The 87,673-nt window shown below is 66.2% G+C and carries 81 protein-coding genes, 1 tRNA gene and 1 pseudogene (1 of these 83 running past the window's edge); 39 read left to right on the forward strand and 44 right to left on the reverse strand.

Translation table 11 applies throughout. The features are described 5' to 3' along the window. The 5 genes from AC1DS6_RS13190 to AC1DS6_RS13210 form a co-directional block, all read right to left on the reverse strand. On the reverse strand, window positions 1-125 hold the beginning of the coding sequence (locus tag AC1DS6_RS13190) for a prepilin peptidase (RefSeq protein WP_441625618.1). The gene continues 793 nt to the left of window position 1, outside the view; 125 of the gene's 918 nt are visible here — the first part of the coding sequence; it begins with the start codon at window positions 123-125; its stop codon lies off the left edge, out of view. 3 nt (window positions 126-128) lie between these two features. Then, complete coding sequence (locus tag AC1DS6_RS13195) at window positions 129-1,394, reverse strand: type II secretion system F family protein (RefSeq protein ID WP_441625616.1); 1,266 nt, start codon at window positions 1,392-1,394, stop codon at window positions 129-131. Window positions 1,395-1,447: 53 nt separating this feature from the next. Then, window positions 1,448-3,202: a type IV-A pilus assembly ATPase PilB gene (gene pilB / locus AC1DS6_RS13200; RefSeq protein WP_441625614.1), complete on the reverse strand. Its 1,755-nt coding sequence runs from the start codon at window positions 3,200-3,202 to the stop codon at window positions 1,448-1,450. A 247-nt stretch (window positions 3,203-3,449) separates the two neighbouring features. Further along, a tRNA-Pro gene (locus tag AC1DS6_RS13205) sits at window positions 3,450-3,526 on the reverse strand. Between the two features lie 151 nt (window positions 3,527-3,677). Beyond that, window positions 3,678-4,025: a transcriptional regulator gene (locus AC1DS6_RS13210; protein ID WP_035875574.1), complete on the reverse strand. Its 348-nt coding sequence runs from the start codon at window positions 4,023-4,025 to the stop codon at window positions 3,678-3,680. Window positions 4,026-4,110: 85 nt separating this feature from the next. On the opposite strand from AC1DS6_RS13210, the gene AC1DS6_RS13215 reads away from it, so the two are divergent. Next, window positions 4,111-4,677, forward strand: coding sequence for a hypothetical protein (locus AC1DS6_RS13215; protein ID WP_441625611.1), 567 nt, complete (start codon window positions 4,111-4,113; stop codon window positions 4,675-4,677). A gap of 306 nt (window positions 4,678-4,983) precedes the next feature. On the opposite strand, the gene ispB is transcribed toward AC1DS6_RS13215, so the two are convergent. Beyond that, window positions 4,984-5,913 carry an octaprenyl diphosphate synthase gene (ispB, locus tag AC1DS6_RS13220; protein WP_051649341.1) on the reverse strand — a complete coding sequence of 310 codons (930 nt, stop codon included), beginning with the start codon at window positions 5,911-5,913 and terminating at the stop codon, window positions 4,984-4,986. A gap of 581 nt (window positions 5,914-6,494) precedes the next feature. Here ispB and rplU point away from each other — a divergent pair. From rplU to proB, 4 genes are all read left to right on the forward strand, one after another. Further along, window positions 6,495-6,806, forward strand: coding sequence for a 50S ribosomal protein L21 (gene rplU / locus AC1DS6_RS13225; protein ID WP_006576525.1), 312 nt, complete (start codon window positions 6,495-6,497; stop codon window positions 6,804-6,806). A gap of 70 nt (window positions 6,807-6,876) precedes the next feature. After that, window positions 6,877-7,137, forward strand: a complete 261-nt coding sequence (gene rpmA / locus AC1DS6_RS13230; protein WP_035875569.1) for a 50S ribosomal protein L27 — start codon at window positions 6,877-6,879, stop codon at window positions 7,135-7,137. Between the two features lie 147 nt (window positions 7,138-7,284). Beyond that, window positions 7,285-8,385, forward strand: coding sequence for an Obg family GTPase CgtA (cgtA, locus tag AC1DS6_RS13235; RefSeq protein ID WP_441625609.1), 1,101 nt, complete (start codon window positions 7,285-7,287; stop codon window positions 8,383-8,385). A gap of 92 nt (window positions 8,386-8,477) precedes the next feature. Continuing rightward, complete coding sequence (gene proB / locus AC1DS6_RS13240; protein ID WP_035875564.1) at window positions 8,478-9,596, forward strand: glutamate 5-kinase; 1,119 nt, start codon at window positions 8,478-8,480, stop codon at window positions 9,594-9,596. Window positions 9,597-9,688: 92 nt separating this feature from the next. Here proB and AC1DS6_RS13245 read toward each other — a convergent pair whose 3' ends face one another. Further along, the gene (locus AC1DS6_RS13245) at window positions 9,689-10,324 is read right to left on the reverse strand and encodes a CNP1-like family protein (protein ID WP_441625606.1); all 636 of its coding nucleotides are present in this window, start codon (window positions 10,322-10,324) and stop codon (window positions 9,689-9,691) included. After that, window positions 10,317-10,979, reverse strand: a complete 663-nt coding sequence (locus AC1DS6_RS13250; protein WP_035875560.1) for an RNA pyrophosphohydrolase — start codon at window positions 10,977-10,979, stop codon at window positions 10,317-10,319. Before AC1DS6_RS13250 ends, AC1DS6_RS13245 begins: the two co-directional genes overlap by 8 nt. Window positions 10,980-11,163: 184 nt before the next feature. On the opposite strand from AC1DS6_RS13250, the gene AC1DS6_RS13255 reads away from it, so the two are divergent. The 6 genes from AC1DS6_RS13255 to AC1DS6_RS13280 all read left to right on the forward strand — a co-directional run bounded on the left by AC1DS6_RS13255 (window position 11,164) and on the right by AC1DS6_RS13280 (window position 16,951). Beyond that, the gene (locus AC1DS6_RS13255) at window positions 11,164-12,885 is read left to right on the forward strand and encodes a proline--tRNA ligase (RefSeq protein ID WP_441625604.1); all 1,722 of its coding nucleotides are present in this window, start codon (window positions 11,164-11,166) and stop codon (window positions 12,883-12,885) included. Window positions 12,886-12,890: 5 nt separating this feature from the next. Further along, complete coding sequence (locus tag AC1DS6_RS13260; protein ID WP_035875556.1) at window positions 12,891-13,649, forward strand: lytic transglycosylase domain-containing protein; 759 nt, start codon at window positions 12,891-12,893, stop codon at window positions 13,647-13,649. Next, window positions 13,646-14,608 (forward strand): 2OG-Fe(II) oxygenase, encoded by a 963-nt coding sequence (locus AC1DS6_RS13265; RefSeq protein ID WP_441625602.1) that lies wholly within the window; start codon window positions 13,646-13,648, stop codon window positions 14,606-14,608. Before AC1DS6_RS13260 ends, AC1DS6_RS13265 begins: the two co-directional genes overlap by 4 nt. After that, a complete protein-coding gene (locus AC1DS6_RS13270; RefSeq protein ID WP_441625600.1) occupies window positions 14,608-15,456 on the forward strand; it encodes a helix-turn-helix domain-containing protein in 849 nt (282 codons plus the stop codon). The genes AC1DS6_RS13265 and AC1DS6_RS13270 overlap by 1 nt, the downstream gene beginning before the upstream one ends. 84 nt (window positions 15,457-15,540) lie before the next feature. Further along, window positions 15,541-16,197, forward strand: coding sequence for a LysE family translocator (locus AC1DS6_RS13275; RefSeq protein WP_441625598.1), 657 nt, complete (start codon window positions 15,541-15,543; stop codon window positions 16,195-16,197). A gap of 133 nt (window positions 16,198-16,330) precedes the next feature. Further along, window positions 16,331-16,951, forward strand: coding sequence for a LysE family translocator (locus tag AC1DS6_RS13280; protein WP_441625596.1), 621 nt, complete (start codon window positions 16,331-16,333; stop codon window positions 16,949-16,951). Here AC1DS6_RS13280 and AC1DS6_RS13285 read toward each other — a convergent pair. Both AC1DS6_RS13285 and ffh read right to left on the reverse strand, forming a co-directional pair. Then, window positions 16,935-17,477, reverse strand: a complete 543-nt coding sequence (locus tag AC1DS6_RS13285) for a hypoxanthine-guanine phosphoribosyltransferase (protein ID WP_441625594.1) — start codon at window positions 17,475-17,477, stop codon at window positions 16,935-16,937. The two genes, AC1DS6_RS13280 and AC1DS6_RS13285, sit on opposite strands and share 17 nt — an antisense overlap. A gap of 79 nt (window positions 17,478-17,556) precedes the next feature. Then, on the reverse strand, window positions 17,557-18,951 hold the full coding sequence (gene ffh / locus AC1DS6_RS13290; RefSeq protein WP_441625592.1) for a signal recognition particle protein: 1,395 nt from the start codon (window positions 18,949-18,951) through the stop codon (window positions 17,557-17,559). Window positions 18,952-19,054: 103 nt separating this feature from the next. Between ffh and AC1DS6_RS13295 the strand changes: the two genes are divergently transcribed. The 7 genes from AC1DS6_RS13295 to AC1DS6_RS13325 all read left to right on the forward strand — a co-directional run bounded on the left by AC1DS6_RS13295 (window position 19,055) and on the right by AC1DS6_RS13325 (window position 29,482). After that, window positions 19,055-19,987, forward strand: a complete 933-nt coding sequence (locus AC1DS6_RS13295; RefSeq protein WP_441625590.1) for a cytochrome C assembly family protein — start codon at window positions 19,055-19,057, stop codon at window positions 19,985-19,987. Window positions 19,988-19,994: 7 nt separating this feature from the next. Next, window positions 19,995-20,270 carry a PP0621 family protein gene (locus AC1DS6_RS13300; RefSeq protein WP_441625588.1) on the forward strand — a complete coding sequence of 92 codons (276 nt, stop codon included), beginning with the start codon at window positions 19,995-19,997 and terminating at the stop codon, window positions 20,268-20,270. Then, complete coding sequence (locus tag AC1DS6_RS13305) at window positions 20,267-22,336, forward strand: sensor histidine kinase (protein ID WP_441625586.1); 2,070 nt, start codon at window positions 20,267-20,269, stop codon at window positions 22,334-22,336. The genes AC1DS6_RS13300 and AC1DS6_RS13305 overlap by 4 nt, the downstream gene beginning before the upstream one ends. A 97-nt stretch (window positions 22,337-22,433) precedes the next feature. Beyond that, on the forward strand, window positions 22,434-24,143 hold the full coding sequence (locus AC1DS6_RS13310; protein WP_441625584.1) for a sigma-54-dependent transcriptional regulator: 1,710 nt from the start codon (window positions 22,434-22,436) through the stop codon (window positions 24,141-24,143). Next, window positions 24,136-24,753, forward strand: a complete 618-nt coding sequence (ampD, locus tag AC1DS6_RS13315) for a 1,6-anhydro-N-acetylmuramyl-L-alanine amidase AmpD (protein ID WP_441625582.1) — start codon at window positions 24,136-24,138, stop codon at window positions 24,751-24,753. The genes AC1DS6_RS13310 and ampD overlap by 8 nt, the downstream gene beginning before the upstream one ends. Window positions 24,754-25,254: 501 nt before the next feature. Next, window positions 25,255-28,197, forward strand: a complete 2,943-nt coding sequence (locus AC1DS6_RS13320; RefSeq protein WP_441625580.1) for a ribonucleoside-diphosphate reductase subunit alpha — start codon at window positions 25,255-25,257, stop codon at window positions 28,195-28,197. 82 nt (window positions 28,198-28,279) lie between these two features. After that, window positions 28,280-29,482 carry a ribonucleotide-diphosphate reductase subunit beta gene (locus AC1DS6_RS13325; protein ID WP_035875536.1) on the forward strand — a complete coding sequence of 401 codons (1,203 nt, stop codon included), beginning with the start codon at window positions 28,280-28,282 and terminating at the stop codon, window positions 29,480-29,482. 91 nt (window positions 29,483-29,573) lie between these two features. On the opposite strand, the gene AC1DS6_RS13330 is transcribed toward AC1DS6_RS13325, so the two are convergent. Further along, on the reverse strand, window positions 29,574-29,912 hold the full coding sequence (locus tag AC1DS6_RS13330; protein WP_441625578.1) for a thioredoxin family protein: 339 nt from the start codon (window positions 29,910-29,912) through the stop codon (window positions 29,574-29,576). A 199-nt stretch (window positions 29,913-30,111) separates the two neighbouring features. Between AC1DS6_RS13330 and AC1DS6_RS13335 the strand changes: the two genes are divergently transcribed. Further along, window positions 30,112-30,348 (forward strand): hexameric tyrosine-coordinated heme protein, encoded by a 237-nt coding sequence (locus tag AC1DS6_RS13335; protein ID WP_441625576.1) that lies wholly within the window; start codon window positions 30,112-30,114, stop codon window positions 30,346-30,348. 9 nt (window positions 30,349-30,357) lie between these two features. Here AC1DS6_RS13335 and AC1DS6_RS13340 read toward each other — a convergent pair whose 3' ends face one another. Beyond that, the gene (locus AC1DS6_RS13340; protein WP_441625574.1) at window positions 30,358-31,281 is read right to left on the reverse strand and encodes a DMT family transporter; all 924 of its coding nucleotides are present in this window, start codon (window positions 31,279-31,281) and stop codon (window positions 30,358-30,360) included. 124 nt (window positions 31,282-31,405) lie between these two features. Here AC1DS6_RS13340 and AC1DS6_RS13345 point away from each other — a divergent pair, with 124 nt between their 5' ends. Continuing rightward, window positions 31,406-32,326: a LysR family transcriptional regulator gene (locus tag AC1DS6_RS13345; protein ID WP_477102589.1), complete on the forward strand. Its 921-nt coding sequence runs from the start codon at window positions 31,406-31,408 to the stop codon at window positions 32,324-32,326. A 26-nt stretch (window positions 32,327-32,352) separates the two neighbouring features. On the opposite strand, the gene AC1DS6_RS13350 is transcribed toward AC1DS6_RS13345, so the two are convergent. Beyond that, window positions 32,353-33,198 carry an AraC family transcriptional regulator gene (locus AC1DS6_RS13350; protein ID WP_441625570.1) on the reverse strand — a complete coding sequence of 282 codons (846 nt, stop codon included), beginning with the start codon at window positions 33,196-33,198 and terminating at the stop codon, window positions 32,353-32,355. A 56-nt stretch (window positions 33,199-33,254) separates the two neighbouring features. Between AC1DS6_RS13350 and AC1DS6_RS13355 the strand changes: the two genes are divergently transcribed. Together AC1DS6_RS13355 and AC1DS6_RS13360 are read left to right on the forward strand one after the other, a co-directional pair. After that, window positions 33,255-33,611, forward strand: coding sequence for a GFA family protein (locus AC1DS6_RS13355; protein ID WP_035875530.1), 357 nt, complete (start codon window positions 33,255-33,257; stop codon window positions 33,609-33,611). 62 nt (window positions 33,612-33,673) lie between these two features. Then, a complete protein-coding gene (locus AC1DS6_RS13360) occupies window positions 33,674-34,300 on the forward strand; it encodes a glutathione S-transferase family protein (RefSeq protein WP_441625568.1) in 627 nt (208 codons plus the stop codon). 43 nt (window positions 34,301-34,343) lie between these two features. Here the strand turns inward: AC1DS6_RS13360 and AC1DS6_RS13365 are convergent, their stop codons facing one another. Both AC1DS6_RS13365 and AC1DS6_RS13370 read right to left on the reverse strand, forming a co-directional pair. Beyond that, window positions 34,344-36,692 (reverse strand): cytochrome P450/oxidoreductase, encoded by a 2,349-nt coding sequence (locus AC1DS6_RS13365; protein WP_441625566.1) that lies wholly within the window; start codon window positions 36,690-36,692, stop codon window positions 34,344-34,346. 54 nt (window positions 36,693-36,746) lie between these two features. After that, window positions 36,747-37,697 carry a Bug family tripartite tricarboxylate transporter substrate binding protein gene (locus AC1DS6_RS13370; protein ID WP_414629495.1) on the reverse strand — a complete coding sequence of 317 codons (951 nt, stop codon included), beginning with the start codon at window positions 37,695-37,697 and terminating at the stop codon, window positions 36,747-36,749. A gap of 218 nt (window positions 37,698-37,915) precedes the next feature. Here AC1DS6_RS13370 and AC1DS6_RS13375 point away from each other — a divergent pair, with 218 nt between their 5' ends. Further along, window positions 37,916-38,767 (forward strand): IclR family transcriptional regulator, encoded by an 852-nt coding sequence (locus tag AC1DS6_RS13375; protein WP_441625564.1) that lies wholly within the window; start codon window positions 37,916-37,918, stop codon window positions 38,765-38,767. 40 nt (window positions 38,768-38,807) lie between these two features. On the opposite strand, the gene AC1DS6_RS13380 is transcribed toward AC1DS6_RS13375, so the two are convergent. Together AC1DS6_RS13380 and AC1DS6_RS13385 are read right to left on the reverse strand one after the other, a co-directional pair. Then, window positions 38,808-39,707, reverse strand: a complete 900-nt coding sequence (locus AC1DS6_RS13380) for a recombination-associated protein RdgC (RefSeq protein WP_035875521.1) — start codon at window positions 39,705-39,707, stop codon at window positions 38,808-38,810. Between the two features lie 179 nt (window positions 39,708-39,886). Next, window positions 39,887-40,465 carry a BPSL1445 family SYLF domain-containing lipoprotein gene (locus AC1DS6_RS13385; RefSeq protein WP_441625562.1) on the reverse strand — a complete coding sequence of 193 codons (579 nt, stop codon included), beginning with the start codon at window positions 40,463-40,465 and terminating at the stop codon, window positions 39,887-39,889. Window positions 40,466-40,776: 311 nt separating this feature from the next. Here AC1DS6_RS13385 and AC1DS6_RS13390 point away from each other — a divergent pair, with 311 nt between their 5' ends. Then, complete coding sequence (locus AC1DS6_RS13390) at window positions 40,777-41,172, forward strand: hypothetical protein (RefSeq protein ID WP_428178970.1); 396 nt, start codon at window positions 40,777-40,779, stop codon at window positions 41,170-41,172. A 189-nt stretch (window positions 41,173-41,361) separates the two neighbouring features. Next, window positions 41,362-41,610, forward strand: coding sequence for a DUF6388 family protein (locus AC1DS6_RS13395; RefSeq protein WP_441625559.1), 249 nt, complete (start codon window positions 41,362-41,364; stop codon window positions 41,608-41,610). On the opposite strand, the gene AC1DS6_RS13400 is transcribed toward AC1DS6_RS13395, so the two are convergent. The 5 genes from AC1DS6_RS13400 to AC1DS6_RS13420 form a co-directional block, all read right to left on the reverse strand. After that, the gene (locus tag AC1DS6_RS13400; protein ID WP_441625557.1) at window positions 41,607-43,235 is read right to left on the reverse strand and encodes an MFS transporter; all 1,629 of its coding nucleotides are present in this window, start codon (window positions 43,233-43,235) and stop codon (window positions 41,607-41,609) included. The two genes, AC1DS6_RS13395 and AC1DS6_RS13400, sit on opposite strands and share 4 nt — an antisense overlap. 28 nt (window positions 43,236-43,263) lie before the next feature. Further along, window positions 43,264-44,667, reverse strand: coding sequence for an FAD-containing oxidoreductase (locus tag AC1DS6_RS13405; protein ID WP_441625555.1), 1,404 nt, complete (start codon window positions 44,665-44,667; stop codon window positions 43,264-43,266). A 49-nt stretch (window positions 44,668-44,716) separates the two neighbouring features. After that, window positions 44,717-45,550, reverse strand: a complete 834-nt coding sequence (locus AC1DS6_RS13410) for an aldo/keto reductase (RefSeq protein WP_441625553.1) — start codon at window positions 45,548-45,550, stop codon at window positions 44,717-44,719. Between the two features lie 130 nt (window positions 45,551-45,680). Beyond that, entirely contained in the window at window positions 45,681-47,072 is a 1,392-nt protein-coding gene (locus tag AC1DS6_RS13415; RefSeq protein ID WP_441625551.1) for a GntP family permease, read from the reverse strand. 141 nt (window positions 47,073-47,213) lie between these two features. Continuing rightward, on the reverse strand, window positions 47,214-47,606 hold the full coding sequence (locus tag AC1DS6_RS13420) for a tautomerase family protein (RefSeq protein ID WP_441625549.1): 393 nt from the start codon (window positions 47,604-47,606) through the stop codon (window positions 47,214-47,216). Window positions 47,607-47,746: 140 nt separating this feature from the next. Here AC1DS6_RS13420 and AC1DS6_RS13425 point away from each other — a divergent pair, with 140 nt between their 5' ends. Both AC1DS6_RS13425 and AC1DS6_RS13430 read left to right on the forward strand, forming a co-directional pair. Further along, a complete protein-coding gene (locus AC1DS6_RS13425; protein ID WP_441625547.1) occupies window positions 47,747-48,625 on the forward strand; it encodes a LysR family transcriptional regulator in 879 nt (292 codons plus the stop codon). A 249-nt stretch (window positions 48,626-48,874) separates the two neighbouring features. Beyond that, window positions 48,875-50,992 carry a TonB-dependent receptor gene (locus tag AC1DS6_RS13430; protein ID WP_441625545.1) on the forward strand — a complete coding sequence of 706 codons (2,118 nt, stop codon included), beginning with the start codon at window positions 48,875-48,877 and terminating at the stop codon, window positions 50,990-50,992. Between the two features lie 56 nt (window positions 50,993-51,048). On the opposite strand, the gene AC1DS6_RS13435 is transcribed toward AC1DS6_RS13430, so the two are convergent. The 7 genes from AC1DS6_RS13435 to AC1DS6_RS13465 form a co-directional block, all read right to left on the reverse strand. After that, window positions 51,049-51,735 carry a Fe2+-dependent dioxygenase gene (locus AC1DS6_RS13435; RefSeq protein WP_477102590.1) on the reverse strand — a complete coding sequence of 229 codons (687 nt, stop codon included), beginning with the start codon at window positions 51,733-51,735 and terminating at the stop codon, window positions 51,049-51,051. A gap of 90 nt (window positions 51,736-51,825) precedes the next feature. After that, window positions 51,826-54,066, reverse strand: coding sequence for a TonB-dependent receptor (locus tag AC1DS6_RS13440; protein WP_441625541.1), 2,241 nt, complete (start codon window positions 54,064-54,066; stop codon window positions 51,826-51,828). A 344-nt stretch (window positions 54,067-54,410) separates the two neighbouring features. Then, window positions 54,411-55,394: a Bug family tripartite tricarboxylate transporter substrate binding protein gene (locus AC1DS6_RS13445; RefSeq protein ID WP_441625539.1), complete on the reverse strand. Its 984-nt coding sequence runs from the start codon at window positions 55,392-55,394 to the stop codon at window positions 54,411-54,413. A gap of 169 nt (window positions 55,395-55,563) precedes the next feature. Continuing rightward, entirely contained in the window at window positions 55,564-56,466 is a 903-nt protein-coding gene (locus AC1DS6_RS13450; protein ID WP_441625537.1) for a LysR substrate-binding domain-containing protein, read from the reverse strand. A gap of 266 nt (window positions 56,467-56,732) precedes the next feature. Next, complete coding sequence (locus tag AC1DS6_RS13455) at window positions 56,733-57,965, reverse strand: metal-dependent hydrolase family protein (protein ID WP_441625535.1); 1,233 nt, start codon at window positions 57,963-57,965, stop codon at window positions 56,733-56,735. A 38-nt stretch (window positions 57,966-58,003) separates the two neighbouring features. Continuing rightward, window positions 58,004-59,326 (reverse strand): MFS transporter, encoded by a 1,323-nt coding sequence (locus tag AC1DS6_RS13460; protein WP_441625533.1) that lies wholly within the window; start codon window positions 59,324-59,326, stop codon window positions 58,004-58,006. Between the two features lie 376 nt (window positions 59,327-59,702). Further along, window positions 59,703-60,155: a DUF2147 domain-containing protein gene (locus AC1DS6_RS13465; RefSeq protein ID WP_441625687.1), complete on the reverse strand. Its 453-nt coding sequence runs from the start codon at window positions 60,153-60,155 to the stop codon at window positions 59,703-59,705. A 1,785-nt stretch (window positions 60,156-61,940) separates the two neighbouring features. On the opposite strand from AC1DS6_RS13465, the gene AC1DS6_RS13470 reads away from it, so the two are divergent. Together AC1DS6_RS13470 and AC1DS6_RS13475 are read left to right on the forward strand one after the other, a co-directional pair. After that, complete coding sequence (locus AC1DS6_RS13470) at window positions 61,941-62,519, forward strand: histone H1-like DNA-binding protein (RefSeq protein ID WP_441625531.1); 579 nt, start codon at window positions 61,941-61,943, stop codon at window positions 62,517-62,519. Between the two features lie 205 nt (window positions 62,520-62,724). After that, window positions 62,725-63,042, forward strand: coding sequence for a DUF167 domain-containing protein (locus AC1DS6_RS13475; RefSeq protein WP_441625529.1), 318 nt, complete (start codon window positions 62,725-62,727; stop codon window positions 63,040-63,042). A 244-nt stretch (window positions 63,043-63,286) separates the two neighbouring features. On the opposite strand, the gene AC1DS6_RS13480 is transcribed toward AC1DS6_RS13475, so the two are convergent. From AC1DS6_RS13480 to AC1DS6_RS13525, 10 genes are all read right to left on the reverse strand, one after another. Further along, window positions 63,287-63,754, reverse strand: a complete 468-nt coding sequence (locus AC1DS6_RS13480; RefSeq protein WP_441625527.1) for an outer membrane lipoprotein — start codon at window positions 63,752-63,754, stop codon at window positions 63,287-63,289. A 21-nt stretch (window positions 63,755-63,775) separates the two neighbouring features. After that, on the reverse strand, window positions 63,776-64,723 hold the full coding sequence (locus AC1DS6_RS13485) for a carbohydrate kinase family protein (protein WP_477102591.1): 948 nt from the start codon (window positions 64,721-64,723) through the stop codon (window positions 63,776-63,778). A gap of 114 nt (window positions 64,724-64,837) precedes the next feature. Next, window positions 64,838-65,338 carry a thiol peroxidase gene (gene tpx, locus AC1DS6_RS13490; protein ID WP_035875481.1) on the reverse strand — a complete coding sequence of 167 codons (501 nt, stop codon included), beginning with the start codon at window positions 65,336-65,338 and terminating at the stop codon, window positions 64,838-64,840. A 71-nt stretch (window positions 65,339-65,409) separates the two neighbouring features. Continuing rightward, window positions 65,410-67,260, reverse strand: coding sequence for a DUF3426 domain-containing protein (locus tag AC1DS6_RS13495; RefSeq protein ID WP_477102592.1), 1,851 nt, complete (start codon window positions 67,258-67,260; stop codon window positions 65,410-65,412). Between the two features lie 9 nt (window positions 67,261-67,269). Beyond that, on the reverse strand, window positions 67,270-68,184 hold the full coding sequence (prmA, locus tag AC1DS6_RS13500) for a 50S ribosomal protein L11 methyltransferase (protein ID WP_276291423.1): 915 nt from the start codon (window positions 68,182-68,184) through the stop codon (window positions 67,270-67,272). 43 nt (window positions 68,185-68,227) lie between these two features. Beyond that, entirely contained in the window at window positions 68,228-69,595 is a 1,368-nt protein-coding gene (gene accC, locus AC1DS6_RS13505; RefSeq protein ID WP_477102593.1) for an acetyl-CoA carboxylase biotin carboxylase subunit, read from the reverse strand. A gap of 191 nt (window positions 69,596-69,786) precedes the next feature. Next, on the reverse strand, window positions 69,787-70,245 hold the full coding sequence (gene accB, locus AC1DS6_RS13510) for an acetyl-CoA carboxylase biotin carboxyl carrier protein (RefSeq protein ID WP_441635543.1): 459 nt from the start codon (window positions 70,243-70,245) through the stop codon (window positions 69,787-69,789). Window positions 70,246-70,405: 160 nt separating this feature from the next. Then, window positions 70,406-70,900, reverse strand: coding sequence for a type II 3-dehydroquinate dehydratase (gene aroQ / locus AC1DS6_RS13515; protein ID WP_441635545.1), 495 nt, complete (start codon window positions 70,898-70,900; stop codon window positions 70,406-70,408). Window positions 70,901-71,106: 206 nt separating this feature from the next. Further along, window positions 71,107-71,655 (reverse strand): TlpA family protein disulfide reductase, encoded by a 549-nt coding sequence (locus AC1DS6_RS13520; RefSeq protein WP_441635547.1) that lies wholly within the window; start codon window positions 71,653-71,655, stop codon window positions 71,107-71,109. A gap of 77 nt (window positions 71,656-71,732) precedes the next feature. Further along, window positions 71,733-72,437, reverse strand: coding sequence for a UDP-N-acetylmuramate--alanine ligase (locus AC1DS6_RS13525; protein WP_441635549.1), 705 nt, complete (start codon window positions 72,435-72,437; stop codon window positions 71,733-71,735). A gap of 351 nt (window positions 72,438-72,788) precedes the next feature. Here AC1DS6_RS13525 and mpl point away from each other — a divergent pair, with 351 nt between their 5' ends. From mpl to mtgA, 8 genes are all read left to right on the forward strand, one after another. After that, the gene (gene mpl, locus AC1DS6_RS13530; protein ID WP_441635551.1) at window positions 72,789-74,177 is read left to right on the forward strand and encodes a UDP-N-acetylmuramate:L-alanyl-gamma-D-glutamyl-meso-diaminopimelate ligase; all 1,389 of its coding nucleotides are present in this window, start codon (window positions 72,789-72,791) and stop codon (window positions 74,175-74,177) included. A gap of 12 nt (window positions 74,178-74,189) precedes the next feature. After that, window positions 74,190-74,810 (forward strand): YqiA/YcfP family alpha/beta fold hydrolase, encoded by a 621-nt coding sequence (locus AC1DS6_RS13535; protein WP_441635553.1) that lies wholly within the window; start codon window positions 74,190-74,192, stop codon window positions 74,808-74,810. A gap of 7 nt (window positions 74,811-74,817) precedes the next feature. Continuing rightward, window positions 74,818-75,438 carry a chorismate--pyruvate lyase family protein gene (locus tag AC1DS6_RS13540; protein WP_441635555.1) on the forward strand — a complete coding sequence of 207 codons (621 nt, stop codon included), beginning with the start codon at window positions 74,818-74,820 and terminating at the stop codon, window positions 75,436-75,438. Between the two features lie 65 nt (window positions 75,439-75,503). After that, window positions 75,504-76,244 carry a 3-oxoacyl-ACP reductase FabG gene (gene fabG / locus AC1DS6_RS13545; protein ID WP_441635557.1) on the forward strand — a complete coding sequence of 247 codons (741 nt, stop codon included), beginning with the start codon at window positions 75,504-75,506 and terminating at the stop codon, window positions 76,242-76,244. A 181-nt stretch (window positions 76,245-76,425) separates the two neighbouring features. Then, window positions 76,426-78,549: a ribonuclease catalytic domain-containing protein gene (locus tag AC1DS6_RS13550; RefSeq protein ID WP_441635558.1), complete on the forward strand. Its 2,124-nt coding sequence runs from the start codon at window positions 76,426-76,428 to the stop codon at window positions 78,547-78,549. A 161-nt stretch (window positions 78,550-78,710) separates the two neighbouring features. Further along, complete coding sequence (locus tag AC1DS6_RS13555; RefSeq protein ID WP_441635566.1) at window positions 78,711-79,580, forward strand: energy transducer TonB; 870 nt, start codon at window positions 78,711-78,713, stop codon at window positions 79,578-79,580. Further along, window positions 79,580-80,473, forward strand: coding sequence for a shikimate dehydrogenase (gene aroE / locus AC1DS6_RS13560; RefSeq protein WP_081862466.1), 894 nt, complete (start codon window positions 79,580-79,582; stop codon window positions 80,471-80,473). Before AC1DS6_RS13555 ends, aroE begins: the two co-directional genes overlap by 1 nt. A 93-nt stretch (window positions 80,474-80,566) precedes the next feature. Next, window positions 80,567-81,268, forward strand: coding sequence for a monofunctional biosynthetic peptidoglycan transglycosylase (mtgA, locus tag AC1DS6_RS13565; RefSeq protein WP_441635568.1), 702 nt, complete (start codon window positions 80,567-80,569; stop codon window positions 81,266-81,268). A 29-nt stretch (window positions 81,269-81,297) separates the two neighbouring features. Here mtgA and corA read toward each other — a convergent pair whose 3' ends face one another. Together corA and AC1DS6_RS13575 are read right to left on the reverse strand one after the other, a co-directional pair. Further along, window positions 81,298-82,260: a magnesium/cobalt transporter CorA gene (corA, locus tag AC1DS6_RS13570; protein WP_035875456.1), complete on the reverse strand. Its 963-nt coding sequence runs from the start codon at window positions 82,258-82,260 to the stop codon at window positions 81,298-81,300. A gap of 499 nt (window positions 82,261-82,759) precedes the next feature. Then, window positions 82,760-83,662 (reverse strand): DMT family transporter, encoded by a 903-nt coding sequence (locus tag AC1DS6_RS13575; RefSeq protein ID WP_045237114.1) that lies wholly within the window; start codon window positions 83,660-83,662, stop codon window positions 82,760-82,762. A 170-nt stretch (window positions 83,663-83,832) separates the two neighbouring features. Here AC1DS6_RS13575 and pyrF point away from each other — a divergent pair, with 170 nt between their 5' ends. Next, window positions 83,833-84,651: an orotidine-5'-phosphate decarboxylase gene (gene pyrF, locus AC1DS6_RS13580; RefSeq protein WP_441635561.1), complete on the forward strand. Its 819-nt coding sequence runs from the start codon at window positions 83,833-83,835 to the stop codon at window positions 84,649-84,651. A 39-nt stretch (window positions 84,652-84,690) separates the two neighbouring features. Here pyrF and AC1DS6_RS13585 read toward each other — a convergent pair whose 3' ends face one another. From AC1DS6_RS13585 to thiL, 3 genes are all read right to left on the reverse strand, one after another. Beyond that, window positions 84,691-85,188, reverse strand: coding sequence for a CinA family protein (locus AC1DS6_RS13585; protein ID WP_035875451.1), 498 nt, complete (start codon window positions 85,186-85,188; stop codon window positions 84,691-84,693). A 36-nt stretch (window positions 85,189-85,224) separates the two neighbouring features. Beyond that, window positions 85,225-85,791 (reverse strand): phosphatidylglycerophosphatase A family protein, encoded by a 567-nt coding sequence (locus AC1DS6_RS13590; protein ID WP_035875449.1) that lies wholly within the window; start codon window positions 85,789-85,791, stop codon window positions 85,225-85,227. Window positions 85,792-85,896: 105 nt separating this feature from the next. Next, a complete protein-coding gene (gene thiL / locus AC1DS6_RS13595; RefSeq protein ID WP_441635564.1) occupies window positions 85,897-86,877 on the reverse strand; it encodes a thiamine-phosphate kinase in 981 nt (326 codons plus the stop codon). Between the two features lie 350 nt (window positions 86,878-87,227). Here thiL and AC1DS6_RS13600 point away from each other — a divergent pair. Next, window positions 87,228-87,673, forward strand: a pseudogene (locus AC1DS6_RS13600) (NADP-dependent malic enzyme); the annotation flags it as partial.

Raw genomic sequence — 87,673 nt, forward strand, 5'->3', positions numbered from 1 at the left:
CCAACCAGCGCGGCGGCGGCCACCAGGAACCAGGGCGGCAGCGCCGCAAGCCCGGCGATGGTCTGCGCGGGGGCAGCCAGTGAGGAAATCGCGCCGCTGGCGCCGTCCGCGGAAAACAGCCACATGCCTTACACCACCTGTCCCAGTTTGAAGATCGGAAGATACATTGCCACCACCATGCCGCCAATCAGCACGCCCAGCACCACGATGATCAGCGGCTCGATCAGGCTGGAGATGGCGGCCACGGCGTCGTCGACCTCGCGCTCGTAGAACTCGGCCACCTTCAGCAGCATATTGTCCAGCGCGCCCGACTCCTCGCCGATCTGCGTCATCTGCAGCACCATATTGTCGAACACATGGGTGGCCTGCATGGCGTTGGTCAGGCTGGTACCGATGCGCACCGATTGTTCGATCTCCTTGGTGGCGTCGTAGTAGACCCAGTTGCCGGCGGCGCCGGCCACGGATTCCATCGACTCCACCAGCGGCGTGCCGGCGGCGAACATGGTCGCCAGCGTCCGCGTCCAGCGGGCGATTACCGCCTTGCGGAACAGCGAGCCGAAGATCGGCAGCTTGAGCAGCATGCGGTCGCTGGCGCGCTGGACTTTTTCCGATCGTTTCAGGCTCCGTATATACAGTGTGATGGACAGTATTGGCGCGCCGATGACCAGGTACCAGTTGTCGACGAAGAAATCCGACATCGCGATCACGGCGAGCGTGGGCGCCGGCAGGTTGGCGCCAAAGCTGGAGAACACGCCCTTGAAGGCCGGGATCACGAAAATCATCAGGATCACCGTCACGGCAAAGGCCACCGACAGCACGGCGATCGGGTAGATCATGGCCGACTTGATCTGGCTTTTCAGCGCGATGGTCTTTTCCATGTAGAGCGACAAGCGCTCCAGCAGGGCATCCAGGATACCGCCTTGCTCGCCGGCATCGATCAGGTTGCAGTAGAGCGTGTCGAAGTAACGCGGATGGCGGCGGAAGGCTTGCGCCATGCTGCTGCCCGATTCGATATCGAAGCGGATCTCGGCCAGCAGTTGCGTGAAGTTGGGGTTGGAGTGCCCGCGCGCGATGATGTCGATCGACTGCAGCAGCGGGATGCCGGCCTTGAGCATGGTGGAGAGTTGGCGCGTGAAATACGCGATGTCCTTCTCTGTGATCCTGCGCCCGCGCGCCGCCCGGCGCTTCTTCAGCTTGACGACGGTCAGCCCCTGCTTGCGCAGGGTGGCATTGACCTCGGCCTGGCTTTCGGCGCGCAGTTCGCCCGAAAAGGTCTTGCCTTTGCGGTCCTTGCCCTCCCACTCGAAGATGTACTGCGTGGGCGCCTTACGCCCGGATTTCCCCTTGGGCGCAGCCGCCTTGCGCGCGGCGGCGGCTGGTGCGCGTGTAGCCATGATTGACCCCCAATGACATCTTGTTGTTTTGCGTTTCTTACGCTTTTACGCTTCTACGTATTTGTTGTTGCCAGCACTTCCTCGAGCGAGGTGACGCCCTGTTTCACCTTGGCCAGCCCGGCTTCGCGCAACGATAGCACGCCGTCTTTGCGCGCCTGCTCGGCAATCTGCAAGGCCGTGCCGTGCGTCAGGATGATCTGTTGCATGGCCTCGTTGATCGGCATCACCTGATAGATGCCGCAGCGGCCCTTGTAGCCGCTGCCGTTGCAGCGTTCGCAGCCGACCGGGTGATACGGCTGCCAGCTGCCGTCCAGATCCGCCTCCTGGAAACCGGCGTCGACCAGCACCTCGCGCGCCAGTTCGCCGGGCCGCTTGCAGGAGCACAGCCGGCGCGCCAGGCGCTGCGCGGTGATCATCAGCACGCTCGATGCGATATTGAAGGGCGCCACGCCCATGTTCATCAGGCGCGTGAGCGTGGTCGGCGCATCGTTGGTGTGCAGCGTGGAGAACACCAGGTGGCCGGTCTGCGCGGCCTTGATCGAGATGTCGGCGGTTTCCAGGTCGCGGATTTCGCCGACCATGATGATGTCCGGATCCTGCCGCAGGAAGGAGCGCAGCGCCGCGGCGAAGGTCAGGCCCGCCTTCTCGTTGACGTTGACCTGGTTGATGCCGGGCAACTGGATTTCGGCCGGGTCCTCGGCCGTTGAGATATTGATGTCGCCCTGGTTCAGCCGGTTCAGGAAGGTGTACAGCGAGACCGTCTTGCCACTGCCGGTGGGGCCGGTCACCAGCACCATGCCGTAGGGGCGCTTGATGACGTCCAGCAGCATGGCCTTCTGCGCCGGCTCGTAGCCGAGCTGGTCGATGTCCAGCTTGTCGGAGGACGACTCCAGGATCCGGATCACGATCTTCTCGCCGAACAAGGTCGGCAGCGTAGAGACGCGGAAGTCGATCGCCTTCTCAATGGTTTCCTTGGGCTCCTTGCTGTCCTTGGCGTCCTTCTCGCCGCCTTTCTCCTTGGGCAGCGCGATCAGCAGTTTCATGCGGCCGTCCTGCGGCACGCGCTTCTCGGAGATGTCCAGGCGCGACAGCACCTTGATGCGGGTGGATATCTTGTCGCGGATATCCACCGGCGGACGCGCGACCTCCTGCAGCACGCCGTCCACGCGGAAGCGGATGCGGTAGAAGGTTTCGAAAGGCTCGAAATGCAGGTCGGAGGCGCCGCGGTGGAAGGCTTCGGTCAGCAGCTTGTGCAGGAAACGCACCACCGGCGCATCGTCGATATCGGCCGCGGTCTTGTTGCGCAGCGCGCTGGCGGAGGCGACCGGGTCGTACTCGATCATCTTGCGCTCGGCCTGCGCCGGGGCGATCGACTTGAGCGTGCCGCCGCTGTCGTCAGTGGCGGAGCGCACGTAGGTCATCAGCTTGTCGTGCTCGACCACGACGGCGTCCACCGGCAGGTTGTATTTCTGCTTGATGGCGTCCAGCCCGGCCTGGTTGCCGGGGTCCGACAGCGCCAGCACCAGCCGGTTTTCGCGCCGGCCCAGCGGCAGCAGCCGGTGTGCGTGGAATTCACGGTTGCCCGCCAATGCCGGCGGCACCTTGTTCAGGTTGTACTGACTCAAATCGACCAGGGGCAGCTGATATTTATCAGCCGCGAAGATCGCCACATCATGCGCAGTCATGGTGCCGCTGGCGATGATCTCGTCGATCAGCTGCGACTTTTTTTCTCGTGCCGACTGTTCAAGCTGGGCGAGCAGGGCCGGCGCGATACGCCGGCTCTGTGCAAGAGCTAGACCAAGTGTCATGGCAAAACGCTAGTTGGCCGGCAAGCGGCCGAAAGACCCCGAATCGGGGCAGTTTGCCGCCGGGGTCACTTTTTGTAAAGGCGAGCCGGGAGGGGTATTGGCGTTTGCGCGACACGGGCGCAACCCTACTTGCGCGGGGGGACGAGCAAGAGGTGGGATTCGGCCGGAGCGGTGGCGCGCGCGCAAATGAAAAAAGGCCGCACATTGCTGTGCGGCCTTTTTTGTACGGTCTCGGGGACCGTGAAACTGGTCGGGGTGAGAGGATTCGAACCTCCGGCCTCTACGTCCCGAACGTAGCGCTCTACCAGGCTAAGCTACACCCCGTTTGTTATTTTCAGCGCCAGAAAGTTGCTGCAGCGCGAAAGCACACAAGTGTAGCAGCCTTTTTTTCAGAATGGAAGAGGGCGAGCGCTTGTACGTGCCGACTCTCGCAGTTGGGCAGTATGGCATCGGGATAGACGCTGAAAAAGCGCGCCTATTTGCCAGACGTTGCCTTTACCAGGCACTCGGAAAGCTTGTCGAAATGGCGAAGTGCGGCCTGCGTCAGTTCCACCTGCTTGCGCCGCGCATCTTCCGTATCCGACAGCGTGATCCAGCCCTTCTTGCGCATGGACTTCAGGCGGGCGTGCAGGGTCGCGGGCGACCCCAGATCGCTATTGGCCATCATGTCCCTGACGGATAAGCGTTCTTGCGTCTGGCTTGCCCGCGCTACCAGTTCGAGAATGCGTTCCTCGAGCGGGTCCAGGGCCGGTAACGCAGGCAGGCCTCGCAACGCTTCGGCAAGCTGCAAGAATCGCAGGTAGATATCAGCGGGTCGGGTCATGAATTCGTCCCCAGAAGCGAGGGGCTGCACTTGTGCTGTTCGCGGATCAGCTATCATCCACTCACCACCGCGGAATTCTACGCCAATGTCAAACCTACGCCTGCAACTCGGCATGGTCATCACGACAATCGTGATGTTCATCCTGATGTTGGTGCTCAACGAATGGTTGTTCCGCAACCTGGAATTCGTGCCCGGCATCAACTGGGTTTATCTGCCCGCTGGCATGCGGCTCTTGTGCACGCTGCTGTTCGGAGAAGCTGGTGCGATCGGGTTGCTGCTCGTATCGTGGCTGGTTAGCTTCTTCTACTTTTTCCCGAACGACTTCAGCAGGGCATTCATGGGCGGCATCGTGGCAACAGTCGCCCCCTACCTGGTCTATCGGCTTGCGCAGCAAATTTTCGGCCTGCGCGCGTCGCTTACCAATCTGACGCCGAAGCGGCTATTGCTCTGCGTTGTTGCGTATGCCGTCGCTAGCCCGCTGTTGCACCATATCTGGTTCGCCCTGCATGGCGATAGCAGCAATCTTGTGCAAGGCTTTCTGGTCATGTTCGCAGGGGATCTGAGTGGAACTTTGATCGTGATCTACGCGATCAAGGGGCTCCTGTTGTTGATGCCTACGCGCAAGACTCTGATGCAGATGGCGGGCAAATAGGGGCAAACAGGGCCAGATGTTAGGCGACGCGAAAGCAATATCCCTGATTCCGCTTTCGCACCTCCCCTGCCGGATTCTTTTCCGGCGCTAGCTACGCTGCGGGGCAGTGCGAGAATCAGGTGCAAGTGCCAGATGTTGGGTTTGCTTGATTTGTTAACGGCGCACAACGGTGGGCCATCAGCATCTAGGGCAGGAGAGTACTGTCGTCAGGTGCATCCTCAGCGCGGCGGCCTTTCTTGCCGAACGGAGCGAGCGGCCGGGCCGCCGCTCCCTTGCGGGCCGCCGCGCGCTGTTCGCGCTACGGTATCAGGACAGCCGTTGCAGCGAAAACGCGCACAGCTCGATCAGCGTTTGCTTCAAGGGGGAGTCGGGGAACTGCCGGGCCGCTTTTTCCGCCGCATCGGCTTCGCGCTGCGCTGCCTGGAAGGTGACCTCCAGTGCGCCGCAGGCGTGGATTGCCGCGAACACGGCATCGAAATGCTCGGTGCCGCCTTGCACGATGGCCTCGCGGGCCAGCGCACGCTGTTCGGCGGTACCGTGCTCGAGCAGATGCAGCAACGGCAGGGTCGGCTTGCCTTCGCGCAGGTCGTCGCCGGCGTTCTTGCCCATCTGCTCGGCGCTGGCGGTGTAATCCAGCATGTCGTCGATCAGTTGGAAGGCGGTACCGATGCGCCGGCCATACTCCGCGGCGGCTTCCTCGGTGGCGGCGTCGACGCCGGCCAGCACGGCGCCCAACTGGGCAGACGCCTCGAACAGCTTGGCGGTCTTGTAGCGGATCACCTGCAGGTAGCGCTCCACCGTGACGTCGGGGTCGTGCATGTTCAGCAGTTGCAGGACCTCGCCTTCGGCGATCACATTGGTGGCATTGGAGAGGATCTCCATGATGCGCATGCTGCCGGCGTCGACCATCATCTGGAAGGCGCGCGAGTAGAGGAAGTCGCCTACCAGCACGCTGGCGGCGTTGCCGAATACCGCGTTGGCGGTCTGACGGCCGCGCCGCAGCTCCGATTCGTCGACCACGTCGTCGTGCAGCAGGGTGGCGGTGTGGATGAACTCGACCACCGCGGCCAGGTCGTGGTGCCGGTTGCCGTCGTAGCCGAAGGCCCGCGCGGACAGTAGCAGGATCACCGGGCGCAGGCGCTTGCCGCCCGCGCTGATGATGTACTCGCCGATCTGCTCGATCAGTGGCACCTCCGATGCGAGGCGCTGGCGGATAACCGAATCAACGGCGCGCATGTCGGCAGCGACCGGGGCAAGCAAGGCAGTGGCGGAAGACTGGGACAAGATGTTCACCGTTACGCAAAACCCGCCGATTATAAGCGATGCGGGTGTATGTATGTCCCCCAAACGGAGGGTGCAGCGGTGTCGCAGCCTTGCCAGGAAGAGCGCGGCCGCGGCCGCTGGGGCAACCTATAATGCGGGCATGACCCAGCAACATTCCTCCTCAAGCCGCCGCTTGCGCCGCACTGCGCTGTGGGCAGCTTTCGCCGCCCTGGCCGGTTTTTTGCTGGCGGACCTGATCTGACCCAGGCGGGCGGAGAAGTGCCTCAGGCGGCGCCGGACGCCGCCGGGCAGGCTATGTGTCTGTTTTCTTTGTACTTTTCCTGGCTTTGGTATAGAATCGTGGGTTTCCTCCGGCCGCTTTGTGTTGTCTGCGGGTGCGCTGGCGGGAGATAACCGGGCCAATTGGGCCGTCCGGCTTGTCTGTTTTCCTAGCTTGCGGCTGATCCCAGGATCGGCGGCGGCGGGATGAAACGGACGCAAGGGCGCGCCGGCGTTGGTTTTCGGCGTTTTATTTCACATCGAGAGGTTCGACAATGTACGCGGTCGTAAAAACCGGCGGCAAGCAATATAAGGTTGCTGCTGGCGAAAAACTTAAAGTAGAACAGATACCGGCAGACATTGGCGCAGAAATCACGCTCGACCAGGTGCTCGCAGTGGGCGCAGGCGACCAAATCAAGTTTGGTACGCCGCTGGTTAGCGGGGCTTCCGTCAAGGCTACCGTTATCTCCCAAGGTCGTCACGATAAGGTGAAGATCTTCAAGATGCGCCGTCGCAAGCACTATCAAAAGCGTCAAGGCCATCGTCAAAATTACACCGAGCTGCGCATCGAAGCGATCGTTGCCTGAGCCCGCGCTCAGTCCTCATCGAAATCGAATTCAAGCGTAACTAGGTAAAGTAAAGCGACAGGAGTTAGTCATGGCACAGAAAAAGGGCGGCGGTTCCACACGGAACGGCCGCGATTCCGAATCGAAGCGTCTGGGCGTCAAGGTGTTTGGTGGCCAGGCCATTAACGCCGGCAGCATCATCGTGCGTCAGCGCGGTACCCGCGTGCACCCGGGCGAGAACGTTGGCATTGGCAAGGATCACACCCTCTTTGCCCTGGTCGACGGTCACGTGCAGTTCGCCGTCAAGGGCGCTGCCAAGAAGCAGCAGGTCAGCGTCGTTCCGGCAGTCTGATCACAGCCTTTGCAGCATGAAGGCCCCGCAGTACTTGCGGGGCTTTTTCGTTTCTGGCGACAATATCAGTGTCGCCATCCGCCGAGCGCGCGGCCCCGCCATCCTGGCCGGGCACGCGCTGCGGCCGCTCCACCACGGAAGGTCATCATGAAGTTCATCGACGAAGCCAGAATTGAAGTCATCGCCGGCAACGGCGGCAATGGCAGCGCATCGATGCGGCGCGAGAAATTTGTGCCCTTCGGTGGCCCGGACGGTGGCGACGGCGGCGACGGCGGCAGCGTCTATGCGGTGGCAGACCGCAACATCAATACCCTGATTGACTTCCGCTATGCCAAGAAGCATGTGGCGCGCAACGGCGAGAACGGCCGCGGCGCCGACTGCTACGGCGCGGGCGGCGAGGACGTGAAGCTGCGCATGCCGGTCGGCACGCAGATCCTGGACATGGATTCCGGCGACCTGATCGCCGACCTGACCGAGCATGGCCAGAGCGTCTGCCTGGCCCAGGGTGGCCTGGGCGGCTGGGGCAACCTGCACTTCAAGTCCAGTACCAACCGCGCGCCGCGCCAGCAGGTGGACGGCAAGCCCGGCGAGCGCCGCATGATCAAGCTGGAGCTGAAGGTGCTGGCCGACGTGGGCCTGCTGGGCATGCCCAATGCCGGCAAGTCGACCTTTATCTCGCACATCTCCAATGCGCGCCCGAAGGTGGCGGACTACCCCTTCACCACGCTGCATCCCAACCTGGGCGTGGTGCGGGTCGATCACGAGCAGTCCTTCGTGGTGGCTGACATCCCCGGCTTGATCGAGGGCGCGGCGGAAGGCGCCGGGCTGGGCCACCAGTTCCTGCGCCACTTGCAGCGCACGGGGCTGCTGCTGCATATCGTCGACCTGGCGCCGTTCGACGAAAGCGTGGACCCGGTGGCCGAAGCCCGCGCCATCGTCAACGAGCTGAAGAAGTACGACGAAAGCCTTTACGAAAAACCGCGCTGGCTGGTGCTCAACAAGCTGGACGTGGTGCCTGACGAAGAGCGCGAGGCGCGCGTCAAGGACTTCGTCAAGCGCTACAAGTGGAAGGGCCCGGTGTTCCGCATCTCCGCCCTGACCGGCGAAGGTTGCCGCGAACTGATCTACGCGATCAAGGATCACCTGGCCGCGATCAAGGCCGAGGAAGTGGCCGCGCTGGCGGAGCCGGACATCCGCCTGGATGAGCGGCTGCACAACGTTGACCAGTCCGGCGGCGAGCAGAACTAAGCCGGGGGGCCAGACAGGCAGCCCGGCACCAGGGCGAGACGATGCGCTCGCCCGCCAAAAAACGACAGTACCCAGCAGACAGGATTCTCTCCATGCAATCGGTCATCGCCCAGGCAAAACGTATCGTCGTCAAGGTTGGGTCCAGCCTGGTGACCAACGACGGCAAGGGTCTCGATCACGAGGCCATCGCCCGCTGGGCGGCGCAGATCGCCAAGCTGCGCATGGCCGGCAAGGAAGTCGTGCTGGTCAGCTCTGGCGCCATTGCCGAGGGCATGCAGCGGCTGGGCTGGGTACGGCGCCCCAAGGAAATCCACGAATTGCAGGCCGCCGCCGCGGTGGGCCAGATGGGCTTGGCCCAGGTCTACGAGAGCCAGTTCGGCCGCTACGGCATCCGCACCGCCCAGGTCCTGCTGACCCACGCCGACCTGGCTGACCGCGAGCGCTACCTCAATGCGCGCTCGACCCTGCTGACCCTGCTGTCGCTAGGCGTCGTGCCCATCATCAACGAGAACGACACCGTGGTCACCGACGAAATCAAGTTCGGCGACAACGACACTCTGGGCGCCCTGGTCACCAATCTGATCGAAGGCGATGCGCTGGTGATCCTGACCGACCAGCGTGGCCTCTATACCGCCGATCCGCGCAGCAATCCCCAGGCCGAATTCGTGGATGAGGCGCTGGCCGGCGCGCTGGAGCTGGAAGCCATGGCCGGCGGCGCCGGCACGTCGATCGGGCGCGGCGGCATGCTGACCAAGATCCTGGCCGCCAAGCGCGCCGCCAAGTCGGGCGCGCACACCGTGATCGCGTCGGGACGCGAAGCCAATGTGCTCGAACGGCTGGCTGGCGGTGAAGGCATCGGCACGCAATTGCTGGCACCGACCGGACGTCTTACCGCGCGCAAGCAGTGGATGGCGGATCACCTGCAACTGCGCGGGCGGGTGGTGATCGACGCTGGCGCGGTCGACAAACTCACCAGCGGCGGCAAGTCCCTGTTGCCGATCGGCGTGGTGGAAGTGCAGGGCGAGTTTGCGCGCGGCGAAGTCATCGCCTGCATCGACGCCGCCGGGCATGAGGTGGCTCGCGGCATCACCAACTATTCCAGTTCAGAGGCAAAGCTGATCGCGCGCAAGCCGTCGTCCGAGATCGAACGTGTGCTGGGCCACCAGAATGAGCACGAACTGATCCACCGGGACAATCTCGTGCTGGTCTGAATGGCGCGAAGCGCGCGGCAACAAACACAAAGGGCTGCCCAGGCAGCCCTTTGTGTTTGATACGGCGCCCTACTACCGCGCCGCATGCGTTCTCAGCGCTGGATCGCGCTCTTGCGCGGCGCCTCGCCACGCAAGTCCCTGACGATCTCCTGTGCCGTGCCGGCCGCCCCGCGGCCCTCGCACATGAAATCCTTGGCCAGCGTGCCAGCGTAGTTGTTGCGCGAGATACCGGCCAGCTGGGTCCAGCCTTCGCGGTCGTCGCTGCGGTTGCGCACCCAGTCGGTCGCCCCCTTGGGCAAGGTGGCGTACATCTTGCGCTGGAACGTGTCACAGCGCACGGCTTCAAAGCTGACGTTGCGCATGCCGCTTGCACCTGTAACGACCGCGGTATAGCGCACCGCGCCATCCGCGCCCACGGACACCGACTTTGCGTCCACCGCGAAATTGAAGTTGCCTGCGGGGCTGACCTCGAACGTGATCAGGTCCGCATCGCGCGGCAATGCCGGCAGCGGGACCTCGACTTCCTTGAAGTCCTTCGGGGCGAAGGGGTCGAGTATGCTCCATTCCTTCTTCGGCGGCGTGTAGTTCTCGGCCTCATCCGCTGGCTGCGGCTGCGGCTGCGGCGTGGGCTTGCTGGCGCAGCCAACCAGCCCGAGGCAAAGGGTTGCCGCCAGCAAGCAGGCGGCAGGCAGGCTCGGGCGCAAGCCGCGGCCGGCGAATTCAATCATCGGTACTCCGTTCTGTGGACGCCGGTTCGGCCGGCGAAGTTGGGCCCGGATCGCGGGCCAGGTCCTGATGCGCCAGGGCCGGCACGCTGTCGGGATGCTCGTCCAGCCCCCCGCGGGCATAACCGGAGCGCGCGGAGCCGTGCCGGCCATGCGTGCCGTAAGGGCTCAGCGGCGCGCGGGTATTGCGCTGCAGGAAGCGGGACAGCTCGGTCAGCGCCAGTTGATAGACGTCGCGCTTGAACTCGATGACAGCATCGAGCGGGACCCAGTAATGGCTCCAGCGCCAGGCATCGAACTCCGGGTGGTCGGTAGCACGCAGGCGGATGTCGCAATCGCGGCCCGCCATGCGCAACAGGAACCAAATCTGCTTCTGTCCCCTGTAATGGCCGCGGATTTCGCGGCGGATGAACTTGTCCGGCACCTCATAACGCAGCCAGTCGCGCGTGCGACCAACAATCCTGACATGCTCGGGCAGCAGACCGACTTCTTCATGTAGCTCGCGGTACATCGCCTGTTCCGGCGTTTCGCCGTATTTGATGCCGCCTTGCGGAAACTGCCACGAATGTTCGCCGATACGCTTGCCCCAGAACACCTCGTTCCGTGCGTTGATGAGGATGATGCCGACGTTCGGGCGAAAGCCTTCACGATCGAGCATGACTGCACCTCGAATCCTTTAGAATTACGTCGATTATAAAGGAAGCGCGTAATGGGGCTTTGTGCAACGGGGTGCTGGTTTTCCCCGAGCAGAAAGCGCCGCATCAGGCGCACGCGCAATGGATTCGCGCCATCCCGCACCCGGAACCCGCCGGGGCGGGCATGGCCTCACGAGAAAGCAACGGATGAAAGCCTCGCAATTCTTCATTTCCACCCTCAAGGAAGCCCCCTCCGACGCGGAAATCGTGTCGCACAAACTGATGATGCGCGCCGGCATGATCAAGAAGCTCGGCGCGGGCATCTATAACTACATGCCGGTGGGCCTGCGGGTGATCCGCAAGGTGGAGGCCATCGTGCGCGAGGAAATGAACCGCGCCGGCGCGGTCGAGCTGTCGATGCCGGTGATCCAGCCGGCCGAGCTGTGGCAGGAAACCGGCCGCTGGGACAAGATGGGCCCGGAACTGCTGCGCCTGAAGGATCGCAACGAGCGCGATTTTGCCGTGCAGCCCACCTCCGAAGAGGTGGTGACGGATATCGCCCGCAGCGAAATCCGCAGCTACAAGCAGCTGCCGGTCAACTTCTACCAGATCCAGACCAAGTTCCGCGACGAACGCCGGCCGCGCTTCGGCATCATGCGCGGGCGCGAATTCACCATGAAGGACGCCTACTCCTTCGACCGCGACGCGGCGGGGCTGAAGGTCTCCTACGACAAGATGTTCAACGCCTACGTGCGCATCTTCCAGCGCTTTGGCCTGGAATTCCGTGCCGTGGCGGCGGATAACGGCGCCATCGGCGGCTCCGGCTCGCACGAGTTCCATGTGATCGCCGATACCGGCGAAGACGCCGTCGTCTATTGCCCCACCTCGGACTACGCCGCCAACATGGAAGCGGCCGAAGCCCTGCCGCTGCTGGCGCAGCGCGCCACGCCGGCCGAAGACATGGTCAATACGCCCACCCCGGGCAAGGCCAAGTGCGAGCAAGTGGCCGAACTGCTTGGCATTCCGCTGGCGCGCACGGTCAAGTCGATCGTGCTGGCCACCGACAGCGAGGCCGGTTCGCAGATCTGGCTGCTGCTGCTGCGCGGCGATCACGAGCTCAATGAGATCAAGGCCACCAAGGTGGCCGGCCTGGCCGAGTTCCGCTTTGCCACCGAGTCGGAGATCGTCGAGACCTTCGGCACGCCCCCTGGCTACCTCGGGCCGATCAACACCAGGAAGCCCGTCAAGGTGGTGGCTGACCGTACCGTGGCCAATATGAGCGACTTCGTCTGCGGCGCCAACGAAAAGGATTACCACCTGACAGGCGTCAACTGGGGCCGCGACCTGCCCGAGCCGGTGGTGGCCGACCTGCGCAACGTGGTGGCGGGCGATGCCTCGCCGGACGGCAAGGGCACGCTGGAAATCTGCCGTGGCATCGAGGTCGGTCACGTGTTCATGCTCGGCACGCGCTACTCGGAGTCGATGAGCGCCACGTTCCTGGATGAGAACGGCAAGACCCAGCCCATGCAGATGGGCTGCTACGGCATTGGCGTGACCCGTATCCTGGGCGCCGCCATCGAGCAGAACTTCGACGAGCGCGGCATTATCTGGCCGGCGGCGATCGCCCCGTTCGCGGTGGTGATCTGCCCGGTTGGCTACGACCGCTCCGAGGCCGTCAAGGCCGAAGCCGACCGTATCCATGCAGAACTGCTGGCGGCCGGCGTCGACGTGATCCTGGACGATCGCGGCGAGCGACCCGGCGCCATGTTCGCCGACTGGGAGCTGATCGGCGTGCCGCACCGCGTGGTGGTAGGCGACCGCGGCCTGAAGGAAGGCCGGGTCGAATACCAGGGCCGCCGCGACGCCGAAGCGACCCAACTGCCGGTCGCGGACGTGGTTGCCCACGTGCGCGGACTGCTGTCCGCCTGAACGCCATGCGCCTCCCGCGCCTGCAGGACCTGACCCCGGACCGCCGCCTGCGCCTGGCGCGGGCCGGCGCCGGCTTGCTGCTGGCGTTGAGCGCCGCCGCGCACGCGGGGGCGCAAAAGGAGGAGGACCTGGCGGATTCGGTGCGCGGCGCGCTTGCCGCGGCTATCGCGGATAGCCGTCCCCTGCGCCCGGCGTTCGCCACCGGTGGCGAACAGCTGGCGTATATCAAGTGGCTGGAGGAGATGTCGCACCGGCTCGCGGGGCGTATCCCGGAGCCGCAGGTGCGCATCGAACTGATCGAGACCGCCTACTACGAAGCCAAGCGCGCCGGGCTGGAACCGGCGCTGGTGCTCGGTCTGGTGCAGGTCGAGAGCAACTTTCGCAAGTACGCGATCAGCTCGGCCGGCGCCCGCGGGCTGATGCAGGTGATGCCATTCTGGGTGCGCAGCATCGGCGATGGCGACTCTCGCAAGCTGTTCCACCTGCAGAGCAACCTGCGCTACGGCTGTACCATCCTGCGGCACTATCTCGACCGCGAGCAGGGCGACCTGTTCCTGGCGCTGGGCCGCTACAACGGCAGCCGGGGCCGCCCCGACTACCCCAACGCAGTGCTGGCGGCCTGGAAGCGCTGGCAATACTCCGAAGCCACCGTTACCGTGGCCGGCGATCCCGAAACGGGCACGGCCACCCGCAGCCGCGTGCTGCCGCCCGAAGCGCCGTCGCGCAATCCATTCTCGCCGCAGCGCCTGGCCAACCCCTCATGAGCAATACACCCGGCACGCCCGGTAGCACCGGCAAGGCGGGCTACACCAGTTCCTCCGCGGACCTGGAGCGCTGGCTGCGGCGCCATATCGGGCAGGGCTTCGGCGCCGAGGCGCTGGTGCAGTCGATGTGTCAGTCGGGCTACGACCAAGCCTTCGCACAGGCCACCGTGGCTGCTGCGCTGGCTGTCGCGGCGAGGGCAGAGGCGCGCGGGACCGCAGCCGACACCGCCGCGGAGATGGCGGCCGAGCTTGGCATCGACAAGCCCGCCGGCAATGCTGGCGAATGTGCCGGCGGCAAGGGCCAGGCCGGCGCGCAGCCCGGGCGCAACGCGGCCCATCATGCCGGGCGCGAGATTCCCATCCTGTTTACTCTCGCGGCGCCGCGCGTCACCCTGTTTCAGCATTTGCTGACCGATGCCGAGTGCGATGGCCTGGTGGAGCTGGCGCGCGGTCGCCTGGCGCGTTCGCCGGTGATCAACCCCGATACCGGCGACGAGAACCTGATCGAAGCGCGCACCAGCCTGGGCGCGATGTTCCAGGTTGGCGAGCATCCGCTGATCGAGCGCATCGAGGACTGCATCGCCGCGGTGACGGGGATTGCGGCGGATCGCGGCGAGGGCTTGCAGATCCTCAACTACAAGCCTGGCGGCGAGTACCAGCCGCATTACGACTATTTCAATCCCCAGCGGCCCGGGGAGGCGCGGCAACTAAGGGTGGGCGGGCAACGTGTGGCCACCCTGGTGATCTACCTGAACAGCCCGGCAGCCGGCGGTGCCACCGCTTTTCCCAAGCTTGGCCTGGAGGTGGCGCCGGTCAAGGGCAATGCCGTCTATTTCAGCTATCGCAAGTCCGACGGCTCGCTGGATGAGCGCACGCTGCACGCCGGCCTGCCGGTCGGGGCGGGCGAGAAATGGATCGCCACCAAATGGCTGCGCGAGCGGCCGTACCGGAGCGAGTGATGCGCCGCTGCGGCCGCGCCGGCACGGAGCAGGCCTGTTACTGGTTCGATCCGGCCATGCCCTATGTCGAAAGCCGCCGCGCCAGCGACAGCGGCGCCGCCTACCTGCCGCATACCCATCCCACCCTGTCGATCGGCGCCGTCGATGGCGGCCACAGCATATTCAGTACGGAAACCGAGTCGGTGCGGCTCGCTGCAGGCGATGTGGTCGTGATTCCGGCAGGCCAGGTGCACGCCTGCAACCCGGAGCCGGATGGGCGCTGGAGCTACCAGATGTTGCACCTGGACCAGGCCTGGGCCGGCGCGGTGGTGGAGGCGCGCGGCGCCGGGCAGGCGTTGCCGGCGGCGCTGGCACGGGTGCGCGTCACCAGCGCGGCCGACACCTATGCCGGCCTGTGCCGCCTCAACCATGTGCTGTTCTCCGCGGCTTCCATCGCGCAAAAGGAATCCATGCTGGCTGGCTTCGTCGCTGCGCTGTTCGGCTGCGCCGACCGGCGCCAGGCGGTGCGCGCGCCGCGCCCGCCCGGCACGCCCGAGGCTCGCCTGGCTGGCCTTGTGGCGATCCTGCAGGCGCGCCACGCGGAAACGCTGCCGCTGGCCGAACTGGCGCGCGGCGCCGGCATGAGCCGCTACCAGCTGATCCGTGCCTTCCGCGCCGAGGTCGGCATGACGCCGCATGCCTATCAGCTGGACCAACGCATCAACCATGCGCGCCAGTTGCTGCGGGCGGGCGGGGCGCCCGCCGAGATCGCCCAGGCGCTGGGCTTTTCCGACCAGAGCCATTTCCAGCGCGCGTTCAAGCAGCGTGTCGCGCTGACGCCGCGCGGCTACCAGCGCCGCGCCGGCTGAGCCTCCGCACGCAATTTTCTCCAATACGCGCCACTACCTCGCAGCCCACACTTCGTGCCCATCACAAGACACGAAAGGACTGGCGTGGACTTTCCCCTCGATTCCGGCTTCGGCCAATTTGCCATGGTGGCGGGCGCGCACTTTCTCGCGCTGCTCAGTCCGGGCCCCGATTTCTTCCTGGTGGTGCGCAGCGCGCTGGTGCATGGCGTGGGACGTGCCAGCGCGGTATGCCTGGGCATTGCGCTCGGCAATGGCGTGTTCATCGGCCTCGCCATTGCGGGCCTGGCCGCCACGCGTACCAGCCAGGGCGTGTTCGCGGTGTTGCAGTGGGCCGGCTGCCTGTACCTGGCCTGGCTCGGCTGGCGGTTGCTGAGCGCCCGCGGCGAGACGCGGATGCCGGGCGCTGACGGCCCGCAGGCGCATGGCGCCGGCCACGCCGCCTACGCGGCGCAACTCGCCACCGGCTTTCTCTCCGCGGTGCTCAACCCCAAGAATGCATTGTTCTACGCCAGCCTGTTTTCCGTACTGGCTGGCACGCGCACGCCGCTGCCGGTCCAGCTTGGCTACGGTGCCTGGATGTTCGCCATGGTGTTCGGCTGGGACGTCCTGGTGGCCTGGGGCGTGCGCCATCCGCTGGTGCGGGCGTGTTTTGCCCGCTCGGTGCGCGGTGTCGAACGTGCCACCGGTGTCATCCTCTGGGGCATCGCGCTGGCCGTGGCAGTCAATGCGGCGAACCCGTGAAGCAGCCCGATGCGGGGTGCCATTGGCGACACGCAAAGGCGTATTGCCAGTTTTCTGGTTAACTGTACCGGTACTGTACTGTTCCCCGTGGCTAGACTGCCATCATTCCCTTTTGCATGCGATGGAGTCAGTCATGGCCGTGCCCCAGCTTGTCGCCGGATCCGGCGTGTTTGCCGCGTTCTGCGCGTTCGCCCTTGTGTCCTCGATCACGCCGGGCCCCAACAACACCATGGTGCTGGCCTCGGGCGTGAACTTCGGTTTCGCCCGCACCGTGCCCCATGTGCTGGGCATCAGCGCCGGTTTCGGCTTGATGGTCGCGGTGGTCGGACTCGGCCTGGGATCGCTGTTCGCGGCATTGCCGTGGACCTGGCAGGTACTTCGCGTCGTGGCTGCGCTCTATCTCACCTGGCTGGCATGGAAGCTGGCGACGTCGGGCGGCGTGCAGGACCAGGAGGTGGGCAAGCCCATGGGATTCCTGGCTGCGGCCGCGTTCCAGTGGGTCAACCCCAAGGCGTGGGTGATGGCGGTGGGCGCGTGCAGCACCTACGTGCTGCACGGCAATGTCTGGCTGAATGTGTTGCTGCTCTCGGGGTTGTTCGCCGTGATCAACCTGCCCAGCGTGGCGATGTGGGCGGTGTTCGGATCGGCCTTGCGGCGCTGGCTGGCGCAGCCGCGGGTGCTGCGCCTGTTCAACGTGGCGATGGCGCTGTTGCTGCTGGCCTCGCTGTGGCCGATCCTTAGCGCAAGGCCCTGATGGCGGGCAGGTTGCGCCAGTAGCCGTGGGCGTCCATGCCGCAACCGAATACATAGCGTTCCGGCACAGTGAAGCCGCAGAAATCCGGGTGCATGGGTTTGGGTTTCTGCAACACCTTCTCGCACAGCACGGCTGCGTAGACGGCGGTGGCGCCCATGTCCATGATGCGCTGGCGGATGGCGGCCATGGTTTCGCCTTCATCCAGGATGTCGTCCAGCACCAGCACCGTACGGCCCTTGACCGACTCGCGCGGCGCGACGCGCCATTGCATCTCGCCGCCCACCGTCTTGTTGTTGTAGCGCGAGAGGTGGATGTAGTCGAATTCCAGCGGGAAGGCCAGCTTGGGCAGCAGCATGCCGGTGAAGACCACCGCGCCGCCCATTACCGACAGCACCAGCGGGAAGGTGTCGCCCATCTTTTCCGTGATCTCGCCGGCCATGCGGTCCAGCGATTCCTGGACGGCTTGCGCGCTGACGATTTCCTCGGAGTTGGCCCACAGTTCGCGGGCCTGTTCGACGGTCATCATGATGTGGATCCTGTCTCTGTCTTGATCTTTTGCGGGTGAAACGGCGGCGCCGGGAAAGGGCGCCGCCACGCCGGATGGCTTAGCGGTTGAAGAGTCCCTTCATGCCGCCCTTCATCGCGCCCATCGAGCGCATCATCTTCATCATGCCGCCGCCCTTGAGCTTCTTCATCATGCTCTGCATCTGGTCGAACTGATTGAGCAGGCGGTTGACTTCCTGCACCGGCACGCCGGCGCCGGTGGCGATGCGGCGCTTGCGGCTGGCCTTGATCAGTTCCGGCTTGGCGCGTTCGGCGGCGGTCATGCTGTTGATGATGCCTTCCATGCGGCGCACCTGCTTTTCGGCCACGTCCATGTTGGCGCCCTGGGCTTGCTGGGCGAACTGCGCCGGCAGCTTGTCCACCAGGCTGCCCAGGCCGCCCATCTTCTTCATCTGGCCGATCTGGGCCTTGAAGTCTTCGAGGTCGAAGTCGCCCGTCTTCTTGATCTTCTTGGCCAGCTTCTCGGCGGCTTCCATGTCCACGCCGCGCTGGGCTTCCTCGACCAGGGCGAGGATGTCGCCCATGCCCAGGATCCGCTGGGCCATGCGATCGGGGTAGAAGGGCTCCAGGCCATCGAGCTTTTCGCCAACGCCGACGAACTTGATCGGGCGCCCGGTGATGTGGCGCACCGACAGCGCGGCACCGCCGCGCGCATCGCCGTCCAGCTTGGTCAGCACCACGCCGGTCAGCGGCAGCGCGTCATGGAAGGCACGCGCGGTGTTGACCGCGTCCTGGCCCAGCATGGCGTCGACCACGAACAGGGTTTCGACCGGCTTGATCTCGGCGTGGAGAGCGGCGATTTCCTGCATCATCGCTTCGTCGATACCCAGGCGGCCTGCCGTATCGACGATCAGCACGTCGTGATAATGCTTGCGGGCCCAGTCAACCGCCGCGCGGGCGATGTCCACCGGCTTCTGGTCCGGCTCGGAGGGGAAGAAATCGGCGCCGACCTGCTCGGACACGGTCTTGAGCTGGGCGATGGCGGCGGGCCGGTACACGTCGCACGACACCGTCAGCACTTTCTTCTTCTTGTTTTCCTTGAGCCACTTGGCCAGCTTGCCCACGGTGGTGGTCTTGCCCGCACCCTGCAGGCCGGCCATCAGGATGATGGCGGGCGGCTGCACCGCGAGGTTCAGCTCGCCGCTCTTGTCGCCGGCGGCCAGGCTTTCCTCGCCACCGATGACGGCGGTCAGCTCGCGCTGCACCACGCCAACAAGCGCCTGGCCCGGCGTCAGGCTGGACACCACGTCTTCGCCGAGTGCCTTTTCCTTCACGCGGGCGATGAATTCGCGCACCACGGGCAGGGCGACGTCGGCCTCCAGCATGGCCAGGCGCACCTCGCGCAGCATTTCGGCGGTATTGGCTTCGGTCAGGCGAGCCTCGCCGCGCATGGTCTTTACGACCCGCGCCAGGCGTTGAGTGAGATTGTCCAGCATGGCAGAAGTCCGGGGGATAGGGCTTGATCGAGGCTTGATGCGGGCTCGGGACCCGGCTCAAGCGGGGCGCCACCGGGACGGGGCGCTAAGGTAAACTGTGCAAATGGCCATTGTACTGTATGCCTTGACGGCACTTCTCTATTGCGGCCTGGCCTATCACGGCTGGGCGACGCGCAACCCGCAGCTATCGGCTGCCGGCGCCGGCGGCGCCATCGGGGGCGCGGCGACCACCGTGTTGCTGCAGGGCGGCGGGGGCGCCGGCGGACGCGGCGAGGACCGCCCGGCCTGGTGGCATGTGCTGATGCTGGCCGCGGTGGCCAGCCACGGCCTGCTGCTGCACGAAACCATCTTCCCGGCCGACCGCATGGTGTTCGGCTTTGCCTTCGCGCTGTCGGCCATGTTGTGGCTGGGCGTGGGCATCTACTGGATCGAGAGCTTCTTCTTCTCGCTGGCCGGTCTCGGCCTGATCGTGATCCCGGTGGCGATGCTGGCCAGCCTGATGCCGCTGGCCTTTCCCGGTGCGCAGATCCTGGGCTATGCGGCGCGGCCGTTGTTCAAGCTGCACTTCATCATCGCCAACGTGGCCTACGGCCTGTTCACGCTGGCAGCCTTCCATGCTTTCCTGATGCTGCTGGCTGAACGCCGCCTGCACGGTTTCAACCGCTCGCCCCAGATCGGCCAGGCCAGCGAGCCGGCGCAATGGATAGGCCGCTGGCTGGACCTGCTGCCGCCGTTGCTGACGCTCGAAAAACTGCTGTTCCGCCTGATCGGCGCCGGCTTCGTGCTGCTGACGCTGACGATCCTGTCGGGCCTGCTGTTCTCCGAGCAACTGTTCGGACGGGCCTTCCGGCTCGATCACAAGACCGTCTTCGCGCTGCTGTCGTGGGCGATGTTCGCCGGCATCCTGGCCGGACGTACCTTTTATGGCTGGCGCGGGCGCACCGCGCTGCGCTGGGTGATCGCATCCTTCGGCATCTTGCTGCTGGCCTATGTCGGCAGCCGCTTCGTCATCGAAGTCATCCTGCACCGACTCTGAGGCCGGCATGGCACGCATCTTCCTGGTCCTGGCCGTGGTGCTGGGCTTCTTCTGGTGGCTTCGCCAGCGCGCCGAGGCGCGCCAGCGGGAGGATCGCGCCGCCCGGCATGGTTCCGCGCAAGGGTCGCAAGGCCGCACCCAGCCCGCGCAGGAACCCATGGTGCAGTGCGCGCAATGCGGCGTGCACCTGCCGCTGGGCGAAGCGATCGCCTATCGCGGCCTGCACTACTGCCGGCGCGCCCACCTGCCTGCCGACAGCGATCCGGACAGCCCGGCCGCATGAACGGTAGCATCTCGTTCTGGTCCCGCCTGAATGCCTGGCGCGCCGTCACCGCACTGTGGCGCCAGTTGGAGCCTCCCGAATTCCACTGGCGCCTGCTGCGCTATTTCAGCTGGACGCGGCTGGCGGTGGCCGTGCTGCTGCTGGGTTACGCCTGGCTGCCGGCGCAGCGCGGCGATACCGAGCGGGTCGCGCAGGGGTTGGGCAACGGCCTGGCCGCGCTGCCGCTGGCCGTGCCGTATGCCGGGGTGGCGCTGGCGATGGTGATCGCGACGCTGTGGTGGCGCCGCGGTTTTCATCTGCGGGTGCGCTTCCAGGTGCTGGCCGACCTTGTCCTGCTGGGCCTGATTTTTCTCGCGCAGGGCCACCGCGGCGAGGGATTGGCCATGATCTTCCTGCTGCCGGCGCTGCAGGCCGGCGCGCTCACCAGCCTGTTGTTCGCGCTATTCACCGCGGCGGTCTCGGCGCTGGTGGTGATGAGCGCCCCCTTCGCGCAGACCCTGCTGCTGCGCCAGGCGGACACTGGCCTGCTGGGCTCGGGTTTGTATGGCCTGGTCTTCATGATCGCGGCCTCGCTGATGTACCTGCTGGCCAACCGCCAGCTTGCGCAGGAGCGGCTGGCGCTGGCGCGCGAGCAGGAGCTGCGCCTGCAGCAGCTGGTCAACCGGCTGATGGTCAACGACATGCAGGATGGCGTGATGCTGCTGCGCGCCAACGGCGTGGTGGTGGCGGCCAACCCGGCCGCGGTGGTGCTGTTGGGCGTGCAGCCCGCCGAACGGGGCAAGCAGACGTCCACGCCGGCTACCGGGCGCGACGCGCTGTTCGACCTGCGCCAGATTCCCCGCCTGCAGCCGCTGATGGAGATGCTGCGCGACTGGGTGCGCAGCAAGGATGACGCGCCGCGCATCCTGCAATTGCTGCCGCTGCCTTCGCGGCCCTCCTCGGGCCGGGGCCCCATCCTGCATACGCGGCTGCGGCTGCGCTTCCTGCTGCCGGGGCTGGCCAGCCTGCGCTCGACCTTTGCATCCTCGCTGTCGGTCTCGCTCGGGGCGCAGAGCGCCATGAACACCGGCACCTGGAACGACCTGTCGCCCGAGGCGGCGGCGCGGCTGCGCCTGGCCATCGCGCAGAGCGAGGCCATGGCCTGGCGCCCGGAGGACGAGGCCCTGCTGCGCAGCGAGATGCGCGATACGGTGCTGGTGCACATCGAGAGCTGGGAACGCATCGCCGAGCAGGTGCAACAGGAAAAACTGGCCGCCATGGGGCGGCTGGTGGCGAGCGTGGCGCACCAGATCCGCAATCCGCTGGCGGCCATCAGCCAGGCCAGCGAACTGCTGGCCGAGACCAGCCGCCGGGGCGTGCGTCCCGGCGAGGCGGGGCGGCCCGAAGGCGATGTGGATGCCCGGCTGCTGCGCATCATCCACGACAATGTGCGCCGGCTCGACCAGGTGGTGTCGGACGTGCTGCAGATGTCGCGCCGCCCGCGCACCGAGCGCTCTGCCGTGGACCTGAACCAGGCCCTGCCCGAGATCATCAGCCGCTGGCGGCTGGAGATGCGCTCGCGCTCCGTCAACGACGATCCGGTCGGCGCGCGGCGCGTGCCGCGGCCGGCGGAGATCAACGCCAATGCGGTGCGGCTCACGGTGGATGTAGCGCGCCCGGTCATCTTCGATCCGTCGCAGCTGCAGCAGGTCCTTGGCAACCTGCTCGACAACGCCTGGCGCTATTGCAGCCGCCTGCCCGGCGCGATCCGGCTGCTGGCCCACGCGCTGGACCAGCACCACGTCGAGCTGATCATCTGGAACGATGGCGTCGAGGTGTCGCGCGAGCACCAGCGCACGCTGTTCGAGCCATTCTTTACCAGCAACGCCCAGGGCACCGGCCTGGGCCTGTTCATGGCGCGCGAGCTATGCGGCGCCAACGACGCCCAGGTACGCTACGGTACGATTTCACTTGACGCGCTGCTGGCGCAGACCGGCATGCTGGCGCCCGCGGCACGCGATACACTGCCGGCCAAGGCCTTTGTCCTGACCCTGCGCATCGACGCGCCGGACAACGCGGGCGGCTGAGCCGCGCTGCCGCCGCGAACGGTTCGCCAGGCCGTCAGCCAGGCCGCCGCGCGCCAATGCACCAATTCCACTTCGCCAGACCGCCAGACGCAGACCCATGCTCCTCAAGACGCCAGGCCCCGATCCGATTCTCGTCATCGACGACGAGGCCGACCTGCGAGAACTGCTCGATATCTCGATCCGCCGCATGGGCCACGACGTGGTGCTGGCTGGCTCGCTGGCGGAGGCGCGCCAGCAGCTAGCCGCGCGCCGCTATAGCCTGGTGCTGACCGACATGCGGCTCGGCGACGGGCTTGGCATCGATATCGTGCGCCAGCTCTCGAGTGCGCCGGAACGGGTGCCGGTCGCCGTGATCACAGCCTATGGCAGCGCCGACAACGCCGTGGAGGCGCTCAAGGCCGGCGCGTTCGACTACATCGCCAAGCCGGTCTCGCTGGACCAGTTGCGCAGCCTGATCCTCAATGCGCTGGGACGCCAGCAGCGTGACGGCGCCGAGGGTGCCGGCGCGGTTGTGCGGGAGAGCGCGGACCGCGCGGCCAGCCTGCTGCCTGGCCATTCGCCGGCCATGCATGAGGTGCGCCGCTCGCTGTCCCGGCTGGCGCGCAGCATGGCGCCGATCGTGATCAGCGGCGAGTCCGGCAGCGGCAAGGAGCGCGCCGCGCGCGCCATTCACGCGGTGAGCGCGCGCGCCGCGCATCCCTTTATCGCGGTCAATTGCGGCGCCATCCCCGAAACCCTGATGGAATCGGAGTTCTTCGGCCATGTGAAGGGAGCCTTCACGGGCGCCGACGCCGAGCGCGGCGGTTTCTTCCAGGCCGCCAACGGCGGCACGCTGCTGCTCGACGAAGTGGCCGATCTGCCGCTGGCGATGCAGGTCAAGCTGCTGCGCGTGCTGCAGGAGCGGCGCGTGCGCAAGATCGGCGCGAGCCGCGAAGAGAGCGTGGATGTACGGGTGCTGTGCGCCAGCCACAAGGATCTCTCCGCGATGGTCGCGTCCGGCCAGTTCCGCCAGGATCTGTTCTACCGGCTCAACGTGCTGGCGCTGCGCGTGCCGACGCTGCGCGAACGGCACGAAGATATCCCGGTGCTGGCGGGCGCCATCCTGGAGCACCTGGCGGTGCGCTACGGCGATCCCCATCCCAAGCGGCTTTCGGCGGCCGCGCTGCAACGCCTGTCCGACTATTCGTTCCCCGGCAACGTGCGCGAACTGGAGAACCTGCTGGAGCGGGCCTACGCCTTCGCGGAAGGCGAAACCATCGAGGTGGACGACCTTGGCCCGCTGGACGCGGGCACGGGGTATTCGGCCTTGCCGCGCCCGCCTGCCTCTGTGTCTTCGGCGGACGCGGCGCCCTGGGCGGCGCCTGTCGCCTACCCAGGGGCCGGCGCGCCACCGCCGCTGCCTGCTGTGCCGGCAGCGCCGTCCGGTCTCAGGCCGGATCTCCAGCATGAAGCGCCGCCGGAATCCCGATCCGGCGCGCACGCGGCTGCGCTTTCGCAGCCAGCGGCGCCAAGCCTGGGCGATGGGGAGGGAGCGGCTTGCCGCGCGACCTTCCCGATCGACCTGACCGGCCGCCTGGAAGCGCTTGAGCGCGACCTGATCCTGCAGGCGCTGCAGCAGACCGGTTTCAATCGCACCGCCGCCGCGCCGCTGCTGGGCCTGAGTTTCCGGCAATTGCGCTACCGCATCCAGCAACTTGGCATCCGCGAGGGCCGCGACGACGCGGCCGACGGTGCCGACGCCAGCGAAGCGATGCGCGACGGCCCGATGGGTGGGCTGCTGGCCGCCGATGGAGAGCGCGATGCCTGAGCACGACAACGGCAAGATCGCGCCCGGGCCTGGATTCCACCCGGATCCGGCCGGCTGGGTGCCCGCGGCGCGCCGCGTTCCGTCGCCCAACTTCGACGCCCGGCCCGCGCACATGCCGGTCGACCTGGTGGTGATCCACAATATCAGCCTGCCGCCGGGCCAGTTCGGCAGCGGCGATATCGAGGCCTTCTTCCAGAACCGCCTCGACCCGTCCCGCCATCCTTTCTTCGCGACGATCCATCAGGTGCGGGTTTCGGCGCATTTCCTGGTGACGCGGGAGGGCGAACTGGTCCAGTTCGTTTCCTGCCTGGACCGGGCCTGGCATGCCGGCCAATCCGAGTTCTTCGGGCGGCCGCGTTGCAATGACTTTTCCATCGGCATCGAAATTGAAGGCAGCGACGACCAGCCTTTCGCGTTGGCCCAATACCACACCACCTCCGCGCTGGTGCGTGCCCTGCTCGGCGCTTATCCGGTGCGCGCGGTGGCGGGGCACAGCGATATCGCACCCGGACGCAAGACCGATCCTGGCCCGCATTTCGACTGGGCCGGCTTTGCCGCCGCTGCTGGCGTGGCTCCGGGGCAGTTGCCTTACCGCAAAGACCAGCCTTGAAGCAAGCCTCAATTGCGGGGCCTGGGGGATAGCGTGAATCTGGGGAAAACCCTGATAAAGTCCGCGCCTATCGGAGTGGCCAGCTCAATCAAAAAAATTTCGCGTCACAGTGCGGTAACGCACCGTCGGGCGGGATCCCTTGAGTCGCTTGGGTTGGCGGGTTTGGCGCAGCGCCGCATGCTGCGCCCGCACCAGAAATCGCGCCAAAAAAGCGCTTGTCAAGACTGGTGAATCCGCCCCATTTCACTATACTTAGTCCAGTTTTTCGCATCGACCACTAGATCTAGTGGTGCTTTCGGGGAGCCGGCCTAGGTGTGCAGTTTCCGCCGCAGCAATGGCTGCGGTCCGCCGAAGGGCCGGCGCATCACAAGAGTCCCAGCAGAATCCAGCAAAGCAGCGCGCCCTCCCGGGTAAGACCGGCCGGCGTGTCAGAGCCTTTTTGCGCATTTTGCCCGGGACTCTTTGTCACTCATAAAACACGGGTCAGAACAGGAGTTCCTCATGCAGACAGCCCAGAACGACATTTCCACCGGCGCCGCCGCCGCCGGTGCAGCAGCGAACGCGCAGTCGAGCCCCGCTACTGCCGGCGCTGGCAGCTACCAGGATTACAAGATCATCCGCCGCAACGGTGCCGTTGTGGCGTTCGAGCCGAGCAAGATCTCGGTGGCGGTGACGAAGGCCTTCCTCGCCGTCAACGGCGGGCAGGGTGCCGCTTCGGCGCGTGTGCGCGAAGTGGTCGAGCAAGTGACCCAGAACGTGGTCCGCGCCCTGCTGCGCAGCCGCCCCAACGGCGGCACCTTCCATATCGAGGACGTGCAGGATCACGTGGAACTGGCGCTGATGCGCTCGGGCGAGCATGAAGTGGCCCGCTCCTATGTGCTGTACCGTGAAAAGCGCACCCAGGAGCGCGCCCAGGCCAATGCCCAGGCAGTCGCCCGCGTGCAGGAAGGCGGCGTCACGTTCAACGTGACCGATGGCGGCGTGGCCCGCGTGCTGGACCTGAACGCGCTGCACGGCCTGATCGACAATGCCTGCTCGGGCCTTGGCGACGCCGTGAGCGCCGAGCCGATCCTGAAGGAAACGCTGAAGAACCTGTACGACGGCGTGCCGATGACCCAGGTCTACGACTCCGCCATCCTGGCCGCGCGTACCCTGATCGAGAAGGACCCGGCCTACAGCCAGGTCACCGCGCGTATCCTGCTGCACACCATCCGCAAGGAAATCCTGGGAGCCGAAGTCACCCAGACCGAAATGGTGTCGCGCTACGCCGAATACTTCCCCAAGTTCATCGCCCGCGGCATCGAAGCCGAGCTGCTGGACGAAAAGCTGGCCACCTATGACCTGGCCCGCCTGGGCGCCGCACTGGACGCCCAGCGCGACTTCCAGTTCAACTACCTGGGCCTGCAGACCCTGTACGACCGCTACTTCCTGCACATCGACGAAACCCGCATCGAAATGCCGCAGGCATTCTTCATGCGCGTGGCGATGGGCCTGGCACTGGGCGAGAAGGACCGCGAAGCACGCGCCATCGAGTTCTACCAGCTGCTGTCGTCGTTCGACTTCATGTCGTCCACGCCGACCCTGTTCAACTCGGGTACCCGCCGCTCGCAGCTGTCGTCGTGCTACCTGACCACCGTGTCGGACGACCTGGAAGGCATCTACGAAGCGCTGAAGGAAAACGCGCTGCTGTCGAAGTTCGCCGGCGGCCTGGGCAACGACTGGACCAATGTGCGCGCCCTCGGCTCGCACATCAAGGGCACCAACGGCAAGTCGCAAGGCGTGGTGCCGTTCCTGAAGGTGGTAAACGACACCGCCGTGGCGGTCAACCAGGGCGGCAAGCGCAAGGGCGCGGTCTGCGCCTACCTGGAAACCTGGCACCTGGACATCGAGGAATTCCTCGAGCTGCGCAAGAACACCGGCGACGACCGCCGCCGCACCCACGACATGAACACGGCGAACTGGATTCCCGACCTGTTCATGAAGCGCGTGATGGAAGGCGGCGAGTGGACCCTGTTCTCGCCCGCCACCTGCCCGGACCTGCACGACCTGGTCGGCAAGGCCTTCGAGACCGCTTACCTGGGCTATGAAGCCAAGGCCGCCAATGGCGAGCTGAAGCTGTTCAAGAAGGTTCCCGCCATGCAGCTGTGGCGCAAGATGCTGGGCATGCTGTTCGAGACCGGCCATCCCTGGATCACCTTCAAGGATCCTTGCAACATCCGCAGCCCGCAGCAGCACGTGGGCGTGGTGCACAGCTCCAACCTGTGCACGGAAATCACGCTCAACACCAACGACAGCGAAATCGCCGTGTGCAACCTGGGTTCGGTGAACCTGGTTGCCCACCTGAAGCAGCAGGCCGACGGCACCCAGGTGCTCGACCACGCCAAGCTCGAGAAGACCATCCGCACCGCGATGCGCATGCTCGACAACGTGATCGACATCAACTACTACGCCGTGGAGAAGGCCCGCAACTCCAACCTGCGCCACCGTCCGGTCGGCATGGGCATCATGGGCTTCCAGGACTGCCTGCACATGCTGCGCCTGCCGTACGCCAGCGACGCCGCCGTGCAGTTCGCCGACACCTCGATGGAAGCGGTGTGCTACTACGCCTACCGCGCCTCCAGCGAGCTGGCCGAGGAACGCGGCCGCTACAGCACCTATGAAGGCTCGCTGTGGGATCGCGGCATCCTGCCGCAGGACTCGCTCAAGCTGCTGGCCGAAGAGCGCGGCGGCTACCTGGAAGTGGATCACTCCTCGACCATGGACTGGGACAGCCTGCGTGCGCGCATCAAGCAGCACGGCATGCGCAACTCGAACTGCATCGCGATCGCGCCGACGGCAACGATCTCGAACATCATCGGCGTGTCGGCCTGCATCGAACCGACCTTCCAGAACCTGTACGTCAAGTCCAACCTGTCGGGCGAGTTCACGGTGGTCAACGACTACCTGGTGCGCGACCTGAAGGCGCGCGGCCTGTGGGACGAAGTGATGGTCGCCGACCTGAAGTATTTCGACGGCAAGCTGGCCCGCATCGACCGCATCCCGCAAGACCTGCGCGATATCTACGCAACGGCCTTCGAAGTCGAGCCGAGCTGGCTGGTGGAAGCCGCCAGCCGCCGCCAGAAGTGGATCGACCAGGCTCAGTCCCTGAACATCTACATGGCCGGCGCCTCGGGCAAGAAGCTGGACGACACCTACAAGCTGGCCTGGCTGCGCGGCCTGAAGACTACGTACTACCTGCGCACGATGGCAGCCACCCACGTGGAGAAATCCACGGTGTCGCGCGGCTCGCTGAATGCCGTGTCGTCGGGTAGCGACGGTGGCATCGGCGCCGCCGGTATCGACCAGGCCGCCGCCTCCGCACCGGCCATGCCGGAAGCCGAGGGCGCGGTCTGCACGATGCGCCCGGGCGACGCTGGCTTCGACGAGTGCGAAGCCTGCCAGTAAGTCATTACCTGCCGGCCCCCTCGCCGCGCCGCTGCGCGGCGAGGGCCACGGCAAACCAAAGCATTCCACGGAGAACCACACCATGCTGAGCTGGGACGACGACGTTCAAGCCACCCCGCAGGCTGCCCCGCAGCCCGCGCCGAACCCCACCGCCACGCCTGCCGCCGCACGCTCTGTCGACCAGCACGGCGTGCTGCCGCCGGCCGCCACGCAGCCGGCCGGCACGGGTATCCTCGGCAACCTGCCGGCGTCCGACGCGCCGACGGACCGCCGCGTGAATGCCGCCGACAAGCGCGTCATCAACGGCTCGACCGACGTCAACCAGCTGGTGCCGTTCAAGTACAAGTGGGCCTGGGAAAAATACCTGGCCGGCTGCGCCAACCACTGGATGCCGCAGGAAATCAACATGTCGCGCGACATCGCGCTGTGGAAGGACCCGAACGGCCTGACCGAAGACGAGCGCCGCATCATCAAGCGCAACCTCGGCTTCTTCGTCACCGCCGACTCGCTGGCCGCCAACAACATCGTGCTGGGCACCTACCGCCAGATCACCGCGCCGGAATGCCGCCAGTACCTGCTGCGCCAGGCCTTCGAGGAGGCGATCCACACGCACGCCTACCAGTACATCGTGGAGTCGCTCGGCCTCAATGAAGCCGAGATTTTCAACGCGTACCACGAAGTGCAGTCGATCCGAGACAAGGACGAGTTCCTGATCCCGTTCATCGACACGCTGACCGACCCGGCCTTCAAGACCGGCACGCCGGAAAACGACCAGAAGCTGCTCAAGTCGCTGATCGTGTTCGCCTGCATCATGGAAGGCCTGTTCTTCTACGTGGGCTTCACGCAGATCCTGGCAATGGGCCGCCAGAACAAGATGACCGGCGCCGCCGAGCAGTACCAGTACATCCTGCGCGACGAATCGCTGCACTGCAATTTCGGCATCGACCTGATCAACCAGATCAAGCTCGAGAACCCGCACCTGTGGACCGCCGAGTTCAAGGAAGAGATCACCGCGCTATTCAGGAAGGCCGTGGACCTCGAATACCGCTACGCCGAGGACACCATGCCGCGCGGCGTGCTGGGCCTGAACGCGCCGATGTTCAAGGGCTACCTGCGCTTCATCTGCAACCGCCGCTGCCAGCAGATCGGCCTGGAGCAGTTGTTCCCGAACGAGGAAAACCCGTTCCCGTGGATGAGCGAGATGATCGACCTGAAGAAGGAACGCAACTTCTTCGAGACGCGTGTGATCGAGTATCAGACGGGTGGAGCGTTGTCCTGGGATTGAGCGTCGTTGTCATGTTGTTGTCGCACGCGGCATGGCGTGACGCATGAACAAAAAAGCTCCTTCGGGAGCTTTTTTGTTTTCATTGACCGCATCAGGATGAAGGCGCTCCGTCGATTCGCGTCAACGCCTCTTCAATCGCCCCCGCATCACCCGGCCGCACCAGCCGCGCGACCTCCAGGCCATCGCGCATAAACACCAGCGTGGGCCATAGCCTGACCCTGAACGCGCGGCCCAGCCGCTTGCCGCTGCCGTCCTCGATCTTGATGTGCCGGACTGCCGGATGGGCGTTCATCGCGCTGGCCAGGTGGGGCTGGGCCCGCACGCAGTGGCCGCACCACGGTGCGCCGAATTCGATCACGGCCGCCCCTTTCATCTCGTCGATCTCGGCCCGCGCCGGTTCGCGCGCAGCGTACACATCGGTCATCGTCATGGTCAGTCCCCTCGCTTGCCGGATCTCCGTTTGTGAATTGTAATTCTTGCGAACGCGGCATCGCACTGCCGACTACCAGCCGATTGGGCAATGCCGCTGGCTACCTCTAAATCCCCGACACTGGCTATTGCCCCCGCGCGTTCCGCCTCCTAGGCTGGATTGTCCTGATGGACTCCCACAAACACCAAGGAGCGTGACCATGTCATTCCCGCTTGTCCCCAACGGAACCCTGATTACCCCGACCGCCGAAGAAGGCCGCCAGCTGGCCGTGAAAATGGCAAGGCTGATCATCAGGGCGACCCAGCCCGACGACCAGGTCCGCGAAACGCTGCGGGCCGTCTATGCCAACGACGCGACCATGCTGCTGCAGGTCGGGCAGATCGTCGCAACGGAGTTTGCGACCATCGCCGCCGCGAACAATCACTGGCGCGGCTGAGCGCGGGCGTCAGGCCTGCGTGGCCTGCGGTACCTCTGCCTTGGCCGGCTTGCGCCAGCGCACCGTGGCCAGCAGCGATGCCGCGACGATCAGGCCACCGCCGGTCCACGCGGTGGCCGAGATCCTTTCCCCCAGCCACAAGGCTGCGAACAGGGCGCCAAACGCGGGTTCGCTGCCCATCAGCAAGGCCACGCGCGTGGGGCTGCTGCGCTTGATGGCGTAGTTCTGCGCGAAGAATGCGAACAGCGTGCAGGCGATCACCAGGTACAGCACCGTGGCCCAGAATGCCCCGTGGCCGGAGAGCGACGGGATGGGTTGCCACTGGGCGGGCATCAGGACCAGCGCCAGGGCCGCGCTGCCTGCGGCCACCACGCCCGCTTGCACCGCCGTCATCGTCAGAGCCGGCAGCGGCGCCGCGCGCATCACTCGCTTGGTCACGCACACCATTAGCGCCCGCAACACCGCGGCGGCCAGGATCAGTCCATCGCCGGGATTGAGGACGAACTCGCCGTCGCCGGCCAGCAACCACGCGCCCAGCAACGAGAGGGCTACCGCCGCCCATTCGATGGTGCCCGGCCTGCGCTTGAGCAGCAGCCATTCGACCAGCGGCGTCAGCACCACGCACAAGCTGATCAGGAAGGCGGCGTTGGACGCGCGCGTGAGCAGCACGCCAAACGTCTCGCACAGGAAGATGCCCAGCAGCAGTACCCCGGTGCCAAGCACGGCGCGCATCGTGGCGGCGTCGGCGTGGCGCAGCCTGGCCAGCGTGGGCGACAACACCAGGAAGGTGATGCCGAAGCGCAACGCCAGCAGGCCCAGTACGGGATAAAACACGAGCGCGCTCTTGACCGCGCCGTAGCTGCTGCCCCAGACCACGGCAACCGCGAGCAGCATCAGGTCGGACAGCAGGAGTAAGCGTTTTTGAGCAGGCATGGCGGTTCTCGGGCAATGGGTCCTGCATTGTCGAATTTTGCATCCACGGTGATAATCGGGTCGATGTGCAAAGCCTTTATGTCACAGATGCATTAATCCAGTGCACCGGCCGCGATCACGCCATATGAACCCAACCGAACTTTTCGCCTTGCTGCCCGACATGGCGGTGTTTGCGCGCGTTGTCGATGCGGGCAATTTTTCGGTCGCCGCGCGCCAGCTCGGCAGCACGCCTTCCACGGTCAGCCGCCAGATCAAGCGGCTGGAGGAAGCCTTGGCGACCCGCCTGCTGGAGCGGTCGACCCGCAAGGTGCGCGTAACGGAGTCGGGTGCGCAGGTGTACCGGTACTGCCGCGACGTGGTGAGCGCCGCGTCGGGGGCGATGGATGCGGCCGGTCACCTGATGGGCCGGCCGCAAGGCCGGGTCAGATTGAGCGCGCCGACCGCGTTTGCGAAGACGGTGATCCATCCGCTCGTGCCGGGTTTCCTGCGCGCGTACGCGGAGATCGACCTCCAGTTGCTGTTTACCGATCACGAGGTCGATCCGCTCGATGACGACCTCGATCTCGTGATCCGCCCGACCCAGCACCCGCCGCCCGGCCTTGCGGGCCGGCGCCTGGGCACGGTGCGCTGGGTGCTGTGCGCCTCGCCGGCTTACCTGCGCGCACGCGGCACGCCGGCGCATCCGCGCGAGCTCGCGCAGCACGATTGCCTGTACCTTGGCGAAACCGCCGACGACAACCGCTGGCGGTTTCGCAGAGACACCGAGACGCAGACCGTGGAGGTACGGGGGCGCTATATCGCGAACCACGCTGGCGCGCGGCTTGAAGCCGCGCAGCAGGGCTTCGGCGTCGCCAGCCTGCCGGATTTCGCCGCGGCCGGCGCGTTGCAGAGTGGCGAACTGGTGCAGGTGCTGGCCGACTGGGAGCTGCAGGCGCGCGCCTATGTGGGTTCGGTGTGGCTGCTCTATCCGCCCAATCGCTTTTTGCCACCGAAGGTGCGGGTGCTGATCGATTACCTGGCGGAACACATCGGCAGCGCCGGCTGACAAAGCTTGCGCTGCTGCCGTGGCGGTCAGCGGCTGTTTGCCGACGTGTTTTGCGAGCGCTGGTAGTCGCCCGGCGAAACCCCGACCAGCCTGGTGAAATCGCGCGTCAGGTGGGCCTGGTCGAAATAGCCGAGATCCGCGGCGAGTTGGGCAAGGCCGACTGGCTCCCCGCGCGCCAGCCGCCATGCCGCTTCCTGCAGGCGATAGCGCCGCAGCATCCATTTGGGCGACACGCCCACATATTCCTGGAACAGCCGCTGCAGGGCGCGCACGCCCACGCCGGCGTATTGCGCCAGCGCTTCCACGCTGGCCGGGCCCTGCGCGCTGGCGGCATGCGCCACCACGCGTTGCAGTTGCTCCACGGCCGGGTCTGGCGCGGGCAATGCGCCGGACAGCAGGGATTCGGCGGCGCTCACCATGGCCTCGTCACTGCCGGCATCGAGCACCAGTGCTTCCGCGTGGCGTTCGTCGCACTGCAGCAGAGGGCGCGCCGGGCGCGTGCCATCGGTCAACGCCGACATCGGCTCATCCAGAAAGGGGCGCAGGCCGCCCACGCGAAAGCGCGCGCCGAGCACATGGCCAGCGCCTTCGAGCTTGCGGTCGAAGACACCGCGCACCACGCCGAAAATCGCCGTCTGTCTGTGGTCGAACACCAGGTTGGCGTTCGGATAGGGCAGCACTCGCTGCACCTCCGGCGCGTGGCCCTCCAGGTTCCACTCGACGATCCAGTAGTGCTCGACAAAGGGCGCCAGCGCCTCGGATGGCAGATAGCGGCCGAGCCGGATGCGGCGCCCGGTGCCGCGCGGGTCAACGATGCCTTTGGGCTCGGCGGTGACGGGTGCATGCGTGTCGCGTTTTTCCAATCTGGGCATGAGGATCGGTGCAAAACTATGGGCTTCGGCAAAGCGCCATGATATCGGAGACAACCATGCCAGAATCCCGTTACTCCGGCGGCTGCCATTGCGGCGCTGTACGGTATGAAGTGGACATCGACCTGGCTGGCGCCATCGAGTGCAATTGCTCGTTATGCAGCAAGCGCGGGTTCATCTGGTCGTTCACCCCCGCGGACAAGTTCACGCTGACCGACGGCGCGCAGGCCACGCGCACTTACAAGTTCAACAAGCATGTGATCGACCATCGCTTCTGCGAGACCTGCGGCGTGGAGGCCTACGCGCTGGGCAGCATGCCGGACGGCTCGCGCGTGGCGGCCATCAATGTGCGCTGCCTGGATGGCGTCGACCTGACACAACTGCAGCCCAGGAAAGTGGATGGCGCCAGCCTGTAGCGGCGCTCTCTTCCGATCCGATCCGATCTTACCGATTGCTTTCCCCCTCTGGAGCCAACGCAATGTCCCAGCCTGAAGTCACCCTGTTCCACTCGCCCAATACGCGTTCCACCGGCGCACTGACCCTGCTCGAGGAACTGGGCGTGCCGTATCGCCTCCACCCGCTCAACATGAAGGCCGGCGAGCAGCGCGAGCCGGCTTACCTGGCCATCAATCCGATGGGCAAGGTGCCGGCGATTCTTCATGGCGACGCGCTGGTGACAGAGCAGACCGCCGTGTTCATCTTCCTGGCCGACCTCTTCCCGCAGGCAAGACTCGCTCCCGGGCTGACCGATCCGCTGCGCGGGCCTTACCTGCGCTGGATGGCGTTCTACGGCTCGTGCTTCGAGCCGGCGCTGGTGGACCGCTCGCAGCAGCGCGAGACGCCGCGCGCGATGTGTCCCTATGGAGACTACGACACCACGATCGGCACGCTGCTCGGCCAGCTGGAAAAAGGGCCCTACCTGCTGGGCGATACCTTCACCGCCGCCGATGTGCTGTGGGGCACCGCGCTGACCTGGACCACCATGTTCAAGCTGGTCGAGGCGACGCCGGTGGTGCAGGCTTATATCGACCGCATCAACGCGCGTCCGGCGGTGGCGCGCGCGCGTGCGATCGACGCCAGGCTGGTGGCGGAGCAGGGCGGCTGATCGACTCGGCCAACGACGGCGGCGCGCGGACAAGCGCCGCCGCTCACAGCTCCAGCACCAGCCGCGTGCACTTCGCGCGCGAGCAGCACGCCATCATCTTCGTATTGGCTTCGCGCTCGGCGCGGGTGAGCACCACGTCGCGATGATCCACTTCGCCGGCCAGCACGCGCACTTCGCACGAGCCGCACAGGCCTTCTTCGCAATCGCTCTGCATGTCGATGTTTGCGGCGCGCAGCGCGGCCAGCAGGGTCTGGCCGGGCGCCACCGTGACGACAAGGCCGGAGTCCTTCAGCTCGGCTTCGAAGGCCTGCTCCTGGCCGGGGTCCAGGGTGCTCAGCGCGGACTGGAAATGCTCGATCCGCAGCGCGTCCTCGGGCCAGCCCGCGCAGGCTTGCTGCAGGGCTTCGAGCATGCGCGCCGGGCCGCAGGCGTAGATCTGCGTATCCGGCTCGGGATGCGCGAGCAGGCTGGCGAAATCGTTGCGCCGTCCTTCGTCCCTGGCGTAGAGATGCAGGCGATCGCCATGCAGCGCGGACAGTTCGTCGAGCAGTGCCATGGATGCGCGTGAACGGCCGCTGTAGTGCAGTTCGTAGTCCATGCCGAGCAGCTTCGCCCGCCGCGCCATCGCGCTGACGGGCGTGATGCCGATGCCGCCGGCGATAAGAATCAGCTTGCCCGCGCTCTCGTCCAGCCGGAAGTGATTGCGCGGTCCGCGGATCTTCAGCCGGTCCCCGGCCTTTACGCTGTCATGGACCCATGCGGAGCCGCCGCGGCCTTGCGCTTCCCGCAGCACGGCGATCTCCAGCGCGCCGCTGTCGTCCGGATCGCCGCACAGCGAGTACTGCCGCGACAGGCCGGTATCGCCGCATTCCACGTCGATATGCGAGCCCGGTGTCCAGCGCGGCATCGGCTGGCCATCGGGCGATACCAGCCGCAGCCTGACGATGCCCTCGGCCGCGCGGGCTGCGCCAGCCACCACCACCGGCCGGCTCAGGGCATGGCCCGAAGGCTCGCCGATGCGTACCGGCACCTGTACGTCCAGCAAGGCAGGGTCGGCGCGCTCGGGATTCTGCCTCGGGTCCCACTCCACCCACACGTGCTCGGGGCCGCGGAACGAGGTGTTGGGTACGTAGCTGAAGCGCTGCTCCGCCAGGCGCATATGGGGCAGGCGCCGCGTGAGTTCCTCCAGGAAAACCTGCATCTCCATGCGCGCCAGGTTCTTGCCCATGCACTGGTGCGAACCGTAGCCGAAGGTGAGCTGGTCGCTGGCGTTTTCTCGGCGGATGTCGAACAGATCCGCGTCGGCGAAGTGCCGCTCGTCGTGATTGGCCGACGACGTCACGATCAGCAGCCTGGAGCCGGCGGGAATGTCCACGCCGCCAACCTGCACGTCGCGCGTGGCCAGGCGCCGCCAGGCGGCCACCGAGCCGTTGTGCCGCAGGCATTCCTCCACCGCGTTCGGGATCAGGCCCGGGTCCTCGCAGATCTCCTGCCATGCGCGCGGATGCTGCAGCAGCAGCTTGATGGCATTGGCGGTCGCATTGGCGGTGGTTTCATGCGCGGCGACAATGCCGGCCATCATCATCGAATGGAGGTAGGAGTCCGTCACGATCTCCGGGTGCTCCTGCTGCTTGCGGATGCCGTAGCGCATCCACCCCGGCCCGGACGGGTCCTGCCGCATCTTGTCGAGGATCTTGCCGGCGAGCTGCCAGAAGTTGCCCACCGCATGCGCGACCTCCACCTGCTCCTCCGGCTTGGGCCGCCCCCAGGTGTTCACCGTATGCGCGATGGAATACTTGCGCAGCAGGTCCATGTCTTCCTCGGGCACGCCGAGAAAATGCAGCGCCACGGTCAGCGGCACTTCCCACAGCATCTGGTCGACCAGGTCGGCGCGGCCGTCGTCGATAAAGCGGTCGACATACTCGCGCGCCAGCCTGCGCACCATGGGTTCGTGATGCTTGAGTTCCTCCGGCGTGAAAGGCTCCATCAGCACGCGGCGCCGCGGCATGTGCGCGGGCTCGTCTTCGTTGACGAGCGTGCGGTTCATGGCGTAGCCGTAAGAGGCCAGCACGGCGTTGGCCTCCGGCCCGGTCGGCGTGATCTTCTCCAGCGCGATGGAGGGGCTGAACGTGAGGTTGTCGCGGAAGATCGCTTTGATATCGTCGTAGCGCGTCACCACCCAGTAGCCCAGATTCGGGCTGTAGAAGACGGGCTCCTGTTCGCGCGCCCAGCGCACGTATTCGGGCGGGTCCTGCTGGTAGGCATCCTCGAAGGGATCGAAGCCGGCGGCGCCCTGGCTGACCGGGCAGCCGGTTGGCGTGCGTTGCGCCGCCAGCAAGCTGTGGTCAACGGGGCATCCCGAGGCGCGCGGATTGGGGGTGGCGTTGGCCATGCTTGTTGCTCCGGTGTTCGTTTTGCGGGGTCCTTGCGCGACAAGGCGCGGCGGTCAGTCCAGGGTGATCTTCAGGTCGCGGATCAGCTTGTGCCAGCGTGTGGTCTCGCTGCGCAGCAGCTCAGCGTATTGCGCGGGCGTGTTGCCCACAGGCTCCACGCCGAAGTCCACCAGCCGCTTGTTGACGGCCGGCTCCTTGATGGCGGCCACCACCTGCTTGTTCAGCGTGGCGATGATGTCCGGCGGCGTGGCGGCCGGCACTACCATGCCGACCAGGGCCGCGGCTTCCACGTTCTTGTAGCCCGCCTCGGCAAAGGTTGGCACGTCCGGCAACTGGGGCAGGCGGGTCGGGTTGGCCACGGCCAGCGCCTTGACCTTGCCGCCCTTGATAAAGCCCGCGCCCGCGGCGAGGTCGACCATCATGGCCGGGACCTGCCCGCCGGCCACGTCGGCCAGCGCGGGCGCCGCGCCGCGATAAGGGGCGTGGACCATATTCAGTCCGGCTTCCACCTTGAGCAGTTCCATCGCAAGATGGTGCGGGCTGCCCGCGCCCGCGGAGGCATAGTCGATGCCGCCCGCCTTGGACCTGGCGCGGGCGATGAACTCCTGCACGTTGCTGACGTTCATGCCGGGGCCGACCACCAGGATCATCGGGAAGCGGCCCAGCAGGGTGACGGGTGCCAGATCCTTGACCGGATTGTAGGAAAGGGTCTTGTACAGTGCCGGGTTGAACACCAGCGTGCCGTTGTCCGCCGACAGCACCGTATAGCCGTCCGCCGGGGAGCGTGCGGTCTCCGCCGCGGCAATTGCCGTGTTGCCGCCCGGCTTGTTGTCTACCACCACCGGCTGGCCAAGCCGGGCGGAAAGCGCCTGGCCGATGGAGCGCGCCAGGAAGTCAGATCCGCCGCCGGCCGCATAGGGCACCACCCAGCGGACCGGCTTGGACGGGAAGGCGGTTTCCGCGCTGGCGGTGGCCGCCAGCAAGGGGATGGCGGCCAGGCCCATGGCGATGCATTTGCGGACTGTGATCATCTTGTCTCCTGTTTCCCGTTTTGTTGTCGGCAGCGGCTTGGCGGCTGTTTGCGTCTTCGACTTCGTTATGCGTAAATGATATACGCATTGCGTAATCTGGCGATGCGGGTTAACGTGGATTAACGCGGGTTTGCGGGCGCCGTGCCAATGTTCCTGACGCGGCGGCCCGCACCGCACTAGAATCTCCGGCCATGAAGACAACACTCGATCCAGACGACGCCGCGTTGCCCGCGGAGCCGCCGGCGCGCGAGCGGCGGCAGCGCGTGCAATCGGCGCAGACCGGCATGACCGTGCTCAAGGGGCTGGCCAATCTCGGCGGGCGCGCCAGCCTGACCGCGCTGGCCGCGCATATCGCCGAAAGCCCGGCCAAGGTGCACCGCTACCTGGCCAGCCTGATCGATGAGGGGCTGGTGGCGCAGGAGTCGGGGTCGCAGCAGTATTTTCTCGGCGTGGAGGCCATGCTGATCGGCCTGGCGGCGATGCGGCAGGTGGATCCGGTCCGGATCGCCGAGCCGTCGCTGATCCGCTTGCGCGAGAGCCTTGACGTCACCTGCTTCGTGGCCGTGATGGGGAACAAGGGCCCGACCATCGTGCGTTTCGAGGAGCCCGGGCTTCCCGTGACGGTCAATGTGCGCGTGGGATCGGTGTTGTCGATGTTGTGGTCGGCCACGGGGCGCACGCTGCTCGGCCTGCTGGACGAGCCGCGCGTGCGCGCGATGGCGGAAGAAGAGCTCGCCGCGGCGGCGCCGGAGTTGCGCGCGCAGCTCGATCGTGACGATCCTGTCGGGGTGCTGCGAGAGGAAGTGCGGCGAGCGGGGTGCGCGGTGGTGCGGGATACCAACCTGAAGGGCATCAGCGCCGTGGCCGCGCCGTTGTACGACTACACAGGCCGCATCTGTGGGGTAATCACGGCGCTGGGCGCCACGGGCGGCTTCGATGCCGCGATGGACGGGCCGATTGCCATCGCCGTGCGCCGCGAGGCGCAGGCGGCCAGCGCGCTGCTGGGATACGCCGCGGCACCGCAGGGCGGCGGTGCTGTTTAATGCTTGCCAGGGCGCGGGCCTGTCAATCAGGCCCGCCGGCTCAGGCCTTGCGCTCGCCGCCCAGTGCTTCGGTCAGATCCGACAACATATTGGCCAGTTCGCCGGCCATCATGGTGAAGTCGCCGTCGAAGCGTTCGTCTTCATCGCTTGCGCTGGCGCCGGCCTGTTCCTTGATCACGTCCAGCGGCGCCACGCGCTTGATCGTCAGTGACTCGGTCAGCACGAAGGACACGCGGTCGTTCCAGGTCATCGCCAGGCGCGTGCAGCGCTTGCCGGCGGCGATATGGCGGCGCAGGTCCTCGGCATCCAGCGGGTGGCGCACATAGCGCACCGTGGCTTTGCTTTCGGCGCTGGATTGCAGTTCCATCTCCTGGTCGACGGTGAAGCCGGCCGGCGCCGTGTCGGTGGCCAGCCAGTCGGTCATGGCGGCGACCGGCGACTGGTTCACATGCAGGTTTTCCAGCGGCAGCGGGTCGATCGCCTTGAACAGCAGGCCGCGCACTTCGTCGGCCTTGGCGGGGGCGGCGGCGTCGATGGCAAGCCAGCCGTTGACCGGATCGATCCACACACGGGTGTCCCGGCGGATGCTGAACGCGCGCGGCAGCAGCTCTTCGGTGATCTGTTCCTTGAGTTCGCGCATCTGCTTGCGGCCCGGCTTGAAGCCTTGCTGCTCTTCCAGCTCGGCGGCGCGCGCCTTGGTGACCTGGTTGACCACGGTGGAGGGCAGCAGTTTTTTCTCGGTGCGCATGGTCAGCAGCATCTGCTTGCCGACCTGATGCACCAGGGCGCCGTTTTCACGCGGCGAGGCCCAACCCTGGGTCTGCATTTCCAGGCTGGTGCCGGGGAAGAAGGCGTGGCGCGCCAGGCAGGCTTCGACCTCGTCGGCGGCGAGGGACCACGGTGCGGACAGACGGTGCAGCTGGAGATTCTTGAACCACATGGGAATTCGGCCAAAGGGAGCGATTCTAGCCGGTTAGCGTGTCGGATGCGGTAACAATGCGTGAGGGAGTTTGGCCGGAGTGGCGGCGCAGTGGCAGCAGGGCCGGAAAAGACAGGGGCCGGGCTGCTTTCGCAACCCGGCCCCGCATGCAGGCCGGCGTCAGGCCGGCTTGCGTGGCTTCAGATATCGAGCTTGCTGATCTTCGAGCCTGTCAGGCTTACGCCGCCCATCAGGCCCGCGTTGGTGACCACGAAGCCAACGATAGGCTGCTGGGCGGTATTGGTGTCCAGCTGTCCATTCGCGCCGATCGTCGCCAAAGCCACGGTGGCGTCCACGCCAGCGGTCCAGCCGCTGCTGGCGACGAACTTGTCGAATGCATCCTGCGTAATGAACATGAGGATGACGGCCTTGGACTGCGCCCCGAACTGAAAGCCGAACGAGCCCGTGATGAGACGGTAATAGCCACGGTTGGCGCCGCCCGCGCGCAGTGCGCCATCGCCATATTCGCCGCCCACGAAGAAGCCGGCCGAGATGACGTTGGGGAAGACCAGGATGCCGCGCGCGCGGTTGGCGAGTTCGTGCGAACCCTTCGCCGTCTCGTACAGCTTGTTGAGCGTACCGTCCACGCCGCCATCGATCTCGCGGCGCTTGGCCGCCTTGTCGGTGGGGGCATTGGGTGTGGTGGTACACGCGCCCAGCAGGCCTGAACTTGCCACCACCAGTCCAGCCCCTACCGTCAGAAACGATCTGCGTTCCATGCTCACTCTCCTGATTGTTTTACCTCTCACTGCACCGGATACCCCGGAGCCACTCTGCGCACCCCACATAAAGGATAGGCGTAATCGGCACTTGTAGAAACTTGAAATCTCGCCGCTAATCTTGTTCTCGGGTTTTCCCGAAAAGCCGGCGTACTCCCACCGTTTCTGGAGCAATATACAAGGCATTCTTGCGAATGGCTGTAGGACGGAGAATGCATTTTTGAGGCGCGGCGTCCTACAAGCGTGGGCGCTTTGCAACAACCTGTTTCATCTGGACAGGAACCCGGCCGCGCGAGATAAGTCCATGACACATGAAATCCGTTCTCGCCCTCATTCCCGTTACCTTGCTGGCAGCGGCTTGTGCTTCGCACGCGCCCGCCGATCCGCAAGCCTCCGCCGAAGCCAACGAGCAATGGCAATCACTGCGCGCCGCGTACACCACGTGCGCCAAGGACCAGGCCGATGCCGGCATGTCCGGCCGCGCCTCGGCGCAGGATCTCGCCGCCTCCGCGCTCAAGGCTTGCCAGCCGCGGCTGGACGCCATGCGCACGGCATTTCGCGAGTACCTGGACGCGCAGATGGTGTCCTCGCATGGCCGCGACGGCGCGCGCCAGGCCGCGGACCGCGTGAGCCGGGATACCGAAGCCAAGACCCGCAACTATCTGGTTCGCTACGTGGAGCGGGAGCGCTACACCGCCAGGCAGTAACGGCATGGATGGGCGGCGTGCATGGGCCGCCGCTCACGCCGTTCTTGCCTCGCATGCCTGAGGGGGATCGCGTACTGTGGTGTAATGCGCGGGCCCTGGCGCGCAAGTCCGGTCCCGTCCGGTTCCGTTCCGGGCCGCGTCGGCCGACGCGGCAGCCGCGCCCCACCAACCTCAAAGCGGTCCCTTCCGATGACTCTCTCTCCCGAACGCCTGCAGCTAGCCCACGAGCGTTTTCTTGCCGACAATCCCGAAGTGGTGGCGCTGCTCAAGGTGATCACTGAGCGCCATGCACGCGCTGCCGGCATGAGCGTGGAAGCCTTCCAGCGCTCCGAACTGGAGCGTGCCATCGGCCGCGAAGCCAGGCTTCGGCGCCTGAGCGTCGAAGAACTGCTGCTTGTGTACCTGGGCGAGCGCGCGGCGCCGGCACCCAGACGCTAAGGGCCCGGGGCTTGCTTTACCGGGCCGCGCGCCGGGCGCAGAAATAGCCAGGCGCAGGCCGCTCCGCCGGTGGCCAGCAGCGCCGAGAGCAGCATGACCCAGCGAAAACCTGCCACGAAGGCGTTGTCCACTGCTTGCCGGACGGCCGCTGTCACGAGGGGATCCGCCACCATCGGGATCTCTATGGCGGCGAGCTTCCCGCGTTGTGCCAGTACGGCCAGCGTCACCTGTGGCGGCAGGGCGCCGGCCGCCGGCGATTGACCAGGCGGCGCGCCAAGCGCCCGCTCCAGCCGGTGGTCGAACACGCGCGCCATCACAATCCCCAGCACCGCAATCGCCAGCAGCGTGGCCACGCGTGCCGCCGCATTGTTGATGCCCGACGCGGTACCGGCCGCGCCCGGCGGCACCGCATTCATGACCGTGGTGGTTAGCGGCGCCACGCTGATCGTCATGCCGACGCCCAGCACCAGCACCGCGGGAAAGAAGGTCAGCCAGTAACTGCCGCCGCTGGCGGGTAGCGCGAACAGGGCAAAGCCCGCTGCCGCCACCAGCGGGCCCACGATCAGGGGTTTGCGCGCGCCGTGCCGGTCCACCAGCCCGCCGGCCCAGCCTGAGAGCAGGAACATCAGCAGGATAAACGGCAGCAGGGCGGCACCGGCGGCCGTCGAGGAATACCCCTGCACCTGGATCAGGTTGAGCGGGAAAAAGAACAGGCCGCCGCCCAGCGCGGCGTAGAGCAGCAGGGTGAGCAGGTTGGCGCCCAGGAAGGCGCGCGAGCGGAACAGCGCCGGCGGCATGACGGGATTCGGTGCGCGGGCCTCCACGATCACGAACAGGCCAAGCGCAAGCACGCCGGCGGCAGCCGGTATCCACACCGCAGGGTGGCCCCAGCCCAGCGCCGGCGATCCGATCAGGCCATAGACCAGGCCACCCAGGCCCAGCGCGGCGAGCAGGCTGCCTGCCCAGTCGAGGCCGCCCGCTTGCCTGGGGCCGCGGCTGTCCGGCACGCGCCAGAACACGATCAGCAATACCGCCGCAGCCAGCGGCAGGTTGACCAGGAAGGCCGCGCGCCACGACAGGTGCTCGATCAGCCAGCCGCCCACCACCGGGCCTAGCGCGGTGGTCATGGCGGTGGCGCCGGACCAGGTGCCGATGGCCTTGCCGCGCCGGCTCTCGTCGAAAGAAGCCGACAGCAATGCCAGGCTGCCCGGCACCAGCAGCGCCGCGCCCACGCCCTGCGCCGCACGCGCCGCGATCAGGTGGCCGATGTTGCCGGCCAGGCCGCACCATGCCGAGCTGGCGGCAAAGATCGCCACGCCCAGCGCGAAGACGCGGCGCCGCCCGAAGCGGTCACCGGCGGCGCCCCCAACCAGCAGCAACGCCGCCAGCAGCAGCGCATAGGATTCCACCGCCCATTGCATGCCGCTCAGGCTGGCGCCGAAGTCCTTCTGCAGCGCGGGCAGCGCCAAGTTGACCACGGTGCCATCGATAAAGGCCATGCTCGAAGCCAGGATGGTGGCGGCCAGCACCCACGGCTCGTCGGCCCTGGCGCAGGGCGGCCCGCCGGGACTGGCCCGGATCGCGGCGTCGTCGCACGGGCCCTGGGCCAGCGGGGTTGTGGACATGTTCAGCGGCAGGCTCGCCGCCCCCCGGTCACGGTGCCGCCGGTTCCAGCGGGCGAAGCTCGCCCAGCATGGTCGGGATCAGCTCGGCCACCGTGGGGTGGATGTGCATGGCGCGCTGGACCACGGTGTACGGCGCGCGCGCATACATCGCGTCGAGGATGCAGTGAATCACCTCGTCGCCGCCCACGCCCAGCACCGCCGCGCCAAGGATCTCGCGGCTGCCGGCATCGACCAGGATCTTCATGAAGCCCTGCGTCTCACCCTTTTCCACGGCTCGGCCCACCCGGGTCATCGGCCGCATGCCCACCAGTACCTTGCGCCCGGACTGCCTCGCCTCGTGCTCGTTCATGCCGACCCGGCCCAGCGGCGGATCGGTGTAGAGCGCATAGGCCGGGATGCGGTCGCCAACGGTGCGGGCGGCTTCGCCGGGCGCCGCGTCCAGCAGATTGGCGGCGACGATCTCGAAGTCGTTGTAGGCGGTATGGGTGAAGGCGCCGCGGCCGTTGCAGTCGCCCAGCGCCCAGATGCCCGGCACATTGGTGCGCAATTGCTCGTCGACCTGGATATAGCCGCGCGCGTCGACGGCCACGCCGGCGCGGTCCAGGCCGAGGTCGTCGGTATTGGGCCGCCGGCCCACCGCCAGCAGCACGTGCGAGCCGACGACTTCGGGCGCGCCATGCGCGCAATCCATCTTCACCGCGACCTCGCCGCCGCGCTGCTCCAGTTCGATGCACTCGGCGTCCAGGCGCAGGCCGATGCCCTCGGCGGCGAGGATGTCGCGCACGGCGTCAGACACATCGGGGTCCTCCCGCTCGATCAGGCGCGGGCCGCGCTGCACAATGGTGACCTCGCTGCCGAAGCGGCGAAACATCTGGCCGAACTCCAGCCCGATATAGCTGCCGCCAACCACCAGCAGATGCCGGGGCAGCGACTCCACACGCATCATGCCGGCGTTGGTCAGGTAATCCACCTGGTCCAGCCCCGGCATCGGCGGCGCCGATGCGCGCCCGCCCACGTTGATGAAGATCTTGCCGGCGCGCAGCACGGTGTCGTTCACGCGCACGGTATCGGGGCCTTCGAAGCGGGCGTGGCCGAGATAGACGGTGCCGTGGTCCAGCTTGCGCATCCACGTTTCCACGCCATGCCTGGCGTTGCCGACCACGCCATCCTTGCGTGCCTTGACCCGCGCCATGTCGACCGTCACCGGCCCGGTGGGCACCACGCCGTATTCGGCCCCGCGCCGCGCCAGGCGGGCGGCATAGGCGCTCGCCACCATGGTCTTGGTAGGGATGCAGCCGTTGTTGACGCAGGTCCCGCCAAACGCCTGGCGCTCGATCACGGCCACTTTCTGTCCGTCGGCGGCGAGGCGCGCTGCCAGCGGGGGACCGGCCTGGCCGGTGCCGATGATGATGGCGTCGTAGTCGATGGTCATGGCGGGGGCTCCTGGGACGGACTGCGATGTGATGGGCCAGCGCCTGGAATCACAGCATTTCGAGCGGATGCGGGCCGCGCGGCGGCGGGAAAGCCACGTCGAGCGCGGCCAACTGCTGTGGCGACAAGCGCAGCGCCAGCGCGCCGTGATTCTCGCGCAGGCGTTCGCGGTGGCTGGTCTTGGGAATTGCGATGACGTTGTCCTGCGCCAGCAGCCAGCCCAGCGCGGCTTGCGCCGGCGTGATCCCGTGCTGCCCGGAGAAGCGGACGAGCCCGGCATTGCGCAGCAGCGTGGCCTGCTCGATCGGCGAGTAGGCCATCAACGGCACCCCGTGCTGGCGCAGCCAGGGCAGCAGGTCCCATTCGATGCCGCGGCGGGCGAGGTTATATAGCAGCTGGTTGGCCGCGACCTGGTTGCCGCCGGGCACGCGCCAGAGCGCCCGCATATCGTCCAGGCTGAGGTTGCTGACGCCGAAATGCCGGACTTTGCCCGCCTTCTGCAGCGCCATGAAGGCCTCCATGGTCTCGGCCAGCGGCACGCCCCCGCGCCAGTGCAGCAGGTAGAGATCCAGCCGGTCGGTGCCCAGCCGGCGCAGGCTGCGCTCGCAGGCGGCCACGGCGGATTTGCGCCCGGCGTTGTGCGGGTACACCTTGCTGACCAGGAAGACCTCGTCGCGCCGGCCCGCGATGGCTTCGCCGACCAGTTCCTCGGAGCGGCCCTCGCCGTACATCTCGGCGGTATCGATCAGGGTCATGCCGAGATCCAGGCCAAGCCGCAGCGTGGCGAGTTCCTCCGCGCGCGCGGCCGGATTCTCGCCCATGTTCCAGGTGCCCATGCCAAGCGCGGCAACGGTTTCGCCGCCAGGCAAAATCGCGGTCTTCATGTGGTAATCCGGTGAAGGAGCAGGCAGGGGCGGGCAGCGTGCGCCGCAAACAGCACGCACGCGACGCCCGGTTACTCACACACACTAGGTAAGGACGGCGCGATGCACAAGGTGCGGCGCAGCGCCGCATTCAGACCACGCCGGTCAGGTAGTACACCGTGATCACGAAGAACACGGCCATGGTCTTGATCACCGTGACCGCGAAGATGTCGCGGTAGGACTCCCGGTGGGTCAGGCCCGTCACCGCCAGCAGGGTGATCACCGCGCCGTTGTGTGGCAGCGTATCCATGCCGCCGCTGGCCATCGACACCACCCGGTGCAGTACGTCGAGCGGGATGCCGGCAGCCTGCGCGCCATGGATGAAGGTGTCCGACATGGCGGCCAGCGCGATGCTCATGCCGCCGGAAGCCGAGCCGGTGATGCCGGCCAGCGTGCTGACGGAGACGGCCGCGTTGACCAGGGGATTGGGGATGCTCTTGAGCGCGTCGCTGACCACCAGGAAGCCGGGCAGGGCGGCGATCACGCCGCCGAAGCCATACTCCGAGGCCGTGTTCATGGCCGCCAGCAGCGCCCCGCCGATGGCGCTCTTGCTACCCTCGGCAAAGCGGTCGCGCACCGCGCCGAAGGCGGTCGCCATCACCACCACGATGCCCAGCAGCAAGGCCGCTTCCACCGCCCAGATCGCGGTCACGGTGGCGATCTGCGTTTCCACGGGCTTGGCCAGGCCGGGCAGCGACACACTGTAGCTGCTGCCGTACCACTGCGGAATCATCCGCGTGAAGACGAAATTGGCCACGCCTACCACCACCAGCGGCAGCAGCGCCAGCGCGGGGTGCGGCAGGTGCCCGGTCTGGCTGCGCTCCGGCTCGTTGCGCAGCGCCGTGCCGTAGCCTTCGCCGCGCGCCATGGCCGCGCGGCGGCGCCACTCCAGGTAGGACAGGCCGACCCCGACGATAAACAGTGAGCCAAGCACGCCCAGCAACGGCGCTGCCCAGGTCGTGGTCTTGAAGAAGGTGGTGGGGATGATGTTCTGGATCTGCGGCGTACCCGGCAGCGAATCCATGGTGAAAGAGAACGCGCCCAGCGCGATGGCGCCCGGCATCAGGCGCTTGGGAATATTGCTCTGCCGGTAGAGCTCCGCCGCGAAGGGATAGACGGCGAACACCACCACGAACAGCGAAACCCCGCCGTAGGTCAGCAGCGCGCAGACCGCCACGATTACCGCATTGGCGCGCGAGCGGCCGATATAACGGATGGCGGCGGCGACGATGGACTCCGAGAAGCCCGACAGCTCGATCACCTTGCCGAATACGGCGCCAAGCAGGAACACAGGGAAATACAGTTTGACGAAGCCGACCATCTTCTCCATGAAGATGCCGGAGAAGACGGGCGCCACGGCGGCGGGCTCGGTCAGCAGGACGGCGCCGAGCGCGGCCACCGGGGCGAACAGGATGACGCTGTAGCCGCGGTAGGCGGCGAACATCAGGAAGGCCAGCGCGGCCAGGACAATCAGGAAAGACATCGGTTCTCCTTGTGTTTCCCGTGCGCGCGGTGCTTTTGGCTCCGCGCGCAACGGACCAGGTGCCGACTTTGCCACAGCTTGCTGCGCTGCGGAATGTCCTGCCTCAAAGGCCGGTGCCGGCCGGTAGCTCCGGCCCGCTGCTCAACCGTGGTGATAGCGGTACTCCTGCGTCAGCCCGCCATAGCCGTAGGTGGCCGCGCGCGCGTCGACAACGTGGATGTACGAGACCGGATGGACGTTGCCGATCAGCTCCGACAGCGACTCGAACACTTCCTTCAGGAACTGCGCCTTCTCGCCTTTCGTGTTCGTTTCATCGGTCACGCTGATATCGAGATGGAAGGCATTGCGGCCGAGCTCCGAGAGCGGTTCGCCGCCGACGATCCAGGCGTCGCGATCGATGTATTGCACGGAGACGACGATGACTTCCGGCTTCTTGCCGAGTACGCGCTGCGTGATCCCGGCCACGGCGGCGGCGCTGCGGCGGGTCAGCGATGCATCGGGTTTGCCGGAGATCTGGAGGTTGATGTGGGGCATGACGGGCTCCTTGGCCTGAGGTTGGCGTTGCTTCGGTTCAGCGGGTAAGTGATGCCATTCTAGGTTTCTGCCTTCCATCGGGAAAACGGGAATTTGCGATATTATCCATCGTCAATACCGAAACATGAGGGAGGTGGTCGATGCGCGCCCTGGAACTCGATCAGCTACGCACCTTCGTCACCGTGGCGGAGGCCGGCAGCCTGTCGGCCGCCGCGCCGCGGCTGTTCCTGTCGCAGTCATCGGTCAGCGAGCAACTGCGCAAGCTGGAGGAGCGCGCGGGCGTGCCGCTGCTCACGCGCGGCAAGCAGGGCGCCTCGCCCACGCCCGCCGGCATGCGCCTGCTGGAACATGCGCGGCGCATCCTGGCGCTGTCCGAACTGGCGTTGCAGGACTTGCGCGGCCATACGCTGGACGGCGAACTGCGGCTGGCGGTGACGGATTACTTCCGGCCTGGCGAGATCGCCGGCATGCTGCGCCGGCTGCGCGAGCGCTATCCCCACCTGCGGCTGCATGTCACCGTGATGAAGAGCGGCATGATCGACGCCGGAGCGCTGACGGATGCCTTCGATATCGGCCTGTCGATGCGGCTGCCGGGCGCCCGCGGCGGCCAGCGGGGAGCGCGCGGCACCGTGCTGCGCCGCGAGGCGCTGGCGTGGGTGGCGGCCGAAGGGGAGGCCGAGGGCATCAGCGCGCCGCTGCCGCTGGTGCTGCTGCCAGATACCTGCTCGCTGCACCAGTACGTGGTGCAGATGCTGCTGCGCCGGCGGCTGGACCATGTAATCGCGCATTCCGCCTCGGGCGTGGCCGGGCTGCAGCTCGCGCTGGCCGCCGGCTTGGGTATCTCCTGCCTGAACGAGTCGGCGATCGGGCCCGGAGTGGCGCGCATCGATGCCCAGACCGTCAGCCGCCTGAAGCTTCCCGCGCTGCCGGCCGCCGAGTTTTACCTGCTGCCCGCGCGGCCCGGCGAGGCGCCTCTGGTGGCGAAGGTGCGCGCGGCCCTGGCGGAGCAATTCGCCTGAAATGGCCTGACCGTTTGCGCGCGGAGACTGCCGGACATGCGCCAGGCATGGACCTGTTTCCAATTGCCTCGCATTTTTGGTCTTTTCGGTATTTTCTCTTTTCCTTAATCGACTAACAGCATGTTGGGTGCTGTTTTGGCCGCTTTTATCGCGCCCGGATATGCATCCGCGTTTTTCATTGACAATTGTTGCCAGTGAAAATGATAATGCGTCGCATTTGTATTTCAATCGTTACAAATCATTACATCGATGCGCCTTATTCTTCGCCCAATCCATGCCGCCGTGCTCGGCGCCTTTGTTTCCCAATCCGCCGTCTTCGGTACCGCGCAGGCGCAGGCGAATAGCACGGCCAGCCTGCCCGAAGTCACTGTGAAGGCCGCCGCTGGCAGCGACCCGGGAGAGGGCTACAACCCGGCCAGCACCGGCAGCGCGACCAAGATCGACGCACCGCTGCGCGATATCCCGCAGACCGTCAATGTGGTGACCGCCGAAGTGATGCGCGACCAGCACGCTACCTCGATCCAGGACGCGCTGAAGAATGTGCCGGGGGTGAGTTTCTCCACCGGCGACGGCCAGCGGGATCAGGTCAGCATCCGCAGCTTTTCGGCCATCGCCGACCAGTTCGTCGATGGTATCCGCGACGATGCGTTGTACTTTCGCGATCTGTCCAACGTCGACCGCATCGAAGTCGTCAAAGGCCCGGCAGCGGTGCTTTACGGGCGTGGCTCGTCCGGCGGCCTGATCAACCGCGTCACCAAGAAGCCCGGCCTCGATGTCACGGATCTGGCGCTCAGCTATGGCTCCTGGCAAAGCCGGCGCGCCGAAGCCGATGTCGGCCGCGTGGTGAACGACGCTGCCGCCTGGCGCATCACTGGCGCCGTGGAGAAGGGCAACAGCTACCGCGACCAGCAGTTCATCGACCGCTTTGCCGTGGCGCCGTCGCTGGACCTGCGCCTGGCGCCCGAGACCACGCTGCTGCTGCAGGCCGACTACCTGCAAGACCGGCGCGTGACCGATTTCGGCATCCCGGCGTACCAGGGCCGCCCGGTCAACGTGCCCGCTTCCACCTACTATGGCGCCGCCAACGCGCGCGACGTGGACTACAGCCAGTCGCGTGTGTACTCCGGCACCGCCACGCTGAACCACCGCTTCAACGAGCAATGGTCGCTGCGCAATGCCACGCGCTACTACCACTACACGCTGGACCGGAACAACACGCTGCCGGGCTTGGTCAACGAGGCGCGCCAGACCGTCACGCTGACGCGCTCGAACGTGGCGCGCGCCGAGCGCGGCTGGTTCAACCAGACCGACCTGATGCAGAAGACCACGCTGTTCGGCATGAAGCACGAGTTGCTCTACGGTGTGGAGATCGGCCAGCAGAACAAGGACCTCGTCAGCTATTCCGCGGGCACGGTGGCCACCGTATCGCTGTTCAATCCTGTGCTTCCCACGCTGCCGCTGAACGGCGGCGCGCTCACCGCCAACAGCCTGGGCACCTTCAAGACCCTCGGCGTCTATGCGCAGGACATGGTGAGCCTGACCGAACACTGGAAGGCGCTGATCGGCCTGCGCCACGACCGTTTCCAGCAAGAGACCGTCGATCATCGCCCCGGCCAGCCTGGCCTGTCGCGCACCGACAACGCCTGGAGTCCGCGCGCGGGCCTGGTGTGGCAGCCCACCAGGACGCAGTCCTACTATGTCTCGTGGAGCCGTTCGTTCCAGCCCTCGGGAGAGGCCTTCGCGCTGGCGGCCAACAACGCCGATATCGCGCCGGAAAGCACGCGCAATACCGAGGTAGGCGCCAAGTACGACTGGCTGGATGGCCGCGCCAGCACTACGGTGTCCGTGTTCCGCCTGGAGCGAAACGGTATCAAGGCAACCAATCCGCTCACCTTGCAGCTGGTGCCGATCGGCGAGCAACGTACCGACGGCGTGGAGCTCACCACCTCGGCGGACCTGTCGCAGGGCTGGCGCGTGCTTGCGGGCTATGCGTATCTTGACGCGCGCGTGACCAGATCGGTTGCGGTCGATGCCGGCCAGCAGGTACAGGGCAAGCGCGCTACGCTGACGCCGATGCACAGCGGCAACGTGTGGCTCACCAAATCGCTGGGCTATGGTTTTGGCGTGGGTGGCGGCCTCAACCTCGTCGGCGCGCGCTTTGCCAATCCGGGCAATACGGTCACGCTGCCGGGCTACGTCACCGCCGATATGATGGCGTGGTACCGCCGTGGTGCGTTCGAGGCGCAGCTCAACCTCAATAACGTGTTCAACCAGGGCTATATCGTCTCAGCCCACGGTACCAGCCCCAACCTGAACATGCCCGGCGCGCCGCGCAGCGTGATGGCGACATTGCGCTACCGGATGTAAGGCTGGCACGGCGGCGCGCCGCGCCGCCGCCAGCCATCAGGTGGATACAGGCGGATTCAGGTGTCGGTCCACTGCCGCAGGAGGTTGTGATAGCAACCCACCAGCGAGCGGCGCGCGCCATCGTCGGCGCCGGTCTGGTTGAGTTTCTGGATGGCGTTGTCGAGGTCGAACAGCAGTGTGCGCTGCGCGTCGTCGCGCACCAGGCTCTGGATCCAGAAGAAGCTCGCCACGCGCGTGCCGCGCGTGATCGGCGTCACCTGGTGCAGGCTGGTGGCGGGATAGACCACCATGTCGCCGGCTTCCAGCTTGACGCTGTGCACGCCGTAGGTGTCTTCCACCTGCAACTCGCCGCCGTCGTAGCTGGCGGGGTCGCTGAGGAACAGCGTGGCCGAGATGTCGGTGCGCAGCTTGCGGCCGTTATGCGGATGGATGCGTACGCTGCCGTCCACATGCGGGCCAAACGTCATGCCCTCGCCGTAGCGGTTGAACATCGGCGGGTAGACGATATTGGGCAGCGCCGCACTGATGAACAGCGGATGCCGTTCCAGCACGCTCAGGATCAGTTGCTGGCACTGCAGCGCCACGTCGGCGCGCTCGTCGATCTGCTGGTTGAACTTGACCGGGGCGCCGGAGTAGCCGGCCGATACGCGGCCATCCACCCAGGCGTCGCCGGCCTGGTCGAGCAGCTCGCGCAGTACGGCGAGCTGTTCCGCATTGAGGACCTTGGGAATGCAGACAAGCATGACGATCTCGGCAGGGTTCGATAGCGGCGCCGGGAGAGGTCCCGGCGTTGCCGCGTGGCGCGACATGGCGCCACGCCACTCTACCTTAGCTTACATGCGGTAGATGAGGGACAGCATCGCCGTGCGGCCGGTGCCCGGCACCGAACGGCCGCCGTCCGACTGGATCAGCGCATCGTAGTACTTCTTGTCGAACACGTTGAACAGGTTCAGGCGCACATCGTACTTCGGCTGGTGGTAAGCAATCATGCCGTCCCAGCGCACGAAGCCGCCCACCTGCACGGTGTTGGTGTTGTTGGCATAGCGTTGCGACATATAGAAGGCGCCGCCGCCCACTTCCCAGTCCTGCAGCACGCGGTAGCTGGTCCATGCCGTCGCGGTGTGCTTGGGCGTATTGGTCGGGACCATGCCCTGGGTGCCGGCGGCAATGCCGTTGACGATCTCGCCGTCCAGGTAGGTGTAGCCCGCGAAGACCTGCCACTTGTTGGTGATGCGGCCGGTGGCGCCGGCACGGAAGCCGCGCACGCGGATCTTGCCGGTCAGCGCGTAGGTGGTGGTATCGATCTGGCTGCGGGCATTGTCCTTGGTGATCTGGAACAGCGCCGAAGTCAGCGACAGGTCGCCGCCCATCAGGTCCCACTTGCCGCCTACTTCATATGACTTGTTCTTTTCCGGGTCCAGGTTCGTCTGGCCCACGGTACCGACCAGTTGCTCCAGCGACGGATTGAACGAAGTGCCGTACGACAGGTAGTAGGACTGCGCCTCGGTCGGCTGCCAGAGGCCACCCACGCGCACGCTGGTGAAGTTGACGGTCTGCTCGGCGTTGGCCAGCGCAGTGTTGCCCTTGGTATTGTTCGAGTTGACCGAGTTGGTGATGCTGGCGAGATATCGGTCGTAGCGCAGCCCGCCCACCAGCTTCCATTGCTTGCTGAATTCGATCGAGTCATTGGCATAGACCGCCAGGGTATTGGCCGAAGCGCCCTGCCGGTTGCCAACTGCGCTCGGCGCGGTAGCCGGCGAGTTGATGTAGGTCGGGTTGACCACCGGTTCGCATGCGGCGTAGCCGCTGGTGCCCGCTGCCGCAGTGGCGGTAGCGCCGGGGTTCAGCGGCACGCCGTTGCAGGTGCCGTTGCGGTAGTAATTCTGGTTGTCATAGCCATCGTGGCCGATCTCGGCGCCCATCAGCACGGTGTGCTTGACCGGGCCGGTGTCGAACTTGGCGGTCAGCTCGGTCTGGTTGAAGATCGAGTAGTCGCGGATATGGCGGTCGTGGCTTTGCTGGCGGACAAACAGCGAACCCAGTGGCAGGGTGGTGGTGGTCAGGGGGGTGAAGCCCTTGGCGTTGACCGTGCCGACGGCATTCGGCGCCGTCTCGCGCGCATTGGTGTTGACGTAGTTGTACTGGGTCTGGTTGCGCAGGCGCAGGTTGGGCGAGATCTTGTGATCGACCGTGCCATTGAGCGCGACGACGTCCTGGATGGTGCGGTCGTCATTGAAGCCGTACGCCGTCTTGCGGTCGACGTTGACCGGATGCCCGTTGATCGCCGGCAGGCCGTAATCGGGCTGGTCCTCGTTATGCTGCAGCAGCGCCGAGAGCGTGATCTCGGTGGGCGTGCCGATGCCCAGGCGCCAGGACGGAGCAAGGCCGAAATCCTTCACCTTGGTCTGGTCGCGCGTGCTCGGTGCGCCGTCCTGCGCCATCGCCGAGATGCGGAATGCCGAAGTCTCGCCGGTGGGCGTGTTGTAGTCGGCGGTGGCGCGCACCAGGCCATTGGTGGTGACCGACCCCGTGACCTCCGTGGCGGCCTTCAGCGACGGCTTCTTGCTGACCTGGTTGATCACGCCACCGGTCGATCCGCGCCCGAACAGCATCGACGACGGTCCCATCAGCACTTCCACCGAGTCCAGCGCGAAGACGTCGCGATAGTACTGGCCGCGGTCGCGGAAACCATCGAGATAAATGTCGGTACGCGCGGAGAAGCCGTTGAGGTTGATGTTGTTGCCGATCTGGCCGCCTTCGGCGCCGCCGATGGTGATGCCCGGCACGTTGCGCAGTGCATCCGTCAGCGAGGTACCGCCCTGTGCATCGATCAGCGCCTTGTTGACCACCGTTACCGATTGCGGAATGTCGCGCAGTTCCTCGGGCAGCTTGCTGATCGAATTCTTGACCGCGTTGTAGTCGTCATTGACGCGTCCGCTTTGCACCACGACCTCTTGCAGCGTTGTCGCGCCCTGGCTGGCGGCAGGCGCGGGAGCGGCCGTCTGGGCCAGGGTGACAACGGGGGTGGCGAACAGCGCGAGCAGTGCAGTCGCGATCGGAGTGCGGCGGTTCATGTCGATTCTCGATTCCGGTACGGCCGTAGGTACGAGTCAGCCGGCGGTTGCAAGAAGTGCAAGCCTGCGGTTCGGACAACGGCGGGAAAAATACGTTTGGGCGATCCGGAATATAAATGCGAATGATTAGCGTTGCAATTCGCGTTGGCTTTTTTTCACAGACATTGGTGTTGGTGTTGAATGTATTTGTTGGAAGACATTAATGCTGTATTTCACAGCTATTACAGCACTTTAATTTCTAATTGCGGAGCATGGGGCGCATTTCAGAAATGAAACAGGCCTGTACGTAACAGGCCTGATGCAGACATTTGCAGTCCTGGCAGACAGGACTGGTAGAAAATTTATTAATCCGCCGTCATATTGGCTTTCTTTGCAATGCGTCCAAGGCGCTCGCGCTCCGACTTGATGAAGGCAATGAAGCTCTCCTGCGTGCCGCCCGCGGGCTCGATGCCGTTGGGGATCAGGCGGTCGCGCGTTTCCTGCGTCTGCATCGCAGCGCTCATCTCGGTGTTCATCTTCTTCAGGATGGCGGGGTCCGTACCCTTGGGCGCGAACACGCCGGCCCAGTGGCCGATGCGCACTTCCGGCATGCCTTGCTCGGCGGTGGTCGCGATATTCGGTGCCGCGCTCATGCGCTTGTCCCAGGTCGCGCCCAGCGCCTTGAGCTTGCCGGCCTTGATGTTGGGCAGCACCACCACGCTGGCCTCGGAGGTGGCCGTCACCTGGTTGCCGATCACCGCGGTAATGCTCTCCGAACCGCTCTTGTAAGGCACGACAGTCAGCACAGCGCCTTTCTCCTTGAGCATCTCTTCGACAAAGTGCGGCGTGCTGCCGCTGCCTGCGGTAGCGAAGTTGGCGCCCGATGCCTGCTTCTTGGAATACTCGACCAGTTCCTTGAGGTTGTTCACGGGTAGCGACGGCGATACCACGATCACGGAGGGGCTCACCGCTACCAGTGAGACCGGCACCAGGTCGTCCGGCGCGTAGGGCATCTTGCTGCGGATCAGGCTGTTGGTGACGGTGCCAACCGCGCCGACCAGGAAGGTGTAGCCATCCGGTTTGCTCTTGGCCACATAGTCCGCGCCCACCACGCCGCCGGCGCCGGGTCGATTCTCGATCACCACCGCCTGGCCGAGCCGCTTGCCAACCGCGTCGGCGGCAGCGCGCGCCACCAGGTCGTTGGCCCCGCCCGCGGTGAACGGCACGACAAACTTGATCACATGCGTCGGCCACGCATCGGCGGCGTGGGCCGGCATGGCGAGGCCGGCGGCGGCGAACAGGGCGGGAACGGCAAGGGTCAGCGCGCGGCTGGTGGCGGGGATACGCATGGTTGTCTCCATTGGCTGTTTTAGGTACCGGGCGCCTGGCCAGGCCAACGTTGTGGCCAGCGCTACGCCGAGCGACCGATGATAACCAGCGAAGCTGTCAATTCGCTGAATCTGCGCATGCGCTTCCATAAGCGCTCCACTGCCTCCTCCCGCTTGCCGGGGTTGGCGACTACTGGCCGTCCACGGTCTGTTGCGCCAGCCAGTTGCGGAACGCGCGCGCCGCCGCGGCTTCCGCGCGGTCCTGGGGCCACACCGCGTAGTAGCCGCCGCCCAGGCTTGCGCTCGCTTCGCAGGCGCGCACCAGCAGCCCCTCGTGCAGGCAGCGGTCGATCATGTGCCGCCACCCGAGGGCGATGCCCTGGCCCTCGATCGCGAGTTGCAGCAGGATGGGATATTGGTTGGCCACCAGCTTGTGTGGCGGGCGCGCATCGGCTACGCCGTTATGGGCCAGCCATGTCTGCCACGACATCCATTGGCGCTGTCCGTCTTCCAGCATCAGCAAGGTCTCGCCGGGGAGGTCGGCAGGCTTGAGCCGGCGGCCGTCCAGGTACTGCGGGGCGCAGACGGGGAACACGTCCTCGTCGTAGAGGCGGCGCGAAGCCAGTCCCGGCGGCGGGCCTTCGCGCAGGTAGTACAAGCCCACGTCGAACTCCGCAGGCGACAGCGACGCCAGGCTGTCGTTGATGAGCAGGCGCAGGTGGATGTCGGGATGCGCGGCACGGAATCGCGACAGCCTGGGCGTGAGCCATAGCACCGCCACGCCGGAGGAACAGGCCACCGTCAGCTCGCCATGGCCTTTGCGCTTCATCACCTCCTCGGTAGCTTCGGCGCATGCTGCCAGCAGCCGCTGCACTTCCTCGGCATAGGCCTGGCCGCTCACTGTCAGGCGCAGCGCGCGCGGCTCGCGGATAAACAGCTTCTTGCCCAGGAAGTGCTCGAGCTGGGCAACCTGCCGGCTGATGGCGCTTTGCGTCAGATGCAGTTCGGTGGCGGCGCGGGTGAAGCTGCCGTGGCGCATGGCGGACTCGAAGGCGACCAGGCAGGGCAGGGGAGGAAGGGGGGAGATGCGCATGGCGGCGAGTGGGAGGGTTCAGTCGCCATGATAGTGCGCGGAGGGCTTGATTCGGTGCTACAGGTTTGCTCCCCCCCGCTTGCGGGATGGGGCGGGTGCTCGTTATGCCGTCGTGCTGAAGAAAACTGTTGGCTTTGCTTCAGGTGGTTCCTAGCTAAGCCACCCCTCTCCCCAACCCTCTCCCCCGAGGGGAGAGGGCGTGACAGCCGTCGTCATTGCAGACGGTTCTGGCGCATCTTTGTCGGCTTCGTCTAGTGCCTTGGGGTTCAGCCAGGCTGGCGATGCAGTTGCCCCGCCTGCATCACCATCGTCAGGTGCTCGCCCTGGCCGCAGAGCAGCCCGATGTCCGCCAGCGGATTGCCATCCACCGCGATCAGGTCGGCCAGCGCGCCTGCTCGCACGGTGCCCAGCTCGCCTTCGCGCTGCAGGATGGCGGCCGCAATCGAAGTGGCGCTGCGGATCGCTTCCAGGTTGCCGAGCAGTTCCGCGCGGATGCGGAACTCGTCCGACTGGTCCTGGTGCATCTCGCCCAACAGGTCGGAGCCAAAGCCCATCGGTACGCCCGCTTCCGCATAGATGGCTAGCGAGTCGCGCCCGGCCTGGCGCACGGTCTCGATCTTCGCCACCGATTCCGCCGGCAGGCCCAGCCGCGCACCGTCGCGCGCAAGCGACTCGTAGGTGACAAGGGTGGGCACCACGAAGGCGCCATGCTCGCGCATCACGCGGGCGGCGGCGCGGTCGACCAGGTTGCCGTGCTCGATGGTGCGTACCCCGCAGCGCACCGCGCGCGCGATGGCGCGGCCGGTGTAGGCGTGCGCCATGACATAGGTCTGGGCCGCCTCGGCCTCGGCCACGATGGCGCGGATCTCGTCTTCGCTGTACTGCGTGTTGCCGATCGGATCGGTGGGCGAGGCCACCCCGCCGGATGCCATGATCTTGATCTGTGTGGCGCCTTTCTGGATTTCTTCGCGCACCGCCAGGCGAACCGCTTCCACGCCATCGGCCACACGGGCGATAGCGCCGGCGCGGAAAGCGCACGAGCATGGCTCCAGCACGTCGGCGCGCGGGCGGAAATCGCCGTGCCCGCCGGTCTGGGACAGCGCCTTGCCGGACGGGAAGATGCGCGGGCCGGGCACCAGGCCGGTCTCGATCGCCTGCGACAGGCCCCAGTCGGCGCCGCCGGCATCGCGCACGGTGGTGAAGCCGCGCTCCAGCATGGCCTTCATGATCGGCATGGCGCGGAACGCCACCAGCACATTGGGTTGCACCGCGTTCAGTCCGAGGTTGGCCAGCGACGCCAGCACGTGCACGTGGCAGTCGATCAGCCCGGGCATGACGGTCTTGCCGGCAAGGTCGATCACCTGCGCGGCGGGCGCGTGGATCGGCGTGGCCGACACCTCCGCGATGCGCTCGCCTTCGATCAGTACATCGTGGCGTTGCAGGAGACTGCCGCGGGCGGGGTCGAGGACGTTGCCGCCCCTGAGTAGGATCTGTTTCATACGAGATACCAGATGAACAAGATGAACAAGAGCTGGAACTAGACGGGTTGCGCGGCTTGCACTTGCACGGTTTGCAGGTAAGCGGGCTCGCGCACCAGGCGCGTGCCGGCCAGGCTGATGGCGGCGGCAAACATCACATAAAAGGCCGGCGCCATGGTGCTGCCCGTGCTGGCGATCAGCCAGGTGATGATGAAGGAAGCGAAGCCGCCGAAGATGGTGACCGCCAGGTTGTAGGCCACCGACAATCCGGTCGACAGCACCTTGGCCGGGAAGAGTTCGGAGAACGCGGCCAGGATGGGGCCGGTGTAGGTGGCGATCAGCACGCCGAACACCAGTTGGAAGACCACCAGCGAAGCCAGCCCCGGCGCCTGGTTGATATAGACGAACATCGGATAGGCCAGCACCAGGATCAGCAGCGCCGAGCCGGACAGCAGCACGCGGCGTCCGATGCGGTCCGCCAGCATGCCGACCAGCGGCGCGCATACCATGATCGCCAGGCCGCCGACCATGCCGGCAATGAAGCCGGTGGACTGCGGCACATGGAGCACTTTGACCGAGTACGTCGGCATATAGAACAGCAGCACGTAGGTGCAGACCGTCCACAGGATCACCATCGAGAAGCTGGCCGCGGTCTGGCGCGGGTAGTCGCGCAGCACTTCGGCCAGCGGCGACTCGGACTTGTCGGTGGCCTCGCGGAACGTCGGCGTCTCGTCGAGGTGATGGCGGATGTAGTAGCCCACCGGACCAATCACGATGCCGAGCAGGAAAGGCACGCGCCAGCCCCAGCTATTGAGCGATTCGGTGCTCAGCGCGGAGGTCACGAAGGTGCCGACCGCGGCGCCCAGCAGCACCGCCACGCCGATGCTCGCCTGGATCCAGCTCGAATAGTAGGCGCGACGTTCGACCGGTGCGTACTCGGTCAGGAAGGCGGTCGCGCCGCCCATCTCTCCGCCGGCGGAAAAGCCCTGCAGCAGGCGCGCCACCACGATCAGCAGCGGCGCGAAGACGCCGATCTGATCAAAGGTGGGCGCCAGGCCGATCATGGTGGTGCCCAGCGCCATCAGCAGGATGGTCAGAGACAGCGCTGCCTTGCGGCCGACGCGGTCGGCGTACACCCCGAGGATGATGCCGCCGACCGGCCGCATGAAGAATCCCACGCCAAAGGTGGCAACCGCCAGCAGGAGCGAGGACAGATCGTTGCCGGTGGGAAAGAAGAGCTTCGCGATGATGACGGCGAAGAAACTGTAGACGGTGAAATCGAACCACTCCAGACCGTTCCCGATCACGGTGGCGACGATGGCGCGGCGGCGCTGCGAGCCGCTGACGTTCGGTGGCGCTTCTGGACGGGCGCTTGCGTGCATGACTTCCTCCTGGTTGGCGGCGCCGGTGCGCGAACCGCTTCGGTACCGGGTCGGCGTGGCAGCGCCGCCCGGCGCGGTGGGGGGATGAAACGGCGCACGGCAGGTAAGGCCGATGTTAGGAGCCGCGCCGTCACCCTGAAAACGAATTCTGCGCATGTCGTCATGCGGGCAGCGCATGGCAATCGGCTGGCTGAGTGGTCGGGCGGGAAGCGAGGCGGCAGAGCCGGAGGCGGCGCGAAGGCGGATCGGCCGGGACGGGTTGCCGAAGGACGGAGAGGCAGGCGAGGCGCTGAGACGATGCAACGATGAAGGCAGGGACGGCGCAAGGACTGCGCCGTGGGTTGCCAGGCGGTGCCGGTACCGCCTGGCACGCAGGCTAGCGTTCGCGTTCCCAGGTCTGGGTGCGTCCCAGCAGGCTGATGCCGATGAAGCCGCGCACCTTGAGCTTGTTGCCGTCGTCCGCCAGCGACATCTTGGTCTTGTAGAGCTTGCCGCTTTCCGGATCGAGGATCTCGCCGCCACTCCACTCGTTGTCGCCGGTCTTGCGCAAGCCCGTGATGATGGTCATGCCCATGATGGGCTGGTCGCGGCGCGAGTCGGTGCACTTGTCGCATACCTTGGGCTTGCCGTCGCTCTTGCCGTCACTCTCGCCGAAGCTCTTGACGAGCTTGCCGCTGTAGACGCCGTTATGCTCGCTGATCTCCACCAGGCCGCGTGGCTTGCCGGTGGCGTCGTCGATGGTCTTCCATGAACCAGCCGGGGTGGCCTGGGCCAGCGCCGCGGCGCTACCCAGCAGCGCACCGGCGAGCACGGTGACGCGTGCCGCCATGACGGCGGCGCGTGCGACGGAGCGGGGGGCAGTAAAGTGCATCGGGATCTCCTGTTTGGGTTGGGGCGCGCCATGACTGCGTGCCGTGGCGCTACCAGGATCGTCACCGGCCGGATTCGGCGAGCCTGGCGGCGCGGGTACGCCAATCTACTGGTGATAGGCTCGCGCCGCAATCTCCCGGCCGTGTTTGCGTACGCATCAAAGCGAGCTGGTCGCTCGCCGGAAACCGGCGTGGTTGCTGGTTGCTGGCGTATTCTGTCATGCAGCAAAATTGTCTGCCGGCGGCACTTGAAGCAATCCTCTAGGCGGCATGTTCCGTGCGGCGCCGCCATGCCTGCGGCACCTGTCCGGCCACGCATCGTAGTCGCCATCGCGGAGTCTCGCTTTGCTTTGCGCGACGAGTGCGCGCATCGCATTGAACGCCTGGCGAACCTCTTCATCACGCACTGCGCGTTCGGCCTGGTAGAGAGTGCCCGACTCCGCGCGACACTACATGCAGGGTCCGGGATGCCTCGTCGGTGAACAGGTCGATGCTGTCGATTGCGGATGCCGGCCGATGGAGGGCACGCAGTCGTCTCGCGTGCATCGATGGAGCCGCGCGATGCATGCAAGACGCTGTGTCCGAACCTCGCTTGCGTGCGTGTGTCGCAATGACGATTCTCAGACCGTTGCGTCGGCGCATCACTGTTCAAGCAGCACGCGAGCGTGCGAGCCGGACTTCGATGCGCGCATCGTCCGCGCATCGCGCCGTGTCTTCCATGCACGGCTGCACGAAGGCCCGGTAGCTGCATGCGCGGCGCTAGTTCGTACTCGCGCGAAGTGTGAGAGGACGATGCCGCGACGCGTGCGCGCAGTTATCTGTCGGGCATTCTTGGTTTCCCGAAAAGCCTTTGTTCATGCGGGTTTCCGGCGTTCGTGAAACGTCGTGAAGCGCGCCGTCGCCGCGCGTCGAGTGCGTACCGGCAGCGATGCTCGCGTGAATAAAACGGAGCGCGCCGGCGATGGTTTTTCATTCGCTCGACGCGGCATCAGCGATGCGTCGATCGTGTGCGCGAGGAGCGATGCGCATTCGCGTCCGACGCGGTGAGAGCGTGTCGCGCGCATGCAAAGACGAGGCGAGCGGAGCGCGGCGATGAAGACGATGAAGTTGTCATGCTCGCGCGCAAGTTTTTTTGCACTTTTTTCTTAACATCGCGCAACAAACGAATTATGATTCGCCTTGACAAGAGTCTCACTTCATTGCATGGCTGCGAGGCAGGCAAGGCAGCAGATGGAACGATGATGTTGGACGTGATGCCGATCGACGAGCGCCACCCACTTCGATGCAATGGAACAGGTAGCTCAGGAGCACTAGAACTTTGACGCAGACCAAGCCGTACTGGTTTACTAAAACGCGTGCAGTCTCCTTTGGCCCAGTAACGGGATGGGCGAACTACCCCCAAACGAATGCCGTACGTGGTGCGCGTGGCTTTGCCCGCATCATGGAAATGCCGGCCGATATCTCTTCTTTTCATGCCGCGTGCCGATCCGGCGGATGGCGCGGGCAGATCGAATATTCCAGGGCGCGGCAAGCGTCAGAAGCCCGGCTGCGGGCTCCGCTTGGCCACTATCGCACCGCTCGCCGCGGTGCCCCTGACACCGAATTCATTAGCGTGGGGTCGCAATGTTTCCGTGCGCCGATGAATCGCTCGCTCGATTGGGGTCGCATCGCGGTAACGCGCCTCGGGTCGGTCGGGTCGCCAACTTAGGTCATTCGATATTCACTCTCTAGTGAAGGAGTTATCCATGGCAACGACTGCAAAGAAGAAACCGGCGGCTAAGAAGGCCGCCAAGCCGGCCGCCAAGAAGGCAGCCGCCCCGGCCAAGAAGGCCGCTGTGAAGAAGGTCGCCGCCAAGAAGGTAGTGGCGAAGAAGGCTGCGCCGGCCAAGAAGGCTGCAGCACCGGCCAAGAAGGCCGCCGCCAAGAAGGTCGTAGCGAAGAAGGCAGCGCCGGCCAAGAAGGCAGCGCCGGCCAAGAAGGCCGCCGCCAAGAAGGTCGTAGCGAAGAAGGCCGCACCGGCCAAGAAAGTTGCAGCCAAGAAGGTTGTCGCCAAGAAGGCCGCACCGGCCAAGAAGGTAGCCGCCAAGAAGGCCGCACCGGCCAAGAAGGCAGCTGCACCGGCCAAGAAGGCTGCTGCTGCCAAGAAGGCCGCACCGGCCAAGAAGGCTGCTGCCAAGAAGGCTCCGGCCAAGAAGGCTGCCGCCAAGAAGGCTGCGCCGGCTTCGAAGCCTGCCGCTGCGCCTGCTGTCGCACCCGCTACGGCTGCCAAGACCGCGCTGAACCCGGCTGCGGCATGGCCCTTCCCGACGGGCACCCGTCCGTAAGCGTGCCGGCAACGGCCAGCGCTGGGAATTGCCAGGGCACGCATCGCGTGTCGCACTGACCGGATACTGCGTATCCGGTCCGCAAGACGTCAGTCTTGCCAACCCGCCGATGGTGAAAGCCCGGCGGGTTTTTTCATGCGCGCCCGGGCACCGGATCACCCTGGCGATTGCGCATTTGAACATCCGGAAAGCAGGAGAGGCGTAGATGGCCGCATGGTGCCGCCAGGGCAAGGGCTCCGGGCAAGATGAGATCGTGGTGACGGTGCATGTGCAGCCCGGCGCCAGGACGACCGCGGCCGCGGGCGAGTATGACGGTGTGCTGAAGATCAGGTTGGCGGCACCGCCCGTGGACGGCAAGGCCAACGAAGCCCTGTGCCAGTGGCTGGCCGCGTCGCTGGGCCTGCCGCGCCGTTCGGTCACGCTGAAGAGCGGTCAGGCCTCACGACGCAAGACCCTGGTGCTGGCCGCGGCGGGGCGGGATCCCGACGAAGTGGCCGCGACGTTGCTGGCGACAGGAAGCTGAGTGCATCCGGACGGCCAGGCCGTCGGCCTGCTTCCACAGGCGAGGCTCGGGCGGGCGCGGATCGCGGCAAGAAAAAAGCGCTGCCTCCGTAGAGGAGGCAGCGCTTTGGCAGGTCAGGGTCGGGGTTGCGGCCCGAGGTCGCCTTAAACTGTCGCAGGCGCCGTTGGGCGGCCTTCTCGTACCCGTGTAGCGCCAGCCCCCGCTGCAGCGGACAGGCGCGCTGCGCGCGGCCCGGGTGCCGTGCTCAGTGCGTAACGCGGGTCGTGCCGCCGGAAGACAGCAGGCGCACGCGTTCGCCCGGGCGGAAGGCTTCGTCGGCGTCCTGGACAATGGCGCGCATCTCGCCGTTGTCCAGTCGCACGGTGATCTCCAGGCCACGGCGCTGGTTGATCTTGTTCTCCGCCATGCTGCCGGCGATACCGCCGAGCACCGCGCCCAGCACGCCCGCGGCTACCGAGCCGCCGCCGCTGCCGATGGTGCTGCCGGCGGCGATGCCGCCGATGGCACCGCCGGCGATGGTGCCGGCGCCCGTCTGGTTACCCTGGATCAGCACCTCGCGCACGGTGTCGACCACGCCGTAGCGCAAGGTCTGCTCGCGCTGAGCCTGGCCCGGCGTATAGATGCTGGCGGAGTTCGACTGCGAAGCGCAGCCGGCCACCAGGGTGGCGGCTGCAGCGAGCGCGATGGCGCTGGTGCGAAGCAGGGTATGCATGGGATCCATCCCGTAAAGGTGTTACTCGTAGCGATAACCAAAAGCCGACTGGAAGCGTTCACCGATTTCGTCGCGCGACGGTTTGTGGTTCTGCGGACCCTGGTGCGCGATCTTGATGGAACCCATCAGGCTGGCAAGGCGGCCTGTTGTTTCCCAGTCGAAGCCCCGTTCGATGCCGTAAAGCAGGCCGCCGCGGAACGCATCCCCGCAGCCCGTGGGATCGATGACCCGATCCGCTTTTACGGAAGCGATATTGTACTTCTGCTTGTTGGCGAAGACGCTCGCGCCCTGCTCACCGTGGGTCACGATGAAGGCCTGGACTTGCGCGGCAACTTCCTCGCTGGTCCAGCCGGTACGCGACAACAGAACTTGCGCTTCGTAGTCATTGACCGTCACGTAGCTGGCGAGTTCAACGAACTGGCGGAGGTCGTCGCCGTTGAACAGCGGCATGGCCTGGCCCAGGTCGAAGATGAAGGGCACGCCGGCCTCGGCGAACTGACGGGCGTGGTGCAGCATGCCTTCGCGGCTGTCCGGAGCGACGATGCCCAGGGTAGGCGCGTTGCTGCCGCCGAGCGCATCCTGCACCTGCGAGAGCTGCGACTGGTTCATCGCGCCCGGGTGAAACGCCGTGATCTGGTTGTTGTCCAGGTCGGTGGTGATCATGGCCTGCGCCGTATAGGTATCGGGCAGGGTACGGATGTGCTCGGTGCTGATGTCGAGCGCGCGCAGGTACTGCAGGTAAGGCTCGGCGTCGGCGCCCACGGTGGCCATGACCACGGGCTCGCCGCCCAGCAGCTTCAGCGAGTAGGCGATATTGCCTGCGCAGCCGCCGAACTCGCGGCGCATGGACGGGACCAGGAAGGACACGTTCAGCATGTGGATCTGGTCGGGCAGGATATGTTCGCGGAAATGCCCCTCGAACGTCATGATGGTGTCGTAGGCGACGGAGCCACAGATCAGGCTGGACATGCTCTCTCCAATTCTTGCAGTGCTTGCTATGGGGCGCCCGCTCGTGGCGGTGCCCACTGAATGTAAAAACGGCCACCCGGTCATCCGGGTGGCCGCGCCTGGCTGGTGGCGCGCTTACTTCAGCGCGGCCAGTGCGGCGTCGTAGTTCGGCTCGTTCTTGATTTCCGAGACCAGTTCGCTGTACTTCACGTTGTCGTTTTCATCGAGCACCACCACGGCGCGCGCTGTCACGCCGGCGAGCGGGCCAGTCTTGACGTCCACGCCGTAGTTACCCTTGAAATCGGCGCCGCGCATCAGCGACAGCGGCACCACGTTGGCCAGGCCTTCAGCGGTGCAGAAGCGGCCCATGGCGAAGGGCAGGTCGGCCGAGATAGTCAGCACCACGGTGTTGGCGAGGCCGCTGGCGGCTTCGTTGAACTTGCGCGCGGAGGCCTGGCACACCGGGGTGTCCAGGCTGGGGACGATATTGAGCACCTTGCGCTTGCCGGCGAAGTCGCCCAGCGTGACGTCCTTCAGGTCCTTGCCGACCAGCGAGAACGCGGGGGCCTTGTCGCCTGCTTGCGGAAATTTGCCGCCGACTTCGATGGCGTTGCCGCCGAGGGTGACGTTGCTCATATGTGCTCCTGTGTGAAATGCGGGCCCGTGATTCGGGGGCGCCCGGGATGAGCGGCGGGCCCGTGTGGAATTCAGGGGTAGAAGATCAGCACGCGGTAGTTCGCCGCCGCCTGCTGCGAACGGAATCGTACCCGAACCGGAAGCTCCGTGCCTGCGCGCAGGCCGTGCGTGGCAAAGGCCTGCTGTCCGGCGTCGAGATAATCGGCCGGCTGCAGTACCTTGCGCAACAGCAACTGGTCCTGCAGGTCGGTCATGACCAGCTCGATGGCCGGCAGTGCCACGGTCGCCCGGCCCTGGTTGCGCAAGGTGACGGCAAGCAGGTATGCGTCGGAGTCCTCGTCCTGCTTTTGCAGCAGCGAGCTTTCGATGCGCAGGGCGTCGATGTCGCGCCACGGCGCCACCTCGCATCCCAGCGGTGCGCAGACCGCCTCGAAGGCCGGGCGCAGCATCGGGAAGCGCCCCGACAGCTGGCTGCGCGCCAGATAGGTTACTTGCACCAGTCCTGCCAGCACCAGCAAGGCGATCGCCAGGCGTTGCAGCGTGCGCTTGCGCCGGGCCGGGCCCGGCCCGCGCTCGCGTGCGTGCCGCAGGAAGTCCGGCGCGAAGGCCGGCGCCGCGGCCTCCTCGCTCGCCGCCCGCAGGCGCGACGCCTGTTCGCGCGCCACGGGCTCGGGAATCTCGGGAAAGTCGCTTTGCGCTTCGGCGCGCAGGTAGCCGCTCGCGCTCGGGACCGCCGCGGCGTCGGCTTCGGCGCGGGCACTGGCGGGGGCGTGGCCGGCGGTGGCTACGTCGTTCACCGCATCGCTGGCTTGCGCCGTGTCCGCGGTATCGGCGATGTCCGCGGCATGCGTTGCATCGTTGTCGCCGGCCGCTAGTGGCGGCAGTTGCGCCGCATGTCCATGGGCGGCCTGCGCTTCACGTTCCGCATCGTCGTCCAGGGCGGTGGCCCCGGCGATGGCCTGGGGCGCGGCCTGCGGTGGCAGGTCGTCGGCCAGCGTCCCGGGGTCCAGTTGTGGCCAGGGGGTGGCTTGCGGCGTGGCGGCGGGTGTGTCGCCCGCTGCCGGGACGCCGGCTTCGTGCCAGGCGTCGGCGGCGGCACCGGCTATGTCGGCTACGCTGGCTGTATGCGTTGCATCGGATGCTTCGGTTGCATCGGCTAACTCGGTTGCCTGGGTTGGTTCGACTGCTTCAGTTGCGCCAGATGCTTCGATTGCCTGGTCCGTGGCGGAAACGTCAGCCTCCTCGCCATCGACAATGCCGGGCACGAACACGGCGGAAGCCGCTTCCTCGGCCTCCACGGCGCCTGTTTCCGGCTCCGCCTGCAGGTTGACGGCGTGCGCAGCCTCATCGGCTTCCGCTTGCGTCTGGTACAGCATCACGGTGGGCGCGTCGAGCGCCGGCACGTCGTAACCGGGATCGAAGCCGGGATCGAAAGGAGGGATGTAGGGGCGGTCCTCACCGGATTCGGCAGCCTCGTCATGCGGCGCTTCCTGGGGCGCGGCGAGGGCCTCGGCAGCATGCGGGCCAGGCGCGTCAGGTGCTGCCGTTTCAGGGGGCGCCTCGGCATGGTGCCGTTTGCGTGGGGTTCGCGGCGCGCGCCCGTGTGCCGTGTCGTGAGCACCCTCGATCGCTTCTTCGTGGGACTTCTCGTGCGGCGTGCGCGGCGAGCGGCGGTGGGGCTTTTCCGGGGCCGTCTCCTGCGGCGGCGCTGGGGCAGCCACGCTTGCGGCAGCCTCGGCGGCGACCGCGGCCTCGCTGGCCGGTTCGGGCGCCGGCAGTTCGATCAGGTGTTCACGCGCGTCGAAAACGGTGTCGCACTGGCCGCAGCGGACCAGGCCCTGCCGCAGCCGCAACTGATCGGCAACCAGCCGGAACGCCGTGCGGCAGGCCGGGCAACGCGTGACGAGCTTGGCTGCGGCCATTGGCGGGGCTCAGGGCTGGACGCCGGGGCCTTCACCGCGGGTGCCGTGCAGGCACACCCAGCCTTCCTCGCTGCGCCAGACTGACATGGGCAGCCAGGGCGCGTAGGCAGCGGCGACTTCCTCCGCCTGCCGCTCCAGCACGCCCGACAGCACCAGTCGGCCGCCGGGACGCACGCGGGCGCTCAGCATGGCCGCCATCAGCTTGAGCGGATTGGAGAGGATATTGGCGACGACGAGGTCGTAGCTGGCCTCGGAAACGGTTTCCGGCAGCGCGAAAGTGGCTTCCACGCGATTGCGCTCAGCGTTGTACCGCGAGGCTTCCACCGCGTTGGGGTCGATATCGATGCCGAGCGTGTCGCCCGCGCCGAGCTTGCGCGCCACGATGGCGAGGATGCCCGAGCCGCAACCGTAGTCGAGCACGGTTTCACCCGCCTTGATGTTCTGTTCCAGCCACTGCATGCACAGCCGCGTGGTGGGATGGCTGCCGGTACCGAAGGCGAGGCCGGGATCGAGTTCCAGCACCACCGCGTCGGGTTCGGGCGCTTCGTGCCACGACGGCACCACCCAGATGCGCTCGCCGATGCGGATAGGCTCGAACTGGGATTGCGTCAGGCGCACCCAGTCCTGGTCCTCGACCGGCCGCAACTGGTACGGCGGCACCGGGTCGATACCCAGCGCATTGGCAGCAGCGGCCACCACCAGCACGGGATCGGTGCTGTCGTCGAACAGCGCCACCACGCGCGAGCGGTTCCATGCCAGGCGAGTCGGCTCCATGCCGGGCTCGCCGAACAGCGGCTGCTCGTCGGGCGTGTCGGCATCGGCGTCTTCCACCGATACCGACAGCGCGCCGAGGTCGAACAGTGCGTCAGACCAGGCTTCTGCCTGGTCTTGTGCGATTTCGATCACACATTCCTGAAATGCCACAGGCGATCCTTGTCGATCCGTTAATGCTGGCCGCGCCGGGGCTTCAGATCTTGCCGCCCTTGGCCACGTTCTTCTGGGCCAGGCGGTGTTCGAGATAGTGAATGCTGGTGCCGCCTTCGACGAAGTTGGCATCGAGCATCAGCTCGCGGTGCAGCGGTACGTTGGTCTGGATGCCGTCCACCACCATTTCCGACAGCGCGATCCGCATGCGGGCAATGGCCTGCTCGCGGGTAGCGCCGTAGGTGATGATCTTGCCAATCATCGAATCGTAGTTGGGCGGCACAAAGTAGCCATCATACGCGTGCGAGTCGACCCGCACGCCGGGACCGCCGGGCATGTGCCAGGCGGTGATGCGGCCGGGCGACGGGGTGAACTTGAACGGATCCTCGGCATTGATGCGGCATTCGATGGAGTGGCCGCGCAGTTGCACGTCCTTCTGGCGCCAGCGCAGCTTCTCGCCAAAGGCGATGCGGATCTGCTCCTGCACGATGTCGATGCCGGTGATCATCTCGGTGACGGGGTGCTCCACCTGCACGCGCGTGTTCATCTCGATGAAGTAGAACTCGTTGTTCTCGTACAGGAACTCGAAGGTGCCGGCGCCACGGTAGCCGATCTTCTTGCAGGCCTCGGCGCAGCGGTCGCCGATACGCTCGATCAGGCGGCGCGGGATATGCGGCGCGGGCGCTTCCTCGATCACCTTCTGGTGGCGGCGCTGCATCGAGCAGTCGCGCTCGCCCAGCCAGATCGCCTGGCGATGCTGGTCGGCCAGGATCTGGATTTCGACGTGCCGGGGGTTCTCCAGGAATTTCTCCATGTAGACCTCCGGGTTGCCGAAGGCACGGCCGGCTTCCTCGCGCGTCATGTTGACCGCGTTGACCAGGGCCGCTTCAGTGTGCACCACGCGCATGCCGCGGCCACCGCCGCCGCCCGCCGCCTTGATGATGACCGGGTAGCCGACGGCGCGCGCGATCGCCAGGATTTCCTTGGGATCGTCGGGCAGGGCGCCTTCGGAGCCCGGCACGCACGGCACGCCGGACTTGATCATGGCTTGCTTGGCCGAGACCTTGTCGCCCATCAGGCGGATGCTTTCCGAGGTCGGGCCGATAAAGACGAAGCCGGATTTTTCCACGCGTTCGGCGAAGTCGGCGTTTTCCGACAGGAAGCCGTAGCCTGGGTGGATGGCTTGCGAGTCGGTCACCTCGGCGGCCGAGATGATGGCCGGCATATTGAGGTAGGACAGCGGCGAAGGCGCCGGGCCGATACAGACGGCTTCGTCGGCCAGCTTGACGTATTTGGCTTCCTTGTCGGCTTCCGAATACACCACTACGGTCTTGATGCCAAGCTCGCGGCAGGCGCGCTGGATGCGAAGGGCGATTTCACCGCGATTCGCGATCAGAATTTTTTCAAACATAGTCACTCTCTGCGAGGAGAAAGGCGGTCCCACCGCGGCGGATCATGGCGCCCCCGGCGCGGTGGCCGGAGTGCGGGCGGGGGAGCTGGCACCGGGGCGAGGCCCGTGCGGCACGTCCGGTTCGCCTGCGCCGGCGCGGTCGGCCGGAACATCCGGCGCAGGCTGCGGGCGGCGCGGCATGCCGGTCAGTATCAGCCGATGATGAAGAGCGGCTGGCCGTATTCCACCGCCTGGCCATTCTCGACCAGGATTTCCTTGATCACGCCAGCCTTGTCGGACTCGATTTCGTTGAGCAGCTTCATCGCTTCGATGATGCAGACAGTCTGGCCTTCCTTGACGGTATCGCCCACGTTGACGAAGGCCGCGGCGCCCGGCGAGGGGGCGCGATAGAAGGTGCCGACCATCGGCGAGGTCACCACATGGCCAACCGGCAGTTGCGGTGCGGTCGGCTCGGCGCCGGCAACGGGCGCCGCGGCGGGGCCGGCGGCCGGGGGCAGTGCCTGCATCGGTTGCATCGCCATCGGCGCGGCGATGACCTGCGGCGGTGCCTTGACAATTCGCACCTTGCCTTCGCCTTCGGTGACTTCCAGCTCGGAGATGCCGGACTCGGCCACCAGGTCGATCAGCGTCTTCAGCTTGCGCAGGTCCATCTTCTATCCTCCTGAATCGGGTTGTCCGGCTTGCCGCTCTGGCGGCTTCGTCCGGGAAAAACTCATGCGTCCGGCGGGCTGCCTACGTCCGCCGCGCGAGACAGCGGGGACGTGACAGGCGCCGGGGGCGCGGTAAATGTCATGAAATAAAGCGGCCGGGTCAGGCCTTTAGGGGCGCCTGCTCCAGCTCCTGCCCGAGGGCATAGTCCAGCGCCAGCAGGTAGCCTTGCCAGCCAAGTCCGCAGATCACGCCGATCGCCACATCCGAGAAAAAGGAGTGGTGACGGAAGTCCTCGCGCCGATGCACGTTCGACAAGTGGACCTCCACGAAAGGGATCGCCACCCCGGCCAGCGCATCGCGCAACGCCACGCTGGTATGCGTGTAGGCGGCCGGGTTGATGATGATGAAGTCAACGCCCTCGTCGCGCGCTGCATGGATACGATCGACCAGTGCCCCCTCGTGGTTGGACTGGAACGTAGCCAGGGCGATATTGGCCTGCCTTGCGCGCTGTGCAAGAGCAAAGTCGATATCGACCAGTTTCGTGTGTCCATAGGTTTCCGGTTCGCGCGTGCCCAGCAGGTTCAGGTTAGGTCCATGCAGGACCAGCACCTTGCGGTAGCGGGCGGAGCGGCGTTCGGGAGGCGTATCGATCACGGCGGCTCGACCATTTCAACGAAATTGCGCGGAGATTACCGTAGCTTAGAGTGATTTGTCTAGCAGCGCAGACATAGGCAGCTTCCAGGCGGGCGAGTTTTTTGGTCTGATCCGGCACTTTCGATCTGTGCCATCGGAAATCGGTTAATTTGCCTGATGATCGCTAAAGATTAGATGAAAATGGCCCCAAATCAAGAATCTTATGCCTAGCCGCGAGGCAGCGCGGCGCGCAGCTCATCAGGGGAAACCCTGCCCATTTTGCGGTAGCTGACCGTGCCGTCGGGCGCAATGATCACTGTATAGGGCAGCCCGCCGGCGGCATTGCCGAAATTACGCGACAACTCCGTACCGGCAAAGCCCGCCACCACCAGCGGGTAAGAGACCGGCACTTTCTGGATGAACTGCTGGATATTGTTGGCCGAATCGATGCCGATGCCGACAAATTCCACCTTGCGCCCCGAGTACTCCTTGTGCAGCGCGGTCAGGTCGGGCATCTCCTCGACGCATGGCCCGCACCAGGGTGCCCAAAAGTTCACAACTACGGTTTTGCCCCGCAACTTCGCGAAATCGACCTGCGCGCCGGTCGGGTCAGGCAGTTGCGTACGCAGGAACGCCTCCACCGCCTCGTCGGATGCTGGCTTGGGCGAGAACACATAATGACCGGCCAGTGCGCCGGCAGCGGCAGCGACGACAGCAACGGCGAGCCAGACCCAGAGGCGGCTGCGGCGGACGGAAGTGCTATTGGAAGGGGGCATGGCAGCAGGAAGTTAGCGGCTGATAGATGGCAGAAAAGGCCCGGGGCGGAACGGAAGGCACCACGCCGTTCGGGTGCTCAGGCTGCTTCGGGCGTGTCGGGCGTGTCGGACGCGGCCGCCGCCGCGAGTGCCTGCACGGCGCTCAGGTCGGCACGGGCAACGCGGCCGCCGGCATCTGCCCGGACCGCGCCACGTTCATCATCCGCATCATACAGCGCTATATGAATGCCAACGGGCTGGCCAAGCTCGGCGCGGATTTCCCCCGCCAGCAGCCGCGCCTCCCTCTGGGTGGGCCACTGGCCCTTCCAGAGGAAGCTCAAGGTCTCGACCTCGCCACGGCCGGCAAAGTGCCGGCTTTCGCTGGTATCGAAATCGACACCGGCGTTGAGCAGGTGGAGGGTGAGGTCCTTGGGGCTGTCGCAGAAGCACTGGAGGTAGACGTCCGAATGCTCGGTGGCAGTGCCGTTGAGTACCGCCCCGGCCAGGTAGGGGCGGAATGCGGCCAGGTCACTCATGACCAGTATGGCCAGGCGGCGCAGGAGCGCCAGCACGCGCGGCTGGCTGTCCGAATGGAACAGCGCCTGGTAGGCGCGGACCTCGGCCTCGACCATCTCGTTGTCGGGGAGCCACTCGCCGGTTACGCGGATGTCGCCCAGCAACTGGCGCGCGGCCTTGCGCTTGGCGGTGGCGTAGTCGGCACCGTCTTCCGCGATCATGCGGGCGGCGGCCTGCGCAATTTCTTCGCGCAGGCGGATGGGGTCCAGGGTGGGGCGGCGGGGCATGTGGAGATGATACCGGAGGGATTGGGGGAAGCGCCCCGAGCGGGGTTTGGTTTCTTAGAGTGGGCTGGGAGGCTTGAGATTCCGTTGGCTGGCGGATTTCCCGTTAAAGCCAGCTTTAGCGGTTTAACTTCAAAGTCAAAGACGGCTCCCCCTGCGGGGAGCGACCTTCCGGGGCGGGTTGCACGGCTCGAACCGAACGGCTTCCGGGGCTCGCTGGGCACCCTGCGGAAGTGGATTTCCGCCCGGTGCCGCAGGCATCCCTCGGGATTCCCCCTGCCCCCCTCAGGTACAATTCCCCCTCATTCAGAAGCCACAGGCCCGGCCGCCCAGGCCCGCCGAATCCCAAATCCCATGCATATTCACATCCTCGGTATCTGCGGCACATTCATGGGCGGCCTTGCCGTACTGGCCAAGCAGGCTGGCCACCGCGTGACCGGTTGCGATGCCAATGTCTATCCGCCCATGAGCACGCAGCTCGAGGCCCAGGGCATCGAACTGATCGAGGGCTTCGATCCGAGCCAACTGGCGCTGGCGCCGGATCTGTTCGTGATCGGCAATGTGGTCTCGCGCGGTAATCCGCTGATGGAAGCCATCCTCAACCGCAACCTGCCCTATACATCCGGCCCGCAGTGGCTGGGCGAGCATGTGCTGCGCGGCAAATGGACGCTCGCGGTGGCGGGAACCCACGGCAAGACCACAACGACTTCCATGCTGGCCTGGATCCTGGAGGGTGCGGGCTACAACCCGGGTTTCCTGGTTGGCGGCGTGCCCCAGAACTTTGGGGTGTCGGCGCGCGTGACCGAGTCCGATTTCTTCGTGATCGAAGCCGATGAATACGATACGGCGTTCTTCGACAAGCGCAGCAAGTTTGTCCACTACCGTCCGCGCACGGCCATCCTGAATAACCTGGAATACGATCACGCCGACATCTTCCCGGATCTTGCCGCGATCGAGACCCAGTTCCACCACCTCGTGCGAACCGTGCCGGAGCAGGGCCGCCTGATCGTCAACGGGGCGGAAGAGAGTCTGGCGCGCGTGCTGGAGCGGGGCTGCTGGAGCGAGACGGAGCAGTTCGGCATGGGCGACTGGCGTGCCGGGGAGCCTGCCGGCGCCACTGGCGGCGCGGCGCAAGACAGCTTCGATGTCTGGTTCGGCGAGGCACTGCAGGGACGGCTCACCTGGGACTTGCAGGGCACGCATAACCGCCTGAACGCGCTGGCTGCGATCGCGGCGGCAAGGCATGTGGGCGTGCCGCCGGCCCAGGCGATCGATTCCCTGTCGCGCTTTGCCAATGTGAAGCGCCGCATGGAAGTGCGGGGCGTGGTCGACGGCATCACGGTCTATGACGACTTTGCTCACCATCCCACCGCGATCCAGACCACGCTCGACGGCCTGCGCAAGCGGGTTGGCGGGGCGCGCATCCTGGCCGTGCTGGAGCCGCGCTCGAACACCATGAAGCTGGGCGTCATGAAGGCGCAACTGCCGGCCAGCCTGGAGGCGGCCGACCTCGTATTCGGCTACGGCGCGGCCAGCGGCAAGGATGCCCTGGGCTGGGACCTGGCCGAATCACTGGCGCCGCTGGGCGAGCGGGCTGCCGCCTTCAGCGATCTTCCCGCGCTGGTGCGGGCGGTGCGCGCCGCGGCGCGCCCTGGCGACCACGTGCTGGTGATGAGCAACGGCGGTTTCGGCGGCGTGCACCAGAAGCTGCTGGATGCCTTCGCTGCCGGCGCCACAGCCTGAGCGGGGGCCGGCATGTTGTTGTACCTGCACGGTTTTCGCTCCTCGCCGCAGTCGTTCAAGGCGCGGCTGATCCAGGAGCGCATGCGCGAATGGGGCGTTGGCCGCCATTACGCCTGCCCCGTGCTGAATGTGTCGCCGGCGGCGGCCATCGCCCAGGCGGAAGCGGCGATCGCGGCATCCCAGGCGGGCGGCGCGCAGCCGCTCACCATCGTCGGGTCTTCGCTGGGCGGTTTCTATGCCCGCCGGCTGGCCGAGCGCCACGGCTGCCGCGCGGTGCTGCTTAATCCGGCGGTGCATCCGTGGACCGACCTCGAGCGCTACCTGGGCGACCAGCCGCTCTGGCATGGCGGAGGTTCGGTGCGCGTGGAACGACATCATCTGGACGAACTACTGGCGTTGCGGGTCGAAGCCATCACCCGGCCGGAGCGCTATTTCCTCATGGCCGCCACCGGCGACGAGGTGCTGGACTATCGCGAGATGCTGGCGGCGTTCCCCGGCGCGCATACGCGCGTCATTGAGGGCAGCGACCACGGCATCAGCGAATTCGCCGGCTACGTCGACCAAGTCCTGGCCTTCTGCGGCTATGGTCCCGCTGGACAGATCAGCCCGGCCAACCTGGAGCCGCAGGCATGAGCGCGGTATGAGCGGGGCGCATGTGCGCCGCAGCGGTTGGCACTCCCATTTACCCGAAGATCCCGCCATCAGCGCGAACCTGCGCCGCTGGGTCATTGGTGACGGCTCGCTGACTGCACGGCTGGTGGCGGCGTCGAGCCGGTTCCGGGTGCGTTGCCTGGCGCAGCGCATGGAGCTTGCCCTGGCCGACGAATGGCAGGCGCTGGGCCTGCCAGCGCGCCATCGCGCGCTGGCGCGGGAGGTACTGCTGGTCTGCGATGGCGTCCCGGCCATCTTTGCCCATACGGTGGTGAAACCCGACCATGCCCGGCGCGACTGGCCGTTCCTGCGCGGCTTGGGCGAGCGACCCCTGGGCGGTGCACTGTTTGTCGATCCCCGCGTGCTGCGCGAGCCGTTCGCATTTGCGCGCTTGTTGCCGCATCACCCGTTGCGGCGCCGGCTGGAGCAGGCGGTCCCGGCGATGCGCGAACCGCCGCCGTCCTCCATGTTGCCGGCGCGGCGCTCGGTCTTCCGGCGCGGCGGCGGGGTCATGCTGGTGACCGAGGTATTCCTGCCGGACCTGCGGCAGCGGCCCGCGCCGGAAAGCCCGAATGCGCCCGCGTCCGATCAGGGCGGTTCGGACCAGTAGCTCGCAAGTACCCATCCAAAGCAAGAACATCCCACGACCACTACCAAGAAGAAGAGACCAACATCATGAAATTGCAGGGACGTGTTGCCATCATCACCGGCGCTGCCGCCGGCATCGGCTTTGCCACCGCGCAGCGCTTTGCCGCAGAAGGCGCGCTGGTGGTGCTTTGCGACGTGAAGGACGAGCGCGTGCGTGCCGCCGCCGGGACCCTCGCCGCGACGGGTGCCACCGTCAGTGCCTTCAAGGTCGATGTGACGCGCCGCGACGAAGTGGACGCCATGGTCGCGGCCACGCTCGCCAAACACGGCCGCATCGACATCCTCGTCAACAACGCCGGCATCACCAAGGATGCGCGGCTGGCCAAGATGAGCGAGGCTCAGTTCGACGCGGTTATCGACGTCAACCTCAAGGGCGTATTCAATTGCGCGCAGGCGGTGGCTTCGATCATGACCGAACAGGGCAGCGGTGTGATCCTTAATGCATCTAGTGTGGTGGGCCTGTACGGCAACTTCGGCCAGACCAACTATGCGGCCAGCAAATTCGGCGTGATCGGCTTTACCAAGACGTGGGCGCGCGAGCTGGGTCCGAAGGGCGTGCGCGTCAACGCGGTTTGCCCGGGCTTCGTCGCGACCGAGATCCTGCAGACCGTGCCGGAGAAGGTGCTCGACGGCATGAAATCGTCCTGCTGGCTGCGCCGGCTGGCCGAACCGGCGGAAATCGCCAGCATCTATACCTTCCTGGCCAGCGACGACGCTAGCTACGTCAATGGCGTGGCGATCGAGGCCAGCGGCGGCATGTCGCTGTAACAGCTTGACCCGCGCCGGGCTTGCGGCCGGCGCGGTGCGGTATCATCTCAGGTCCGGTTGCCGTCTCGCCTGAGGGCGGCCTTGCACCATTTCCCTCACCGGGCCGTTCCCACAGGCGTTACAAGGCGCCAGGGCGCTTGTTTTCCAGAACGGTTCCCGGCATTTCTGAAAGTACCGATCCATGCAGTTGCTGTTCGAAGAAGGCGGCGAGATTCGCGCCGGCACCGTGCTGACCCAGCAGGGCGAGTCGTACCAGGTGGAGCTGCCCGCGGGCAAGCGCACCAAGGTCAAGTCGCGTGACGTACTGTTGCAATTCGCGCAGCCGTCGGCGATCGAGCTGGTGCGCCAGACCGCCGAGCTGGCCGGCGAGGTCGACCTGGAATTCCTGTGGGAATGCGCGTCGGAAGAAGAATTCGGCTTTGTCGACCTGGCGACCGAATACTACGGTGCGGGTGCGAGCGTGGTGCAGCAAGCTGCGCTGGCGCAGACGCTGCACGGCAATCCCGTGTATTTCCGCCGCAAGGGCCGCGGGCGCTACCAGCGCGCGCCGGAAGACCAGTTGAAGGCTGCGCTCGCCGCGCTCGAGCGCAAGAAGCAGCAAGCCCTGGTGCAGGCCGAGTACGAAGCCCAGCTCAAGGCCATGACGTTGCCCGACGCCTTCCGCGGCAAGGCACTGCAACTGCTGTTCAAGCCCGACAAGAACAGCCTCGAATACAAGGCGATGGACGCCGCCTGCACCGCGCTTGGCATGTCGCCGATGCGGCTGATGGTGGCAGTGGGCGGCATTGCCAGCCCGCGCGCGCTGCATGAGGCCAAATTCCTCTCCGAATGCTTTCCCAAGGGCACGGGCTTTCCCGACGTGCCCGTGCCGGAACCCGTCGGCGACCTGCCGCGCGCGGAGGTGGAGGCGTTTTCCATCGACGACGTCACTACCACCGAGATCGACGATGCGCTGTCGGTCACGCCGCTCGACGGTGGCCAGATCCGCGTGGGCATCCATATCGCGGCCCCCGGCCTCGGCATCCGCCGTGGCGAGCCGCTCGATGCCGTGGCGCGCCAGCGCTTGTCGACCGTGTATTTCCCCGGCGACAAGATCACCATGCTGCCCGACGACGTGGTGGAGCGCTACACGTTGCAGGAAGGGCGCGAGTGCCCGGCCTTGTCGCTGTACGTGGTCTACGATCCGGCCCAGCAAGCCATCGTCAGCAGCGAGACCCGTGCCGAAATGGTCATGATCGCGGCCAACCTGCGCCACAACCTGCTTGAGGACGTGGTGACCGAGGCCGCGCTTGCCGCGGGCACCGGCGACTACCCGTTCCGCGAGGCGCTGACCCAGCTGTGGCACTTCTCCGGATGGCTGCACGATGAACGCCAGAAGGCGCGCCTGGCGAGCGGGCTGCGGCCCGAGTCGCACAACCGCGCCGACTACAACTTCTACCTCGACGAACTGGCCGACGGCGGCGAGCGAGTGCGCATCGAGCAGCGCCGGCGCGGCTCTCCGCTCGACAAGATCGTGGCCGAACTGATGATCCTGGCCAACAGCACCTGGGGCAAGCTGCTCGCAGACCACGGCGTGCCGGGCATCTACCGCACGCAGAAGGCCTGGGGCATGCACCGCACCCGCATGCAGACCTATCCGGCCCCGCATGAAGGGCTGGGCGTGGCGCAGTACGCCTGGAGCACTTCGCCGCTGCGGCGCTATGTCGACCTGGTCAACCAGTGGCAGATCCTGGCGGTGGCCCAGCATGGGATCACGGCCAAGCTGGTGGCGCCGTTCAAGCCCAAGGACTCCGACCTGCTGGCTGCCGTAGCCGACTTCGAAGGCACCTACGCCGCTTATGCCGATCACCAGTCGACCATGGAACGCTACTGGTGCCTGCGCTGGCTGCAACAGGAAAAGCGCGAACGCCTGATGGGCTCGGTGCTCAAGGAAGGCGCGGTGCGCTTTGCCGAGATCCCGCTGGTCACGCGCGTGCCCGAACTGGTCCAGGCCTCGCGCGGAACCCAGGTGCTGCTGGAAATCGGCGCAACCGACGAAATCTCGCTGGAGGTGTCGTGCCGGGTCCTGGAGATCTTTGCCGGCGAAGGCGAATTGCCGTCGGAAGAACTGGAAGGCGACGACGAAGCCAGCGAAGTGTCGGCCGAAGCTGCCGCTGAAGCTGCCGCCGAGGAGGTAGCCGAAGCCGCCGCCGAGGGCGTGGCCGCGGAAGGCAGCGCCGAGGGCGACGCCGCGAGTGCCGAAGGTGCCACAAGCGAAGGCGCTTCGTCGGAGACACGCGACACCGGCGCCGGCGGCGCGGGCTGAGGTTCTCGGAAAAAACGAGGCGCTCCCTTACAATCGCAGTCTGAACCGGGGTCCGACCGACCCCGGCCCCGGTCTTGTCCCATCGACGCCGTCCAGCCAACGTCCCGCCCATCGTGAAAGCCGCTTTTTCTCCCCGCCAGTGGTGGAACGCCAGCAGCACGATGGCCAAGGCGCTGGTCGTCTCGGTGCTTGCCCATGTTCTGCTACTGACCGTGCGCGTGGTGGCGCCGGAGGCGTTCGAGATCAAGCGCACCGATGCCGCGCTCGACGTGGTGCTGGTCAATTCCAAGTCGGCGCAGCGTCCGCAGAATCCCACCGTGCTGGCCCAGGCCAACCTCGACGGTGGCGGCGAGCAGGACCAGCAGCGCGCGACCACGCCACTGCCGGCCCAGACCGTCACCAAGGACGGCGACCTGGTGCGCCAGATGCAGCGCCGCGTGGAGCAGATGGAGCAGGAGCAGCAGCGCCTGATGACGCAGTCGCGCGAAGCCGCGCCGTCCGTGCACAGCCAGCCGCTCAAGCCCGGCCAGCAGCGCATGGAGCATCCACTGCGCGGGCAGGACGAACGTACCTCGCTCGATGAGATGGCCAAGCTCGAAGCCGAGATCGGCCGCAACCTCGAGCAATACGCCAAGCGTCCCAAGCGCTATCAGCTCACCGCCACCAGCGCGCAGGAAGTGGAATATGCGCAGTACTACGACCGCCTGCGCCAGAAGATCGAGGCGCGCGGCACCACCGATTTTCCCCAGCGCAACGGCAAGCCGCTGTACGGGCAACTGATCCTGGTGATCAACGTCAACCGGCAGGGCAAGCTCGGCTATAACCGCGACGGCTACAACATCGATGCCATCGACGTGGTCAAGAGCTCGGGCGATCCCGCGCTGGACCGCCAGGCGGTGGCGATCGTGCGGGCCGCGGCGCCGTTTGGCCAGTTCTCAGCGCAGATGCAGGCGCGCCAGGATATTCTCGAAGTCATCTCCACCTTCAAGTTTTCGCGCAGTGGGCTGGAAACTCGCTTACAGGCCCGATGATGTCCTCTACTACGACTATGCAATCCCAGACCCAGGCCGACCGCTATGTGGTGATCGGCAATCCCATCGCACACAGCCGCTCGCCCGCCATCCATGCCGCTTTCGCGCAGCAGACCGGCGAGGCCGTCGAGTACGAGCGCCTGCTGGCGCCGCTGGACGGATTCGTTGCCACCGTGCGTGCCTTCTTCGAGGGTGGTGGCCACGGCCTGAACGTGACAGTGCCCTTCAAGCTCGAAGCCTATGACCTGGCGGAGCGCCTGACGCCGCGCGCCGAAAGCGCCGGCGCGGTCAATACCATGTGGATCGAGGACGGCGTGATCCATGGCGACAACACCGACGGCGTCGGCCTCACGCGGGACATCGAGATCAATCTCGATACCTTGCTCGAAGGCAAGCGCATCCTGTTGCTGGGCGCCGGCGGCGCGGCCATGGGCGCCATGCTGCCGCTGATTGCCTGCCGGCCCGATCGCATCGTGGTGGCTAACCGCACACCCCAGCGCGCCAGTGACATCCTGGAAAACGTGGCTCAGCAGGCCGACGAGTACGGCGTGGAATTGTGGGGCGGCGGCTTCGACGCGCTCGCGGGTTTGTCCGAGGACGACGCCTGCGACGTGGTGATCAATGCCACCAGCAGCAGCCTGCAGGGCGAACTGCCGCCGGTGCCGGCGGAACTGCTGGGCAAGGATGTGCTCGCCTACGACATGATGTACGGCGCCGAGCCCACGGTGTTCCTGAAGTTCGCCGCCCAATGCGGCGCGCGCACCGCGGATGGGCTGGGCATGCTGGTCGAGCAGGCCGCCGAAGCCTTCTACAACTGGCGCGGCGTGCGGCCTGCCACCGCCCCCGTGCTGGCAGCGCTGCGCGCCGAACTCCAGGCCGAAGCCGCGCGTTGAGCGCGGCGCTGCGGCCTGCAGGCATCGAACATGGCTGAGCGCAAGCGTACCGACCGTTCGGGGCCTGCCACGCGCGGCGGCGGTCTGAAGCCGCTGCGCTGGCTCGCCTACCTGCTCGGCACGCTGATCGCCGGCGTGCTGGCCATGCAGGTCTATTTCTTCCTGCAGATCGCTGCCTGGCAATACGTGAACCCGTCGTCCACGGCGTTCATGCGGGCCGAGCAGTGGCGGCTGTGCGGCTTTCAATTCTGGAGCTGCCAGGTGGACCGCCGCTGGGTCGGCTATGACGATATCTCGCGCAGCCTCAAGCGCGCGGTGATCGCCAGCGAGGACGCCGATTTCGTCAACCATCCCGGCTACGAACTCGACGCCATGCTCGAAGCGTGGGAGCGCAACAAGAAGCGCGGCCACATCGTGCGCGGCGGCTCCACCATTACCCAGCAACTGGCGAAGAACCTTTTTCTCTCATCAGAGCAGCATTACCTGCGCAAGGGGCAGGAACTGGCCATTACCTGGATGCTCGAGTTCTGGCTCGACAAGCAACGCATCTTCGAGATCTACCTGAATTCAGTGGAGTGGGGCGAAGGTGTATTCGGGGTCGAGGCCGCTGCCCAGCACTACTTCAAGACCAGCGCGGCCAGGCTCAGCGTGGGCCAGGCAGCGCGCCTGGCCGCCGCGCTGCCGGCGCCGAAGTGCTTCGACAAGAAGCAGTACTGCGCCAATGTGCGCGTGAACTTCAAGGCCAAGGCCAATATCATCGCGCGCCGCATGGGCGCGGCCACGCTGCCGGACTGAGCTGAGCGCGGCGGCAGCCGCGCCGCCACTTAGCTCAGCCAGCCTTTGCGCTTGAAATACACCAGCGGAATCGCCGCCGACACCGCCATCAGCCCGATCGCCCACGGATAGCCCGCGGACCAGTCCAGTTCCGGCATCAGCTTGAAGTTCATGCCGTAGATGCTGGCGATCAGCGTGGGCGGCATCAGCGCCACCGACACCACCGAGAACAGCTTGATGATCTTGTTCTGGTTGATGTTGATGAAGCCGACCGTGGCATCCATCAGGAAGTTGATCTTGTCGAACAGGAACGCGGTGTGGTTCTCGATGGAGTCGATATCGCGCAGGATCTGGCGGGCTTCGTCCTGCTGCTCGGCCGACAGCAACTGGCTGCGCATCAGGAAGGAGACCGCGCGGCGCGTATCCATGACGTTGCGGCGGATGCGGCCGTTCAGGTCTTCCTCGCGGGCGATGGTTTCCAGCACGTCGGCGGCGGCGGCATCGGTCACGTTTTCGGCCAGCACGCGCTTGCTGGCTTCCTCCAGCCGTTCGTAGACTTCCTCGATGGAGTCCGCCGAGTATTCCGCATCGGTGGCGTACAGATCCATCAGCACATCCTTGGCGTTGCGCACCGAACCCGGCCGCATGCGCGCGCGCAACCGCACCAGCCGGAACACCGGCAGGTCTTCGTCGTGGATGGAGAACAGCACGTCGCGGGTCAGCACGAACGCCACGCGCACGTTGCGCGAGATCTCTTCCTCATCGAGCAGGAAGTCGGTGCGGATATGGATGTTCTCGTCTTCGCCCTCGAAGTAGCGGGCCGAGGCTTCCAGGTCGCCCAGGTCTTCCAGTTCCGGCAGGGCTACGCCGTACGCTTCCTTGATCCAGGCGAGTTCTTCTTCATCGGGGCTGATGACGTCGATCCAGATCGGCTTGTGCTGCAGAAGTTCATTGCGATCGTCGACCTGCTCCTGTGCGAGCCGGCCTTTCTGCAGGACGAACAGGTTGATCATCCCAGGGCTTCCTTGTTGCGTTTGGCGAAGAAACGCGCAGGCTAGGCTTGGCCGGCCCCGGGCGAACTCACGCTTCGCGCGCAATGGCGAAGCATGAGCCCGCTGGCAAGCGTGATCGCGCTGCGCGCTTTTGCGAGCGTGCAAGGCGATGGCGTTTGCCGTTCATGGCTGGCAAGCCGGGAGAGGGAAAGTCCGGGACGAAGCGGCGCGCGCGGCGGCGGCCGTCAGGGGCACGGAAGAACACTCACCCGCAGTATGTGCTGCGGGCGAGTCCGACGAGGCGGTGGAGCGGGATGGTCCGGCTCCGGCGGTCGTCGTTACGCAGCCCGCAGTGACATGGCATTCGGTGCGATCGCAATCTGGCTGCGGCAACACGAACACCCGATGCTACTGCCCACGTAGTTTCTCCGGGATTATGATGGCCGCGAGTGTAGCCCAACGAGGGGGGCTTGTTAAGTGAAATCTGGGTGAATGCAGGCCCCGGCGCACAGTGTTGCCGTCATGCCGCCCGCGCGCTCCGGCGCCAGCGGCGCAACAGCGGCACCAGCAGCACCGAGGCCATGGCGGCGAACATCAGCACGATCGCGGCATAGTCCTGCCAGTGCGGCTGCTCGCCCAGCATCCACATGCCCGAGAACACACCGACCACCGGGATGAACATCATCGACAGGCTCGACACCACCGGCGGCAGGCTGCGCGCCAGCATGAACCAGACGAGATGGCAGTAGGCGAACACCACTACCGCGTTATAGGCGATCGCCCCCCACTCCACGGCATTGGGCAGGCGCCAGCCGTGCTCGAGCAGCAGCGTGCCGAGCAGCAGGAAGGGCAGCGTGACCACCAGCATCCAGAAGGTCAGCACGCCGATCGGCATTTCGATCTTGCTGCGCTTCATCATCTGCGTGCCCAGGCCCCAGCCGGCCGCGGCGCCCAGCATCAGCAGGGTGCCGCCCGGGCTGCCGGTCAGCGCCGCGATCTCGCCCGACAGCAGCAGCGCGGTGCCGGCCAGCGCGCAGGCGATGCCGATCCAGGCGGCGGCGCCAATGCGTTCGCGGAACAGCACCAGGCCCCAGACCACGGCCCAGATCGGCATGGTGTAGCCAAGGATGGCGGCGCGCCCGGAAGACAGCATCTTGACGGCGCAGATCGCCAGCAGATGCCAGAACACCATGTTGGGTATCGCCAGCTTGATCACGGTCGGCCACTGCCCCGCCGGGACCCGCAGCGATTCGCCGCGCAGGCGCAAGGCCAGCCCCAGCGCCAGCACGCCGCCGGCCATGCAGAGCAGACGGAATCCCATGGCCGGGAACTGCGCCACGCCGAGTTTCATGATGGGCCAGTTGATGCCCCAGGCGAGTGTGAGGATGACGAGCAGCACCAGGCTGCGGCGGTCGAGAGACATGGCGGGGTGGCGGCTGTGTGCGACGCCGCTCTTTGTATCGAGGAAGAACGGCAGAAGATAGCACGCAACGGGTAAAATCGCAGAACGACTGTTGCCGCGGGGGAGCGCCGACCCGGCCCACAGGGCTCGGCGCGCAGCCGATGCGGCCGACCCAGATTAGCGAGCATTCCATGACATTCACCGAGCAGTTGGCTGCAGCCTGGCAGCGCAACGATTCCCTCCTATGCGTCGGGCTCGACCCCGATCCCGGCAAGCTGCCCCTGTCGATGACGGGCGCGGGCGGCGCCATTTTCTCCTTCTGCCGCGAGATCGTTGACGCCACCGCCGACCTGGTCTGCGCCTTCAAGCCGCAGATTGCCTATTTTGCGGCGCAGCGGGCCGAAGACCAGCTTGAGCAGCTGATCGCCTATATCCATGACGCCCACCCCGGAATTCCCGTGATCCTGGACGCCAAGCGCGGAGATATCGGCTCGACCGCGCAGCAATACGCCATCGAAGCCTTCGAGCGCTACCGTGCCGATGCGGTCACGGTCAATCCGTACATGGGCCTGGATTCGATGGAGCCCTACCTGGCTTATCCCGATCGCGGCGTGATCGTGCTGTGCCGCACCTCAAATCCTGGCGGCTCGGATGTGCAGTTCCTGCCGGTGAACGGCAAGCCCGTGTACCAGGTGGTGGCCGAAGCGGCCGCCACGCGCTGGAATACCAACGGCCAGATGTCGCTGGTAGTGGGGGCGACCTTCCCCGCGGAGATTGCCAAGGTGCGAGAGATCGTGGGCGACATGCCGCTGCTGATCCCGGGCATCGGTGCCCAGGGCGGCGATATCGAGGCTACCGTTCGCGCCGGGCGTACTGCCGCTGGCACTGGCATGATGATCAATTCCTCGCGCGCCATCCTCTATGCCAGCCGCGAGAAGGATTTCGCCAGCGCCGCGCGCAACGTCGCGCTGCAGACACGCGAAACCATCAACCGCTACCGCCAGGGCTGAACCGCCGCATCGTTGGCGGCCGTCAGGCCGCTGCATGCCTCAGGCCTCGTTGCGGACCAGTTCCAGCAGGCCGCGGATGGCGTACTCGGCGGCCTGGCGGCGGATCTGCTGGCGGTCGCCGCGAAAGCGCTGCGTTTCCACCGTGGTGGTGATGCGGTTGCTCCAGCCGAAGCAAACCATGCCAACCGGCTTTTCCGGCGTGCCGCCGGTCGGTCCGGCCACGCCGGTGATGGACAGCGCCACCTGGGCGCGGCTGTTGAGCAGGGCACCTTCGGCCATGGCGCGCGCCACTTCCTCGCTGACAGCGCCGTGATCGCGGATCAGCTTGGCCGGCACTCCCAGCATGGTCGACTTGGCTTCGTTCGAGTAGGTGACGAAGCCACGCTCGAACCAGCCTGACGAACCCGATACATCCGTAATGGCCGCGGCCACGAGCCCGCCGGTGCAGGACTCCGCCGTAGCGAGCAACAGCGACTTCTCGTTCAGGGAAATACCGACCTGGACGGCAAGCTGGTCGAGCAAGCGGCTGACGGACATGATGGCGGATTCAGTAAGGGTTGCGGGAAGTGCGGATTACAGCGAACGCCACAGGGCGAACACCAGCAGCGTGTAAAAGGCGGCCATCACATCGTCGAACATGACGCCGAAACCGCCGCGCAGGCCGGGTCCCTTGAGCGTGCGGTCGAGATGCCCGATCGGCGCCGGCTTGGCGATATCGAACAGGCGGAACCACAGGAAGGCCGCAAGCTGGCCCCAGAATCCGGTCGGCATCACAAAGGCCATGACCAGCCAGAACGCCACGATTTCGTCCCAGACCATGCTGCCGTGGTCGTGCACGCCCATGTCGCGCGCAGTGCGGGCGCAGGCCCACAGCCCTAGCAGGAAGCCGCCGGCGATCAGCCATAGCCAGGCCTCCGGCTGCACCCACATCGAGATCACCAGGTATGACAGCCACGCATACAGGGTGCCGACCGTGCCGGGGCCAACCGGCGACAGGCCGGAGCCGAAGCCCAGCGCGATCAGGTGGGCGGGGTGGGAGAGCATGAAGCGCGCCGTGGGGCGCAGGACCTTGGCGGCCTGGCCGGCTTCCAGGGTCAGGGCGGGATCGTGCGCGGAAGGCCCGGGCGGGTAGGCGGACATCAAGGATTGGCTCGTATGGTTCGGATGGGATTTTTCCGGACAACGGGTCCGGGCAGGGTCTGGCGCCCGGCATGGCTGCATGATGACACGGCGGACGCTGGCTTGTCAGGAGGAAGCGAAGTGATCGAAGCTGCTGCCCGAGTAAGCGCTCGGGTCGCCGTCCTCGTTGACCAGGCGCAAGCCGGGTTCGGGGGTGATGGCGCCGACACGCGTCAGCGGCAGCCCCAGCCGCGCGCCGATGGCGGCGACGGCATCGCGGGTGCCGGCGGGCGCGGTGAAGCAGAGTTCGTAGTCATCGCCACCGGCCAGCGTGCATTCCAGCTGGCGCGCCTCGGGTTGGCCGGCCATCACCTCCGAGCGCGGCAGGGCATCGACGTTGAGCAGGGCGCCCACCTGGGAGCGTGCCAGGATATGGCCGAGATCGCCAACCAGGCCGTCGGAGATATCTAGTGCGGCATGAGCCACTCCGCGCAGTGCCATGCCCAGCGCCACGCGCGGCGTCGGCGTCTCCATGCGCGGGCGCACCTCGGTGAAATCGGGCTCGGGCAGCAGCCATTCGCCGCGGCAGTCGCCCAGCGCCAGGCGGGCATCGCCGAGTGTGCCGGAGATCCAGATGTCGTCGCCGGGGCGCGCGGCATCGCGTCGCAGCGCCTTGTGCGCGGGCACGTCGCCGAACACCGTCAGGCTTAGCGTGAGGGGGCCGCGGGTGGTGTCGCCGCCGATCAGCTCGCAGCCGTGGGCATCGGCCAGTTCCAGCATGCCCGCGGCCAGTTCGGCCAGCCACTCGGGATCGGCTTCGGGCAAGGCCAGCGCCAGCGTGAACGCGCGGGGTTCCGCGCCCATGGCCGCCAGGTCGGACAGGTTGACGGCCAGCGCCTTGTGGCCCAGCGCCCGCGGCGCCACGTCGGGGAAGAAGTGGCGTCCGCTGACCAGCATGTCGGTGCTGATGGCCAGGTGGTGCCCGGGCCGCCCCTCGATCAGCGCGCAGTCGTCGCCCACACCCAGCACGGCCTTGTGCGCGGGCCGGGTAAAGAAACGGCGGATCAGGTCGAACTCGGAGAGCTGGGCGCTGGAGGTTTCGGGCATGGGGAGGTTTCGAGGCGGCGGAGATTCGGCGAAGGGCTGGGTAATACCGCCACACGAATGGCTTGCGGTGGCAAGCTGGCGTCATGCGGTGCGGCAGCTCGCCGGCGTGACTCACATCCCGGCTCCAGGACCGCGCCGGGGCGGGTTTCGCCCTGCTGGTCAGCCCTGGCGGCTTGCGGCATATTGTACCGAAACGCAAAGGTGCTCCGCGCAAAACGCTTATTGTGAAATAATATTTCACAATATAAAATGCGGGGTTCCAGAGGAAGAGACCGCGGGTACGTGGAGCCGGCCCGCCATTTCGTTTCCAGTAACGTCAATAACGGCTCCACCGACCGGAAGATGCGCCGATGACCAGTCCCCAGCAGCCCACGCCCCCAGAAGACCTGAAGCAGCAGCAGCGTGAGGCGCTGCGCAAAGCTGCCCTGGAATATCACGAGTTTCCGACGCCGGGCAAGATCTCGGTCACGCCGACCAAGCCGTTGTCCAACCAGCGTGACCTGGCGCTGGCCTACTCGCCGGGCGTCGCCGCCGCGTGCGAGGAAATCGTGGTCGATCCGGCCAATTCCTTCCGCTACACCGCGCGCGGCAACCTGGTCGGCGTGATCACCAACGGCACCGCCGTGCTGGGCCTGGGCGACATCGGTCCGGCGGCTTCCAAGCCGGTCATGGAAGGCAAGGCGGGCCTGTTCAAGAAGTTCGCCGGCATCGACGTGTTCGACATCGAACTCGACGAGAAGGACCCCGAGAAGCTGGTGCAGATCATTGCCGCGCTCGAGCCTACCTTCGGCGGCAT

The organism is Cupriavidus sp. 05L310 (assembly GCF_056398185.1).

Excerpts from the sequence above, each read along its gene's own strand:
- AC1DS6_RS13215 (WP_441625611.1), top strand. The coding sequence starts at position 4,111 with ATGTCAAACCTACGCCTGCAACTCGGCATGGTCATCACGACAATCGTG.
- aroE (WP_081862466.1), top strand. The coding sequence starts at position 79,580 with ATGTCCTCTACTACGACTATGCAATCCCAGACCCAGGCCGACCGCTAT.
- AC1DS6_RS13415 (WP_441625551.1), bottom strand. The coding sequence starts at position 47,072 with ATGTCTTTCCTGATTGTCCTGGCCGCGCTGGCCTTCCTGATGTTCGCC.
- AC1DS6_RS13455 (WP_441625535.1), bottom strand. The coding sequence starts at position 57,965 with ATGAAACAGATCCTACTCAGGGGCGGCAACGTCCTCGACCCCGCCCGC.
- AC1DS6_RS13405 (WP_441625555.1), bottom strand. The coding sequence starts at position 44,667 with ATGACCATCGACTACGACGCCATCATCATCGGCACCGGCCAGGCCGGT.
- AC1DS6_RS13280 (WP_441625596.1), top strand. The coding sequence starts at position 16,331 with ATGGCCGTGCCCCAGCTTGTCGCCGGATCCGGCGTGTTTGCCGCGTTC.
- AC1DS6_RS13265 (WP_441625602.1), top strand. The coding sequence starts at position 13,646 with ATGAGCAATACACCCGGCACGCCCGGTAGCACCGGCAAGGCGGGCTAC.
- AC1DS6_RS13440 (WP_441625541.1), bottom strand. The coding sequence starts at position 54,066 with ATGAACCGCCGCACTCCGATCGCGACTGCACTGCTCGCGCTGTTCGCC.
- fabG (WP_441635557.1), top strand. The coding sequence starts at position 75,504 with ATGAAATTGCAGGGACGTGTTGCCATCATCACCGGCGCTGCCGCCGGC.
- AC1DS6_RS13250 (WP_035875560.1), bottom strand. The coding sequence starts at position 10,979 with ATGCTCGATCGTGAAGGCTTTCGCCCGAACGTCGGCATCATCCTCATC.
- ffh (WP_441625592.1), bottom strand. The coding sequence starts at position 18,951 with ATGCTGGACAATCTCACTCAACGCCTGGCGCGGGTCGTAAAGACCATG.
- AC1DS6_RS13470 (WP_441625531.1), top strand. The coding sequence starts at position 61,941 with ATGGCAACGACTGCAAAGAAGAAACCGGCGGCTAAGAAGGCCGCCAAG.
- AC1DS6_RS13450 (WP_441625537.1), bottom strand. The coding sequence starts at position 56,466 with ATGCGCATCTCCCCCCTTCCTCCCCTGCCCTGCCTGGTCGCCTTCGAG.
- accB (WP_441635543.1), bottom strand. The coding sequence starts at position 70,245 with ATGGACCTGCGCAAGCTGAAGACGCTGATCGACCTGGTGGCCGAGTCC.
- AC1DS6_RS13370 (WP_414629495.1), bottom strand. The coding sequence starts at position 37,697 with ATGGGCCTGGCCGCCATCCCCTTGCTGGCGGCCACCGCCAGCGCGGAA.
- accC (WP_477102593.1), bottom strand. The coding sequence starts at position 69,595 with ATGTTTGAAAAAATTCTGATCGCGAATCGCGGTGAAATCGCCCTTCGC.
- AC1DS6_RS13400 (WP_441625557.1), bottom strand. The coding sequence starts at position 43,235 with ATGTCCACAACCCCGCTGGCCCAGGGCCCGTGCGACGACGCCGCGATC.
- AC1DS6_RS13270 (WP_441625600.1), top strand. The coding sequence starts at position 14,608 with ATGCGCCGCTGCGGCCGCGCCGGCACGGAGCAGGCCTGTTACTGGTTC.
- AC1DS6_RS13590 (WP_035875449.1), bottom strand. The coding sequence starts at position 85,791 with ATGTCCGCCTACCCGCCCGGGCCTTCCGCGCACGATCCCGCCCTGACC.
- AC1DS6_RS13555 (WP_441635566.1), top strand. The coding sequence starts at position 78,711 with ATGGCCAAGGCGCTGGTCGTCTCGGTGCTTGCCCATGTTCTGCTACTG.
- tpx (WP_035875481.1), bottom strand. The coding sequence starts at position 65,338 with ATGAGCAACGTCACCCTCGGCGGCAACGCCATCGAAGTCGGCGGCAAA.
- AC1DS6_RS13385 (WP_441625562.1), bottom strand. The coding sequence starts at position 40,465 with ATGGAACGCAGATCGTTTCTGACGGTAGGGGCTGGACTGGTGGTGGCA.
- AC1DS6_RS13295 (WP_441625590.1), top strand. The coding sequence starts at position 19,055 with ATGGCCATTGTACTGTATGCCTTGACGGCACTTCTCTATTGCGGCCTG.
- proB (WP_035875564.1), top strand. The coding sequence starts at position 8,478 with ATGCAATCGGTCATCGCCCAGGCAAAACGTATCGTCGTCAAGGTTGGG.
- AC1DS6_RS13210 (WP_035875574.1), bottom strand. The coding sequence starts at position 4,025 with ATGACCCGACCCGCTGATATCTACCTGCGATTCTTGCAGCTTGCCGAA.
- rpmA (WP_035875569.1), top strand. The coding sequence starts at position 6,877 with ATGGCACAGAAAAAGGGCGGCGGTTCCACACGGAACGGCCGCGATTCC.
- AC1DS6_RS13310 (WP_441625584.1), top strand. The coding sequence starts at position 22,434 with ATGCTCCTCAAGACGCCAGGCCCCGATCCGATTCTCGTCATCGACGAC.
- AC1DS6_RS13535 (WP_441635553.1), top strand. The coding sequence starts at position 74,190 with ATGTTGTTGTACCTGCACGGTTTTCGCTCCTCGCCGCAGTCGTTCAAG.
- AC1DS6_RS13345 (WP_477102589.1), top strand. The coding sequence starts at position 31,406 with ATGAACCCAACCGAACTTTTCGCCTTGCTGCCCGACATGGCGGTGTTT.
- AC1DS6_RS13255 (WP_441625604.1), top strand. The coding sequence starts at position 11,164 with ATGAAAGCCTCGCAATTCTTCATTTCCACCCTCAAGGAAGCCCCCTCC.
- AC1DS6_RS13550 (WP_441635558.1), top strand. The coding sequence starts at position 76,426 with ATGCAGTTGCTGTTCGAAGAAGGCGGCGAGATTCGCGCCGGCACCGTG.
- AC1DS6_RS13300 (WP_441625588.1), top strand. The coding sequence starts at position 19,995 with ATGGCACGCATCTTCCTGGTCCTGGCCGTGGTGCTGGGCTTCTTCTGG.
- AC1DS6_RS13245 (WP_441625606.1), bottom strand. The coding sequence starts at position 10,324 with ATGATTGAATTCGCCGGCCGCGGCTTGCGCCCGAGCCTGCCTGCCGCC.
- AC1DS6_RS13465 (WP_441625687.1), bottom strand. The coding sequence starts at position 60,155 with ATGGCGGCACGCGTCACCGTGCTCGCCGGTGCGCTGCTGGGTAGCGCC.
- AC1DS6_RS13430 (WP_441625545.1), top strand. The coding sequence starts at position 48,875 with ATGCGCCTTATTCTTCGCCCAATCCATGCCGCCGTGCTCGGCGCCTTT.
- AC1DS6_RS13475 (WP_441625529.1), top strand. The coding sequence starts at position 62,725 with ATGGCCGCATGGTGCCGCCAGGGCAAGGGCTCCGGGCAAGATGAGATC.
- rplU (WP_006576525.1), top strand. The coding sequence starts at position 6,495 with ATGTACGCGGTCGTAAAAACCGGCGGCAAGCAATATAAGGTTGCTGCT.
- AC1DS6_RS13195 (WP_441625616.1), bottom strand. The coding sequence starts at position 1,394 with ATGGCTACACGCGCACCAGCCGCCGCCGCGCGCAAGGCGGCTGCGCCC.
- mpl (WP_441635551.1), top strand. The coding sequence starts at position 72,789 with ATGCATATTCACATCCTCGGTATCTGCGGCACATTCATGGGCGGCCTT.
- ispB (WP_051649341.1), bottom strand. The coding sequence starts at position 5,913 with ATGCGCGCCGTTGATTCGGTTATCCGCCAGCGCCTCGCATCGGAGGTG.
- AC1DS6_RS13395 (WP_441625559.1), top strand. The coding sequence starts at position 41,362 with ATGACTCTCTCTCCCGAACGCCTGCAGCTAGCCCACGAGCGTTTTCTT.
- AC1DS6_RS13435 (WP_477102590.1), bottom strand. The coding sequence starts at position 51,735 with ATGCTTGTCTGCATTCCCAAGGTCCTCAATGCGGAACAGCTCGCCGTA.
- thiL (WP_441635564.1), bottom strand. The coding sequence starts at position 86,877 with ATGCCCGAAACCTCCAGCGCCCAGCTCTCCGAGTTCGACCTGATCCGC.
- AC1DS6_RS13365 (WP_441625566.1), bottom strand. The coding sequence starts at position 36,692 with ATGGCCAACGCCACCCCCAATCCGCGCGCCTCGGGATGCCCCGTTGAC.
- AC1DS6_RS13425 (WP_441625547.1), top strand. The coding sequence starts at position 47,747 with ATGCGCGCCCTGGAACTCGATCAGCTACGCACCTTCGTCACCGTGGCG.
- AC1DS6_RS13390 (WP_428178970.1), top strand. The coding sequence starts at position 40,777 with ATGAAATCCGTTCTCGCCCTCATTCCCGTTACCTTGCTGGCAGCGGCT.
- AC1DS6_RS13360 (WP_441625568.1), top strand. The coding sequence starts at position 33,674 with ATGTCCCAGCCTGAAGTCACCCTGTTCCACTCGCCCAATACGCGTTCC.
- AC1DS6_RS13330 (WP_441625578.1), bottom strand. The coding sequence starts at position 29,912 with ATGACGATGACCGATGTGTACGCTGCGCGCGAACCGGCGCGGGCCGAG.
- AC1DS6_RS13585 (WP_035875451.1), bottom strand. The coding sequence starts at position 85,188 with ATGTCCGTCAGCCGCTTGCTCGACCAGCTTGCCGTCCAGGTCGGTATT.
- AC1DS6_RS13480 (WP_441625527.1), bottom strand. The coding sequence starts at position 63,754 with ATGCATACCCTGCTTCGCACCAGCGCCATCGCGCTCGCTGCAGCCGCC.
- AC1DS6_RS13320 (WP_441625580.1), top strand. The coding sequence starts at position 25,255 with ATGCAGACAGCCCAGAACGACATTTCCACCGGCGCCGCCGCCGCCGGT.
- AC1DS6_RS13460 (WP_441625533.1), bottom strand. The coding sequence starts at position 59,326 with ATGCACGCAAGCGCCCGTCCAGAAGCGCCACCGAACGTCAGCGGCTCG.
- AC1DS6_RS13325 (WP_035875536.1), top strand. The coding sequence starts at position 28,280 with ATGCTGAGCTGGGACGACGACGTTCAAGCCACCCCGCAGGCTGCCCCG.
- AC1DS6_RS13445 (WP_441625539.1), bottom strand. The coding sequence starts at position 55,394 with ATGCGTATCCCCGCCACCAGCCGCGCGCTGACCCTTGCCGTTCCCGCC.
- AC1DS6_RS13420 (WP_441625549.1), bottom strand. The coding sequence starts at position 47,606 with ATGCCCCACATCAACCTCCAGATCTCCGGCAAACCCGATGCATCGCTG.
- AC1DS6_RS13575 (WP_045237114.1), bottom strand. The coding sequence starts at position 83,662 with ATGTCTCTCGACCGCCGCAGCCTGGTGCTGCTCGTCATCCTCACACTC.
- AC1DS6_RS13540 (WP_441635555.1), top strand. The coding sequence starts at position 74,818 with ATGAGCGGGGCGCATGTGCGCCGCAGCGGTTGGCACTCCCATTTACCC.
- AC1DS6_RS13495 (WP_477102592.1), bottom strand. The coding sequence starts at position 67,260 with ATGGCCGCAGCCAAGCTCGTCACGCGTTGCCCGGCCTGCCGCACGGCG.
- AC1DS6_RS13340 (WP_441625574.1), bottom strand. The coding sequence starts at position 31,281 with ATGCCTGCTCAAAAACGCTTACTCCTGCTGTCCGACCTGATGCTGCTC.
- AC1DS6_RS13350 (WP_441625570.1), bottom strand. The coding sequence starts at position 33,198 with ATGCCCAGATTGGAAAAACGCGACACGCATGCACCCGTCACCGCCGAG.
- AC1DS6_RS13335 (WP_441625576.1), top strand. The coding sequence starts at position 30,112 with ATGTCATTCCCGCTTGTCCCCAACGGAACCCTGATTACCCCGACCGCC.
- corA (WP_035875456.1), bottom strand. The coding sequence starts at position 82,260 with ATGATCAACCTGTTCGTCCTGCAGAAAGGCCGGCTCGCACAGGAGCAG.
- AC1DS6_RS13285 (WP_441625594.1), bottom strand. The coding sequence starts at position 17,477 with ATGATGACCGTCGAACAGGCCCGCGAACTGTGGGCCAACTCCGAGGAA.
- pilB (WP_441625614.1), bottom strand. The coding sequence starts at position 3,202 with ATGACACTTGGTCTAGCTCTTGCACAGAGCCGGCGTATCGCGCCGGCC.
- AC1DS6_RS13520 (WP_441635547.1), bottom strand. The coding sequence starts at position 71,655 with ATGCCCCCTTCCAATAGCACTTCCGTCCGCCGCAGCCGCCTCTGGGTC.
- cgtA (WP_441625609.1), top strand. The coding sequence starts at position 7,285 with ATGAAGTTCATCGACGAAGCCAGAATTGAAGTCATCGCCGGCAACGGC.
- AC1DS6_RS13355 (WP_035875530.1), top strand. The coding sequence starts at position 33,255 with ATGCCAGAATCCCGTTACTCCGGCGGCTGCCATTGCGGCGCTGTACGG.
- AC1DS6_RS13410 (WP_441625553.1), bottom strand. The coding sequence starts at position 45,550 with ATGAAGACCGCGATTTTGCCTGGCGGCGAAACCGTTGCCGCGCTTGGC.
- AC1DS6_RS13525 (WP_441635549.1), bottom strand. The coding sequence starts at position 72,437 with ATGCCCCGCCGCCCCACCCTGGACCCCATCCGCCTGCGCGAAGAAATT.
- ampD (WP_441625582.1), top strand. The coding sequence starts at position 24,136 with ATGCCTGAGCACGACAACGGCAAGATCGCGCCCGGGCCTGGATTCCAC.
- AC1DS6_RS13375 (WP_441625564.1), top strand. The coding sequence starts at position 37,916 with ATGAAGACAACACTCGATCCAGACGACGCCGCGTTGCCCGCGGAGCCG.
- AC1DS6_RS13260 (WP_035875556.1), top strand. The coding sequence starts at position 12,891 with ATGCGCCTCCCGCGCCTGCAGGACCTGACCCCGGACCGCCGCCTGCGC.
- AC1DS6_RS13485 (WP_477102591.1), bottom strand. The coding sequence starts at position 64,723 with ATGTCCAGCCTGATCTGTGGCTCCGTCGCCTACGACACCATCATGACG.
- AC1DS6_RS13305 (WP_441625586.1), top strand. The coding sequence starts at position 20,267 with ATGAACGGTAGCATCTCGTTCTGGTCCCGCCTGAATGCCTGGCGCGCC.
- AC1DS6_RS13380 (WP_035875521.1), bottom strand. The coding sequence starts at position 39,707 with ATGTGGTTCAAGAATCTCCAGCTGCACCGTCTGTCCGCACCGTGGTCC.
- pyrF (WP_441635561.1), top strand. The coding sequence starts at position 83,833 with ATGACATTCACCGAGCAGTTGGCTGCAGCCTGGCAGCGCAACGATTCC.